This window comes from Pseudomonas sp. BIC9C (assembly GCF_034541995.1).
Lineage (GTDB): Bacteria > Pseudomonadota > Gammaproteobacteria > Pseudomonadales > Pseudomonadaceae > Aquipseudomonas > Aquipseudomonas fluorescens_CC.
The window spans coordinates 56,047-170,783 of the sequence record NZ_JAWDGM010000009.1 but is presented as its reverse complement, the minus strand read 5'-3'; the positions used below and the strand labels follow the sequence as shown (position 1 = coordinate 170,783).

General features: G+C 61.4%; 100 protein-coding genes and 14 pseudogenes (2 of these 114 only partly in view). 59 read left to right on the top strand and 55 right to left on the bottom strand.

Annotated elements, in window-relative coordinates; all coding sequences use genetic code 11:
• Positions 1-1,489: pseudogene (locus RS887_RS29945) on the top strand (DUF3772 domain-containing protein) (it extends 819 nt beyond the left edge of the window).
• Between the two features lie 134 nt (positions 1,490-1,623).
• Here the strand turns inward: RS887_RS29945 and RS887_RS29940 are convergent.
• Entirely contained in the window at positions 1,624-3,114 is a 1,491-nt protein-coding gene (locus RS887_RS29940) for an aldehyde dehydrogenase family protein (RefSeq protein WP_322618236.1), read from the bottom strand.
• Between the two features lie 48 nt (positions 3,115-3,162).
• Positions 3,163-3,552 carry a c-type cytochrome gene (locus RS887_RS29935; protein ID WP_322618235.1) on the bottom strand — a complete coding sequence of 130 codons (390 nt, stop codon included), beginning with the start codon at positions 3,550-3,552 and terminating at the stop codon, positions 3,163-3,165.
• Positions 3,553-3,833: 281 nt separating this feature from the next.
• On the opposite strand from RS887_RS29935, the gene RS887_RS29930 reads away from it, so the two are divergent.
• The 6 genes and pseudogenes from RS887_RS29930 to RS887_RS29910 all read left to right on the top strand — a co-directional run bounded on the left by RS887_RS29930 (position 3,834) and on the right by RS887_RS29910 (position 11,473).
• Complete coding sequence (locus tag RS887_RS29930; RefSeq protein WP_322618234.1) at positions 3,834-5,156, top strand: hypothetical protein; 1,323 nt, start codon at positions 3,834-3,836, stop codon at positions 5,154-5,156.
• A gap of 54 nt (positions 5,157-5,210) precedes the next feature.
• Positions 5,211-5,939, top strand: a pseudogene (locus RS887_RS30695) (cache domain-containing protein); the annotation flags it as partial.
• A gap of 372 nt (positions 5,940-6,311) precedes the next feature.
• Positions 6,312-7,337, top strand: a pseudogene (locus tag RS887_RS30690) (methyl-accepting chemotaxis protein); the annotation flags it as partial.
• Positions 7,338-7,845: 508 nt separating this feature from the next.
• Positions 7,846-9,159: an amino acid permease gene (locus RS887_RS29920; RefSeq protein WP_322618232.1), complete on the top strand. Its 1,314-nt coding sequence runs from the start codon at positions 7,846-7,848 to the stop codon at positions 9,157-9,159.
• Positions 9,152-10,432 (top strand): aspartate aminotransferase family protein, encoded by a 1,281-nt coding sequence (locus tag RS887_RS29915; protein ID WP_322618231.1) that lies wholly within the window; start codon positions 9,152-9,154, stop codon positions 10,430-10,432. The genes RS887_RS29920 and RS887_RS29915 overlap by 8 nt, the downstream gene beginning before the upstream one ends.
• Positions 10,433-10,442: 10 nt before the next feature.
• Positions 10,443-11,473: pseudogene (locus RS887_RS29910) on the top strand (phosphotransferase enzyme family protein).
• Positions 11,474-11,672: 199 nt separating this feature from the next.
• On the opposite strand, the pseudogene RS887_RS29905 reads toward RS887_RS29910, so the two are convergent.
• A pseudogene (locus tag RS887_RS29905) lies at positions 11,673-11,903 on the bottom strand (DUF6124 family protein); the annotation flags it as partial.
• Between the two features lie 220 nt (positions 11,904-12,123).
• Between RS887_RS29905 and RS887_RS29900 the strand changes: the two are divergent.
• The gene (locus tag RS887_RS29900) at positions 12,124-12,339 is read left to right on the top strand and encodes a hypothetical protein (RefSeq protein ID WP_322618230.1); all 216 of its coding nucleotides are present in this window, start codon (positions 12,124-12,126) and stop codon (positions 12,337-12,339) included.
• A gap of 378 nt (positions 12,340-12,717) precedes the next feature.
• Here RS887_RS29900 and hpaC read toward each other — a convergent pair whose 3' ends face one another.
• Positions 12,718-13,230, bottom strand: coding sequence for a 4-hydroxyphenylacetate 3-monooxygenase, reductase component (hpaC, locus tag RS887_RS29895; protein ID WP_322618229.1), 513 nt, complete (start codon positions 13,228-13,230; stop codon positions 12,718-12,720).
• 259 nt (positions 13,231-13,489) lie between these two features.
• Between hpaC and RS887_RS29890 the strand changes: the two genes are divergently transcribed.
• The gene (locus tag RS887_RS29890) at positions 13,490-14,119 is read left to right on the top strand and encodes a response regulator transcription factor (RefSeq protein ID WP_322618228.1); all 630 of its coding nucleotides are present in this window, start codon (positions 13,490-13,492) and stop codon (positions 14,117-14,119) included.
• A 121-nt stretch (positions 14,120-14,240) separates the two neighbouring features.
• Here the strand turns inward: RS887_RS29890 and feaR are convergent, their stop codons facing one another.
• From feaR to RS887_RS29845, 9 genes and pseudogenes are all read right to left on the bottom strand, one after another.
• Positions 14,241-15,161 (bottom strand): transcriptional regulator FeaR, encoded by a 921-nt coding sequence (gene feaR / locus RS887_RS29885; protein ID WP_322618227.1) that lies wholly within the window; start codon positions 15,159-15,161, stop codon positions 14,241-14,243.
• A 152-nt stretch (positions 15,162-15,313) separates the two neighbouring features.
• Positions 15,314-16,264: a PDR/VanB family oxidoreductase gene (locus RS887_RS29880; RefSeq protein ID WP_322618226.1), complete on the bottom strand. Its 951-nt coding sequence runs from the start codon at positions 16,262-16,264 to the stop codon at positions 15,314-15,316.
• Between the two features lie 158 nt (positions 16,265-16,422).
• Positions 16,423-17,163: an SDR family NAD(P)-dependent oxidoreductase gene (locus RS887_RS29875; protein ID WP_322618225.1), complete on the bottom strand. Its 741-nt coding sequence runs from the start codon at positions 17,161-17,163 to the stop codon at positions 16,423-16,425.
• Positions 17,164-17,173: 10 nt separating this feature from the next.
• On the bottom strand, positions 17,174-17,674 hold the full coding sequence (locus RS887_RS29870; protein WP_322618224.1) for an aromatic-ring-hydroxylating dioxygenase subunit beta: 501 nt from the start codon (positions 17,672-17,674) through the stop codon (positions 17,174-17,176).
• Complete coding sequence (locus tag RS887_RS29865) at positions 17,671-18,954, bottom strand: aromatic ring-hydroxylating dioxygenase subunit alpha (protein WP_322618223.1); 1,284 nt, start codon at positions 18,952-18,954, stop codon at positions 17,671-17,673. Before RS887_RS29865 ends, RS887_RS29870 begins: the two co-directional genes overlap by 4 nt.
• A 50-nt stretch (positions 18,955-19,004) precedes the next feature.
• Positions 19,005-20,125: pseudogene (locus RS887_RS29860) on the bottom strand (amidase).
• Positions 20,122-20,592 carry a nuclear transport factor 2 family protein gene (locus tag RS887_RS29855; RefSeq protein WP_322618222.1) on the bottom strand — a complete coding sequence of 157 codons (471 nt, stop codon included), beginning with the start codon at positions 20,590-20,592 and terminating at the stop codon, positions 20,122-20,124. The pseudogene RS887_RS29860 and the gene RS887_RS29855 overlap by 4 nt, the downstream one beginning before the upstream one ends.
• A 3-nt stretch (positions 20,593-20,595) precedes the next feature.
• Positions 20,596-20,967, bottom strand: a complete 372-nt coding sequence (locus RS887_RS29850; protein WP_008050517.1) for a hypothetical protein — start codon at positions 20,965-20,967, stop codon at positions 20,596-20,598.
• 31 nt (positions 20,968-20,998) lie between these two features.
• Positions 20,999-22,162, bottom strand: a complete 1,164-nt coding sequence (locus RS887_RS29845) for an acyl-CoA dehydrogenase family protein (RefSeq protein WP_322618221.1) — start codon at positions 22,160-22,162, stop codon at positions 20,999-21,001.
• Positions 22,163-22,495: 333 nt separating this feature from the next.
• Here RS887_RS29845 and RS887_RS29840 point away from each other — a divergent pair, with 333 nt between their 5' ends.
• The 8 genes and pseudogenes from RS887_RS29840 (at position 22,496) to RS887_RS29805 (ending at position 28,988) form a co-directional block, all read left to right on the top strand.
• The gene (locus RS887_RS29840) at positions 22,496-23,986 is read left to right on the top strand and encodes a sensor histidine kinase (RefSeq protein WP_322618220.1); all 1,491 of its coding nucleotides are present in this window, start codon (positions 22,496-22,498) and stop codon (positions 23,984-23,986) included.
• A gap of 242 nt (positions 23,987-24,228) precedes the next feature.
• Positions 24,229-25,377, top strand: a complete 1,149-nt coding sequence (locus RS887_RS29835) for an amine dehydrogenase large subunit (RefSeq protein ID WP_322618219.1) — start codon at positions 24,229-24,231, stop codon at positions 25,375-25,377.
• An 11-nt stretch (positions 25,378-25,388) separates the two neighbouring features.
• Positions 25,389-25,928, top strand: coding sequence for a MauE/DoxX family redox-associated membrane protein (locus RS887_RS29830; RefSeq protein ID WP_322618218.1), 540 nt, complete (start codon positions 25,389-25,391; stop codon positions 25,926-25,928).
• A gap of 5 nt (positions 25,929-25,933) precedes the next feature.
• Positions 25,934-26,554 (top strand): methylamine dehydrogenase accessory protein MauD, encoded by a 621-nt coding sequence (gene mauD, locus RS887_RS29825; protein WP_322618217.1) that lies wholly within the window; start codon positions 25,934-25,936, stop codon positions 26,552-26,554.
• An 18-nt stretch (positions 26,555-26,572) separates the two neighbouring features.
• Positions 26,573-27,093 (top strand): annotated as a pseudogene (locus RS887_RS29820) (methylamine dehydrogenase light chain).
• Positions 27,094-27,316: 223 nt separating this feature from the next.
• Positions 27,317-27,838, top strand: a complete 522-nt coding sequence (locus RS887_RS29815; RefSeq protein WP_322618216.1) for a cytochrome C — start codon at positions 27,317-27,319, stop codon at positions 27,836-27,838.
• 126 nt (positions 27,839-27,964) lie between these two features.
• Positions 27,965-28,183 carry a DUF4287 domain-containing protein gene (locus RS887_RS29810; protein ID WP_322618215.1) on the top strand — a complete coding sequence of 73 codons (219 nt, stop codon included), beginning with the start codon at positions 27,965-27,967 and terminating at the stop codon, positions 28,181-28,183.
• 133 nt (positions 28,184-28,316) lie between these two features.
• Positions 28,317-28,988 (top strand): class I SAM-dependent methyltransferase, encoded by a 672-nt coding sequence (locus tag RS887_RS29805; protein ID WP_322618214.1) that lies wholly within the window; start codon positions 28,317-28,319, stop codon positions 28,986-28,988.
• 261 nt (positions 28,989-29,249) lie between these two features.
• Here the strand turns inward: RS887_RS29805 and metE are convergent, their stop codons facing one another.
• Together metE and RS887_RS29795 are read right to left on the bottom strand one after the other, a co-directional pair.
• Positions 29,250-31,538 carry a 5-methyltetrahydropteroyltriglutamate--homocysteine S-methyltransferase gene (gene metE, locus RS887_RS29800; protein WP_322618213.1) on the bottom strand — a complete coding sequence of 763 codons (2,289 nt, stop codon included), beginning with the start codon at positions 31,536-31,538 and terminating at the stop codon, positions 29,250-29,252.
• 143 nt (positions 31,539-31,681) lie between these two features.
• Positions 31,682-32,053, bottom strand: a complete 372-nt coding sequence (locus RS887_RS29795; RefSeq protein ID WP_322618212.1) for a nuclear transport factor 2 family protein — start codon at positions 32,051-32,053, stop codon at positions 31,682-31,684.
• 146 nt (positions 32,054-32,199) lie between these two features.
• Between RS887_RS29795 and RS887_RS29790 the strand changes: the two are divergent.
• The 6 genes and pseudogenes from RS887_RS29790 to RS887_RS29765 all read left to right on the top strand — a co-directional run.
• Positions 32,200-32,374 (top strand): annotated as a pseudogene (locus tag RS887_RS29790) (hemin-degrading factor); the annotation flags it as partial.
• Between the two features lie 143 nt (positions 32,375-32,517).
• Positions 32,518-33,501 (top strand): iron ABC transporter permease, encoded by a 984-nt coding sequence (locus RS887_RS29785; protein ID WP_322618262.1) that lies wholly within the window; start codon positions 32,518-32,520, stop codon positions 33,499-33,501.
• Positions 33,501-34,268 (top strand): heme ABC transporter ATP-binding protein, encoded by a 768-nt coding sequence (locus RS887_RS29780; RefSeq protein ID WP_322618210.1) that lies wholly within the window; start codon positions 33,501-33,503, stop codon positions 34,266-34,268. The genes RS887_RS29785 and RS887_RS29780 overlap by 1 nt, the downstream gene beginning before the upstream one ends.
• Positions 34,269-34,320: 52 nt before the next feature.
• Positions 34,321-35,204 (top strand): annotated as a pseudogene (locus RS887_RS29775) (ChaN family lipoprotein).
• A 288-nt stretch (positions 35,205-35,492) separates the two neighbouring features.
• Entirely contained in the window at positions 35,493-36,098 is a 606-nt protein-coding gene (locus RS887_RS29770; protein WP_322618209.1) for an SCO family protein, read from the top strand.
• A gap of 1 nt (position 36,099) precedes the next feature.
• Positions 36,100-36,609: a copper chaperone PCu(A)C gene (locus RS887_RS29765; protein ID WP_322618208.1), complete on the top strand. Its 510-nt coding sequence runs from the start codon at positions 36,100-36,102 to the stop codon at positions 36,607-36,609.
• 1,005 nt (positions 36,610-37,614) lie between these two features.
• On the opposite strand, the gene RS887_RS29760 is transcribed toward RS887_RS29765, so the two are convergent.
• Positions 37,615-38,031, bottom strand: coding sequence for an organic hydroperoxide resistance protein (locus tag RS887_RS29760; RefSeq protein WP_111284697.1), 417 nt, complete (start codon positions 38,029-38,031; stop codon positions 37,615-37,617).
• 124 nt (positions 38,032-38,155) lie between these two features.
• Complete coding sequence (locus tag RS887_RS29755) at positions 38,156-38,485, bottom strand: hypothetical protein (RefSeq protein WP_322618207.1); 330 nt, start codon at positions 38,483-38,485, stop codon at positions 38,156-38,158.
• A gap of 182 nt (positions 38,486-38,667) precedes the next feature.
• Between RS887_RS29755 and potE the strand changes: the two genes are divergently transcribed.
• From potE to RS887_RS29715, 8 genes are all read left to right on the top strand, one after another.
• Positions 38,668-40,077 carry a putrescine-ornithine antiporter gene (gene potE / locus RS887_RS29750; RefSeq protein WP_322618206.1) on the top strand — a complete coding sequence of 470 codons (1,410 nt, stop codon included), beginning with the start codon at positions 38,668-38,670 and terminating at the stop codon, positions 40,075-40,077.
• Complete coding sequence (locus tag RS887_RS29745; protein ID WP_322618205.1) at positions 40,074-42,359, top strand: Orn/Lys/Arg decarboxylase N-terminal domain-containing protein; 2,286 nt, start codon at positions 40,074-40,076, stop codon at positions 42,357-42,359. Before potE ends, RS887_RS29745 begins: the two co-directional genes overlap by 4 nt.
• Before the next feature lie 184 nt (positions 42,360-42,543).
• Complete coding sequence (locus tag RS887_RS29740; protein ID WP_057398490.1) at positions 42,544-42,945, top strand: hypothetical protein; 402 nt, start codon at positions 42,544-42,546, stop codon at positions 42,943-42,945.
• Positions 42,945-43,484: a phosphohydrolase gene (locus tag RS887_RS29735; RefSeq protein ID WP_322618204.1), complete on the top strand. Its 540-nt coding sequence runs from the start codon at positions 42,945-42,947 to the stop codon at positions 43,482-43,484. Before RS887_RS29740 ends, RS887_RS29735 begins: the two co-directional genes overlap by 1 nt.
• 205 nt (positions 43,485-43,689) lie before the next feature.
• On the top strand, positions 43,690-43,968 hold the full coding sequence (locus RS887_RS29730; RefSeq protein ID WP_322618203.1) for a DUF3303 domain-containing protein: 279 nt from the start codon (positions 43,690-43,692) through the stop codon (positions 43,966-43,968).
• Between the two features lie 217 nt (positions 43,969-44,185).
• Positions 44,186-45,799, top strand: a complete 1,614-nt coding sequence (locus tag RS887_RS29725) for an arylsulfatase (RefSeq protein ID WP_322618202.1) — start codon at positions 44,186-44,188, stop codon at positions 45,797-45,799.
• A gap of 68 nt (positions 45,800-45,867) precedes the next feature.
• Positions 45,868-47,136 carry an OmpP1/FadL family transporter gene (locus tag RS887_RS29720; RefSeq protein WP_322618201.1) on the top strand — a complete coding sequence of 423 codons (1,269 nt, stop codon included), beginning with the start codon at positions 45,868-45,870 and terminating at the stop codon, positions 47,134-47,136.
• Positions 47,137-47,186: 50 nt separating this feature from the next.
• Positions 47,187-47,861, top strand: a complete 675-nt coding sequence (locus RS887_RS29715) for a DUF3313 domain-containing protein (protein ID WP_322618200.1) — start codon at positions 47,187-47,189, stop codon at positions 47,859-47,861.
• 145 nt (positions 47,862-48,006) lie between these two features.
• Here the strand turns inward: RS887_RS29715 and RS887_RS29710 are convergent, their stop codons facing one another.
• A complete protein-coding gene (locus RS887_RS29710; protein WP_322618199.1) occupies positions 48,007-48,732 on the bottom strand; it encodes a tellurite resistance TerB family protein in 726 nt (241 codons plus the stop codon).
• A gap of 257 nt (positions 48,733-48,989) precedes the next feature.
• Between RS887_RS29710 and pcsA the strand changes: the two genes are divergently transcribed.
• Positions 48,990-49,712, top strand: a complete 723-nt coding sequence (gene pcsA, locus RS887_RS29705; protein WP_322618261.1) for a phosphatidylcholine synthase — start codon at positions 48,990-48,992, stop codon at positions 49,710-49,712.
• 2 nt (positions 49,713-49,714) lie between these two features.
• The gene (locus RS887_RS29700) at positions 49,715-50,101 is read left to right on the top strand and encodes a DUF488 domain-containing protein (RefSeq protein ID WP_322618198.1); all 387 of its coding nucleotides are present in this window, start codon (positions 49,715-49,717) and stop codon (positions 50,099-50,101) included.
• Positions 50,102-50,240: 139 nt separating this feature from the next.
• On the opposite strand, the gene RS887_RS29695 is transcribed toward RS887_RS29700, so the two are convergent.
• Both RS887_RS29695 and RS887_RS29690 read right to left on the bottom strand, forming a co-directional pair.
• Positions 50,241-51,053, bottom strand: coding sequence for a class I SAM-dependent methyltransferase (locus RS887_RS29695; RefSeq protein WP_322618197.1), 813 nt, complete (start codon positions 51,051-51,053; stop codon positions 50,241-50,243).
• 44 nt (positions 51,054-51,097) lie between these two features.
• Positions 51,098-51,367, bottom strand: coding sequence for a DUF4242 domain-containing protein (locus RS887_RS29690; RefSeq protein WP_322618196.1), 270 nt, complete (start codon positions 51,365-51,367; stop codon positions 51,098-51,100).
• Positions 51,368-51,546: 179 nt separating this feature from the next.
• On the opposite strand from RS887_RS29690, the gene RS887_RS29685 reads away from it, so the two are divergent.
• Positions 51,547-52,524 carry an AraC family transcriptional regulator gene (locus RS887_RS29685; protein WP_322618195.1) on the top strand — a complete coding sequence of 326 codons (978 nt, stop codon included), beginning with the start codon at positions 51,547-51,549 and terminating at the stop codon, positions 52,522-52,524.
• 76 nt (positions 52,525-52,600) lie between these two features.
• Positions 52,601-53,062, top strand: a complete 462-nt coding sequence (locus tag RS887_RS29680) for a GNAT family N-acetyltransferase (RefSeq protein ID WP_322618194.1) — start codon at positions 52,601-52,603, stop codon at positions 53,060-53,062.
• Between the two features lie 17 nt (positions 53,063-53,079).
• Here RS887_RS29680 and RS887_RS29675 read toward each other — a convergent pair whose 3' ends face one another.
• From RS887_RS29675 to RS887_RS29665, 3 genes are all read right to left on the bottom strand, one after another.
• Complete coding sequence (locus RS887_RS29675; RefSeq protein ID WP_322618193.1) at positions 53,080-54,297, bottom strand: cytochrome c biogenesis protein DipZ; 1,218 nt, start codon at positions 54,295-54,297, stop codon at positions 53,080-53,082.
• A gap of 147 nt (positions 54,298-54,444) precedes the next feature.
• On the bottom strand, positions 54,445-54,699 hold the full coding sequence (locus tag RS887_RS29670; RefSeq protein ID WP_322618192.1) for a hypothetical protein: 255 nt from the start codon (positions 54,697-54,699) through the stop codon (positions 54,445-54,447).
• A gap of 48 nt (positions 54,700-54,747) precedes the next feature.
• Entirely contained in the window at positions 54,748-55,011 is a 264-nt protein-coding gene (locus RS887_RS29665) for a DUF2790 domain-containing protein (RefSeq protein ID WP_322618191.1), read from the bottom strand.
• A gap of 306 nt (positions 55,012-55,317) precedes the next feature.
• On the opposite strand from RS887_RS29665, the gene RS887_RS29660 reads away from it, so the two are divergent.
• Both RS887_RS29660 and RS887_RS29655 read left to right on the top strand, forming a co-directional pair.
• Entirely contained in the window at positions 55,318-56,058 is a 741-nt protein-coding gene (locus RS887_RS29660; protein WP_008023822.1) for a response regulator, read from the top strand.
• Positions 56,055-57,365, top strand: a complete 1,311-nt coding sequence (locus RS887_RS29655) for an ATP-binding protein (protein WP_322618190.1) — start codon at positions 56,055-56,057, stop codon at positions 57,363-57,365. The genes RS887_RS29660 and RS887_RS29655 overlap by 4 nt, the downstream gene beginning before the upstream one ends.
• Positions 57,366-57,887: 522 nt before the next feature.
• On the opposite strand, the pseudogene RS887_RS29650 reads toward RS887_RS29655, so the two are convergent.
• The 4 genes and pseudogenes from RS887_RS29650 to RS887_RS29635 all read right to left on the bottom strand — a co-directional run bounded on the left by RS887_RS29650 (position 57,888) and on the right by RS887_RS29635 (position 62,500).
• Positions 57,888-58,912 (bottom strand): annotated as a pseudogene (locus RS887_RS29650) (IS110 family transposase).
• A 492-nt stretch (positions 58,913-59,404) separates the two neighbouring features.
• Positions 59,405-60,160: a DNA-binding domain-containing protein gene (locus tag RS887_RS29645; protein WP_322618189.1), complete on the bottom strand. Its 756-nt coding sequence runs from the start codon at positions 60,158-60,160 to the stop codon at positions 59,405-59,407.
• A complete protein-coding gene (locus tag RS887_RS29640; protein WP_322618188.1) occupies positions 60,153-60,995 on the bottom strand; it encodes a DUF692 domain-containing protein in 843 nt (280 codons plus the stop codon). Before RS887_RS29640 ends, RS887_RS29645 begins: the two co-directional genes overlap by 8 nt.
• A 170-nt stretch (positions 60,996-61,165) precedes the next feature.
• The gene (locus tag RS887_RS29635; RefSeq protein ID WP_322618187.1) at positions 61,166-62,500 is read right to left on the bottom strand and encodes an acetamidase/formamidase family protein; all 1,335 of its coding nucleotides are present in this window, start codon (positions 62,498-62,500) and stop codon (positions 61,166-61,168) included.
• Between the two features lie 502 nt (positions 62,501-63,002).
• Here RS887_RS29635 and RS887_RS29630 point away from each other — a divergent pair.
• Positions 63,003-64,049, top strand: coding sequence for a class I SAM-dependent methyltransferase (locus RS887_RS29630; protein WP_322618260.1), 1,047 nt, complete (start codon positions 63,003-63,005; stop codon positions 64,047-64,049).
• A gap of 133 nt (positions 64,050-64,182) precedes the next feature.
• Positions 64,183-65,025 (top strand): NAD-dependent protein deacetylase, encoded by an 843-nt coding sequence (locus RS887_RS29625; RefSeq protein ID WP_322618186.1) that lies wholly within the window; start codon positions 64,183-64,185, stop codon positions 65,023-65,025.
• Between the two features lie 128 nt (positions 65,026-65,153).
• Here RS887_RS29625 and RS887_RS29620 read toward each other — a convergent pair whose 3' ends face one another.
• Positions 65,154-66,050 carry a LysR family transcriptional regulator gene (locus RS887_RS29620; RefSeq protein WP_322618185.1) on the bottom strand — a complete coding sequence of 299 codons (897 nt, stop codon included), beginning with the start codon at positions 66,048-66,050 and terminating at the stop codon, positions 65,154-65,156.
• Between the two features lie 174 nt (positions 66,051-66,224).
• Here RS887_RS29620 and RS887_RS29615 point away from each other — a divergent pair, with 174 nt between their 5' ends.
• The 3 genes from RS887_RS29615 to RS887_RS29605 are packed head-to-tail and all read left to right on the top strand — an operon-like array spanning position 66,225 to position 68,818.
• Positions 66,225-66,923, top strand: coding sequence for a CoA transferase subunit A (locus tag RS887_RS29615; protein ID WP_085714793.1), 699 nt, complete (start codon positions 66,225-66,227; stop codon positions 66,921-66,923).
• A 36-nt stretch (positions 66,924-66,959) separates the two neighbouring features.
• The gene (locus tag RS887_RS29610) at positions 66,960-67,625 is read left to right on the top strand and encodes a CoA transferase subunit B (protein WP_057399619.1); all 666 of its coding nucleotides are present in this window, start codon (positions 66,960-66,962) and stop codon (positions 67,623-67,625) included.
• An 11-nt stretch (positions 67,626-67,636) separates the two neighbouring features.
• Positions 67,637-68,818, top strand: coding sequence for an acetyl-CoA C-acetyltransferase (locus tag RS887_RS29605; protein WP_322618184.1), 1,182 nt, complete (start codon positions 67,637-67,639; stop codon positions 68,816-68,818).
• A gap of 192 nt (positions 68,819-69,010) precedes the next feature.
• Here RS887_RS29605 and RS887_RS29600 read toward each other — a convergent pair whose 3' ends face one another.
• Together RS887_RS29600 and RS887_RS29595 are read right to left on the bottom strand one after the other, a co-directional pair.
• Complete coding sequence (locus RS887_RS29600) at positions 69,011-70,333, bottom strand: Nramp family divalent metal transporter (protein ID WP_322618183.1); 1,323 nt, start codon at positions 70,331-70,333, stop codon at positions 69,011-69,013.
• Positions 70,334-70,390: 57 nt separating this feature from the next.
• Positions 70,391-70,921, bottom strand: a complete 531-nt coding sequence (locus tag RS887_RS29595; RefSeq protein ID WP_322618182.1) for a chalcone isomerase family protein — start codon at positions 70,919-70,921, stop codon at positions 70,391-70,393.
• Between the two features lie 166 nt (positions 70,922-71,087).
• Here RS887_RS29595 and RS887_RS29590 point away from each other — a divergent pair, with 166 nt between their 5' ends.
• From RS887_RS29590 to RS887_RS29575, 4 genes and pseudogenes are all read left to right on the top strand, one after another.
• Complete coding sequence (locus RS887_RS29590) at positions 71,088-71,894, top strand: hypothetical protein (RefSeq protein WP_322618259.1); 807 nt, start codon at positions 71,088-71,090, stop codon at positions 71,892-71,894.
• Positions 71,895-71,990: 96 nt separating this feature from the next.
• A complete protein-coding gene (locus RS887_RS29585; protein ID WP_322618181.1) occupies positions 71,991-72,662 on the top strand; it encodes a glutathione S-transferase family protein in 672 nt (223 codons plus the stop codon).
• A 31-nt stretch (positions 72,663-72,693) separates the two neighbouring features.
• Positions 72,694-73,020 (top strand): putative quinol monooxygenase, encoded by a 327-nt coding sequence (locus RS887_RS29580; RefSeq protein ID WP_322618180.1) that lies wholly within the window; start codon positions 72,694-72,696, stop codon positions 73,018-73,020.
• A gap of 258 nt (positions 73,021-73,278) precedes the next feature.
• Positions 73,279-73,847: pseudogene (locus RS887_RS29575) on the top strand (hypothetical protein).
• Positions 73,848-73,850: 3 nt separating this feature from the next.
• Here the strand turns inward: RS887_RS29575 and RS887_RS29570 are convergent.
• The 3 genes and pseudogenes from RS887_RS29570 to RS887_RS29560 all read right to left on the bottom strand — a co-directional run bounded on the left by RS887_RS29570 (position 73,851) and on the right by RS887_RS29560 (position 77,268).
• Positions 73,851-74,566 (bottom strand): annotated as a pseudogene (locus tag RS887_RS29570) (alpha/beta hydrolase).
• 419 nt (positions 74,567-74,985) lie between these two features.
• Positions 74,986-76,007 (bottom strand): annotated as a pseudogene (locus RS887_RS29565) (IS110 family transposase).
• 454 nt (positions 76,008-76,461) lie between these two features.
• Positions 76,462-77,268: a class I SAM-dependent methyltransferase gene (locus RS887_RS29560; RefSeq protein WP_322618179.1), complete on the bottom strand. Its 807-nt coding sequence runs from the start codon at positions 77,266-77,268 to the stop codon at positions 76,462-76,464.
• 171 nt (positions 77,269-77,439) lie between these two features.
• Here RS887_RS29560 and RS887_RS29555 point away from each other — a divergent pair, with 171 nt between their 5' ends.
• Positions 77,440-77,820: a hypothetical protein gene (locus RS887_RS29555; protein ID WP_322618178.1), complete on the top strand. Its 381-nt coding sequence runs from the start codon at positions 77,440-77,442 to the stop codon at positions 77,818-77,820.
• A 29-nt stretch (positions 77,821-77,849) separates the two neighbouring features.
• Here RS887_RS29555 and RS887_RS29550 read toward each other — a convergent pair whose 3' ends face one another.
• From RS887_RS29550 to RS887_RS29535, 4 genes and pseudogenes are all read right to left on the bottom strand, one after another.
• Positions 77,850-79,283: a sigma-54 dependent transcriptional regulator gene (locus tag RS887_RS29550; protein WP_322618177.1), complete on the bottom strand. Its 1,434-nt coding sequence runs from the start codon at positions 79,281-79,283 to the stop codon at positions 77,850-77,852.
• A pseudogene (locus RS887_RS29545) lies at positions 79,252-80,744 on the bottom strand (sensor histidine kinase). The gene RS887_RS29550 and the pseudogene RS887_RS29545 overlap by 32 nt, the downstream one beginning before the upstream one ends.
• Positions 80,745-80,846: 102 nt before the next feature.
• Positions 80,847-81,995 (bottom strand): SCO family protein, encoded by a 1,149-nt coding sequence (locus RS887_RS29540; protein WP_322618176.1) that lies wholly within the window; start codon positions 81,993-81,995, stop codon positions 80,847-80,849.
• A gap of 174 nt (positions 81,996-82,169) precedes the next feature.
• Positions 82,170-83,615 carry a HAMP domain-containing sensor histidine kinase gene (locus tag RS887_RS29535; protein ID WP_322618175.1) on the bottom strand — a complete coding sequence of 482 codons (1,446 nt, stop codon included), beginning with the start codon at positions 83,613-83,615 and terminating at the stop codon, positions 82,170-82,172.
• A 284-nt stretch (positions 83,616-83,899) separates the two neighbouring features.
• On the opposite strand from RS887_RS29535, the gene RS887_RS29530 reads away from it, so the two are divergent.
• On the top strand, positions 83,900-85,246 hold the full coding sequence (locus RS887_RS29530; RefSeq protein ID WP_322618174.1) for a hypothetical protein: 1,347 nt from the start codon (positions 83,900-83,902) through the stop codon (positions 85,244-85,246).
• A 35-nt stretch (positions 85,247-85,281) separates the two neighbouring features.
• Complete coding sequence (locus RS887_RS29525; RefSeq protein WP_322618173.1) at positions 85,282-87,531, top strand: Ig-like domain-containing protein; 2,250 nt, start codon at positions 85,282-85,284, stop codon at positions 87,529-87,531.
• 753 nt (positions 87,532-88,284) lie between these two features.
• Here RS887_RS29525 and RS887_RS29520 read toward each other — a convergent pair.
• Complete coding sequence (locus RS887_RS29520) at positions 88,285-89,691, bottom strand: FAD/NAD(P)-binding protein (RefSeq protein WP_322618172.1); 1,407 nt, start codon at positions 89,689-89,691, stop codon at positions 88,285-88,287.
• Positions 89,692-89,705: 14 nt separating this feature from the next.
• Positions 89,706-90,269 (bottom strand): XRE family transcriptional regulator, encoded by a 564-nt coding sequence (locus tag RS887_RS29515; RefSeq protein WP_322618171.1) that lies wholly within the window; start codon positions 90,267-90,269, stop codon positions 89,706-89,708.
• An 84-nt stretch (positions 90,270-90,353) separates the two neighbouring features.
• Here RS887_RS29515 and RS887_RS29510 point away from each other — a divergent pair, with 84 nt between their 5' ends.
• On the top strand, positions 90,354-91,289 hold the full coding sequence (locus RS887_RS29510) for a DMT family transporter (RefSeq protein WP_322618170.1): 936 nt from the start codon (positions 90,354-90,356) through the stop codon (positions 91,287-91,289).
• Between the two features lie 248 nt (positions 91,290-91,537).
• Here RS887_RS29510 and RS887_RS29505 read toward each other — a convergent pair whose 3' ends face one another.
• Both RS887_RS29505 and RS887_RS29500 read right to left on the bottom strand, forming a co-directional pair.
• The gene (locus RS887_RS29505) at positions 91,538-92,638 is read right to left on the bottom strand and encodes a polyamine ABC transporter substrate-binding protein (RefSeq protein ID WP_322618169.1); all 1,101 of its coding nucleotides are present in this window, start codon (positions 92,636-92,638) and stop codon (positions 91,538-91,540) included.
• A 315-nt stretch (positions 92,639-92,953) separates the two neighbouring features.
• Positions 92,954-94,279, bottom strand: coding sequence for an OprD family porin (locus tag RS887_RS29500; protein ID WP_322618168.1), 1,326 nt, complete (start codon positions 94,277-94,279; stop codon positions 92,954-92,956).
• 355 nt (positions 94,280-94,634) lie between these two features.
• Here RS887_RS29500 and RS887_RS29495 point away from each other — a divergent pair, with 355 nt between their 5' ends.
• Complete coding sequence (locus RS887_RS29495; RefSeq protein ID WP_322618167.1) at positions 94,635-95,255, top strand: glutathione S-transferase family protein; 621 nt, start codon at positions 94,635-94,637, stop codon at positions 95,253-95,255.
• A 149-nt stretch (positions 95,256-95,404) separates the two neighbouring features.
• On the opposite strand, the gene RS887_RS29490 is transcribed toward RS887_RS29495, so the two are convergent.
• Positions 95,405-96,814 carry a purine-cytosine permease family protein gene (locus RS887_RS29490; protein ID WP_322618166.1) on the bottom strand — a complete coding sequence of 470 codons (1,410 nt, stop codon included), beginning with the start codon at positions 96,812-96,814 and terminating at the stop codon, positions 95,405-95,407.
• 324 nt (positions 96,815-97,138) lie between these two features.
• Between RS887_RS29490 and RS887_RS29485 the strand changes: the two genes are divergently transcribed.
• The 5 genes from RS887_RS29485 to RS887_RS29465 all read left to right on the top strand — a co-directional run bounded on the left by RS887_RS29485 (position 97,139) and on the right by RS887_RS29465 (position 101,331).
• Complete coding sequence (locus RS887_RS29485) at positions 97,139-97,624, top strand: flavin reductase family protein (protein ID WP_008000480.1); 486 nt, start codon at positions 97,139-97,141, stop codon at positions 97,622-97,624.
• A 224-nt stretch (positions 97,625-97,848) separates the two neighbouring features.
• Entirely contained in the window at positions 97,849-98,892 is a 1,044-nt protein-coding gene (locus RS887_RS29480; protein ID WP_322618165.1) for an LLM class flavin-dependent oxidoreductase, read from the top strand.
• A gap of 147 nt (positions 98,893-99,039) precedes the next feature.
• A complete protein-coding gene (locus RS887_RS29475) occupies positions 99,040-99,192 on the top strand; it encodes a hypothetical protein (protein WP_322618164.1) in 153 nt (50 codons plus the stop codon).
• Between the two features lie 91 nt (positions 99,193-99,283).
• Entirely contained in the window at positions 99,284-99,961 is a 678-nt protein-coding gene (locus RS887_RS29470; RefSeq protein WP_322618163.1) for an isochorismatase family cysteine hydrolase, read from the top strand.
• 5 nt (positions 99,962-99,966) lie between these two features.
• A complete protein-coding gene (locus RS887_RS29465; RefSeq protein ID WP_322618162.1) occupies positions 99,967-101,331 on the top strand; it encodes a cytosine permease in 1,365 nt (454 codons plus the stop codon).
• A 184-nt stretch (positions 101,332-101,515) separates the two neighbouring features.
• On the opposite strand, the gene RS887_RS29460 is transcribed toward RS887_RS29465, so the two are convergent.
• From RS887_RS29460 to RS887_RS29445, 4 genes are all read right to left on the bottom strand, one after another.
• Positions 101,516-102,862 (bottom strand): glutamine synthetase family protein, encoded by a 1,347-nt coding sequence (locus tag RS887_RS29460; protein ID WP_322618161.1) that lies wholly within the window; start codon positions 102,860-102,862, stop codon positions 101,516-101,518.
• Positions 102,863-102,882: 20 nt separating this feature from the next.
• Positions 102,883-103,437 carry an XRE family transcriptional regulator gene (locus RS887_RS29455; RefSeq protein WP_322618160.1) on the bottom strand — a complete coding sequence of 185 codons (555 nt, stop codon included), beginning with the start codon at positions 103,435-103,437 and terminating at the stop codon, positions 102,883-102,885.
• 25 nt (positions 103,438-103,462) lie between these two features.
• Complete coding sequence (locus RS887_RS29450; protein WP_322618159.1) at positions 103,463-104,752, bottom strand: FAD-binding oxidoreductase; 1,290 nt, start codon at positions 104,750-104,752, stop codon at positions 103,463-103,465.
• Between the two features lie 133 nt (positions 104,753-104,885).
• The gene (locus RS887_RS29445) at positions 104,886-106,088 is read right to left on the bottom strand and encodes an NAD(P)/FAD-dependent oxidoreductase (protein WP_322618158.1); all 1,203 of its coding nucleotides are present in this window, start codon (positions 106,086-106,088) and stop codon (positions 104,886-104,888) included.
• 319 nt (positions 106,089-106,407) lie between these two features.
• On the opposite strand from RS887_RS29445, the gene RS887_RS29440 reads away from it, so the two are divergent.
• Complete coding sequence (locus RS887_RS29440; RefSeq protein ID WP_322618157.1) at positions 106,408-106,968, top strand: Rrf2 family transcriptional regulator; 561 nt, start codon at positions 106,408-106,410, stop codon at positions 106,966-106,968.
• A 59-nt stretch (positions 106,969-107,027) separates the two neighbouring features.
• Here RS887_RS29440 and RS887_RS29435 read toward each other — a convergent pair whose 3' ends face one another.
• On the bottom strand, positions 107,028-107,363 hold the full coding sequence (locus tag RS887_RS29435) for a hypothetical protein (RefSeq protein WP_322618156.1): 336 nt from the start codon (positions 107,361-107,363) through the stop codon (positions 107,028-107,030).
• A gap of 268 nt (positions 107,364-107,631) precedes the next feature.
• Here RS887_RS29435 and RS887_RS29430 point away from each other — a divergent pair, with 268 nt between their 5' ends.
• Both RS887_RS29430 and osmE read left to right on the top strand, forming a co-directional pair.
• Positions 107,632-107,871: a hypothetical protein gene (locus tag RS887_RS29430; RefSeq protein ID WP_111285171.1), complete on the top strand. Its 240-nt coding sequence runs from the start codon at positions 107,632-107,634 to the stop codon at positions 107,869-107,871.
• Between the two features lie 13 nt (positions 107,872-107,884).
• Positions 107,885-108,235 (top strand): osmotically-inducible lipoprotein OsmE, encoded by a 351-nt coding sequence (gene osmE, locus RS887_RS29425; RefSeq protein ID WP_322618155.1) that lies wholly within the window; start codon positions 107,885-107,887, stop codon positions 108,233-108,235.
• Positions 108,236-108,286: 51 nt separating this feature from the next.
• Here osmE and RS887_RS29420 read toward each other — a convergent pair whose 3' ends face one another.
• The 8 genes from RS887_RS29420 to catA all read right to left on the bottom strand — a co-directional run.
• Positions 108,287-108,487, bottom strand: a complete 201-nt coding sequence (locus RS887_RS29420; RefSeq protein WP_322618154.1) for a DUF2188 domain-containing protein — start codon at positions 108,485-108,487, stop codon at positions 108,287-108,289.
• 117 nt (positions 108,488-108,604) lie between these two features.
• Positions 108,605-109,303: an alpha/beta hydrolase gene (locus tag RS887_RS29415; protein ID WP_322618153.1), complete on the bottom strand. Its 699-nt coding sequence runs from the start codon at positions 109,301-109,303 to the stop codon at positions 108,605-108,607.
• 42 nt (positions 109,304-109,345) lie between these two features.
• The gene (locus tag RS887_RS29410) at positions 109,346-110,119 is read right to left on the bottom strand and encodes a 1,6-dihydroxycyclohexa-2,4-diene-1-carboxylate dehydrogenase (RefSeq protein ID WP_322618152.1); all 774 of its coding nucleotides are present in this window, start codon (positions 110,117-110,119) and stop codon (positions 109,346-109,348) included.
• A 178-nt stretch (positions 110,120-110,297) separates the two neighbouring features.
• The gene (benC, locus tag RS887_RS29405; RefSeq protein WP_322618151.1) at positions 110,298-111,311 is read right to left on the bottom strand and encodes a benzoate 1,2-dioxygenase electron transfer component BenC; all 1,014 of its coding nucleotides are present in this window, start codon (positions 111,309-111,311) and stop codon (positions 110,298-110,300) included.
• 10 nt (positions 111,312-111,321) lie between these two features.
• A complete protein-coding gene (gene benB, locus RS887_RS29400; RefSeq protein WP_322618150.1) occupies positions 111,322-111,810 on the bottom strand; it encodes a benzoate 1,2-dioxygenase small subunit in 489 nt (162 codons plus the stop codon).
• Positions 111,807-113,171 (bottom strand): benzoate 1,2-dioxygenase large subunit, encoded by a 1,365-nt coding sequence (gene benA, locus RS887_RS29395; RefSeq protein WP_322618149.1) that lies wholly within the window; start codon positions 113,169-113,171, stop codon positions 111,807-111,809. The genes benB and benA overlap by 4 nt, the downstream gene beginning before the upstream one ends.
• A 278-nt stretch (positions 113,172-113,449) precedes the next feature.
• Positions 113,450-114,409 carry an AraC family transcriptional regulator gene (locus RS887_RS29390; RefSeq protein ID WP_322618148.1) on the bottom strand — a complete coding sequence of 320 codons (960 nt, stop codon included), beginning with the start codon at positions 114,407-114,409 and terminating at the stop codon, positions 113,450-113,452.
• Between the two features lie 213 nt (positions 114,410-114,622).
• Positions 114,623-114,737: the 3' portion of a catechol 1,2-dioxygenase gene (gene catA / locus RS887_RS29385; RefSeq protein WP_322618147.1), read on the bottom strand. 815 nt of this gene lie beyond the right edge of the window; only the last 115 of its 930 coding nucleotides appear in the window; its start codon lies beyond the right edge, outside the window; it ends in the stop codon at positions 114,623-114,625.

The following is a 114,737-nucleotide window of genomic DNA, read 5'->3' as shown; positions in this document are numbered from 1 at the left end:
GCTGGCCTATACCTGCGTGCTGATCACCGGGTTGAGCCGAGCATTGCTGTCAATCAAACATCCCTCATGGCGCCTGCCCGATATTGCCGATCCGGTGGCGCTGGCGATGGCGCCCTATCCGAAGTTGCTGGCAAGCCTGCTGCTGGTGCTGGTGACACTGGTGCAGATGAGTAATGTCACCGGCATGAGCGCTGAAGTGGTGTTGTTCGGTCGGGGCATCGTGGCGTTGGTCGCTGCCCTGGTGATCGGTGCGCTCCTGTTGCGCGTCAGCAAGACGCGCAGAGACCTGATCGTTGCCGGAGAAGCCCCCGAAGGCGTCACAACCTCTGCCGGCCTGATTTATGCGTTTACCGGCGCTGCCGTGGTGGGGTCCCTGTTCGCCCTGGTGATCGGCTACGTGACGATGGCCCGGTTCATCACCTATGAACTGGTCTGGATATTCATCATCTTCGCCGGTTTCTACCTGCTCACACAGGTTTACCAGGACAGCTGCGATTACCTTTTTTCAGCCCGGCAACCCGCCGGCAGGACCATCAAACAGCTGCTGGGCATCGGCAATCCGCGCCTGGAACAGATCTGCACCGTGTTGTCCGGGGCAGGCCGCGCCATCCTGATACTGATTGGCCTCATTGCGCTGTTTGTCGGCGGGATCGGCACGACACTCGGGCAACTGGTCACCGGCACTGTGGCCGTACTCGGCGGTGACGGGCTGCGCAAGCTGAACATCGTCCCGGACAATTTGTTGCATGCCCTCCTGACACTGATGATCGGTGTCTATCTGATCCGCACCCTGCGCCGCTGGCTGGACAAGGAGTTCCTGCCGAAAACCGAGATGGACCCGGGCATGTGCGCCTCGCTCAGCACCCTGTTTGCCAATATCGGCTACGCGTCGGTGGTGCTGCTGACGCTGTCGTCGCTGGGGATCAAGTGGACCAACCTGGCCTGGATCGTCAGTGCCCTGTCAGTGGGCATCGGCTTCGGCCTCCAGGAGATCGTGAAGAATTTCATCTCCGGCCTGATCCTGCTGACCGAGCGCCCGGTGAAGGTCGGCGACCTGATCAGCATCAGTGGCGTCGAAGGTGATATACGACGGATCAACGTGCGGGCCACGGAAATACAACTCGCCGACCGCTCGATCATGATCGTACCCAACTCGCATCTGATTTCGCAGAACCTGCGCAACGTCACCCTCGGCGGCAGCGCCCAGGGCGTGGTGAAACTCGAACTGATGTTCCCGTTGGACATCGACCCTGAGCAAGTACAGAACCTGCTGTACGACACCTTCACCGAACATGAATCCATTCTGGATAAACCGGTGCCATTTTTGCGTTTCAGTGAGCTCAAACCTGAAGGCATCACGTTGACCATCACCGGTTATGTCGCCAGCCCACGCACGGTCGGCGCGATCAAAAGCGCACTGCTGTTTGAAATTCTCAAGCGGCTGGGTGCCGCGGGCATTGAACTGGCGAAACCGCCACCGGCAGCGTGATCATGCAGTCAATTGTGGGAGCGAGCCTGCTCGCGATGGTCGCCAACGATAACGCGAACTAACTGACAGAGCGCATTAGCTTGACGTTTTTCGCGAGCAAGTCGGATCGCCGCACCGTCGCTCCCACAGATTGATCAATGGGCGATGCACACCGACTTGAGTTCGGTGTAAGCCTCGATCACCGCACGGCCGAACTCGCGGCCCATGCCCGATTGCTTGACGCCACCGAACGGCATCGCCGGGTCGAGCAGCACGTGGGCATTGACCCACACGGTGCCGGCCTTGATGCGTGGCACCAGGTTCATGGCCTTGCCCAGGTCGTTGGTCCACAGGCTGGCCGCCAGGCCGTAGCGGTTGTCGTTGGCCAGTTCGATCACAGCGTCTTCGTCGTCGAACGGCATCACGCCCAGCACCGGACCGAATACTTCTTCGCGGGCCACGGCCATGCTGTGGTCGATGTCCGCCAGAATGGTCGGCTGCACGAAGAAACCCTCGCCTTGCAGCAACTCACCGCCCGTCACCACCCGCGCACCTTCCTTGCGAGCCAGTTCGATGTGCTTGAGTACGCTTTGTTGTTGCTTGCGCGACACCAGCGGGTTGATCGCCGCCTCGCCGTTCATGCCCGCGCCAATCGGCATCGCCGAGACGGCGGCGGCCAGGGCTTCGACAAACCGGTCATGGATCGAACGGTGCACATAGAAACGCGAGGCCGCTGCGCAGACCTGGCCGTTGTTGAGCAAGCCACCGAGGATCGCGCCCTGCACGGCTTTTTCGATGTCGGCATCGGCGAGCACGATCATCGGGTTCTTGCCACCCAGCTCCAGGGAAAAGCGCGTCATGTTCTCCATGCACGCCACGCCGACGCTCTTGCCGACGGCGGTCGAACCGGTGAACGACACTTTGCTCACCAAAGGATGTTGGGTCAGCACACCACCGACGGAAGCACCACCGCCGGTGACCACGTTGAATACGCCGGCCGGGATGCCCGCTTCCAGCGCCAGTTCGGCCAGACGCATGGCGGTCAGCGGGGTTTCCATGGCCGGTTTGATGATGACGGTGCAACCGGTGGCCAAGGCAGGCATCAGCTTCCAGGCCGCAATCAGCAGCGGGAAGTTCCACGGCACGATGCCAACCACCACACCCACCGGCTCACGCTTGGTGAACGCGGTGAACTTCGCACCGGGTGGCAACGGGATCGACACGTCGAAGGTCTGCCCTTCGATCTTGGTCGCCCAGCCGGACATGTAGCGCATGAATTCCACGGTGGCGTTCAGGTCCAGCGCGCGGGCCATGTTGATCGACTTGCCCTGGCTCAAGGTTTCCAGTTGGGCCAGTTCTTCGGCGTGCTCTTCGACCAGACGGGTGAAGTTCAGCAGGATGCGTTCACGGTCCGCCGGGCGCAGGCTCGACCACACGCCAGACTTGAAGGCCTTGTGCGACGACTGCACGGCGCGTTCGACGATTTCCAGTGGCGCATCCAAGGTTTCGCACAGGGTTTGCCCGGTGGCCGGGTTGACCACGGCGATGCTGTCGCCCTCGGCAAGCACCCACTGGCCATCGATGAAGCAGCCGTGGCGACGTTCGAGGAATGCAGCAACCTGGGGCAGGATTTCAACGTTGCTCATAATTCACCTTTCATTCAGACGATGTGTTCAGGCGCAAAACCGGCCTGATCAGTGTTGTTCTTTGAGGAAGCAGGCGACCGCCTGACGGTCGTCGGCGGAGGCCAGGCCCATGTACGGCATGTAAGTGCCCGGCACGTAGGCCTGGGGCTGGGTGATCAATTGCGTGATGTTCTCGGCTTGCCAGTCGACGTCCTTGTCGCGCATGGCCTGGGAGTAGCTGAAGCCCGGCAGCGAGCCGGACTTGCGTCCATACACACCGAACAGGTTCGGCCCCATCATCCCGGTCGTGCCCTTGGTCACCGCGTGGCAGACGCTGCACTCAGTGGCAAACACTTCGGCACCCCGGCGGGTGTCCGTGGCGCATTCGGCGGCAGACACCGCCTGAACCAGGGTGAAGGACAGCAAACCGATCACGGGCAAACGCAGTGAAGTGAACATAAGAAACCGACCTTGAAAATCCGCGCGCTCGCCGGCAGGCGAACGACAACACTAAAAATGCCGAGGCTGGGGACTTCGGCAGGTTGTCAGGGATTGTCGGTGGTCGCCGGCCCGCAGGTTTTGCCCTGCGTGCCAGTTGTGTTGGCCGGGCTGCCAAACCGGGGAATCTGGCATGCACAACCAACTAATTGGCAAACAGGGAAAAGGGCAAGGAAAAGTCGGGCCTTAGTATCTAAAAAGACCGCAAACCTGCGCTCAAGAACAAGAACGGATGCCACACCATGCTCAAGTCCCCCTTGCTTCGTCTCTCGACGCTGGCGCTGATGATCAGTGCCGGCAATGCCGGTGCCTATGAACTCTACGCCGATGACGACAGCCATCTGAACGCCACCCTGGAAGCGGCGTTCGGCATTTTCCACAGCCAGGAAAACTACGCCCTGTCCGGCCGCCTCGACGAAGGTTCCTCGTCGTGGCGCGAGGGCTATATCAAATACGGTTTGAGTTTCGACAAGGGCCTGGGCGGTGCGGGCACGGCTTACGGCGCGAGCAACCTGCTCAGCTCCGGCACCTGGGGCGACGGCGATGCCGCCGGCTTCAGCGACGGTTCGGAACGCACCACCAAGTTCGAAGACGCCTACCTCGGCTGGCGCTCCGCGGACCTGTTCGGGGCGTTGGGCAAGGACGGCGTCGACCTGTCCTTCGGCCGCCAGAACATCGTGGTCGGTGATGGTTTCCTGATCGATGGCGACGCGCTGAACATCGGCAAGGGCCTGGCCGACGGTGAGTTCAACCGTGGCGGCGCCTACTACCTGGCGGCACGCAAAGCCTTCGACGAAACCGCGGTGTTGCGTCTGGGCGGCAAGGAAGGCTGGCGCAGCGACCTGATGTGGCTCAAGTCTGACAACCGCGCCCAGGCCAAGACCGAAATGTACGTCGGCACCCTGGAACACGTGGCCGAGGCCGGCACGGTCGGCCTGACTTACATCAAGACCACCGACGTCGACGAACAGTTCGCCTCCCCGGCGCAACTCGAACGCGACGGCATGAAAACCTACAGCGTACGCGCGGCAGGCAATGCCGGGGTGAAAGACCTGTTCCTCTCCGGCGAATACGCCAGGCAGGACAAACCCCACACCTCCGACGAAAACGCCTGGTACCTGGAAGCCGGCTGGACCTTCTCCGACGCGCTCTGGACCCCGAACGTCAGCTACCGCTACAGCCGCTTCTCGGAAGGCTACGACACCCTGTTCTACGGCATGAGCCGTGGCTATGGCACCTGGTTCCAGGGCGAAGTGGCGGGCAACTACGCCGGGCCGTTCAACACCAACTCGCGCATCCAGAACGTCGGGCTGAAAGTCTCGCCGCTGGAGAACCTGAACCTCGGCGCGCTGTACTTCAACTACGACACCATCGACCGCAGCCTGGGCAACACCGATGGCCATGAGGTCGATCTGTATGCCGAATGGCACGTCAACGACCACCTGACCGTGATGCCGCTGGTGGGCATCTACCAACCGGACAAGAGCGCTGACAACGGCGGCACGCAACTGGGCAACAACGACCGGAACGTCTACGCCCAACTGCTGTTCGTCACCGGCTTCTAATTTCGGTCACGGGCAACGGCGCTGTCGTTGCCCGTGTGGAAAAAGGTATTTCCAATGCACAAGAAATTCCTGACGATCCAGAGCAAGATCGCCCTCCTCGCCGGCCTCTGCCTGTTGCTGGTCGTCGGCTTGCTGTTGGGCTTGTCGCTTTATCAGACCCACAAGAGCAGCCGGCAAGTGGCGCAAGCCAGCGGTGACATGCTCGCCAACGCGGCCAGGGAACACATGCAGGCCCTCGGCAAAGTGCAGGCCATGCAAGTGCAACGCACCTTCATGCAGACTCACGAATACGGCCAGGGGTTATCGCGGTACCTGTTATACCTGCGACAACTGCAACAAAGGGGCAACCTGACCCGCCAACAATTGCGCCAGGAGTTGAGTACCCAGCTCCACCAGGCCTTGATCGACAAGCCCGACCTGCTCGGGCTTTATGTCATTTTCGAACCCGGTGCACTCAATGGTGCCGACGCCGATTTCGCCAACCAGGCGGAACTTGGCAGCAATGAAACCGGACGCTTTGCGCTCTATTGGGTGCAGAGCAAACCCGGTGAACTGCAAGCGGTGATCGGCGACGAAGGCCTGCTCGCCAATACCGAGCCGGGGCCGAGCGGCGCGCCGTACAACGCGTTCTATACCTGCGCCCGCGACACCCGCCAGGCCTGCGTGCTGGAACCCTATTTCGATGAAGCCTCCGGCAGCCGCAAACTGGTGACCAGCGTTGCCTTCCCGCTGCTGGAAAACGGCAAGGTCATCGCCGTGGTGGGACTGGACATCAACCTCGCCGCCCTGCAGCAGAACAGCGAAACCAGTGCCCGTGCGCTGTTCGATGGCAACGGCCGGATCAGCATCGTCAGCCCGCACGGAGTGATCTCCGCCAACAGCCAGGATGTCAATCGCCTGGGCCAACCGATGGACAACAACGAGGTCATGGACGCCTTGCGCCAGGGCAAACCCGAGGTGTTTGTCAACGCCCGGCAGATCAGGGTCCTTGAGCCGCTGTCGCCGATTGCCGGAGCTGCGCCATGGGGCGTGTTGGTCGGTGTGCCGCAGAACGTGTTGCTGACACCGGTCACCACGCTACAGAACGAACTCGATGCCCAGGGCGTGCAAAGCACCGCGCTTGAACTGCTGCTTGGTGGCGGCTCGGCCCTGCTCGGCCTGCTGCTGATCGGGTACACGGCGCTGCGCATCACCCGGCCGCTGCAAGTGCTGACCCGGGTCATGGAGGATATTTCCCTGGGCGAAGGCGACCTGACCCGGCGCCTGCAAGTGCAATCGCGGGATGAAATCGGGCAACTGGCGACCGCCTTCAACCGCTTTGTCGAGCGCATCCACCATTCGATCCGCGAGGTGTCATCGGCGGCGCTGGGGGTGAACGAAGGCGCGCGGCGGGTACTGGATGCTTCAAACTCGTCGATGAGCAATTTCGACGATCAATCCACCCGCACCAACAGCGTGGCGGCAGCGATCAACCAGTTGGGCGCGGCCGCACAGGAGATCGCCGATAACGCCTGCGATGCCTCGCATCAGGCCTCCAATGCCCGGCAACAGGCCGAGGATGGGCGCCAGGTGGTGCAGCGCACGATCGAGGTGATGAACGAACTGTCCGGCAAGATCAGTGCGTCGTGCGCCAACATCGAAGTGCTCAACGACAAGACCGTGAACATCGGGCAGATCCTCGAGGTGATCAAGGGCATCTCCCAGCAGACCAACCTGCTGGCGCTCAACGCTGCGATCGAAGCGGCGCGGGCCGGTGAAGCGGGTCGTGGTTTTGCCGTCGTCGCTGACGAAGTGCGCAGCCTGGCCGGACGCACCCAGACATCGGCGCTGGAGATCCAGCAGATGATCGAAGAGCTGCAAGTGGGCGCGCGGGAATCGGTCACCACCATGACCGAAAGCCAGCGCCACAGCGAAGAAAGCGTCACCATCGCCAACCTCGCCGGCTCCCGCCTGGACAGCGTGACCCAGCGCATCGGCGAGATCGACAACGTCAACCAGTCCGTCGCCGCCGCTACCGAAGAACAAACCGCCGTGGTCGAAGCCTTGAACGTCGACATCACCCAAATCAACACCCTGAACCAGCAAGGCGTGGAGAACTTGCAATCGACACTGCGGGCCTGTACCGAGCTGGAGCAGCAGGCGGCGCGATTGAATCAGTTGGTGGGAAGCTTTCGTATCTGAGATTTGGGTTGCCTTATGTACCGTCATCGCGAGCAAGCCCGCTCCCACATTTGAATTTCTGCCGCACACAAACTCCGTGCTCACTGCAGATCCCCTGTGGGAGCGAGCTTGCTCGCGATGAGGCCGTCACATCCAACATCACTGCCGCCTGACACACCGCCTTCGCGGGCAAGCCCGCTCCCACATTTTTGATCTGAGTCGCACACAAACTCCGTGCCCACTGCAGATCCTCTGTGGGAGCGGGCTTGCTCGCGATGAGGCCGTCACATCCAACATCACTGCCACCTGACACACCGCCATCGCGGGCAAGCCCGCTCCCACAGTGACCTACGCCAGCCCACATCAATCTGGCACCCACAACCAACGACATGGCATGCGCACAAACATGCCGCGCCGCACCCCGCGCGTAGTATCGAGACCTGCCCCATTCCATGGGCGCAAAGCAACGCTGAACCCCTCCATTTCTCACTAAAACAATAAATCGGCCTTCGGGTCGCGGGAGACTTCTGTGCTCAAGAAAAGTGCGCTGGGCTGGCCAAAGATTGCCGGCCTCGGAATTGCGTTGGTGGTGGCCGGCCAGTTTTCCGGCTGGAACTTCGGGCTGGCGGCCGGTGGTTGGTTGAACATGCTGGTCGCCACGCTGTTGATGGCCCTGCTCTGCGGTGGCCTGGCCTTGTGCGTGGCGGAGCTGTCCACCGCGTTACCGAGTGCCGGTGGCGTGTTCGTGTATGCGCAAAGTGCGTTCGGGCCGTTCGTGGGTTACCTCGTCGGCGTCGCCTGCGCCCTGGCCCTGACCATCGGCACCGGTGCGGCGGCCACCTTTATCTGCGCCTACACCGAATCGATTTTCGGCCTCGGTGGCTGGCCGGTGAAGATCGCCCTGTTCGCCGTGATCATCGGCATCCACATGCGTGGCGTCGGTGAAGCCATGGGCCTGACGTTCATTGCCGGCGTGATCGCCGTCGTCGCACTGCTCACGTTTGGCGTGGCCATGGCGCCCCATGTGGAATTGGCCAATTTGCTGAAGTTGCCCGCCAGCGTCGCAACACCGGTCAGCCTTGGCGGCATCTTCGCCTGTGTACCATTCGCCATCTGGCTGTTCATCACCGTTGAACAAACCGGCTCGGCGGCCGAGGAGGCGCACAACCCCGGTCGCACCATGCCCCGCGGCATCCTGGCGGCCATCGGCACCTTGCTGGTGACCGCGCTGGTGGTACTGGTGTGCGCACCGGGTGCCGGTGGCGTCGAGCTGGTCGGTTCGGCAGGTGATCCGCTGTACGCCGCGATGTCCAGTAACAGCGCCTTCGGTGACGGCTCATGGCTGGCCAGGGTGATTGGCTGCGGCGCGGTGTTCGGCCTGATCGCTACCTTCTTTTCGCTGGTATACGCCGCCTCCCGGCAACTGTTCGCCATGGCCCGCGACGGCCTGTTCCCGCAATGGCTGGGCAAGACCGGCAAACGCGGCACGCCCTGGCCGGCGCTGTTGCTGATCGGCGCCTTCGGCCTGCCGCTGTCCGAAGTGGACCCGGCCACGGTGATGCTTGCAGTCGTGCTGCTGCTCAACGTTTGCTACCTGTTCATTTTCGGCGCGTACCTGCGCATCAAGACCCGCCAGCCGGACCTGCCACGGCCGTTCACCTTGCCCGGCGGCAAACTGGTTGCGTGGCTGGGCCTGGCCCTGACGCTGGTGGTGATCGCCGCCTGCTTCCAGCTCGACATGCTGATGCTGATCGCCCTCGCCGTGACCTTCACCCTGAGCATTTTCAATTACCTGCTGCGCAACCGTCGCACCACCGTCATCGAGGTTCCAGACCATGCCTGAAGACACTCTTCTGCAACGCCGCCATCGCGTGCTCGGCAGCGCCTCGCCGCTGTTCTACGACAAACCCTTGCACCTGGTGCGTGGCGAAGGTGTCTGGCTGTTCGATGTCGACGGTCGACGCTACCTCGACGTCTACAACAACGTGCCCTGCGTCGGTCACTGCAACCCTCGCGTGACCGAGGCCATGCACCGCCAGGCCACCACGCTGAACATCCACACCCGCTACCTGGATGAACACGTGGTGCGCTACGCCGAACGCCTGACCGCGACCTTCGCCGCGCCGCTGGACACCGCCATGTTCACCTGCACCGGCAGCGAAGCCAACGAACTGGCGTTGCGCCTGGCGCGGTTCGCCAGTGGCGGCACCGGCATCATCGTCAGCGACTACAACTACCACGGCAATTCGGCATCGCTGGCAGAAGTCACCACCGCCCTGCCCTCACCGGAGCCCTTTGCCGCCCATGCGCGCGCCGTGCCGATTCCGTGCCTGTACCACGCACCGGCCGGCACCACTGAGGCACAACTGGCCGAGGAATATGCGGCCAACATCGCGGCGGCGATTGCTTCGATGCAGGCCCAGGGCATTCGCCCGGCCGCCCTGCTGATCGATACCCTGTTCGCCAACGAAGGCCTGCCACGGGTGCCGGCCAGCTTCGTCAACAAGGCCGCGGCGCTGATCCGCGCCGCTGGCGGACTGTTCATCGCCGACGAAGTGCAATCCGGTTTTGGCCGCACCGGCGATCACCTGTGGGGCCACCAGGCACACGGCGTGGTGCCGGACATCGTCACCCTCGGCAAACCGATGGGTAACGGCTATCCACTGGCCGGGTTGGTCACCCACAAGGCACTGGTCGAATCCTTCGGCCACCACGCCATGTACTTCAACACCTTCGGCGGTTCACCCGTGGCGGCAGCCGTCGGCATGGCGGTACTGGATGTGATCGAAGAACGGCAACTGCTGAAAAACGCACAAAGCGTCGGTGCCTATGTGCAGCAACGCCTGCAAGTGTTGGCCGGCAAACACTCGATCATCGGCGACGTGCGCGGCAAGGGCCTGTTCTTCGCCATGGAACTGGTGCGCGACCACGTCAGCAAAGAGCCGGCCGGACTGGAGGCGCGCAAGGTGGTGAACGACATGCGCGAGAACGGCGTGCTGATCAGCAAGATCGGCGCCGGCGACAACATTCTCAAGCTTCGCCCACCGCTGGTGTTCAGCCGCGACCACGCGGACCTGTTCGTCGACACCCTGGATAACGCGCTCAGCGCGATTTGAGGCTTTTGCCATGACTGAACTCCACAGACTTGCATTCGACACCCTGAGCCATGACCAGCAAGTGGCCCGTCTGCACGAACTGGCGCGCCATGCCCTGCAACAGTGGGATGGCGAATTCGCCGACATTGAACTGGTGAAGTTTCGCGAGAACGCCGTGTTTTCCGCCCGCCGCCACGATGGCCAGCGGGTGGCCCTGCGCATCCATCGCAATGGCTATCACTGCGAAGCCGCGCTGCGCTCCGAGCTGCAATGGATGGAGGCGCTGGCCGGTGCCGGCATTACCGTGCCGCCAATCATCCGGACGCAAAATCAAAGTCACCTGGTCGAAGTCACCCATCAGGCCATCGGCGAGCCGCGCCACATCGACATGCTCGCCTGGCTGCCCGGCGCGACCGCCGGCACCTCGGAGAACGGGGTGCAGGCCGAAACCGAAATCGACTTCCTGTTCAGTGAAGCCGGCGCCATTGCCGCGCGCATTCACCTGCATTCAGCGGACTGGCAGCAGCCGGACGAGTTTGTCCGGCATGCCTGGGACGAGGAAGGCTTGATTGGCGCCAACCCGTTCTGGGGCGTTACTGGGAGCTGGAACAGCTCAACGATGAGCAGCGGGATCTGCTGCAACTGGCCCGGCGCAAGGCGCGCAAGGATTTGCGCCAGTATGGTCGGCACTTGGGCAATTTCGGCATGATTCACGCCGACCTGGTGCCCGAGAACCTGCTGATCGAAGGGCCGCGTCTACGCTTGATCGACTTCGACGATGCCGGGTTTGGCTGGCACATGTTCGAGTTGGCCACGGCGTTGTACTTCTGCCTGGATGACCCGCGTTTTAAGCAGATCAAGGCGGCGCTGCTCGACGGCTACAATGCGGTCAAACCGCTGACCGAGGCGGATCGCAAGGCGCTGGCGCTATTTCTGATGCTGCGCGGCACCACCTACCTGGGCTGGATTCACACCCGCCAGGGCACGCCGACGGCGATTGAAATGGCACCGATGTTGATTGAACGGGCTTGCTTGTTGGCTCGGGAATATTTGCAGGCCTGATACACCGCTTTCGCGAGCAGGTCGGATCGCCGCACCGTCGCTCCCACACTGAATGTCAGTGAACTCAGAACTTGTGTTCGGCGACGATCCACTGTGGGAGCGAGCCTGCTCGCGATAGCGGCATGTCAGTCGGCATTGATGTTGAATGTAAAACCGCCATCGCGAGCAAGCTCGCTCCCACAGTGTTTAGTGATAAGCCGGGCCGATCAACCTGATCCAAAGCCCGGTTCACCGCCAACTCCCCCAGCATGATCACTTGCGCGATGCCCAACAGGGTGTTGCGGTGCGTGCCTTCCAGAAATCCCGCCAGATCGTTGGCCATGACACTCGCCGAGGCCAGCGATTCGCAGGCATGGGCCAGCAGGGTTTCGCTGTCGATTTGCGGATTGATGGTGAACATCGTGGAGGGTTTGGCAGACCGGGGAGACACGAAGCCGGCGCGCCCGAGGGCGCCCTGCGCACAGCTGCCATCAAGTCCAAGGATGGGGAATACCTGACTGACTGGACTGCCCATGCACCTCATGTCACCACGGGCTGCCAAACCCGATCACTGGACATCAGCGACGTGCGCCAAGTTACCGATGGCCTCCAAGGCGCACAAGCCGGCGGATTCTGGTGTACCTGTAGGTAATGCCGCAGGGCGTTGTAGCTTGCAGGAAGTTAATCTGACAGCCTTTAAACATGCATTCCAAATTGAAACCGCCATCGCGGGCAAGCCCGCTCCCACAGGTACTGAGTACAGCCGCAAGAAATTGGTTGGCTGGCAGGCCGCCATCGCGAGCAAGCTCGCTCCTACAGAAGAGCAGAGCAAAGCAGGTCGGCGAACACCCGCTCTGCTCTTCACCACTCAACAGGCCGAGCGTTAGCTCGCCTGCCGCTCTTGATCCACCCGCCCCCTCGGCAGGCTGAGTGGAGGCGTTCATCCGGGGATTGGCGCGCAGCGCCGTTCGACGCAGTCGAACTCATTGCATGTAGGTCGAGCGCAGCCGACCGGAGGGCAATGCCCCCGGATGAATGCCGGAGCGAAGGGACCCCGAGCCCTGGCGAGGGGCCGGACGTTCGGGGCGAGCGCTTTTTTGCTTACTTTTTTAAGGCGCTTGTTAAAAAAGTAAGTCGCCGTAAGGGCGAAACCCTAAGTCGCCGTTACCGAAGCAACGGATATGTACACCGTCAACAAAAGACAGGCTGACTGAAACACCGCTTTCGCGAGCAGGTCGGATCGCCGCACCGTCGCTCCCACATTCTCAGCAATGCGCGCTGGCATGCTCAAGACGATGAAACAACCGGTTGAAATACACCAGGCTATCGCGCGGTTCCCGCACCCCAACCTTTTCCAGCTCGACAAACATCACCGAGTGCGAGCCCACTTCCTTGCACTCGCTGATCCGCCCTTCGAGCTGCACCAGGGCATCACGCAGCACTGGCACGTCAGCCGCGCCGTCGTCCCACAGGTCCCAGGCAAAACGCTCGGCCATCGGTACCTGGGTCATGCCGGCGAAGTGCCGCGCCAGTTCTTCCTGTTCGCCACACAGCACGTTGACGCACAACCGGCCGTTGGTGCGGAACACGTCGTGGGTGGCGCTGTTGCGGTTGACGCACACCAACACGGTGGGCGGCGAATCGGTCACCGAGCACACGGCGCTGGCGGTGATGCCGCAGCGCCCGCCCGGGCCATTGGTGGTGATGATGTTCACCGCCGCCGGCAGCTGCGCCATGGCGTTGCGAAAGTCGATTTGCTGCTGGCTCAGGTCGGCCATGTCGATGCCCCTTCCTTCAGGAGGACCGCGTCGAAAGCGGTCCGTAGGTGATGGAACAAGACTAAGGCCGCAGACGCGGCACAACCATTCTGACGATCCCCATGGTGAGGTTGGGTTTCCGCTAGTCGACTAGGTGGTTTCTTTATCGCAAGGGCCGGCCACAGTGGGTATTCTGCATACTGGCTCCAGAACGATGAGCCAATGCGTGCCGCGCGTTCGCGTGCGAAAACAATAATTAGAAAATTTCGTGGCAGCCCCGATGGAAACCCGTAAACCGATTGTTTATATCGTTGACGACGACAAGGACCTGCGCACTTCCCTGGCCTGGTTGCTGGAATCGGTCAGCGTGCAGGCACAGTGCTTTGCCGGCGCCGAAGAGTTCCTCAGCCAATACGACCCCAGGCAGCCCGCCTGCCTGGTACTCGACGTGCGCATGCCGGAGACCAGCGGTTTCCAGTTGCAGGAAATCCTCAACCAGCGCGGCAGCACCCTGCCGACCATTTTCGTCTCGGCCCACGGTGATATTCCGATGTCGGTCAAGGCGATGAAGAACGGCGCGCTGGATTTCGTCGAGAAGCCCTACAACCCGCAGCAGATGATCGACCGCATCCAGGCCGCGCTGAAGACCGCCGTACACGCCCAGGCCGATCAGCAGCAGCGTCAGAACCTGCAGGGCAAACTGGCACTGCTGACCAGCCGCGAGCGGGAAGTGTTGATGCTGGTGATCGATGGCAAGGCCAGCAAGGTGATTGCGCGGGAGTTGAACATCAGCGTGAAGACCGTTGACGTGCACCGCACCAAGATCAAGGAAAAGATGGGCGTGACCAGCATCGCCATGCTGGTGCGCGAGGTGCTGCATTTGCCGGTGGATGAGCCGGTGCGGCACTGAATGATCTGCGGCGGTCATGAGGCCGCCTTCGCGAGCAAGCCCGCTCCCACATTGGATCTGCGTCGTACACAGAGTCAATGTGGGAGCGGGCTTGCTCGCGAAGAGGCCAACACATCCAACATCAATTATGGCTATAGCGCTTGCGATAAGCACCCGGTGACACGCCAAAACGCGACTTGAAGGCCGACGAGAAGTAGCTCGAGTCGGAGAAGCCCCAGGCATAACACAGTGCCGAAAGCTTCTGCTCGACATCCGCGCGGCGCAGGTTTTCGGCGCAGAAGTCCAGGCGGCGGTGCTTGATGTATTGCGCCACCACCAGGCCGCGCTTGGAGAACATCCGGTACAGGCCGCGCACGGAAATCCCCACTTCACGGGCAATCAGCTCGGGGCACAGCTCTTCGTCGCTCAGGTGCGCGTCAATGAAGGCGATGATTTTGCGAAACTGCCGTTCATGGGGATCAGCAGCGCTGTCACGGGCACTGATACCCGGCAGCAACAGGCTGGCCAGGGCGTCGAGCACGGCCTCGCTCTCCTGCATGTCCAGCCCTTCCTGCTGGCGGGTGTCTTGCACCAGCTTGTTGGCCATCGCCGCCAGGGGGCTGCTGGCCGCGATGCGCGTGGCGCAGTTGACGGCATTGAAATGCGAACCACGCTCGACCACCTGGCGCGGAAGTATCAACGAAAGCTGTCGGCAATCGTCGTTGTAGATCATGTCGCTCGGACGGCTGGCGTCGATCAGCGCGATGTCACCACAACCCAATTGCGCGCGGTTGTCGCCCTGCTCCAGTTGCGAGCTGCCACGCATCTGGAACACTGCGTAGTAGTGGCCATCGCTGCTGGTGCTGACGTCCTTGCTGGTGCGGTACAAGTGCACGTGCGCCATGTCGACCACACTGAGGTTGATCGCACCGCTGCGAAATTCCGCCAGTTCGCCGTAAAAATCGGAGTCCAGCGCCCGGGCATCGAAACGCCCACAGGCCTGGTTCACCTGGCTCAACCAACTTTCGAACGCCTCGTTGCGCACCGTCGATGCTGTAATCATGTCCGCAATGCCTCACGTTTTTGTTGTTATTTTTCGACCGCTTCATCGAGCGGTTCGTCAAAACCGTTGTTGCTGTAACCATCGCCTCCCTCGACGGCCGCCGGGCGCCCATTCAACAGGCTCCGGCCCAAGCTTTCCAGCCTTGCGCGGTCTTAAATGTCCAATACCAGACGAGCGGAAAGTGCCCGTGATACACAAGCGCAGATCTGCTTGTTGGACGCCTTTTCCTTGTTCGACAGGCAGTTGTCGCGGTGCTCCGGCACACCGTCCAGGACCTCGACGATGCAGGTGCCGCAAATGCCTTCGCGGCACTCGGTGTCGATGTCGCAACCGTGGGCCTGCAGTACGTCGACCAGACTGGCGTTGGCTGGCACTTGCAGCACCACGCCGGAACTGGCCAGCTCCACTTCGAATGTGCCGGCCGGGGCGCTGTTGGCCACCGGGTCCGCCGCGAAGTGCTCCAGGTGAATGGCATCATCCGGGCGACTGCGCAAAGCCACTTCCACCACTTTGTTCATGAACGGTGCCGGGCCGCAGGTGTAGACATGGGCGGCGCTGCCGGCGCGCTCCAGGCATTCGCTCAACGCGCTGTCCAGATCCGCGGGCTCCACGCCGTAGTGAAACTCCACGTGATCGGCAAAGTTCGTCGCCAACAGCTGGGTAAACGCAGCGTACTGCGCCGAACGGGCAAAATAGTGCAGGCGATACGGCTGGCCGCTTTCCGCCAGTCGATAAGCCATGCTCAACAGCGGCGTCACGCCGATACCGGCGGCGAACAGCACGTGTTCGTCGGCACTTTCATCGAGGCGGAACAGGTTGCGCGGCGCGCCCATTTCCAGCTCCATGCCCTCTTCCACTTGCTCATGCAACGCTAGCGATCCACCGCGCGACTGCGCTTCTTTCTTTACCGCCACCAGATACGCACGGCGATCCTGCGGCGGGCTGCACAGCGAATACTGGCGGGTCACCCCGGTCGGCCCGGTAAGGTCGACGTGGGCGCCCGGCTCATAGGTGTCGAGCGGCTGGCCGTCACTGCGCACGAGGCGAAAGGAGCGGATATCCAGCGCTTCGTCGACGATCCTTTCGATCTTCACCTTCATCATTGCATCACCTGAATACTGTTGTTTTGGGTACTGCACCTTGTAGGAGCGAACATGCTCGCGATGAACCTGAGGTCGCCACGGGGTGCCAGGTTTCCAGCGTTATCGTTGACGACCATCGCGAGCAAGCTCGCTCCTACAGGGGGGCATTTTTCTGCTGCTCAGCGCATGAACAAACCGCCATTGATGTCCCAGCACGCACCCGTTACGGAGGTGGCGTGATCGGCGATCAACAGCAACACGCTGTCGGCGATGAACGCAGGGTCGCCGAGGGTGCCGGCCGGGATCATTTTCAGGATCTGTTCCAGACGCTCGGGCGCCACGGTTTCGCGCACCACCGGCAAGTCCAGCGGACCTGGCGAGAGGCTGTTGACCGTCACGCCTTGCGGTGCCAGTTCACGGGCAAAGACCTTGGTCAGCGTCGCGACGCCGCCCTTGGCCGCTGCGTAATGCGCACCGGTAGCGGTGCCGCCGTTCTGCCCCGCCAGGGACGCGATGTTGACGATGCGCCCGAAGCCACGCTCGGCAAAGTGCGCGCCGAATACCTGGCAGGCGACGAAGGTGCCGCGCAGGTTGATCGCCATCGACTCGTCGAACTCTTCGGGCGTGATCTCCATCAGCGCCGCGACTTTCGACACCCCGGCGTTGTTCACCAGAATGTCGGTGCCGCCCCACTGCTCAGTGAGCAGGTCGCGGGCACGCTGGAAGTCGGCTTTGCTGCGCACATCCAGCTCGATGGCGACGGCCGTGGCGCCGCTGCCATCCAGTTCGGCGGCCAGTTGCTGCACGCCATCGAGGCGCACATCCGCCAGGCCGACGCGATAACCGGCCGCGTGCAGACGCCGGGCGATGCACTCGCCCAGTCCACGCGAGGCACCCGTTACGAGGGCTACTCGACTCATGATCCTGCCCTCACAAAAGGAAGCCGAGCGCGCTCAGGCTGTCGGTGGAGTTGATCAGGCGCACCACTTTCCGCTCCAGGGTCGGCACGCCGTCGGTGAAACGGATACGGTGGTTCAGGTCGGCCACGAACGGCGTATGCACGCCGCGCTTGTAGGCGTACAGCAGCTGCGCGGAGTTGACTTCGACGATGTCACCGGCCGCTTCCACCAGGCGAAAACGCGAAACGCTGCGAATGGTCTTCGCCGCATCCACCGCCGACGGCGAGAAGCCGGCGCTCAAGCGCTCGATACGCAAGGCACGCATGCGTGCATCGTCGTAGGCGTAGTTGAGGGTCGCTTCGAAATCCTCGGTGTCCGGGTCGATCGGAACTATGTACTTGCCGCTGTCGCTCCACAGGGTCGCCCATTCGGCGTAGTGCTTGTGGTCGAGCAGTTCGGCTTCGCGCCAGATGAATTCGATGGCCTGGGCCAAGGGACCTGCAAAACCGTTCAGGGTGTCGTGATTGCTCATTGGCTCATCATCCTTTTCCACATGTCGTAGGCACCGCGCATGCCGCCTTCGTCGGTGGCGTGGCTGACCTTGTCGCCGTTTTCAGCGGTGATTTCGCGGTTCAGGCCGCGGTTGACCAGGATTGGCGCATCGACGCCGGCATACGAGCCGCGCTGCACGCGGTCCCAGGCTTCGGCGTCGTCAGGGCTGCCGAAACCGAACGGGCCCTGGAAGTGTTCGTGGATGCGCATGCGTTCGCGGTTGGCGATTTCCGGGCCGCCGTCCATGCCCAGGGCAACGTGGCGGATCTCGGTTTCGCTGACCGACACCGGGCGCAGCACGCGGAAGAACGACATCGACATGGCCACGTTGGGGAACAGGTTCAGGTTGAACCCGGCGCCATGCAATGAACGCACGATGCGGCGGACTTGCTCGGGTGGCATGGTTTTCGACAGTTCTTCGGTGACGTGGGCGAAGCGTTCCTGCAACGGCTCGGTGCCGTCGTCGTGATCGAGGTCGACGTGCTCCGGCACCATCACCATCACGCTGTGGCCATTGCCCAGGGAGTGGGTCACGGCTTGCTCGTCGGTCATGAACGAGAGCATTTCCGAGGTTTCTTCATCCACCGACGACATGAACGACTTGTGCACGATCGGGAAGTGGTAACCGTCGGTGGTGTTTTCCAGCTGGATCTTCCAGTTGCCCTTGAAGCTGAACTTGTGTTCGCCCTGGGTCTTGATCGGATAACCGGCACCCTGCTTCATGAACAGGTCCATCCAGTGTTTCGCGCCGCCGAGGAAGTCTTCCAGCGGTTCGATCTCGTCGTTGTAGCTGGCGAAGACCATGCCGGCGTAGCTTTCAACGCGCAGGCTGGTGAGCGGCAATTCGGACTTTTCCAGGATGCCTTCATAGCCGTCCGGATACGGCAGCGCCCGCAGCTTGCCGTCCAGGCCATAGGACCAGCTGTGATACGGGCAGGTGAAACCGGTGGCGTTGCCCTTGTGCTTCTCGCACACGGTGGCGCCACGGTGCCGGCAACGGTTTTCCAGGACGTTGATGTTGTTCTTCTTGTCGCGCACGACGATCACCGGCCGACGGCCAATGGTGGCGGTCTTGAAGTCGCCGCTGTTGCGCACTTCGCTTTCGTGGGCAACCCACACCCAGGTGCGGTAGAAAATCTTCTCCAGCTCGGCTTCGAACAGCGCCGGATCGTTGTACAGCGAGACGTCGACGCGGTCGTGACTGACCAGTGCGTCCGGGCTTTTCGATGATGCGATCAGCCGGTATTCATGAGTGCTCATGCGGTTCTCCTCATGGCTTCTTTTTATGATTTCGTTTGTAGAGCTGGCAGTTAACCGGCCATGCTCTGTTGCAACTGCGCACCGAAGGCGCAGACCACTTCGTCCTGACCTTTGCGACCGACGATTTGCAGGCCGACTTTCAAGCCGCCGCAATCGATTTCCACCGGCACCGACAGCGCCGGGTGACCGCTCAAGTTGAAGGGCCGTACCAGCGGTGTCATGCCGGCCACAGCCTTGCTGCCGGCGCGGGCCTCGCTGAGGGTCGGCGGCAAGGTTGGCAACGTCGGCAGCAGCAACACGGCAAAGTCTTCCAGGGCCGCATCCACCTGTTGCGTGAAGCGTGTGCGCACGGATTCGGCCTGGGCCAGTTCCTCGCGCGTGGTTCGGCTGGCCGCCAGCAAACGGGTCTCCACGTCGGCACCGATCAGGCCCTTGCCGGCCAGGTGACCGAACGCCGCCCAGTTTTCGAAATTGATCACGGTCAGGCCGGCGGCGAACGCCGCTTCGAATTCGCTCAGGTGCAGGTGGCTACGGCGCCATCCGGCGCGGTCCGCGGCAGCACCCAGGCTGGCTTGCAGGTGCGAATCACAGGCCACGTCGAGAAAGCCGACTTTGGCGCCGTCACCGGGCAAACCTTGCACGTCGAAACCCGGGCAAATCACCTGCATGGCGGCAATCAGGTCGTCCATGGTCCGGGCGAACGCCCGACGCAGTCGAGACTGGAAGCCAACGGATGCGCGCCGACGCGGCTGACTCGGCCGTAGGTCGGCTTGAGCCCGGCAACGCCGCAGCACGCCGCCGGGACCCGCACCGAACCACCGGTGTCGGTGCCGATGGCAATGTCCGCCAGGCCCGCCGCGACGGCCGAGGCCGAACCGCTGGAGGAACCGCCGGGAACACGATCCGGGGCTTGCGGGTTGACCGGCGTGCCGGTCCAGTCGTTGATGCCGGTGACGCCGAAGGCCAGTTCATGCAGGTTGGTCTTGCCGACGATCTGCCAGCCTGCGTTGAGGATCGCATCCACCACCTCGGCGTTCTTCGTCGCCGCCGGGGCGTCGGCGAAGGCGCGGCTGCCCGAGCGTGTCGGGTAACCGGCGATGTCGATGGAGTCCTTGATGGCAACGCGTTTGCCGCTGCCACCAAGCAGGAATTCGCTGATGAAGGTACTCATGCACCCAGCTCCGTATTGAACAAGCGTTGCGTGCGGAAATGCGCGATCAGCCAGACGCAGTCGACACAACGAAATTCGATGTTCAACCGCGTGCCGAACAACTCGTTGCGGCCATCGGCATAGGTCGAGATCTGCTGCATGATCCACTGCCCCTGCGCAGCCTTGCCGTCCACCACGATCGACTCGCTGGTGAGGTAATGCAGGTTCAGCCGGAAGTGGTCGGATGGCGGCAGATAACCTGCGACAAACGCGGCCACCGCCTTATGCCCGTGATGTTGACCGAAGGTCTGCGCGGTCTGGCTGCCAACGCCTTCCCAGATCGCATCCTCGGTGAACAACTGCGCCAATTGGCTCAGATGAATCGCCGCCCGTGGCACATCGCACAGGTCCATGTAGCGCGCCATCAAGCGGCGCACCGCACTCTCCCCTTCGAGCGTCGCCAGACGCTGCAGCAAGGCCTCGTCCATGGCTTACACCCTGGCCGCGTCTGGGATGGTCAGCGGGCGACCGATGCGTGCTTCGACCCTGGCGTAGCGCCACAGGCTGTATTCGCCGACCGGCGTGGTACGGAACAGGTTGCAGGCGTCGATCACCGACTGGTGGCAGTCGACGTCGGCCATGATGTACACGGTCCAGGGCGAGGTGGTGGACGGGCCGACCATCAGGCGGTCGTCATCCATGGCGCCGAGCACGGTGATGCCGGGCATCGCGCCGAGGGAGCCCATCATCTGGCTGAAGCCTTTCCAGACGCTCAGGCCTTCGCCGGTGGGCAGGTCGAAAAAGTTCTGGGTGATGCCGATGCAGAAGACGACACGCAACGGTTCTTGAGTGGTTTGCGACATGGCGTTGGATCCTTGAAAAGTTGAAGGGAATTCAGATGTAGCCCGGGAACGGCGGCACGCCGAGGAACACCGAGCCGGCACCGTCGTACAGCCCTTCGCTGAGGAAGGCGTGCTGGGTCACCACCATCGAGTCGCGCAGGTAGCGTTGCAGCGGATGACGCAGGTAAATGGCGGTGGTCCCGGCCAGGTTGTAGGCGCTCTGCACCACCGCCGCTCCGGCCTGGGACACGTGGATCGCCGACAGGCGCAGCAGGCTGGTCTGCTCCGGCGTCACCGGATTGCCGGCCAGGATCGAGTTCCATACCTGCTCGGTGGCGTTGTAGAAGAACCCGCGTGCGGCGGCGAGCCTGGCTTCGGCCTTGGCGATTTCGATGCGCACGTAGGCGCGGTCGGCCATTTTCGGCGCGCCGGTAATGCCGCCGGCACCGGCCATGCGGCTGATTTCGTCCAGCGCTGCACGGGCCAGGCCGAGGTTGACCACCGCCAGCACTTGCGCGGCGTAGGCAATCGACGGGTAGCGGAACAGCGGCTCATCAATGGTTGCCGCCCCACCCCGGATAAACGTCCAGCGCTCATCGATGCGCTTGTCGGTCACGCGCAAGTCGTGGCTGCCGGTGCCTTTGAGGCCGACCACGTCCCAGTTCTCGACGATCTCGACCTGGTCCGGGCGGAATACGGCGGTGCGAGGCTTACCGCCAGCGGCGCCGATGCCCACACCCAGCAAGTCCGCGCCCTTGCAGCCGCTGGCGAATTTCCAGGTGCCGTTGACCTGCCAACCGCCCTCTACCGCCTCGGCAGGCTGCAACGGGAACAGCCCGCCAGCGAACACCAGGTCAGGGCTCTCGGCGTAGATTTCAGCCAGGGTTTGCGGCGGCAAGGCCGCCAGGTAGACGCCGGCGCTGCCGAAGCTGGCCACCCAGCCCGCCGAGCCGTCGGCTTCGGAGATGCGTTCGATCATTTGCAGGAACAGCGCCGGCGCCAGGGCGTCGCCGCCGAAGCATTTCGGCGTGGCGGCACGATAGATGCCCACCTGCTTGAAGCGCTCGATCATGTCCCGAGGCACGTGGGAGCCGGCGTCGAATTCGTCGCGGCGTTGACGAACCTCATCCAGCACCTGCTGAAATAGCTGACTCTCGACCATTGGCACGACCGGGCCGGACACAGGGTCTTGTTGCGCGACAGCTGAACGCAGCATGGGCTTTCTCCGTTTTGCTTATTGTTAGTGGGGCTACACCGCTCCCTGTAGGAGCGAGCCTGCTCGCGAAAAACGTCTCAACAACGTGGTCATTCAGACAGGACGCGTAATCGTTGACGTCCATCGCGAGCAAGCTCGCTCCTACAGTGAAAGGGGCGCTGCCCTTGCATTGAGGTCCAGTGTAAAAACCGCACCCCGGCGCCACTATTGGGGCGTGCAGCCCCCTCGCTAAAGAAAACCCCTAGGTCCACGCCGGTTACCTCTGAGCGCATCCCGCTGTGCGAGCAGGTATAAAACGCCATACTGCAAATCTCTGCCGCCAGGGGCCGTGCGATGTACCTGCCAAAACCGAACGACTTTCATGCGCTGATCGAAGCCATGCCGCTGTGCATCATTCTTCATGACGCGCACACCAAGGATATTCTCTGGGCCAACGCCGCTGCCCTGGCGGCGCTGGGCTTTACCCTGGAAGAACTGACGCCGCTGAAGGCCCCGGACATGACCCGCGACGCACCGAAGTACCGGCGCTCCGTGGGTTTGCGCTGGCTCGAAGGTGCCGCCCGCACCGGGCAACGGGCCATCGAGTGGTGCTATCGCTCCAAGCAAGGGGTGGAGATTCTTTCCGAGGCGGTGGCGACCCTGGTGCACCTGGACGGTCGCGATGTGTTGATGGTGCAGTTCCGCGACATTTCCAAAGAGGACAAGGTCAAGCGTGACCTCAAGCGTTTCGAGAGTCGGCTCAAGGCCTTCATGCAGGACCTGGCCGAAGGTGTGGCGGTGCTCGGCCCCGAGGGCGATATCGGTTTTATCAGCGACTCCGGCGCGCACCTGCTCGACAGCGAAGTGCACCAATTGATGGGCAAGAACTTCCTGGCCTGGTGCGACGACGCCTCGCGTCAGCGCCTGTTGCAACAGTTCGCCCATGAGACGCCGGAGCACGCGCCATTCAGCGTGCACTACAAGGTGCAACGCCGGGACGGCGAATGGCGCTGGCATGACGCAACCTGCCGCTACATCGAGATTGAAGACGATCTGGTCGGCCATCTGCTGCTGTTCCGCGACGTGACCGAGCAGGTGCAGGCCGAAGAGGCACGGCGGGTCAGCGAGCAAAAACTCGAGTACCTGGCGCGCTACAACGCCATGGGCGAAATGGCCGTCGCCATCGCCCACGAACTGAGCCAACCCCTGGCCGCCACCCGCAACTTCATCGAAGGCACGGTGATTCGCCTGGGCAACGCCGGCGAAACCGATCAAGCCGTCGCCTGGGGTTTGCAGAACGCGGTGCGGCAAATCGAGCACGCGTCGGTGATCATCAAGAGCGTGCGCGACTACGTGGTCAAGCTGGAGCAGACCGAAGAGCTGGTCGACCTTAATGAACTGCTGCGCGAAACCCGCTACTTCATCAGCCTGCGGGCCGATCCGAGCCTGGTGCGCGTGGAAATCGTCACCGCGCCGGAACCGCTGCAGGTCAGTTGCGAGAAAGTCCTGATCGGCCAGGTGATCCTCAACCTGGCATTCAACGCGATTGAAGAAATGGCTGACCTGCCGACTGAACGCCGGTTGCTGCGCATCCATGCCAGCCGCGACAACGATGTGGCGCAAGTGCGCATCGAAGACTGCGGCCGTGGCATCCAGGCCCAGGCGCAAGAGAAGCTGTTCGACGGTTTCTTCTCGTCCAAGGTCAGCGGCAACGGCATCGGCCTGGCGCTGTGCAAGAACATCATCGGCCGCCATCGTGGCGATATCTGGGCGCAAAACCTGGAGCCGTGTGGCGCGGTGTTTACCTTCTCCCTTCCCCTCGCAACTTCCCCAATCTCCTTGTAGGAGCGAGCCTGCTCGCGATGGTCGTTAACGATAACGCGTTAAACCAGATGCCCAACGGTGCCCCTGGTTTTTTCGCGAGCGAGCTCGCTCCTACAAACAGTGTTTCATGACACTGGCACAGACACACAAACACTTGGCAGGCAGGGCAATTCTCCCGTTCGCGGGGCACGGCAGAATCAAAGGGTAAAAATCTGCCAAAGCACCCGCGATCCGCGTTACCAACAATTCAGGAAGTTCCCCTTATGCGAACAAACAGGATCTCCGTACAGTCAGCGCTAGGCCTGAGCCTGCTTGTACTCGGTTTGAACAGTGCCCGCGCGGATTTGCCCGCCGGTACGATTGGCCAGACCGTTCTGGCGTTTCCCCCGGAAGCTCATCGCGCGTTTGTCATCGACGTCGAGTTCGACAGCTTCGTGGCGGGCCGTGTGACAGTGGTTGACCCGGACCAGAAGCGCATCCTCGGCATGGTGCCGACCGGTTTTGCTGCGCCGTCGACCCTCAGTCACGACAAGAAAACCATCTACAGCGCGGACATCTGGTATTCCCGCGGCACCCGTGGCACCCGCACCGACGTGCTCACCGCCTGGGACAGCTCGACCCTGTCGCCGGCCTGGGAAGTGCTGATTCCAAACAAGCGCGCCGAGTCGCTGACCCAGCGTTACTCGCTCAAGCCGAGCGGTGACGACAAGTTCGTCTACGTCTACAACTTCACCCCTTCGACGTCGGTCACCGTGGTCGACACCCAGGCCAAAGCGGTTGCCACGGAAATCGCGATTCCCGGTTGCGTGCTCAACTACCCGGTCGGCAACCGCCGTTTCGCCTCGCTGTGCGGCGACGGCAGCCTGCAGGTGGTAACCCTCAACGATCAGGGCCAGGAAACCGCGCGCAGCCGCACGCCGTTCTTTGATCCGAACGCGGAAAAACTGGTAGAGCGTGCAGTCAACGTCGGCGACACCTACTACTTCACCACCACGACCGGCACCGTACGCCCGGTGGATTTCGCCGGCGACGCACCGAAGGTTCTGCCGTCCTGGTCGCTGGTGTCCGAGGAGGACAAGAAAGCCGGTTGGGCACCGGGTGGCTGGCAGATGATGGCCGTGGCGCCGAAGCTCGACCGCCTTTACGTGCTGATGCACGACGCCCACGAACCGATGAAGTGGGAAGACCCTAGCCCGCTGATCTGGGCGTTTGACCTCAAGACCCACAAGAAGGTAGCGACCCTGGAAGCCCCGGCCCCGATCTGGAGCATGCAGGCCACCGGCGACGACAAACCGCTGCTGCTCGGCGCCGACGTGGAAGGTGGTTTGCAGATCTTCGACCTGAAGACCAACAAGCTCACCGGCAGCATGCCGAAAGTCGCGAAGACCGCGACTCAGGTCCTGAGCTACTAAGAGGTTCGGCCATGCACACAGATCCGATCTTCATCATTGCCAGCGCCATCGCCATCGCGGTGTTGCTGGCCAGCGCCGCGACCCACAAATTGAGCGCGCCGGCCCGCTTCACCCGGCAGCTGGCGGACTATCAACTGCTGCCCCAGGCGCTGGTGCGCCCGACGGCACGCCTGGTGCCCTTGCTGGAACTGGTCATTGCGTTCGCCTTGTTGGTGCCGGTCAGCCGTGGTTACGCTGCGGTGAGCGCCGCCAGCCTGTTGGCGCTGTACGCCGTCGCCATCGGCATCAACCTGTGGCGCGGTCGTGCGGACATCGACTGCGGTTGCGCCGGTCCCGACCAGGCACAACCGCTGCGCCCGGTCCTGCTGCTGCGCAACAGTGCGCTGGTGGCACTGGCGCTGGTAGCCAGCATTGCGCCGGTGGCTCGCGACCTCAACCTGTTCGATGGCTTCGTGACCCTGACCGCCGCCGCCGTCGCGCTGCTCATCTACGCCGCCGCCGATGGCTTGCTGGCGAATTCCCCTCTTCTGCTCAAATTGATTGGTAGGTAATCGAAATGGAAGGCTTGATTGTTTCCAACGTTCTGCTCTGGGTGCTGCTGGTGGCCGTGGCGTTTGTCGTCATGGGCCTGGTGCGGCAGATTGGCGTATTGCACGGTCGCCTGGCCCCGGCTGGCGCGCTGATGGTCGACAAAGGCGTGGCGGTCAACGAGCCCGCGCCGCAAATCACTGCCAGCGACCGTCACGGTCGCCCGGTGAACTTCGGTTATGCCGGCGAAAAATCGCAACTGCTGTTCTTCCTCTCGCCGACCTGCCCGATCTGCAAGTCGTTGCTGCCGGCGATCAAATCCATCGCCAGGGAGCAATCGGACCGCCTGGACGTGGTGTTCGTCAGCGATGGCGACATGGACGCCCAACAAGCGCTGATCCGTGAGCACAAACTGGAAGACGCCACCTATGTGGTCGGCCCGGAAGTGGGCATGACCTACCAGATCGGCAAGCTGCCGTACGCCGCGCTGATCGACAAGGCCGGCACCCTGCGCGCCAAGGGCCTGGTCAACTCCCGCGAACACCTGGACAGCCTGTTCGAAGTCGAGCACCTGAAGCACGCCACGCTGCAGCAGTACCTCAACGCCCAACCCCACACCCACGACCACAGCCACGGCCATAGCCACTGATAAGGCAGGGAGACGTTTATGAAACTGCTGGATCTGTTGTTCGAGCGCTCGACCCGCCGTGTTGCCGATACCACGTCGCGCCGTAAATTGCTGTCGCGCATGGGCTCGCTGATGGTGGCCGGTGCCGCCCTGCCCCTGCTGCTGCCGCTGGATCGCACCAGCAAGGCCCTGGCCGCGGAGCCGGCGCAGGCTGGCGACCCAGGTGATCCGAACAGCTGCGACTACTGGCGCTACTGCTCCATCGACGGTTTTCTGTGCAGCTGCTGCGGTGGGTCGGTGACCTCCGCCCACCGGGCACCGAAGCCTCGCAAGTGACCTGGATCGGCACCTGCCGCAACCCGGCCGATGGCAAGGACTACATCATTTCGTACAACGACTGCTGCGGTAAGCAGAGTTGCGCGCAATGCGCCTGTACCCGTAACGACAGTGAAGAGCCGGCTTACCGCCCGTTCAACAACAACGATGTGAACTGGTGCCTGGCCGCCAAATCGCACATTTACCACTGCACCGTTTCGGTCATCCGCGGCGTCGCCGTTTAAACGCGCACTTTCCGCCGGTTGCTTGTGCAATCGGCGGCTTTTTTTCTATGGCTGCTTTTCCTTTTTTACTGCTTTGAATGTGTACCTGTCGGAGCGAGCTTGCTCGCGATGGACGTCAGCGATAACGCGGGCTATCTGGTTTAACGCATCGCCCTTGCGTTCTTCGCGAGCAAGCTCGCTCCTACAACAGGTGCCAAACCGGTCATCAACAGAGGTTGGTTTTATGCGTAGGTTGATATTACTCGGACTGGTCTGCGCCCTGAGCGCCCCGCTCGCTTTCGCCCGGGCCATTCCCGACCCGAACCAGCAGCACGCGCCGGGCAATGAGTCACTGCAAACCCCGATTGCCCAGGCCGGGTACAGCGTCGGCGTGAACTATCAATTGCAGTGTGCCGGTTGCCACCTGGGCGACGGCACGGGTTCGGCCGCCAACGACACGCCACGGATGAAAGGCTTTGTCGGCAATTTCCTGAAAGTACCCGGTGGCCGCGAATTCCTCGTGCGGGTGCCGGGCATGTCGCAGTCGGCGTTGAACAACGCGCAACTGGCGGACTTGCTCAACTGGCTGATGCGTAAAGACGGCATGGCAGGCGACAGCCTGCCGGTCGACTATCAGCCTTACACCGCCAAGGAAGTCACGGAACTGCGCGCCAGGACCATGCTCAACCTGCCCGGCACCCGTAGCGAGTTGATCAAGGCCATGCGTGCCCAGGGCATCGCGATCGATGACGGGATGAATTATTGACGCGGGGTGTCCCGCTGTATCCAGAGCAGGCCTTCGATCGCCCGGACGATGGACTCACTGACGGCAAATAAGTAACGTAACCGGTGCTGCTTTCAAACTCATAAAATCGAAAAGGGAGTTTGCATCGTGACCGAAGAGACAAAACCGAAAGGACCGGCTTCGTACTTCCCGTCAATCGAAAAGAAGTATGGTCAGCCGATCGCCCATTGGCTGGATCTGCTCAAGACCGTCAGCGACAAGAAACACATGGAAATGGTGGCCTGGCTCAAAACCGAACACGGTATGGGTCATGGTCACGCCAACGCGTTGGTTGCCTATCATTTGGCCGCCACCAAAAGCGGCTAGCCCGTCCAGCGTTCGCTGCGCTGCCGGTGGCGCCGGCTGACACCGGCTCCACCGGCAAATCGTCTGTATTGGAAATGGCTGATTGGCGCCTTTGCCCTATCCTTTCATCCAACCCACCACGCCGGACAACGCCATGCCCGCCCCCGAATCCACCCTCCTCGACAGCTGGCACCACAATGCCCGAGCCTGGATCGACGCCATCCGCACGGGCAGCATCGAAAGCCGTCTCAAGGTCACCGACCAGGCCATCCTGCTGGCGGTGCTGGGTCGGCAGCCCGAGCGAGTGCTGGACCTGGGTTGCGGCGAAGGCTGGTTGTTGCGTGCGCTGACCGAACGCGGCATCGATGCGGTCGGTGTGGATGGCGACGCGACGCTGGTGGAGGCGGCGCGGGCGGCGGGCACTGCGCCGGTGCATCTGGCGAGCCATGAACAGTTGGCAGAAGCGAAAGTCGACATCGGCCGCGACTACAACCTGATCTGCGCCAACTTCGCCCTGCTGCATCAGGACATCATCCCCCTGCTCGCCGCCATGAACAGCCTGCTCGCCCCTGGCGGCGCGCTGGTGATCCAGACGCTGCACCCGTGGACAGCTGCGGCGGGCGACTATCAGGATGGCTGGCGGGAAGAAACCTTCTCCACGTTCAAGGGGCAATGGCAACCCATGCCATGGTATTACCGCACCTTGTCCAGTTGGCTGAATGCACTGGACATGGCGGGTTTTGTGCTGGCCAGCCTGCAGGAGCCACAGCACCCGCAAAGCCCCGTGCCGCAGTCGTTGCTGCTGGTGGCCGAGCCGCGGCTGTAGGAGCGGGCTTGCCCGCGAAGGCGTTCGCACAGCCAACATTATTGGTGACTGACCTACCGCTTTCGCGGGCAAGTCGGATCGCCGCACCGCCGCTCCCACAAGGGTTGTTTGCCGGCCTCGATATTTGTGGTCGACATCGATCCCTGTGGGAGCGGGCTTGCTCGCGAAGGCGGAGTGTCAGGCGACATCGATATCGAATGTGCCGGCCTCTTCGCGAGCAAGCCCGCTCCCACAGGTTTCAGTGGTGCATCCACTAACGCGTCAGGCCCACTCTTTACGCAGTTGACGCGCCGCATTGACCATATGCACCAGCGCCGCTTCGGTTTCCGGCCAGCCACGGGTCTTCAGGCCGCAGTCCGGGTTGACCCACAGGCGGTCGGCGGGAATACGTTTGGCCGCCTTGCGCAGCAGGTTGGCCATTTCCGAGGCATCCGGCACCCGTGGCGAGTGGATGTCGTACACGCCCGGGCCGATTTCGTTGGGGTAAGCGAAGGCTTCGAACGCATCCAGCAGCTCCATGTCCGAGCGCGAGGTTTCGATGGTGATCACATCGGCATCCATGGCGGCGATGGACTCGATCACATCGTTGAATTCGCTGTAGCACATGTGGGTGTGGATCTGGGTTTCGTCACGCACACCCGAGGCGCACAGGCGGAACACTTCGGTAGCCCAGTCCAGGTAGTGCTGCCACTGCGCCTGGCGCAACGGCAGGCCTTCGCGGAACGCGGCTTCGTCGATCTGCACGATCCTGATGCCGGCGGCTTCCAGGTCCAGCACTTCGTCGCGGATGGCCAGGGCCAGTTGGCGGGCCTGCACTTCGCGGGTCACGTCTTCGCGCGGGAACGACCACATCAACATGGTCACGGGACCGGTCAGCATGCCCTTCATCACCTTGTCGGTGAGGCCTTGGGCGTAGCGGATCCACTCCACGGTCATGGCTGTCGGACGGCTCAGGTCGCCGAAGATCACCGCCGGTTTCACGCAACGCGAACCGTAGCTCTGGACCCAGCCGAAGCGAGTGAACACGTAGCCGTCGAGCTGCTCGGCGAAGTATTCGACCATGTCGTTGCGCTCGGCCTCACCGTGCACCAGCACGTCCAGGCCCAGATGTTCCTGCACTTGCACGGCGTGACGGATCTCGCTGTGCATCGCTTCGGTGTACTCGGCCTCGGTCAGCTTGCCTTGCCTGAACGACTGGCGAGCCAGACGGATCGACGTGGTTTGCGGGAACGAACCGATGGTGGTGGTCGGGAACAATGGCAGGTTCAGGCCGGCGCGCTGTTTCTCGATACGCCGGGCAAACGGCGAGTGCCGCTGGCTGTCCCGGACGGTGATGGCGGCAACACGCGCCTGCACGGCGGGCTTGTGAATGCGTGGCGATGTCGCACGGCTGGCCTGCACGGCACGGCTTTGAGCCAGCGCTTCAAGTACCTTCGGCGCTTCCGGCTCGTTGACGGCCCGGGCCAGCAGCGCGACTTCTTCACACTTCTGCACGGCAAACGCCAGCCAGCTTTTCAGTTCGCTATCGAGCTGGTCTTCACGCCCCAGGTCGACCGGGCTGTGCAGCAGCGAGCAGGATGGCGCGACCCACAGGCGATCACCCAGACGCTCGTTGGCGTGCTGCAAAGTGGCCAAAGCGTTTTCCAGGTCGCAGCGCCAGACGTTGCGGCCGTTGACCACGCCCAGCGACAACACTTTGTAGGCGGGCAGGCGATCGAGGATGGTCGGGAACTGCTCGGCGGCGCGCACCAGATCGATGTGCAGACCGTCCACTGGCAGGTTGGCGGCCAGCCCCAGGTTTTCTTCCAGACCACCGAAGTACGTGGCGACCAGTTTCTTCAGCGGGTCGCGCTGAATCAGGTTGTAGGCACGCTCAAAGGCGTTTTTCCATGCTTGCGGCAGGTCGAGAGCGAGGATCGGCTCGTCGATTTGTACCCACTCGACGCCTTGTGCCGCCAGGCGCTGGAAGATCTGGCCGTACAGCGGCAGCAGGCGATCGAGCAGTTCGAGCTTGTCGAACTCGACGCCCTTGGCCTTGCCCAGCCACAGATAAGTCAGCGGGCCGATGATGACGGGTTTGACGTTGTGACCCAGCGCGCGGGCTTCTTCGACTTCCTCGAACAACTGGTCCCAACCGAGCTGGAACTGCTGATCGGCGCTGAATTCAGGCACGAGGTAGTGATAGTTGGTGTCGAACCACTTGGTCATTTCCTGGGCGTGCGCACCGCCGCAGCAGCTGTCGCTGACACCGCGAGCCATGCCGAACAGGGTTTGCAGGCTGGTCTTGCCGTCGTGCGGGCGGAAACGCTCCGGGACCACACCGAACATCAACGAGTGGGTCAGGACCTGGTCGTACCAGGCGAAATCGCCGACTGGCAATAGCTCGATCCCGGCCTTTTTCTGCAAGTCCCAGTGGGTCTTGCGCAGGTCGCGGCCAACGGAACGCAGACCGGCCTCGTCCAATTCGCCTTTCCAGAACGCCTCTTGGGCCTTTTTCAGTTCGCGGTCGCGACCGATGCGCGGAAATCCAAGGGAATGGGCCAATGCCATGACGATACAACTCCATATGGTTAATGGCGTCATTGTCGGCATTTGATCCTTGGTGAGACAAACTCATTTAAATCGTGATGATCACGAGATTATTTCATGGAGACAGGCATAAGCCTTTTCGTCGAATGTGCCGCAACCAAGCACTACTCCTCGTAGTAGTAGAGCTTGTTGATGATCAACCATCGACCGTCCACCTTCAGCAACGACAGGTAATCGGTAAAGCGTATCCCGGCGAAATCATCGATGACCTTGACCGCGGCGGCATCGCCGGTGACATCAAGGTTGATCACCTGCCAAAACGGCTGCGTACCGGCAGGCGCGGGGATTTCGGCCTTGATGGCAACGACAAACTCATCCAGGGAAGCCCATTCAAGCACCTTCTGGAAGTGACCGATGATGCGACAGTCTGGATGAAAGGCCTGTCGCAGCAGCGCTTCATTGGCAAAGACCATGCCTTCCACGTAATGGCGCACCACCTGGTTGATCTGTTCGGTATCTATCGATTGAGTGCTCATGATTGAACCTCTGGTGTTTTGTCCGCGCGTCGCTGGCGCAGGTTGACCGACAGTCTCCCCAAGGCTGATCAAGCTGAAAGTCTAGGCAGCGCCAGTTCAATTGCGCGGTTTTACGACCGGAGGCACTGCAAAACAGCAGTGATGTGACCGAACTGTGGCGTGTGCGCAAGCCGAGCGTCGATGGCATCATCACCCGCTACGAAGGTTTCGATGCCGAAAGCGAGCAAGTCATCCAGTTGTTCGGCGTGCGCAAGCAGGGCATCCCCCGAGGGTGATGACTGGCGTGCCCTCGCTGAAACCGCCACCACTCTGATCGACTAAGGAATAGTCCCTATGCGTATCAAAACACTGCCGGCCTGCGCCACGGCGCTCTACCCGGACGCCAAAGCGCAGACCGTCGAGATCAGCCAATGACGGCCATTTTCCGGCCGCGTCCGACGTTGATCTTTTTGCTGCTGTTGCTGGTGCTGGTGTTCTGGCTTTCCCTGGCCCTCGGGCCGGTCAGCCTGCCGCTGAGCGATACCTTGCTGGCCGGGTTGCGCCTGCTCGGGTTGCCACTTGACGGTGGTGACACGCAGCAGGCGCAACTGATCCTCGGTCAGATTCGCCTGCCGCGCAGTTTGCTCGGCATCGCCGTGGGTTCGGTACTGGCGTTGTCCGGCGTGGCGATGCAGGGGTTGTTCCGCAACCCCCTGGCAGACCCGGGTCTGGTCGGCGTATCAGGCGGAGCGGCGCTCGGTGCCGCCCTGGCCATCGTCGGCGGCAGCCTGCTCGGTGGTGTGCCACCGGCCATCGAGCCTTATCTGCTGTCGGTCAGCGCCTTCGCCGGTGGCCTGATCGTCACGGCGGTGGTGTATCGCTTCGGTCGCCGGGACGGGCAAACCGACGTGGCAACCATGCTGTTGGCGGGTGTGGCGATGACGGCCATGGCCGGTGCCGGCGTGGGGCTGTTCACCTACCTGGCCGATGACGCAACCTTGCGCACCCTGACGTTCTGGAACCTGGGCAGCCTCAACGGTGCCAGCTACCCGCGCTTGTGGCCGTTGCTGATCGTCACCCTGGGCGTGGCGTTGTGGTTGCCACGGCGGGCGGCGGCGCTCAATGCCATGCTGCTGGGTGAGTCGGAGGCCCGTCACCTGGGCTTCGACACCGAGCGGATCAAGCTTGAGCTGGTGCTGTGCACGGCGCTCGGCGTCGGCGCGGCAGTCGCGGCGGCCGGCCTGATCGGTTTCATCGGTCTGGTGGTGCCGCATCTGATGCGCCTGCTGGTCGGCCCGGATCACCGGGTGTTGCTGCCTGCGTCGTTACTGGCCGGTGCGAGCCTGCTGTTGCTGGCCGACCTGGCCGCGCGCCTGCTGTTGGCGCCGGCTGAATTGCCCATCGGCATCGTGACGGCACTGATCGGCGCTCCGTTCTTTCTTTATCTGCTGGTACGAGGGCGTTCCTGATGCTGCGGGCAAACAACTTGCTGGTTCGCCGTGGCAACCGCACGGTACTGGCCAACATCGATATCCAGTTGCGCCCCGGTGAAGTGCTCGGCGTGCTGGGACCCAATGGCGCCGGCAAGAGCACCCTGCTCGCCGCTTTATGCGGCGAACTGGCGAGCAGCGAAGGCACGGTCAGCCTCGACGAGCGTCAACTCGCCGATTGGCCGAGTCAGGAACGGGCCAGACGCTTGGCCGTGCTGCCGCAGAGTTCGAGCCTGAGCTTTGCGTTCTCGGTCAATGAAGTCGTCGGCATGGGTCGCCTGCCCCACGCCAGCGGCCGCGTGCGCGATGCCGAAATCGTCGCCGAGGCGCTCAAGGCTGCCGATGCGCTGCATCTGGCCGGACGCAGCTATCTGGCCCTGTCCGGCGGTGAACGCCAGCGCGTGCATCTGGCGCGGGTGCTCGCGCAACTCTGGCCGGGGGCCGAAGGGCAAACCCTGCTGCTCGATGAACCGACGTCGATGCTCGATCCGCTGCACCAGCACACCATTTTGCAAGCCGTGCGTGACTTCGCCGAGCGCGGGGCAGCGGTGCTGGTGATCCTGCACGACCTCAATCTGGCCGCACGTTACTGCGATCAACTACTGTTGTTGCAACAAGGCCTGCCCCACGCCTACGGCCCACCGGCACAAGTGTTGACTGCCGAGGCACTGGCGGCGGTGTATGGGCTGGAGGTGCTGATTCACCAGCATCCGGAACGCGGCCACCCTTTGATCATCGCGCGCTGATACCGCCCCCCTCCTCTGTCATCGAGGGGCACCTGTCCAATAAGGAAAACCGATGCGCTTTCTGTTGCTCTGTGCATTCAGCCTGTTGGCTGCCTGCCAAACCACCCATCAGGTCACACCGCCTCCGGCGCCTATTGCCCAGGGCCGGGATCACGCTGACCTGGGGGTCATCCGCGAACTCGCCACGGGCCGTACGTTGACGCCGCAAGAACTGGTCGAACGCCTGGCGTTGCGCCGCGTGTTCTGGTCGGTGAACAGCACGACAACCCGGACCACCACGCCCTGCAATTGTGGCTGCTGCGCGAGCTGGCGGCACAACGCCCCCAGGGCAGCCTGCTGATGGAAATGCTCAACCCCGATCAACAGACCAGGGTCGATGCCGCGCAAGCCGCGACCCGCGCCGGCCAGCCACCGGCCGATGCGTTCAAGGCGCTGGCCTGGCAGGCCAATTGGGACTGGAGTGTTTATGGCGCCCTCGTCACCTACGCGCTGCGACAACCGTATCCGCTGCTGGCGGCGAATCTGGACCGCGCGCAGATCATGCAGATCTACCAACAGCGCCCGGTGCTCACCGGTGAAGCCTCCACCACCCGACAGGTGCAGGCGACCTTGCTGGACGACATCCGCCAATCCCATTGCGGTCTGCTGCCCGAAGCACAGATGCCGGCCATGCTCGCCGTGCAGCAACAGCGTGACCGGCGCATGGCCGAGCGCCTGCTGGCAGCACCGACGCCGGCGTTACTGCTGGCCGGTGCCTTCCACGTGCGCAAGGATCTAGGGGTGCCACTGCACCTGAAAGACCTCGGTGCCGGTGAAGGGAATGCGGTGCTGATCCTGGCCGAAGCGGGCAAGACCGTGACCGGCGAGAGCGCGGATTATGTCTGGTACACCGCCGCGCAATCGGAAGAGGATCATTGCGCGAAACTGCGCCGTTAAGCCTGTGGCGAGGGAGCTTGCTCCCGCTGGACTGCGCAGCAGGCCCTGCTTTTCTGGTGAAGAGCTGGGGTCCTACGCAACCCGACGGGAGCAAGCTCCCTCGCCACAAGAGCACTCTCGCCCTCGGACGGCCTTGCTCCGGCGCGACACTATGTCACGCCTCTGCGTCGGTCCAATGGTCGTATCCGCCCCTCCGGCACCGGCACAGTTTGTTAACATCCCCTCGATTTTTTGTCTGTACAGTCATCACGCTGTCATTTCAGCCTGTTCAACAGGATGCTTTCCTTCATGAGTACTTTGTATACCCGCCGAACCGTCCTGCAAGGCATGGGCCTGTTGAGCCTGGGCCTGCTCGCCGGTTGCGACGACAGCAGCAAGCTGTCGTTCAAGTACGGCAAAGACCTCAGCGACAAGATCATGGGGCGTAATTTCAAGCTCAAGAACGCTCAGGGCGAAACCAGGATGCTGGGCAGCTATCGTGGTTTGATGCCGATGGTGTTCTTCGGTTTCACCCAATGCCCGGCCGTGTGCCCCACCACCCTGGCCCGTGCGGCGCAGGCCAAGAAATTGATGGGGCGCGATGGCGAAAGGCTGCAGGTGATCTTCATCACCCTGGACCCTGAGCGCGACACGCCAGAGATGCTCGACAAGTACGTCAAGGCGTTCGACCCGAGTTTCGAAGCGCTGTACGGCACCCTGGAAGAAACCGCCGCCACCGCCAAGGAATTCGGCGTGTTCTTTGAAAAAGTCCCGAGCGGCGATACCTATACCCTCTCCCATTCCGCGACCAGTTATGTCTTCGACTCCCGGGGCACTCTGCGCCTGGGACTGTCCACGTCCCTGACGGCCAAAGAGTGCGCAGAGGACCTGCTCACCGTGATGGAGGTTTGCTGAAATGAATGCCCCGCAGGCTAAAAACCGTTTCGCGCAACGTTGCAAGCAACTGGCGCTGGGCTTGTCCCTGGTCGGCCTGGCCTTGCAGGTGTCGGCACAAACCCGGGTCGAAGACGCCTGGGTCCGCGCCACCGTAGCCGGCCAGCCGTCGAGTGGCGCCTTCATGACCGTCACCGCGAGCGGCGACAGCAAGTTGCTGAGTGTGCAAACGCCGGTCGCCAAACTTGTGCAGATTCATGAAATGAGCATGAAAGACGACGTGATGAAAATGCAGCAAGTTCAGTCTGTCGCGCTGCCGGCCGGTGAAGCGGTGAGCTTCGACCCGCACGGCTACCACATCATGCTGATGAACCTGACGGCCCAGATCAAGGAAGGCGACAAGGTGCCGCTGACCCTGACCGTGGAAGACGCCAGGGGTGAGAAAGAGACGATTGAGGTTGAAGCCGTTGCCAAGGCGATCGGCACCATGGATCACGGCACGATGATGCATGATCACAGCAAGATGAATTGATTGCTCCGCCAGCTAAAACACTGAGCCTGTAGGAGCGAGCCTGCTCGCGAAGGCTTTGTGTCTGGCGAGGTTTTTTTTGTGTACATATCCATTGCTGCGGTAACGGCGGCTTATGGTTCCGCCCTTACGGCGGGTTACTTGGAAAAGCCCCAAGTAACCAAGGGCTCTTGCCCCTGACGTTCGGTGCCTCGCCAAGGCTCGGCATTCCCTCGCTCCGGTCCTGCTCCGTGGGCCCGCCGCGATCGGCCATCCATGGCCGTACGCGGCTATCCCGGCATCCATGCCGGGTTAGCCCACTGCACAGAACCTGCGCTCGGCCTCTCGAGGGGGCAAGAAGATCAAAAGCCAAAGCAAAAGCGAGGCGGCCTGCTGGCCGGCCTGATCGCAACTGAACGCGTTTCCCTGTAGGAGCGAGCCTGCTCGCGAAAAACGCCGGGACAACGCGGGCATTCAGGCAGCCCGCGTCATCGTTGACGTCCATCGCGAGCAGGCTCGCTCCTACAGAAGAGCAGAGCAGAGCAAAGGCGGATCGGCGTACACACACGCTTCTCACCACTCAACAGGCCGAGCGTTAGCTCGCCTGCCGCTCTTGATCTTGATCCACCCGCCCCTCGGCAGGCTGAGTGGAGGTGTTCATCCGGGGATGGGCGCGCAGCGCCGTTCGACGCAGTCGAACTCATTGCATGTAGGTCGTCGCGAAGCAGACCGGAGGGCAATGCCCCCGGATGAATACCGGAGCGAAGGAACCCCGAGCCTAAGCGAGGGGCCGTACGTAAGGGGCGAGACTTTTTGGTTCCTTTTGTGTCGTTTGACAAAAGGGACTCGCCGTAAGGGCGAAACCGCCAGCCGCCGTTACCAAAATAATGGATATGTACTCAGTCAGGTCGCCTTCGCGAGCAGGCTCGCTCCCACAAGGAATATCCGAAACATAGCCCAATGTAGGCAGCGAGCATTTCAGGCCTTGGCGACAACCCATTTCGATCGCCAAGACCTTTTCATGTCACCTCAAACCAGCTTGAGCACGACGTTGATGTTGTTGCGCGTGGCTTTCGAGTAAGGGCAGTACTGGTGCCCGGTGTCGACGATTTTCTGTGCGGTTTCGCGATCCAGCCCTGGCAGGCTGACATTGAGCCGCGCCTGCAACAGATAGCCGCCTTCGTTGGTACCCAGGTCGACTTCCGCATCGACGGCCACGTCCTTGGGCAACGTCACTTTCATTTCCCTTGCCGCCACTTGCATCGCACCGATAAAGCAGGCCGACCAGCCGGCAGAGAACAGTTGCTCCGGATTGGTTCCGCCGCCACCCGCGCCCGGGGACGAGAGCTTCACATCGAGGATACCGTCGGAGCTGCGGGAGGCGCCGTCACGCCCACCGGTGGTGTGGGTTTTGGCGGTGTACAACACTTTATCGATCTGGTTCATGGTGACCTCCTGATTGAGTTGTAAGAAACCGGTTTTAACACCCCATCCTGTCGCTGGGATGGTCAATCAATATAGACGTCACAGGCCCACGCCGTGGTCAATCCGACCGATGCCCGCCCGTTGTTTATTTACGCGCCAACTTGTACCTCACGCAGTCCTCATAAAAGCTCTGCCGTACAGCCGTCGGTTTCAATCGCGACGGACTGTCATAAGTTTGCTCTGTAATGCCAAGTGCCATCATGCGCATCCAGGATTTGGCGAACTTGTACACCTGGATTTTCTGCCGCGCGGCATACAGAGAAACGCCCGAGAGCTTGAGTTCCTGTGCCCTTGCGGCGGTGCCCGCGCCCCAACTGCAAATGTACTGATCATTAGTGGCCAGTTCTTTGGAGTGAGCCGAATTGGCCATACCCGCAACAACTAGCGTGATTAATGCGATCCATGTCTTGCGCATCTTGACCTATTTAACTGGCTGAAAATGAACTAATTTTGCTGAGGATTTTTAAACTTGGGGGCCAGCATCCTGCCTTTTTTGCGATTTAGTGCAAAAACGAAATGGGTGACGCCATTTCTTGCGAGTTTTCAATCCTTTGCTATAGCTAAGACTCTCAATCGCCAACTAAGTGAGGCAACGGAATGTCAGTCGCAAAGAAAATGAGTGTGGGGCAACTGACAATGTTGACCGCCGTCAACATGTTGGGCTCCGGCATTGTGCTGCTACCGACGAAACTCGCGGAAGTCGGTGCAATTTCGATTCTTTCCTGGCTGGTGACGGCCACCGGCTCCCTCGCTCTGGCCTACGCCTTTGCGCGATGCGGGATGCTCAGCCGCAAGACCGGCGGCATGGGTGGCTATGCCGAATACACGTTCGGTAAGGCCGGCAACTACATCACCAACTACACCTACGGCCTCTCACTGTTGATTGCCAACGTGGCGATCAGTATTACTGCGGTGGGTTATATCCAGGTGTTGTTCGGGATAAAACTTGATTCCCTGCAAGTAGGCCTGGCGACCATCGCCTTGTTATGGATCACCACCTTCGCCAACTTTGGCGGCGCCCGAATTACCGGCCGGATCGGCGCAGTCACGGTCTGGGGTGTGATTGCACCGGTGGTGCTGGTATCCACGGTTGGCTGGTTCTGGTTTGACAGTAGCGTCTACGCCGCCGGCTGGAACCCCCACGACAAGAGCTGGTTCGAAGCGGCAGGCGCCTCGGTGGCGATCACCCTGTGGGCCTTCCTCGGCCTGGAATCGGCTTGCGCCAACACCGACGCGGTGGAAAACCCCGAGCGCAACGTGCCGATTGCCGTGCTGGGCGGCACCCTGGGTGCGGCGGTGATCTACATCGTCTCCACCAACGTTATCTTCGGAATCGTCGGCAACGAAGAACTGGTCGCGTCCACCGCACCTTTCGGCCTGGTGTTCGCCAAAATGTTCACCCCGATGGTCGGGGATATCGTGATGGCGGCAATGGTGCTCGCCTGCATCGGTTCGCTGCTGGGTTGGCAGTTCACCATCGCCCAGGTGTACAAAAGCTCGGCAGACACCGGTTACTTCCTGTCGATCTTCGCCAAGGCCAACAAGGCGGGAACGCCAATCGTCGGCATGCTGGTACTGCTGACCGCACAGACCGCGCTGGCCCTGCTCACCATCAGTCCCGACCTGAGCAAGCAGTTCGACACCCTCGTCAACCTCGCAGTGGTCACCAACCTGGTGCCTTACATCCTGTCCATGGCCGCGCTGATGACCATGCAGAAAGTCTCCAACGTGCCGGAAGGCAAGGCGTTGGCGACCAACGTCATTGCCCTGGTCGCAGCAGCCTACAGCTATCTGGCGCTGTACAGCTCCGGTGAGCAGGCCCTGATGCTGGGCGGCGTGGCCACCATCTTTGGCTACACCCTGTTCGGCTTCGTCAACAACCGCCTGATCCGCCTCGAAGCTCTCAACAACAGCGTACCGACGCAAACCGTCAGCGCGCAGCACCTCACTGCCGAGCCAGTGCCGGTGAACAATCTGACTAAAGCCACTCTGGAGGTTCAATCATGACGGAATATAAACACTCGCTCGGAATGCTGGCGCTACTGGTCAGCAGTCCGCCGGACAAGCGAACGGTGTTCGGCCGCGCCCTGGATCAACTGGTCCACGACGTAGAGGGACGTGGCGTCAGTGTCCTGGCCTCGGAAAGCCTCAGTGATGCCGCCTCGATCCTGCGTTCGGACCCTGCCGTTCAATGTGTGCTCATCCGCTGGGAAATGGACGCGAGCGAAGGTCACGCCGACTGCATCAAACTGCTGGTCAAACTGCGCGAGCGCAACACACGCGTGCCGGTGTTCCTGATCAGTGACCGTACCACCGCCTCGAGCATTCCATTGCTGGTCATGCAACACGCCGACGACTTCATCTGGCTGCCCGAGGACACTTCGCGCTTCCTCAGCGGGCGCATCCTGGCCGCTATCGAACGTTACCGACAGGCCGCCCTGCCGCCGATGTTCGGCGCGCTGGTGAAGTTCGCCCGCACCTATGAATACTCCTGGCACACCCCCGGCCATGCCGGCGGTACGGCGTTTCTCAAGAGCACAGCCGGGCGCGCCTTCTACGAGTTCTTCGGCGAAAACCTGCTGCGTTCCGACCTGTCGATCTCGGTCGGCGAACTGGGCTCCCTGCTCGATCACAGCGGCCCTATCGGCCAGGGCGAACGCTATGCCGCCAAGGTCTTCGGCGCACACCGCACGTACTACGTGACCAACGGTTCGTCGATGTCCAACCGCGTCATCCTCATGGCCAGCGTCACGCGCAACCAGATCGCCCTGTGCGACCGCAATTGCCACAAGTCCGCCGAGCATGCGATGACCCTGTCCGGGGCGATTCCGACCTACCTGGTGCCGACCCGCAACCGCTACGGCATCATCGGCCCGATCCTGCCGCAGACCCTGAGCGCCGAAGGCGTGAAAGCCGCCATCGCCAGCAACCCGCTGGTCAAGCAAGGCATCGACCCGACGCCGGTGCACGCCATTGTCACCAACTCCACCTATGACGGCCTGACCTACAACGTCACCCGCGTCGAAGAGCTGCTGGGCGAAAGCGTTGACCGTCTGCACTTCGACGAAGCCTGGTACGGTTATGCGCGCTTCAACCCGCTGTACAGCGGTCGCCATGCCATGCACGGCGACCCGGGCGATCACGACAAGTCCAAGCCGACCGTGTTCGCCACCCAGTCGACCCACAAGTTGCTGGCCGCCCTGTCCCAGGCCTCGATGATCCACGTGCGCGATGGCCGCAACCCGATCGAACATGCGCGATTCAACGAGTCGTACATGATGCACGCCTCGACCTCGCCTAACTACGCGATCATGGCGTCCTGCGACGTCAGCTCGGCGATGATGGAAGCACCGAGCGGGCAGATCCTCACCAGCGAATCGATCGAAGAAGCCATCAGCTTCCGCCAGGTGCTCTCGCGCATGCACAACGAGATGCTGAGCAAGGACAACTGGTTCTTCACCTGCTGGCAGCCACCCACCGTACAGGTGGGCGCGGCGACCGTGCCGTTCCATGAAGTCGACCCGGTGCAACTGAAAACCGACCCGAACTGCTGGGTCCTGCACCCGAACGCGGTATGGCACGGTTTCGGTGACATCGAAGACGGTTACTGCATGCTCGACCCGATCAAGGTCTCGGTGCTCAGCCCGGGCATGGGCGACGACGGCAACCTGCTCGCCTCCGGCATCCCCGCTTGCGTGGTCACGGCGTATCTGGGCCGTCAGGGGATCGTGGTCGAGAAAACCACCGACTTCACCATCCTGTTCCTGTTCTCGATCGGTATCACCAAAGGCAAGTGGGGCACACTGCTCAACGCCCTGCTCGACTTCAAGCGAGACTACGACGACAACGCCGAGCTCGAGCTGTGCCTGCCCGACCTGTACAACGCCCACCAGCAACGCTATGCCGGCATGGGCCTGAAGGACCTGGCCGACGAAATTTTCGCCGCCATGAAGAAACACAAGACCACCGCCAACATGTCCCAGGCCTTCGGCACCCTGCCAAAAGCCGAATTCAGCCCGGTGGAGGCCTACGAAAAACTGGTGCGCAACGACATCGAACTGGTGACCCTCAACGAGGCCGCCGGGCGCCTTGCCGCCACCGGTATCGTGCCCTATCCGCCAGGCATCCCGTTGCTCATGCCGGGTGAAAACGCAGGGCCTGCGGACGGTCCGTTGCTGGCGTACCTGAAGGCACTGGAAGCCTTCGACAAATCCTTCCCCGGCTTCACCCATGACACTCACGGGATCGAAGTCGAAGACGGCGTTTACCGGATGCTGGTGTTGAAGTAAGTCCGGCAGGTTCACCGCAACCCCTGTGGGAGCGGGCTTGCTCGCGAAGGCGTGGTGTCAGTCGACGCAAATGTCGATTGACAGGACGCCTTCGCGAGCAAGCCCGCTCCCACATTTTTTTTGAGCGCCTTCATGCCAAAAACCCATGGGCAAATTCGATCACGGCGCTCTATGATTGAATCACATGAACGCCTCCACTCCGATTCGCCAACCCTGCCCGCCCGGTGCCTGCGATTGCGGGCGTGACCCGTTGCTGGAAACACCGGGCGCGGACCTGCGCATTCTGTTTCTGACCCGCAACGAAGAAAAACGCCTGATCGAACGCCTGGAGAACCTGCAGAGCCTGAGCGATCTCGAGCACGTGCAACGGCGCATGTTCGAACAACTGGGTATCCGCGTGGACATCGCCCCCGGCTTCAATGAAGTGCGCACCATGCGCGGCATCGGTATCCAGATTGGCGAACTGCCGGGGCTGTGCCGCAAGACCCGCGCCAACATCCCCGCGGCCATTCGCCGTGCCATGGAAAAGCGCCCGGAGATTGCCTACGAGCTGCTCAATGCCAACGACCTGTTGCGTGATGCCTGATGAAGCCCATTCTCGAATTCCCCTGCACCGACGAGATTCTCACCTCGTTCGCCCTGGCCATCGGTGCCGACCTGCAGGGCTACCGCAACCACATTTACCGGGTGCTGAATTTCCACTGTGCCCTCAGCGGTGCCGAAAGCCTGCCCCCGCAAGCTGTACAAATCGCGGCGGCGTTTCATGACCTGGGTATCTGGACCGATGACACCCTGGACTACCTGCCGCCATCCATTGCCCTGGCCACTGAGTACCTCGACAGCCAACAACGACCGGAACTGAAGGATGAAGTCAGTGCGTTGATACTTGAGCATCACAAGGTGCGCCGGTATCGCGGCGCTTGTGCCGACAGCGTCGAATGCTTCCGCCAGGCCGATCTGGTGGATGTGTCCCTGGGCCTGGTCCGTTTCGGCTTACCCCGAAGCGTCATCAAGACCGTGCAGTCGACCTTTCCCGACCATGGTTTTCACTCGATGCTGATGAAGCGTTCAGCCCGGCAATTTCTTCGCTCGCCGCTGCGGCCGCTGCCCATGTTTCGCTGGTGAAACACGCATCCGTTACTCCCCTCCAACAGCCTCCTGAACAGGATCAGCGGTCGTACATGAATGGCAAAGCGCTGCTATGCCTTCCATGGGAGATTCTGCCGCAAGCCAGCCAGGACGGAACTGCAAACACAAGCGCGGCCACGGCCACGGCGCCAGCCAGGCGCGCGCACAAAAACCGGTGCCAATCCGTAACAGGAGGTGGCCGATGTTATTCATCGTCAGTTGGACAATCAGCCCGGGCAACCGTGATGCCGCAATCGCACGTTTTCTCAAGACCGGTGGCGCGCCGCCCGCAGGCGTCACCATGCACGGACGCTGGCACGCCGTAGGGAGCTCGGCCGGCTTCGGCGTTGCCGAGGCGAGTGATCTGGTGCCGATACAAAAATGGGTGCTGGAGTGGAACGACCTGATGAGCATGGACGTACACGCCGCATTGACCGATGAGCAAATGGCACCATTGCTGGCCGCCACTGCGACCCGGTGATGACGATTGAGGCGGCGGGCACCGCTCGCCGCCCCTATTTGGCCGGTGTCGTTGACGGAGCACTCTTTCGGCTTAATGCGCCTGAATCAATGCTTTCTGACTACTCATTACTGGATATTTCGCAATTCAAACCTACGCTCTTCGCGGGGGTTACGAATTTCAGCGGCGATTTGGGGGCTCGTCTCGATGTACTCACGCGAGTGCGCAGGAGCTCGACATGAATCGGACAACCTTATCCACGATGTTTGCGGTCCCCCTTTTGCTGTCTGTAATGGCGCTTCCCGGTCTGACCCTGGCCGCCGACAAAGCCCCCAACATCCTGGTGATCATGGGCGACGATGTGGGCTGGTCGAATATCGGCGTCTACAACCAAGGCATGATGGCCGGCAGAACACCCAACCTCGACCAACTCGCGAATGAAGGCATGCGTTTCACCGATTATTACGCCGAAGCCAGTTGCACCGCCGGGCGCGCCAACTTCATCACCGGCGAACTGCCGATTCGTACGGGCATGACCACCGTCGGCCAGGCCGGCTCGCCCGTGGGAATTCCCGCCGAAGCCGTCACCATCGCGACCACCCTCAAGGCCATGGGTTATGCCACCGGCCAGTTCGGCAAGAACCACTTGGGCGACCTGAACCAGTTCCTGCCCACCGTCCATGGTTTCGATGAATTCTTCGGTTACCTCTATCACCTCGACGCCATGGAAGACCCGGCACACCCCAATTATCCAAAGGAGCTGCTCGACAGCGTCGGCCCACGCAACATGGTCCACAGTTGGGCCACCACCACCGACGACCCGACCGTGATGCCGCGCTGGGGCAAGGTGGGCAAGCAGAAGATCGAAGACGCCGGCACGCTTTATCCGGACCGGATGAAAACCGTCGACGAGGAGATTCGCGACAAGGCCTTCTCGTTCATCGACAAGGCCAAACAGGACAACAAACCGTTCTTCGTCTGGCTCAACCCGACCCGCATGCACATCGTCACGCACCTGTCCGACAAGTACCAGGCCATGCGCAACTCGCAGAATGGCTGGTCGGAACAGGAAGCCGGCATGGCTCAGCTCGATGACATCGTTGGCGATGTCCTGGCCAAGCTGAAAAAAGACGGCATGGACGACAACACCATCGTGATTTTCACCACCGACAATGGTGCGGAAAACTTCACCTGGCCCGATGGTGGCACGACTCCGTTCGCCATGGGCAAAGGCACGGTCATGGAGGGTGGCTTCCGGGTACCGGCAATCATTCGCTGGCCAGGCAAGGTGCCGGCCAACCAGATCGCCAACGGCCTCATGTCCGGCATGGACTGGTTCCCGACCCTGGTCGCGGCGGCAGGTAACCCGAACATCACGGCGGAACTGCTCAAAGGCAAACAATTGGGCGACACCACCTACAAAGTTCACCTGGACGGCTATGATCAAACTCCAATGATCACCGGAAAAGGTCCGTCGAACCGGCATGAAGTCTTCTACTTCGGAGAAAGCTCCTTGGGTGCGGTGCGCATAGACGACTACAAATATCGCTTCATTGACCAACCGGGTGGCTGGATGGGCGCCAAACTGGCGGTCGATGTACCGATCCTGACCAATCTGCGCCTCGACCCGTTCGAGCGCATGGGCTGGCCGGAAAATCAGGCCGCGCAGGGTTCGCAACAATACTTCGACTGGTTCAAATTCCAATTCTGGCGCTTCGTGTTCGTGCAGCAGCAGGTGGCCAAACTGGCGGAAACAGCGATCGAGTTCCCGCCGATGCAAAAAGGCGCGAGTTTCAACCTCGACTCGGTTAAAGCCAAGATCGCCGCGGCGCGGGCAGAGATGGCCAAGTAACAGCCGAATCCACGGGTGGCTGGTGCAGTCCACCCGTATTCGAAATGGATAATTGCTGAGGGATTTCCATGCCGACAAAAACAGCTACCCTGCCCGCCTCTGCGCTACTTGCCCTGTGCTGCCAGCAAGCCTGGGCCGGCGGCATTATGCTCTATGAAATCGGCACCGATAACGCAGGCCTGGCCAACGCCGGCGCCGCTGCCCGTGCCCAAGGCCCTTCAACCATCGCCAGTAACCCGGCGGGCATGAGCTTTCTGCCGGGCACGCAAATCACCGCCGGCTTGCAGGTCCTGTACGGCGATCTGAGCTTCGACCGCGACTCCGGCACCAACGTCCCGGGCAGCGGCAGTGGCAATGCCCTCGATCCGATTCCCGGTGGCAGCTTCTTCATCAGCCATGAACTGGACGAGCACTGGAGCGTGGGTTTCGGCCAGTACGGCGACTTCGGGCTGGCGGTCAATTACGACAACGATTGGTCGGGCCGCTATTTCACGCAGAACTCCAGCCTGCTCGGCCTGTCGCTGGTGCCAAGCGTGGCTTATCGCTTCAACGAGCAGTGGTCGGTCGGCCTGGGCATCAAGGCCATGTACGGCATGTTGAAGGCAGACACGGCCATCGACCGCTCCCCTTTCGGCTTCACCGACCGCTCTGACGGCCAATTCAAATACCGGGACAACACCTGGGGCTATGGCGCCAACGTCGGGGTGATCTACGCCCCGCAACCCGGTACGCGCATCGGCCTGACCTATACCAGCCAGGTCGACCTGGACTTCAAGGACCGGCTGGATGTCAAGGGCGACGGCCGCCTGCTCGAGCGCGTCAACAACACCGATACCGAACTCGACATGAAGGTGCCGCAGACCGTCACCCTGAGCCTGTTCCAGCAACTGGACCGGCAATGGGCCTTGCTGGCCTCGGCCAACTGGCAGGACTGGTCCGAGTTCGGCGACATCGCCGTAGAGGTCGACACCACGGCGTTTGGAGGGCAATCGAAAACGGTCGACGCCGGCTTCAAGGACACCTGGCACCTTTCCCTTGGCGCGCAATACCAGGCCACCGAGCAGTGGTTGTGGAACATCGGCGTGGCCTACGACAGCAGTGCCGTCTCGGACAGCAATCGCAGCGTGGTCGTGCCGATGAACGAATCCTGGCGCATTGCGACAGGAGCCACCTATGCTCTGAACAAGGACACCGATGTCAACGTCAGTTGGGCCATGGTCTGGCTCGGCGACATGCCGGTGGACCAGGCCAAATCCGTATCGGGCAATCGAGTTTCCGGTCAATTCGACAATGCCTGGATTCAAGCCTTGGCCGGGAACATGACCTGGCGATTCTGATGCACAGCAAACGAAAGAACGACGATTTCATCCAAGGAGTAAACACCACTATGAATCTGTCCCGAAAACTGCTGGTCGGCGCTGCGCTGGCAAGTCTGTTGCTAGGCGGTTGCACCTCGAAAGTGACTGAGAAGGCGCAATACTCAGGTTTCCTGTCCAACTACAACAACCTGCAGGAAGTCCAGACGCCGAGCGGTGGAACCGCGATGCGCTGGGTCAGCCCTTCGTGGAACCCGAATGCTTATGACACCGTGGTGTTCAACAAGCTGGAGCTGTACCCGGCGCCCAAACCCAATGAGCGGGTGAACCAGCAGACACTGGCCGACATTCAGAACTACATGACCAGCAAGGCCAAGGCCACGCTGGGTCAGAAGTACCGCGTAGTGTCTGACGCCTCCGCCGCACCGGCGGGTTCCCGGCCCCTGATCATGCGTGCGGCGATCACCGGGGTAACCGCCGAGAACGAAGGCATGAAGTGGTATGAAGTGGTGCCGGTCGCGGCCGTTGTCGGCGCGACTCAGGCAGCCACCGGTCACCGTGACCAGGAAACCATCCTGTTCATCGAAGCCGAGTTCATCGACGCGAAGAGCAACCAGACCGTGGCCAAAGTGGTACGCAAGGTATTTGGCACCGCCCTGGAGAACGAGAGCCAGAAGGTTACCGCCAAGGACTTCAAAGCGGCGATCGACAAAATGGGTACCGATTTCCAGGCATTCCTCAAGTAACACGCTCTTGTGGCGAGGGAGCAAATTCCCTCGCCACATGGAGTTCGCTACGAACTATTTTTTCATCCCCCCACCAATGCATCTCGGCAGTGATTGCCTCTTCGCGAACAGGCTCGCGAAGCTTTGTTTATGACGGATGCACCCGTCAGGCAGTACCCCTGGCCTGCTGCTCCAGATGCACTTGCAGCTCCGGCTCGATCTGCAACGCCGCGGCCAGTTCATCCAGATAGTTGCGCTCGGCGTCCTGCTGATCGTCCACCAGCATCACGCTGGCCAGGTACATCTCCGAGGCCATGCCAGGGTCGGTGGCCGACTGTGCCACTTCACTGGCGTCCAGTGGCTTGGCGACCTCATCGTCCAGCCATTGCTGCAATTGCGGATCGTCGGTATGACGCCCGATTTCAGTGCTGATCATCTGCTTCTCGGCGTCATCGATCCGGCCATCGGCCTTGGCCGCGGCAATCAATGCCCGCAGGATCGCATGGCTGTGTTCCTCGACTTGCGGGCCGGCCAGCAAGTCCACGGTCCGTGGCGCTTCTTGCGGGGCCGATGCCTGACTGCGCTGCCAGGCCTGGTACGCCTGGAACGCCATCATGCCGAGGGACGCCAGTGCCGCGTAATTGGCGCCGCCAGTGGAGCGGCCTTGCGGAGCACCGCCCATCGGCGAACCGCCGCCAAGCAAACCACCGAGCAAACCGCCCAACCCTGCGCCAGCGCCGCCAGCACCCGCTTCTGCGCCACCACCCAACAACCCGCCGAGCAATCCACCGAGGTCGCCGAGCCCGCCCTGGGCCGAGGCGCCGCCGCTCTGTTGCGCCATCGAACCCTGGCCGGCGCGCAATAATTGTTCGAGCAGATCGCTGGTGTTCATGACGTGTGTCCTCTTTGGATGGGGTTTTCCAGTCAGGCAACGATAGACCTCGCAGGCGAATGTGCCAGCACCGTTGGGCCGACATGCCCGCGCTACCGCGGATTGTCCGGGGTGTTTTTTTGCGGCGCAGCTAAGATTCATAGGTGGTGAACCTTATTCCCGAATACCCGGTCGATACCTGCAACCCGACCCGCTTTGCCACCGCCCCCGTTCGCGGGGTGACAACCGGCTTGCTTCATTCACTGGAGAACGCCCCCGTGATCTCAACCCTGCACATCGCCAGACTCAAAGCATGGGGCGCCCATGGTTTCACTGCCACTGGCGTGGTCACCGCTTTCCTCGCCACCCTGTCGCTGCTGGATAACCAGCCGACCCATTGCCTGCTGTGGCTGGGTGTCGCCCTGATCGTCGACGGACTGGACGGCGCGCTGGCGCGCAAGGTCAATGTGCAGTCGGTGTTGCCGAGCTTCGATGGCTCGATCCTCGACCTGGTGATCGATTACCTGACGTATGTGTTTATTCCGGCGCTGTTCATCTATCGCTACATCCCGTTGCCGGGCTACACCTTGCTGCTGAGCGTGTCGCTGATTCTGGTGTCGTCGCTGTTCTGCTTCTGCAACGTCAACATGAAGAGCAAGGACAACTACTTCCAGGGGTTCCCCGCTGCCTGGAACGTGGTTGCCCTGTGCCTGTACATCATCGCCCCGTCGCCGTGGATCACCCTCATTACGATCATTGGCCTGGCCCTGCTGACCGTGACCCGGATGAAGTTCCTGCACCCGTTTCGGGTGCGCCGGTTCATGCCGATCAACATTGCGGTGACGGCGATCTGGCTGCTGTGCAGCTTGTCGCTGGTGCTCAACCATCCTCTGATCAACCCGTTGGTGATGGGGCTGTGGCTGCTGATGTCGGCGTACTTCCTGGGCATCTGCTTCTGGCGCACGGCGCTGGAGTGGTTCGACGAAACGCGGCACAAGTAGCCATGCCGGTCCATATCGTTCAACTCGGCTCACCCCGTCGCCCCGACGAAGGATTGCGCCTGGGCACGGTACGCCGCCCTCCCCGTGGCGTACCGAAAGCCGAATTCGCCCGTCGGGATTTTTATGATGTCTGGCAACCGCTGCTGTCGCCCAGTGCGGAGTTGGTGGCCGAGGCCAAGGCTGCGCAGGATGCCAAGGCCTGGGAGGTGTTCAGACGCAAGTTCAAGACTGAGATGAACCAGCCTGCGGCCAGTCAGATGCTCGACCTGCTGGCCGCGCTGTCCCACCAGACTTCACTGGCCGTGGGCTGTTATTGCGAGGATGAAGCGCATTGTCACCGGTCGGTGTTGCGCGAGTTGCTGGAGGCACGGGGTGCGAAGGTCATTTAGCTGGCATTGACTCTGGCCCTTTGTAGGAGCGAGCTCGCTCCGGACGGCGATCCGACGATTGAGGTGTATCAGCCACAGAAACTGCGACTGGAAGACCATCGCGAGCAAGCTCGCTCCTACAGAGGTTATGCATAGCCACTCAACGCCGCGTAATCACCACCTCCAGGTATTCACTCGGCACCACCAGCGACCTGTCACCCGCTCGGTTCATCCGGTTGATCAGCTCGGTCAGGTCCGTTTCCAGTGCCTTGGCGCCGTCAGCGGGCAGCGCGGCGAAGGCCTTGTGCATCGGCCCGTACCAGTCGCGGAAGGTGTCGATGAAATGCGCCGCCGAGCGATAGCGGAAATTGAACGTGCGGCGCGTCACCTGGAGCAGAAACTCCCGCTCGTCAAAATGCTCGTGCAACCAGGCTTCGGTGCCCCAGCGCGAGGGCGGATTCGCTCCCGGCGGCGGTGGCAGGTGCTGGCCCAGGGTCTTGAACATCTGGCCGACGAAGCCTTCCGGCGTCCAGTTGGCCAGGCCGATCCGCCCACCCGGGCGACAGACTCGAGCCAGTTCTGCGGCGGCTTTGGGCTGGTCCGGCGTGAACATCACGCCGAAGGTCGACAGCACGGCGTCGTAACTCGCATCGGCGAACGGCAAGGCTTCGGCATCGGCGACCTGGAAGGCGACATTCAGGCGTTCTGCCCGGGCCCGCTCTTCGCCGCGTTCGAGCAAGGCCGCGACATAGTCGGTGGACGTCACCTGGCAGCCACGGCGCGCCGCAGCGAGGGTCGCATTGCCGTTGCCGGCGGCAACGTCGAGCACGCGCTCATCGCACAACAGGTCGCAGGCTTCGGCCAGTTGCTCGCCGACAATTTGCAGGGTAGTGCCGATCACGGCGTAGTCGCCGCTGGCCCAGGAGGCCATCTGGCGGTTTTTCAAGGCAGTCAGATCAATGGGTGTACTCATGGAGACGGTCTCTGGGTTGAAACACGAATCGGGTCCGGCCGTGGTTACTCCGCCGTCGTCGGATCGATGATGTTCATGACCCGGGAAATGCGGTTGGCGGGAAAACCACTGATTCTGGCGTGCTCCTGGATCTGCGCCTCGCTCGGCGCTATATACACGCAGTAGAGCTTGTCACCGGTGACATAACTCTGCAGCCACTGCACCTCTGGCAACTCACGCAACGCCCGGCAGGACTTTTGCGAAGCGGCTTTCAAATCCCTATCCGACAATGCTCCGGCGCCCTGGATCTCGCGTTCAATCACGAACTTCGGCATGGCAACCTCTCTTTTCTTGTTCTGGGTGGCAGGGCCGGTATCGACCCCGTAGAAAAACTATCGTCGTGACGGGCGTTGGCGTCCTGCCCGATCGTCGGCCAGGCCTGCCCGATCGTCCGGAGATTCCACGTTGCACGCCGAGGCGTTCACAATCAGAAATCCTTCCACGGGAAACCCCAATGGACGCCCTGTCACAGACCCTGCGCGTCGTGCACCTGGTCGGCGCGATCTTCATCAACGCCCGGTTCACCGCGCCCTGGTGCTACCAGTCGCCCAGTGCCAACACGGCGGCGCCGTTTCTGGAGCCCGATGCAGAACGGGTGGTGATCTTTCACCTGATCACCGAGGGCGAGTGCTACGTCGAACTGGGCGATGACCCGCCGCTGCTGCTGAGCGCGGGCGACGTGGTGATCTTCCCTCAGGGCGATGCTCATCGCATGTGCTCCCGACCGGGATTGCCCCCGGCCACGGGTGCACGACTGGATGCGGTGCTGGCGCGCCGGCCCCGGCAGTTGAGTTATGGCGGCGGTGGCGCGGTCACCCGCCTGGTGTGCGGCTACCTGGCGTGCGACACGCGGCTGGCGGGCATGTTGCTCAAGGGATTGCCGGCCGTGGTGCGGGTCAATGTGCGCGGTTCGAGTGCCGGTGTCTGGCTGGAATCCTCCGTGCGCTATGCCCTTGCCGAAGCCCGTTCGCCCCGCCCCGGCGGCGAAGGGGTATTGGCCAAACTCGCCGAAGTGCTGTTCATCGAAGTGCTGCGCCTGTACATGAACGAACAGGGCGAAGGCCGTACCGGCTGGCTGGCCGGCGTGCGTGACCGCATCGTCGGTGCCGCCCTCAACGCCTTGCACAAAAAACCCTGCCACGCCTGGACGCTGGACGAACTGGCGCGCACCGCCAGCACCTCCAGATCGGTGTTGGCCGAACGCTTCCAGCAACTGGTGGGGATGTCACCGATGCAGTACCTGACGCAATGGCGCATGTTGCTCGCCGCCAACCTGTTACGCAGCAGCAACAGCTCATTGACGCGGATCGCCGAAGAAGTCGGCTACCAGACCGACACCGCCTTCAGCCGGGCTTTCCGGCGTGAGTTTGGAGCACCGCCGGCGGCGTGGCGGCGCGGTCAGGCAGCCTCGAATCACTTGAACGGTCGCTGAACCAGCGGGGGCGACAGCACCGCCCGGGCCGGCTACTCTCGCTACCCAGCGACTGACCTCTGAAAGGACTCACAACATGGCACTCCGCCTGGACTGGCTTGCTCGACATATGCAGCACAGCAACACATTCGCTTCGTGGATCCACCAGCAGTTCCAATACGAATACGCCGAACAGCCCCTGCCCGAATGGCAACGGGAATTTGCCGACGGCCAAGACAACGGGGACTGGAAGTGCCTGATCGCCCTCGACCACGACGAGCTATTGGGCGGCGCAGCGCTGGCCAGGGCCGACCTGGCCCACCGCCCGGATCTGGGGCCGTGGCTCGCTTGTGTGTTCATCACCCCCGAGGCACGCGGCAAGGGCCTGGCAGAGCGCTTGATCGAAGGCATTTGCGCGCAAGCCAAAGCCAGCGGCGAGAAGAGGATCTACCTGCACACCCAAGACCAAAGCGCTTATTACGCCAAGCGCGGCTGGGTGCTGCTGGAGCGTTTCCAGGCATGGGAAAAAGATCAATGGCTCATGGCGCGAGACCTGTGAGCCATTGATCGAACGGATTACGCCGCTGGTGCGCTGGCCCTGGCCTCCTCCAGCAACTGCTGAATCATTTTTTCCTGAGTCTCGTAGCTGCCTTCACCGAAGTGGGTGTAACGCACCTGCCCCTTGGCATCGATCAGGTAGTGCGCCGGCCAGTACTGGTTGTCGAAGTTGCGCCAGATCGCGTAGTTGTTGTCGATCGCCACCGGGTAGGTGATGCCGTATTCCTTCACCTTGGCCTTGACGTTGTCGATGATGCGTTCAAAGCCGTATTCGGGCGTGTGCACGCCGATCACCACCAGTCCGTCCTTTTCATATTTCTTCGCCCAGTCCTTCACGTAGGGCAAGGTGTGCTTGCAGTTGATGCAGTCGAAGGTCCAGAAATCCACCAGCACCACTTTGCCTTTCAGGGCTTCGTTGGTCAGTGCGGGCGAGTTGAGCCAGTCCACTGCGCCGGACAGCGACGGCATCGCGCCTTGAGCATTGTCCATGGCGCTGTCGGCCTTGACCTTGCTGACCAGGTAATCGACGACTTTTGGCACGGTTTCCAGCACGCCTTTTTCGACACGGCTGACACCTTCGGATGAGGTGTTGGTCAGCAGCAGGTCATTGGCCCCTGTTGCAATCACCGCCGCACCGGCCAGCACTGCAACCCCGGCACCGCGACGCAACCAGCCGGTGACCGGAATCGACGGTTTCAAGCGATTGACCAGGCCGCGACCGGCAAAGATCAAGGTCCCCAGGGACAGCGCACTGCCCGCGCCATAGGCCACCAACAACAGACTGGTGCCGGCGTTCGCGCCCTGCAGCATGGCGCTGGTCAGAATCACCCCGAGGATCGGCCCGGCGCAGGGTGCCCAGAGCAGCCCGGTGGCGACACCGATCATGATCGAAGCCAGCGGCCCGGACATCTTGCGCGAGTCCGGGTCGATGCGATTGCCCAGCAACACGAAGGGACGGGCCAGCCAGTCACCGACCCGGGCGGAGATCAGCGACAGGGCGAACAGCACCATCACCGCCAGCGCTACGTGGCGGCCGGTGTTGCTGGCCCGAATCACCCACTCGCTGCTGACTACCGCCAGGCTGGAGACCAGGGCAAAGGTCAGGACCATGCCGCCGAGTGTAAGCAGGATCGAGGAGCGTGTGCGGTCGGCTCCGGCGAACAGGAAAGGCACGACCGGCAGGATGCACGGGCTGAGGACGGTCAATATGCCGCCCAGGAAAGCGATGAGTAACATGGGATCACCTGATACAGGTTAAAGGGCGACACATCATTACTGTAGGAGCTGGCTTGCCAGCGAAGGCGGCCTTGCGGGTGACATCTCTATCGAATGTGCCGACGTCTTCGCGGGCAAGCCCGCTCCTACAGTGGATTGGGGGTGTTCTCAAGCTGTTTGCTCATCCAATCGTTGCCCCTGAGGCGTACGGCTGGTGCCGTTCTCGGCGAGCATCTGCCCTTGCGGCGTACGGCTGGAACCGTCTTGCGCCAGGAAGCCCTGGGTGCCCTTCTCTGCTACCGGCGTGAGCTGGAAGCAGGTGTTGCTGGCGCAGGCGCTTTGCTCGACAGCGGCGTTGGCATGGGCTGCCGCACCGGCGACGGTAAAGGCGATGGCGGTCAGGTAGCGGGAAAAGTTGTTCATGATGTCCTTCCTGTTTCAAATGGATTAAGCGGTGGTTGATCGCAACACTCAGTTTTCCGAGTTGCAGTTGTCAGCGAATTTGCGGTAATCCAGCACCTGGGTTTTCGATTGGGAATCGAGGTACGTCAGCCGCGCATTCACCACGCCACAGGAAGGTGCAGTGTCCTCGGTCAACGCCACCACCTTCCTGATGTCAAGTTGGGTGCCGTAGGTGTAGGTTTTAGGGGCGACATCGGCTTCGGCACGGGCCGACAAGGTGCAGATGTTCAGTGCGGCAAACAGGCATGCGGCGTAGATGGCTTTGGTGTTCATGGCGGACTCCTCAAGGTTTCAACAGGTCAACTGTTCGTTGGGCCGAGGCGCTCTGGTTTGCCTCGATGGAACCTATTAAAAGCCTGCGAGGTATCTCGTCTGTGTCGGAAATCGGCGAGAATCAATCGGTACGTATCAGAACGGTGCCTGGATACAAAGCAATACAAAACCGCTGAAAACCGGCTTTTTTGCCTTCGTGTGTATCCGCAGGCAGGCCGGATACACTGCAATACAAAGGGCGGCAGGCGACCCCGCCCTGGCTCGATAGACTGTGTGGCAATCCCCATTCATCAGAGGTTTGGCCCAATGGATCACGTTGATCACATCCTCATCGTTGACGATGACCGCGAAATCCGCGAGCTGGTAGGCAACTACCTGAAGAAGAACGGCCTGCGCACCACCGTCGTGGCGGATGGACGGCAGATGCGCGCTTTTCTGGAAACCACCCCGGTAGACCTGATCGTGCTGGACATCATGATGCCGGGGGACGATGGCCTGCTGCTGTGCCGCGAATTGCGCGCCGGCAAACACAAGGCCACGCCGGTGCTGATGCTCACCGCCCGCAACGATGAAACCGACCGCATCCTCGGCCTGGAAATGGGCGCCGACGACTACCTGGTCAAGCCGTTCGCGGCCCGTGAACTGCTGGCGCGGATCAACGCGGTGCTGCGGCGCACCCGCATGCTGCCGCCGAACCTGGTGGTGACCGAAGCCAGCCGCCTGCTGGCCTTCGGCCGCTGGCGCCTGGATACCTCGGCGCGTCACCTGCTCGATGCAGACGGCACCATGGTCGCCTTGAGCGGTGCCGAGTATCGATTGCTGCGGGTATTTCTCGATCACCCGCAACGGGTGCTCAACCGTGATCAATTGCTCAACCTGACCCAGGGCCGCGACGCCGACCTGTTCGACCGCTCCATCGATCTGCTGGTCAGTCGCCTGCGCCAGCGCCTGCTGGACGATGCCCGCGAACCGGCCTACATCAAGACCGTGCGCAGCGAAGGCTATGTATTTTCCCTGCCGGTGGAAATCCTGGGCGATCAATCATGACGCAGGCGCTTCATTGGCCGCGCACCCTGGCCTCGCGGCTGTCGCTGATATTCCTGATCGGCCTGATCCTCGCCCAGGCGCTGTCCTTCGGCGCGCAATATTACGAGCGCTACGAATCCTCGAAAAACACCATGCTCGGCAATCTGGAAACCGACGTTTCCACGTCCATTGCCATCCTCGACCGCTTGCCCGCCAATGAGCGGACCGGCTGGCTGCAACAACTGGATCGACGCAATTACCGTTACCTGCTCAATGAGGGCTCCCCGGGCACACCCATACGCACCGACATGCCCGATGCGCCCATCGCCATCGCCTCGATCAAGGACGCCATCGGTCACGATTACCCGATGACCTTTACCGACATCCCCGGACCAAACAAACATTTCCAAGTGCACTTGAACCTGGCCGATGGCAGCCCACTGACCATCGACGTCCGCCCGGCGATGGTCCCGTTGTCGCCCTGGCTGCCCATTGTGTTGCTCGGGCAACTGGCGCTGATGCTGGCCTGCTCCTGGCTGGCGGTCAGAATCGCCATCCGCCCCCTCACCCGCCTCGCCGACGCTGTCGAGAACCTGGACCCCAATGCCCACCCAGTGCTCCTGAACGAAAAAGGCCCGACCGAAGTCGCCCATGCCGCCAGAGCCTTCAACTCGATGCAGGCACGCATCGCGGCGTACCTGAAGGAACGCATGCAATTGCTCGCGGCGATTTCCCACGACCTGCAAACCCCGATCACCCGCATGAAACTGCGCGCCGAGTTCATGGACGACTCCAGCGAAAAAGACAAACTGTGGAACGACCTGGGCGAGATGGAACACCTGGTACGCGAAGGCGTGGCCTACGCCCGCAGCATCCACGGCGCCACCGAAGAAAGCCGCCGCACCGACCTCGACTCGTTCCTCGACAGCCTGGTGTTCGACTACCAGGACATGGGCAAGGACGTTCAGCTCACAGGCAAGAGTGCAGCCGTCATCGACACCCGCCCCCACGCCTTGCGCCGGGTGCTGGTCAATCTGACGGACAATGCGCTGAAGTTTGCCGGTGCTGCCGAGTTGCGGGTGGAAAAACAGGCCGATGGCAACCTGTCGATCAAAATCCTCGACCGAGGCCCGGGAATCGCCGAGGAAGAACTGAAACAAGTGATGGAACCCTTCTACCGCGTGGAAAACTCCCGCAACCGCAGCACCGGCGGCACCGGGCTGGGGTTGGCGATTGCCCAGCAACTGGCGATCGCGATTGGCGGGGCGTTGACCTTGAGCAACCGTGAAGGCGGCGGGTTGTGCGCGGAGCTGAGATTGCCGGGCTAGCCGTAAGGAAATGGTTGGCTGGCAGGGCGTCTTCGCGAGCAGGCTCGCTCCCACAGTTTGAGTTGTGGACATCCTTGAGAGACTGGTCGGCTGACAGGCCGCCATCGTCGGATCGCCGCCCGGACCAAGCCCGCTCCCACAGGGACTGGGTACATCCGCGAAATGCCGGTCGGCTGGTAGGGCGCCTTCGCGAGCAGGCTCGCTCCCACAGTTGGGCCGAGTACAACTGCAAGAAATTGGTCGGCTGGCAGGCCGCCATCGCGAGCAAGCTCGCTCCCACATCTATGGATCCCCCCATTTCTGCAATACTGTTTTTGATGCGTGTTTGGCTTGCTTTCATCTATCCGGCGTCTGGGTGGCGACCCTGCGCCTCGATGAGAATCGCGCCTGACGGCCCTTCATAGAAAGAAGGCTTTTTCAGCCTTGTGGGAGCCAGGGTAGTCGTCAGGCCGGTTGGCCGTTCACGTCATCTGTTATCCAGCATCGCAAAACCAGGTGGGTGGTGCTCGGGTGGCAGCGAGGTCAAGCGTTCATCGCGCTTGACCCCGCCTTGAATTCATCGTGGTGAGCGGCGATCGACCAGGCGATTCTTGCCAGTTTGTTGGCCAAGGCGCAGACCACACGGTTGGAATGATGGCGAGCCAGCAGTTGGCGGACCCAATCGGCCAGCGCTCCTGTCTGTCGTTCCAGCCCCATCAGATACACACGGGCGCACTGGATAAGCAGCCGTCTCTGATTCCGGTCACCGCGTTTGCTGATCCCCAAAAGTACCGTCTTGTCGCCGGTGGAGTGTTGCTTGGGCACCAACCCAATCGAGGCTGAATAGTCTCGACCGCGCTGAACTGCTGACCGTTGCCCAACTCCGCAGCCAGGACGCTGGAGGTGATCGGACCGACGCAAGGAATTGTCATCAGGCGAGAAGCCAGATCATCTTCAGCGGCCTGGCGTTCAACCTGCTTGTCCAGTGCCTTGACCTGCCCGTCCAGATAATTGAAGTGCTCACGCAGCCCCAGCAGGATTTGTTTGATCTGCGCAGAAAATGAACACGCCTCCAGCAGCGCTGGCAGTTCCTTGATGGCGTGAAAGCCTGGGGACAGGCTGATACCGACCTCTAACAGGCCGGCGTGAATCCGATTGACGCTGGCCGTACGCTCCTTGATGTAGGCGTCGCGTTGCGAATTGAGCATGGCCAGCGCTTGTTGCGCTTCGGTTTTAGGGGGCACAAAACGCATGGTCGGGCGGCTCGCCGCCTCGCAAATCGCCATGGCATCGGCGAAGTCGTTCTTGTTGCTTTTCACGTAGGGACGCACGAGGTGGGGGGCAATGAGTTTGGGCACATGGCCCCATTTTGCCGCTTCCCGCGCCATGTAGTGGGCGCCACCACAGGCCTCCATCGCCACCGTGCACGGTTCAAGGTTGGCCAGGTGCCTGGCCAGACCTGCGCGATTGAATTTCTTGTGGTAGAGCTCATGACCGCGATCATCTTGCGCGTGCAGATGGAAGGTATGTTTCCCTAGATCGATAGCGACAATGGCAACGTTGTTCATGGCAATAGCCTCCGTAAGACACCCTGTGAAAGCTTAGAGAGCGATCACAGGGTGTGGGGGGGAGCCATTTCATTAGAAGAGCAGAGCAAAGGCAAGGCGGCGTACACCCATGCTCTTCACCACTCAACAGGCCGAGCGTTAGCTCGCCTGCAGCTTTTGATCTTGATCCACCCGCCCCCTCGGGAGGCTGAGTGGAGGTGTTCATCCGGGGAATGGCGCGCAGCGCCGTTCGACGTAGTCGAACTCATTGCATGTAGGTCGTCGCGAAGCAGACCGGAGGGCAATGCCCCCGGATGAATGCCGGAGCGAAGGAACCCCGAGCCTTGGCGAGGGGCCGGACGTTCGGGGCGAGCGCTTTTTTTGCTTACTTTTTTTAAGGCGCTTGTTAAAAAAAGTGAGTCGCCGTAAGGGCGAAACCCTAAGTCGCCGTTACCAAAAAAACGGATATGTACGCATCAACCAAGAACCTGGTCGGCCCAAAGGCCGCCAAGGTCAAACAACCCCAACAACCCCCTCCTCATGCAACTGCCGCAACAACCCCAAACCACCCTCGAAAAACACCGAAGAACCCACCTGCCCCGCCTCCACCGCCAACCCCTGCAACTGCGCAACCCCGGTCAGCTTGGGAAACTCCACAATCCGCTGCAACAACCGCCACGCCAACGGACTCAACCCGGAAAACCTCACACTCCAGTCCTCAGCCCGACGCACCAGCAAAAACGTCGGCTGATCAGGCAAAGCATCCGGCTGATAATCCGGCCCCAACAATTGCACCGGCCAGGCATACGCCAACGGCCAGGCCAGCGGCGACACCTGCAAGGGCCGATCCAGCAACAACGCCGCATCACCGACAACCAGGGGCTGCGCATCGGACTGTTGCAACGCCATTTCCACCCACTCGTAATGCGCCAGCTCCACCATGAACGGCGGCCACCCCCCATCACCCAATGCCTCAAGCCCGGTCGCCAGAAACTCGACAAACTCCTCAGCGATTTCACCAAATTTCGGTGTACGGGCCCGGTAGTCCCGCAAAAAAATCCGCACCAGCGAACCCCAGCGTTCATTGCCGATCATCTTCACCAACACTGGAAAGGTGCCACTGAGCAGCGAAGACAGGTTGGCGAACACCAGATCGCGGTAAACCTGTGCCCGGGCAGGGTCCATTCCGGCGGGTGGCGCGTTGTGTTCAGGGTCGCGCAGGTACAGGCCCATGGTGGTTTGTTGATGCAAGAGACCCGACTTATCCACGGTTCACGCCCTCCTGTTGCAAGCGGCGAATGGTCTGCAGTTCCGCCACCAGTTCGGCGAATGCCGGAAAATTGAAATCGCGCTCCAGCAAGGTCGGTTGCGCACCGAACCGGGCATACGCCTGGGTCAGCAACGACCACACCGCCGGTTTGACCGAAGCACCATGGGTGTCGATCTTCAAGGTATCGGATTCATCGAAATGCCCGGCAATGTGCATGGCCACCACCCGACCGGAATCGATGCCGGCGAGAAACGCCTGAGGCTCGAAACCGTGGTTGATCGAATTGACGTAGACATTGTTAACGTCCAGCAGCAGGTCGCAATCGGCCTCGCGCAGCACGGCATTGGTGAATGTCACCTCGTCCATGTCCTGTCGGGGAGCGGCGTAATAGGAAACGTTTTCCACCGCCAGACGCCGACCGAGGATGTCCTGGGCCTGACGAATCCGCGCGGCGACGTGATGCACCGCTTCTTCGGTGAAGGGCAACGGCAACAGGTCGTACAGGTGACCGTCATCGCTGCAATAGCTCAAGTGCTCGCTGTACAGCGGCACGTGATAGTGATCGAGAAAGCCCCGGACTTCCTGCAAGAACCCGACGTCCAGCGGCGACGGCCCGCCCAGGGACAGGGACAGGCCGTGACAGGACAACGGATAGCGTTCAGCCAGGGCCCGCAATGCCGCGCCGTGAGCGCCGCCGATGCCGATCCAGTTTTCCGGGGCGACTTCCAGAAAGTCGAAATCGCCTGTCGGTGCGGCCTGGAGGTCTTTGAGTAAACCGCGACGCAGGCCAAGCCCTGCGCTGGCCTTGGCTACAGGGGGAATGGATGTCTGCATGATGTCGATCTCAAACGGTGTCTGGGGTGCGAGCACCCAATGGATGCTCGCCGTCAGACACAGTTAATCGAAGGGGTGTATCGGGCCTGTGTTCACTTGTGCCGGAAAATGCCAGCGTCTGTATCGCCGGCAAGTCCATACACACTGTGGTACAAACCCGCCATCGGCTGTCAGGCCAGATCGTATTTCTCACGCACCAGATGGCCGATGCCCATGCGATCGAGCACAGCCATCGGGCACAGGAACGTCACACGCACGGTGCCCGGCAGGCGACTGATGTCGATCGAGCCGGTGATGGTGGCGCGGTTGAGGACTTCGTCATAAGGCAGGCCGGTGACGGAAGCGGCGCGTTGCAGGCCGTTTTCCACCGCCAGATTGAGGTTCTCGCCGCTGCCGATGAAGGTGATCGGCCCGCTCTGTTCGATCTCGTGCTGGCCCCAACGCTCGCCCAGCTCACGGACTTTTGCCCTTTGTCCGGCGTTCATTGGCCGCGCCATCGGCGGCAAGTCATCCAGGTTTTGCAACAGGATCGGCCCTTCCAGGGTCAGGTTCTTCACCACTTCCACCACCACTTCGGTTTCCCCGGAGCAATCGGTAGCGTGCCCGGCGATCTCGCCGTTGCCCTGCTGGGCATGCATGTCACCCATGTACACCCCGGCACCGGGAACTTTCACCGGGCAAATCAGCACGCAGCCTTCACGGATCGAGTTGGTGTCCATGTGGCCGTCGGTTTTCGCCGCGTGCAGTTCTTCGCGGGTCATGCCGAAACGGTGCGGCGCATTGATCAGGTACTGGCCGAAGTCAGCGCAGTTGTGGGAGTCGGGCAAGTCCCGGGATGGCAGAGTACCGATGTTACCGAGAAACGGCCGCATGTGAGCCGCAACGCCGGGGATGTCGGCACGGGCCAGGGACAGGATCGAATGCTGGGCAGCGAATTGCGGCAGTGCCGACATTTCTGAAGCGTTACCCGCCAGACGATTGGCGATGTCCTGATTGACCGTCAGACTGACCTGGTTCTGCGCATCGAACACAATCACATAACCGTGGCTGAAACGAAACGCGCTGACCTCGGCACCACAGTGGTTGCAGCGAATGGCCTCGGCGCCGATGCCTTCGACATGGCTGGCGGGATGGTCGGTGCCACAGGCGGAGCAGAATTTCGAGACGAACGGATCACCGTTGTATCGCCCCTCGACAAAGCTCATGACCCCGGACGAAGTCGCCAGCGACGTCACACGCATGCTTTTGATCTTGATGGCCACCGCATCACCGATTTGCGCCCCGGCGATCGCCACCGGTTGCGTCACTTCATGCCCGCCCTCGAAGGCTGGCGTGATCATTGGCCCCCAACAGCCCGGCGGTGTACCGGTGATCAGCGTGCCGCCGTCGGCCAATGGCCCGAGCATCGGCTGGCTTGGGCCGATGATGCCATGGGTGTAGTGATCGACCCGCAGGCGATCCACGGGTGTGACCTCGGGATCGGTTTGAGACACAAGCGTTGTCATGGAAATCCCCTTGACCGCATCAGGCGCGGAACAGAGTCAGGAGCGTACGACCGTCGGTGGCGACGGCCAGGGAAAGCGTCTTGGCCGCCACGCAATAACGGCGCCAAAACGGCCTTCACAGTTCATCGCAGGTTTGTATCGGGTTTGTGTTCGACAACGCCTGACTGTTGGGAAAACTGTATCCGCAGGGGGGTTGGATACAGTGCGATACACAGCACAAATCCCCTGTGGGAGCGGGCTTGCTCGCGAAAGCGGTGGGTCAGTCAACATCTGCTATGTATGTGCCGGCCTCTTCGCGAGCAAGCCCGCTCCCACAGGGTCTGGTGTCTACCGAAAAGTCGTCGCTTTCGTCGCGCCAGACCGCGCAGTACAAGGCCCGAACTAAACTCAATGCACACAGGACCCGCTCGGTGCCCTGCACATTCCCACGACCACCGCCCAGCGGCGAAAGCCCCACCAGACAATGCCCCTGGACCGTGATCCTGCTGAAGGAGCACACATGATGGACGAGGCCAGACTCAACGATTTCATGGGCAAACTGGTGAACGACATGGGCGGCGCGGCGATGCTCGCCAACGTCATCCTCGGCGAAGAACTCGGCCTGTACCGGGCGATGGCCGACAGCCAGCCCATCACCCCCGAAACCCTGGCCGGGAAAACCGGCTGCAACACCCGCCTGCTGCGCGAATGGCTCAGCGCCCACGCCGCCTCCGGCTACATGGAACACCACGACGGCCAGTTCCGCCTGCCCGAAGAGCAAGCCCTGGCCTTGGCCATCGAAGACTCACCGGTCTATATCGCCGGGGGCATCGGTGTCGTCGCGTCGTTTTTCCACGACAAGGACAAGCTGGTCAACGCCATGCGCGGCAACGGCGCCCTGCCGTGGGGAGAACACCATCCGTGCATGTTCAGCGGCACCGAACGCTTCTTCCGCCCCGGCTACAAAGCCCATTTGGTCGCCGAATGGTTGCCGGCCCTCGACGGCGTGGTGGCCAAACTGGAAGCCGGGGCCAAAGTGGCGGACATCGGCTGCGGCCATGGCGCCTCGACGGTGATCATGGCCCAGGCGTTTCCGGATTCGCGCTTCGTCGGTTTCGACTACCACGCGCCGTCCGTTACCGTTGCCACCCAACGGGCCGAAGAAGGCGGTGTGTCCGGTAGGGCCCGGTTCTTCCAGGGCACGGCCAAAAGCTACCCCGGCAGCGACTACGACCTGATCTGCTACTTCGACTGTCTGCACGACATGGGCGACCCGGTGGGCGCGGCCAGACATGCCTATGAGTCGCTGAAAGACGACGGTACGGTGCTGCTGGTCGAGCCCTACGCCAACGACTTGCTCGACGACAACGTCAACCCGGTCGGACGCCTGTTCTACGCCGCCTCGACGTTTATTTGCACGCCGAACTCGCTGTCCCAGGAAGTCGGCCTCGGCCTCGGCGCCCAGGCCGGCGAAGCGCGGTTGCGCAAGGTGTTTACAGAGGCTGGATTCACGCGCTTTCGCCGGGCCACCGAAACGCCGTTCAACCTGATTCTGGAGGCACGCAAATAAACACCGCCGCCAGCTCTGTGGGTGTAGGAGCGAGCCTGCTCGCGATAAACGCGATCACGCCGCGGGGTGTCAGGCTTACAGTGTTATCGTTGACGACCATCGCGAGCATGCTCGCTCCTACAGGTTTCCCAGCATGTTCGACAACCTGATCCACGAACAGCTCGATCGCCTCCATCAACTCATGGCCGACGCGCCGTTCGCGGTCCTGACCGGGGCTGGCATCAGCACGCCCTCGTGCATTCCGGATTATCGCGACAACCAGGGCGTGCGCCGTGGCCGGCAGCCGATGATGTACCAGGAGTTTCTCTCTGCCCCGCAATCCCGGCGACGCTATTGGGCACGGGCGATGCTCGGCTGGCCACGGGTGCGTCAGGCGCAGCCGAACGTGGCCCACGACACCCTGGCCAGTCTGCAGGGCACGCGACAGATCAGCGGGTTGATCACCCAGAACGTCGACACCCTGCACGACCAGGCCGGCAGTCATGACGTGATCGAACTCCACGGCAGTTTGCACCGGGTGTTGTGCCTGGATTGCGGCCGGCGCAGCGAGCGCGATTCGATCCAGCAATTGATGGAAGCGCAAAACCCGTATCTGGCAGGCGTCGACGCCGTGCAGGCGCCGGACGGCGACACCTTGCTCGACCCGGCCTTCGAGGCACGCTTCCAGGTCCCGCACTGCCCGCATTGCGCCGGGGAACGGATGAAGCCGGATGTGGTGTTTTTTGGCGAAAACGTCGCGCAGGCCACGGCGGCCAGGGCGATGGCCGCCGTCGAGCAGGCTAACGGGCTGTTGGTGATCGGCTCGTCGTTGATGGCCTATTCGGCGTTTCGCCTGTGCCGGGCGGTGGTGGATCAGGGCAAGCCGTTGATTGCGATCAACTTGGGAAAGACCCGAGCGGACGAGATTCTGGATATGAAGATCGAGGGGTCTTGTGAGCGGCTGTTGCCGTTGTTGGCGCAGCGCTTGTCACTCTGATCAAACCGGCCCCTTGTAGGAGCGAGCTTGCTCGCGAAGGTCGTGAACGATAATGCGTAAAACCAGATGCCAACGGTGGCCTTGGCTTTTTCGCGAGCAGGCTCGCTCCTACAGGAGTTTTGATCTGTTCATGAAAGTTGGTGACTAAAATCTTCCGATTTCAGCACATCAAACATCGCCTGCGCCGCCGCCGACAGCTCTCCCCCCGGTAACGTCAGCACCCCGAGTGCCCGCTCCACTACCGGGTCGCGCAACGTGATGCAACGCGCGCCCAGCTCACGCATCTGCCCGGCACACAAGGCCGGCACCGCGCTCACGCCCAGACCGCTGGCGACCATGCGCCCGACCGTCGCCAGTTGATGGCTTTCAAACTCCACCGGCAGCTTCATGCCGCGGGCCTGCAGGTGCTCTTCCAGCATTACCCGCACGGTGGAAGGTCGCTGCAAGGTGATGAACGGCTCCTTGAGCAGGGTCTGCCAATCGATGTCATCCAGCCCGGCCAGCGCCGAATCCAGGGGCACCACCGCGACGAAACGGTCGATGTACAAGGGCGTGAATTGCAGCGACGAACTCTGGGTCGGCTCGAAGGCCACCCCCAATTCAACCTGGCGGTCACGGACCATTTCCAGCACCTGCTCGTTGATCACATCGTTGACCGTCACGTTGACGTTCGGATAGCGGGCGCGGAAGGTCTTGAGGATCGGCGGCAGCAGGTTGCCGGCGAACGATGGCATGGCCGCCAGGGTCACGCGGCCGCGTTGCAGGGTGAAACGCTGGCGCATCTCGTCCTCGGCATTGTCCCAGTCGGCGATCAGGCGGCGTGCCAATGGCACCAGGGATTCGCCCTCGGCGGTCATCGCGACGTTACGTGTATTGCGGGTGAACAGGCGCCCGCCCAGGCCCTCCTCCAGCGCCTTGATGGTCAGGCTCAGGGCCGACTGCGACAGGTGCAGGCGCTCGCAGGCCACGGCGAAACTCAGGCTCTGGGCCACGGCCAGGAAGGCGCGGATCTGCTTGATGGTCATCTCGCTACGCTCAAGTTGTAAGCTGCTGGCTTCAAGCTGCAAGTTTAGAGCAGCGGTTTATTGAGTTTTATCTATCAATCAACCTTAAAAATCAACTTAACAAATGAATTAACCAGCGCGACACTCAACTCCATTCGGCTAGCCAGCCGCCCACAAAGAATAAAAGAGGTGCATATGGCAGGTTTCGACAAGCGCGTGAGTTCCTATGAGGAAGCTCTGGCAGGTCTTGAAGACGGCATGACCGTGATCGCTGGCGGCTTCGGCCTGTGCGGCATCCCGGAAAACCTCATCGCCGAGATCAAGCGCAAGGGCACCCGTGACCTCACCGTGGTTTCCAACAACTGCGGCGTCGACGGTTTCGGTCTCGGCGTACTGCTGGTAGACCGGCAGATCAGCAAGGTGGTGGCCTCCTACGTTGGTGAAAACAAGCTGTTCGAAGAGCAACTGCTCAAGGGCGAAATCGAAGTCACCCTGACCCCCCAAGGCACCCTCGCGGAAAAAATGCGTGCTGGCGGCGCCGGCATCCCGGCCTTCTTCACCGCCACCGGCGTCGGCACTCCGGTCGCCGAAGGCAAGGAAGTGCGCGAATTCCATGGCCGCAAGTACCTGATGGAAGAGTCCATCACCGGCGACTTCGCCATCGTCAAAGGCTGGAAAGCCGACCATTTCGGTAACGTGATCTATCGCCACACCGCACAGAACTTCAACCCGCTGGCGGCTACCGCCGGCAAGATCACCGTGGTCGAAGTCGAAGAAATCGTCGAACCCGGCGAGCTGGACCCGGCGCAGATCCACACCCCTGGCATCTACGTCGACCGGATCATCTGCGGCACGTTCGAGAAGCGCATCGAACAGCGCACCGTGCGTAAGTGATCCCCTGCCCCCGGACCGAATGAAGGAATAACGACAATGGCACTTTCCCGCGAACAAATGGCTCAACGCGTCGCCCGCGAAATGCAGGACGGCTTCTATGTGAACCTGGGTATCGGCATTCCGACCCTGGTCGCCAACTACATTCCCGAAGGCATGGAGGTCATGCTGCAGTCGGAAAACGGCCTGCTGGGCATGGGTCCCTTTCCTACTGAAGAAACCATCGATGCCGACATGATCAACGCCGGCAAGCAAACCGTGACCGCACGCATCGGTGCTTCGATTTTTTCCTCGGCCGAGTCCTTCGCGATGATCCGCGGTGGTCATGTCGACCTGACCGTACTGGGCGCCTTTGAAGTGGACGTGCAAGGCAACATCGCCTCGTGGATGATCCCCGGCAAACTGGTCAAGGGCATGGGCGGCGCGATGGACCTGGTGGCCGGCGCAGACAACATCATCGTCATCATGACCCACGCGTCCAAGGACGGTGAGTCCAAGCTGCTCTCCCAATGCAGCCTGCCGCTGACCGGCGCCGGATGCATCAAGCGCGTACTGACTGACCTGGCTTACCTGGAAATCGAAAACGGCGCGTTCATCCTGAAAGAACGTGCGCCGGGTGTCAGCGTCGAAGAGATCGTCGCCAAGACTGCCGGTAAACTGATCGTGCCGGACCACGTACCGGAAATGCAGTTCGCTGCCCAGTGAGGAGTCATTCCATGCAAGAAGTCGTCATTGTTGCCGCCACGCGCACCGCGATCGGCAGCTTCCAGGGTTCCCTGGCCAAGGTCTCCGCCGTTGACCTGGGCGCCGCAGTCATCCGCCAACTGCTGGCCCAAACCGGCCTGGACCCGGCGCAAGTCGATGAAGTGATCATGGGCCAGGTGCTGACCGCCGGCGCCGGGCAGAACCCTGCGCGCCAGGCCGCGATCAAGGCCGGCCTGCCGTTCGCCGTACCGGCCATGACCCTGAACAAGGTCTGTGGCTCCGGTCTCAAGGCCCTGCACCTGGGCACCCAAGCGATTCGCTGCGGCGACGCCGAGGTGATCATCGCCGGTGGTCAGGAAAACATGAGCCTGGCCAACTACGTCATGCCAGGTGCCCGCACTGGCCTGCGCATGGGTCACGCGCAAATCGTCGACACCATGATCAGCGATGGCCTGTGGGATGCGTTCAACGATTACCACATGGGCATCACCGCCGAGAACCTGGCCGAAAAATACAGCCTGAGCCGCGAGCAGCAGGACGCGTTCGCCGCCGCCTCGCAGCAGAAAGCCGTGGCCGCCATCGAAGCCGGGCGCTTCGTTGACGAAATCACACCGATCCTGATCCCGCAGCGCAAGGGCGATCCACTGTCCTTCGCCACCGACGAGCAGCCACGGGCCGGCACTACCGCCGATTCTCTGGGCAAGCTCAAGCCGGCTTTCAAGAAAGATGGTTCGGTGACCGCCGGCAACGCTTCGTCGCTGAACGACGGTGCCGCCGCCGTGATCCTGATGAGCGCCGACAAAGCCAAGGCCCTTGGCCTGCCGGTACTGGCGAAAATCGCTGCCTACGCCAACGCGGGCGTCGATCCGGCGATCATGGGCATCGGCCCGGTGTCGGCCACTCGCCGCTGCCTGGACAAGGCCGGCTGGAACATCGACCAGCTGGACCTGATCGAAGCCAACGAAGCCTTCGCCGCACAATCCCTGGCCGTGGCCAAGGACCTGGAGTGGGACTTGAACAAGGTCAACGTCAACGGCGGCGCCATCGCCCTGGGTCACCCGATCGGTGCCTCGGGTTGCCGCGTGCTGGTGACGCTGCTGCATGAAATGCTCAAGCGTGACGCCAAGAAAGGCCTCGCCACCCTGTGCATCGGTGGTGGTCAGGGCGTGGCACTGGCGCTCGAACGGGCTTAAAGCGTTCAACAGACGGCACGGGGACCCACGAAGAACCGTTGTCGCCTGGAAAAACACCCGGTGTGATGCAAGTCGCACCGGGTTCTTTTTTTTCAGGTAGGCCGGGTTATCGTTCTTCGCGAGCAAGCCCGCTCCCACAGGGGAATGTGCTCAACTGTGGGAGCGGGCTTGCTCGCGAAGGGGCCAGACCTGTCACCCCAGAAACTGCAGGATCAACCAGCTGTTCGCCCCACTGATCACCCCAAACAACCCCCACGCCAATACCCGCGTCGGCAGCCGGTTCACCAGCGGCCCCATGAGTGCGTGATCGTTGGTCATGCGGATCAACGGGTACAACGCGAACGGCAATTGCAGGCTCAGCACCACCTGACTCAACACCAGCAACTTGCCGATGGCATCATCGCCCATCAGCCACACGCCAATGAACGCCGGGATAAGCGCCAGCCCACGGGTGATCAGGCGTCGTTGCCAGCAGGGAATCCTCAGGTTCAGGAACCCTTCCATGATCACCTGGCCGGCGATGGTGCCGGTGAACGTCGAACTCTGCCCCGAGGCCAGCAACGCCACGCCAAACAGCACGCTGGCCAACGCCCCGCCCACCAGAGGGTCGAGCAAGTGGTAGGCATCCTGAATGTCCACGACATCGGTATGCCCGGTCCCGTGGAATGCTGCCGCCGCCAGAATCAGAATCGCCGCGTTGACCAGCAGCGCCAGCGCCAGGGAGCCAATGGTGTCGATGCGCGCCAGCTTGACCGCGTCCTGCTTGCTGGCCAGGTCCTTGCCGATCGCCCGGGTTTGCACGATGGACGTGTGCAGATACAGGTTATGCGGCATGACGGTGGCCCCGAGGATGCCGATGACCAGGTACAGCGGCGCAGCATCGGCAATGGCCGACAGCGACGGCGTGAAGCCGCGGGCGACTTCGGGCCAGTAGGGTTTGATCAGCAGCAACTCGATAAAGAAGCACACGCCAATGGTCCCGACCAGCACCAGCATGATTGCTTCGAGCCGGCGGAATCCACGGTTCTGCAAAGCCAGCACCAGCAAGGTATCGAACGCCGTCAGGGCGATGCCCAGGCTCAGCGAGCAACCGAGCAACAAATGGAACGCCAGCGCGCAGCCGAGCACCTCGGCCAGATCGGTGGCGATGATGGAAATCTCCGCCAGAAACCATTGGGTGCGAGCGGTGCGCGTGCTGTAGCGTTCCCGGGACAACTGCGCCAGGTCCCGCCCAGTGGCAATGCCCAGGCGCGAACACAGGCATTGCACCACCATCCCCGCCAGACTCGCCAGCAACACCACGAACAACAGGCTGTAGCCAAACCGCGAGCCGGCCTCGATGGCGGTGGCCCAGTTGCCCGGGTCCATGTAACCGATGGACACCAACAACCCCGGCCCGGCAAAACGCAGGGCTCGCTGCAAGAACGACGCGCGAGGGTCGACGGCAACGCTGCCGGCCACTTCCGGCGGGCAAAACGGCGCAGTCGCGGTCTTGGGCAAGAAACTGAAGTTCACACGATGATCCATCAACAGGTGGGAAGGCTCACAAACAGATTGCGATCATCGCAAAGTTCAGGGGGCCGCGCCCAGCAACTGTTGGCGTAACTCGGGGTTGCTGGTACGCGGATCGAGCCAGATGGCAAAAAATGCCTGGGCAAATTGCAGGTCCTTCACTTCACGCAACAAATGCTGGCCGAGGAAAAACCGCGCGCCCTGCCCTGGCAGATAGACGCCGGTCAGCCGGGTGCCGGCCTGCACATCGACGAACGACTGCTGCATCTGCGCCTGCCAGGACGCCAGTTGCTCGTCACTGATCGCGGTACCGGAGAGCCGCTTGATCTCCCTGACACTGGCATTCACCAGGTCGTCCCGGGAAATGCTGCGCTGGTAGATCAGCTCGAGGGCGAACGGCTGATCGTTCGCCAAGGGCCGCGACGTACTCCAGAGCCGTGCGCTGTAGACATCGAAGCCGTACTTGCGAAACTCGCCAGTGCCGAGGATTTGCGCACCGGGCAGCGAATCCTGCCAATTGGCCAGGGCCTGGCAGCTCAGCAATACAAGCAGCCACAGACCATGGCGCAGCAGCGATCGTTGACGGTTCATGACGGGGTGGCCTCATGTGGAATGCCCGGACAAAACGTATGCGCAAAAGACCCTTCGTACAACTTTCAAGGGGCCTGTTTTTTGTATACAAAAATCGCACACAGATACAGCAATCTATCCGACGCAATGTTACCGTTGCCACCTCACACAGGTCGGAGACGTGCGCGTGTTGATCCTCAAACTACTGGTGATTCCAGGCTTCCTGCTGCTGATTTCCCTGGCTGGCAAACGCTGGGGGCCGAGCGTGGCCGGATGGTTATCGGGATTACCGGTGGTGGTCGGGCCGATTCTGTTGTTCCTCGCCCTTGAACAAGGCCAGGCGTTCGCTGCGCAATCGGCCACCGCCGCGCTGTCGGCCATGTTCGCGATGATCGCGTTTTGCGTGACCTACGCTCAGGTCGCACAACGGGCCGGATGGCCGCTGGCGTTGCTGGTCTCGCTGTCGGTCTGGGGGGTGGTGGCAATTGTGCTGTCGCTGATCCCGGCATCCCTGGTGTTTTCGGTGTGCGCCGCCGCCACCGCGCTGCTCGCCGCACCGTACTTGTTCCCCACCGTGCAACCGGTGCTCAGTGGCCCGGCGCCGAAATCCGACAAGCTCCTGCTGCGCATGGTCGCCGGTGCATTGCTCACGCTGCTCGTGACGCTGCTGGCCAGCACCGTCGGCGACCGCTGGAGCGGCCTGCTGGCAGTGTTCCCGGTATTGGGCAGCGTGATGGCGGTGTTCTCCCAGCAAACCCGTGGCCCGGCCTTTACCGCCGCATTGCTGCGCGCCACCGCCACCGGCATGTACTCGTTCGCCGCCTTCTGCCTGGTGTTGGCGCTGGCGTTGCCGACGATGGGAATGAACGCTTTTGTCCTGGGCATCGCCGTGTCGGTGGCCATGCTGGGCGTGACCAAACGCTTGTTGGCGCGGCCGGTTGACCCGACGACGGACGCTGAAGCAACCGTCAGAGCACCGAAACACGTTCGATAGTTTCGCACGACTAGATCAACAACCTTGCACGTCAATCGAACGTGCTTGCTTCAACATCAGCCTCAGTTCCACCCCTACCCGACTGAGGCCTACACCATGAAATTCTTTTTCCACCCTTCGCCGAACCCGATGAAAGTTGCCCTGCTGCTCGAGGAGTTGCAAACACCTTACGAATTGATCGGCGTCGATACCTTCAAGGGCGAGCAACACCAGCCAGCCTTTCTGGCGATCAACCCGAATGCCAAGGTACCCGCGCTGGTTGATGGCGATGCCAGCGTGTTCGACTCCCAGGCGATCCTGCTGCATCTGGCGCAGAAACATCAGCGCTACCTGCCAGCATCCGCTGCCGGCCAGGCCGAAATGCTCTCGTGGCTGATGTTCATCGGCACCGGCCTGTCGCCATTCTCCGGCCAGGCGGTGCACTTCCTGCACCATGCACCGGAAGATCTGCCTTACGCGAAAAACCGCTATTTCAAGGAAGTCGAACGCCACTATCGCATCCTCGACGAGCGCCTGGCCAAGCATCAGTACCTGGCTGGCGACACCTACAGCATCGCCGACATGGCCCTGTGGGGCTGGGCCAACTACGCGCCCTACATCCTCGGCGAGAGCGGTCTGGCGGCGTACCCGAACGTCAAGCGCCTGTACGATGAAATCAGCGCCCGCCCGGCCGCCCAACGCGCCCACGGCCTGAAAGAGAAACTGGTGCTCAAGGCCGAATTCGACGAAGAAACCCGTCGCAACCTGTTCCCGCAAAACCAGGCGTAATCCGCCGGTTCCAGCCTTCGAGGGTGATGAAATGAGTGATCAAGTCGCGTTTATCGTTTACCTGCCGGCCAAACCGGAACGTTTTGCCGAAACCAGAGAGCGCCTGTTGGAGGTGGTGCATCAGATGTCGGCTGAGCCGGACTTCGTCAACACCTGGGTGCACCAGTTGCAGGACGAGCCCAATACCCTGGTGCTGTATGAAACCTGGAACTGCAGCAAGCAAGACTTCATCACCCGTCACCTGAGCAAGACGTACCGCCAGGACTACGAGCAGTTGCTGCCGGAACTGTTGGCCAGCGAGCGGCGAATCGAGTTTCTCGACGTGATCCAGAGCTATCCGGCACTACGCGAGGCCTGATCTGGGCACATCTCTGTGGCGAGGGAGCTTGCTCCCGCTGGGTCGCGAAGCGGCCCCCTGCATTCTTTCAGGAGTACCGCATAGAAAGGACGAGCGACTGCTTCGCAGTCGAGCGGGACGGTGCGGCGATCCGACAAGCTCCCTCGCCACAGGTGATTAGTCGAAAAGAGAGTGACCGCTCGGTAGTGCACACTGGAATGCAGCACAACCTCCGTGGGATGATCGCGCCCCACCGCGCGCCCATCCCTGGAGATTCCGATGTCATTGTTGAGTAAAAAAGCCCTCGTCCTGCTGCTGGCAGCTGCTACCGGCCTGGGGGCTTTGAATGCGCAGGCGGCCAAGGCCACTTCCAGCGACAACGCGCCGGCCCAACAAGTCTCGATGCTCGGCGGCAAGTTCACGTTCAACCTGCCCAAGGGTTTCACCGCCAACCCGCTGCCCGCCAGCCCGGACGGTGCGACGGGCACCCTGTACAGCAACGCGGCGACCAAGACCGTGGTCATCGCTGCGGAAAACACCCTGCCCAAAGGTATCAGCGTCAAGGACAACGACGGCCAGTTCCTCGACAGTACCGTGGCCGACTTCGATTCGGCGCAACGCACATCCCTGCCCGACTACAACAAGCTGAGCGAAAAATCCCTGACCCGGAAAACCGGATTGGGCCTGCGCCAGGTCGACGGCACCGCCACACAGGGCGGCGGCATGACCTCACCACCACGCTGATGGCGGCATCCGGCACCCGCATGACGGTGATCCAGGTGATCTCCCGTCCCGGCGACATGGCGGCCCACGAAACCCTGATCAAACAGATCGTCAGTGGAAAATAAGGCTCAGGGGTTCAGGCGCTGCAACCAGGCGCTCAAATCCTTTATCTCGTCGGCGCTGATGTTATGGCCGACACCGGGGTAGCCGTGAAACTCGGGTTCGAGTGACACGCTCTGCAACAGGCTGTTGGCTTCAGTGCCGTCACTGTAGGGAAGGCGTTTGTCCTGCTCGCCATGACCGATGAAAATCGCCAGCGACTGGCGTTTTCATCCGGCATGAGCTCGGCCTTGAGCACCGGCAGAACCCGCCCGCTCAATGCAGCGATCCCGCCAAGCGCCTCGGGATGCCGCAGGCCCACTTCGTAGGACATGATCGCGCCCTGGCTGAAGCCGACCAGGAATACCTTCTCAGGTTCGGTGTGATACTTCTTCGTGGCCTGGGCGACGAAATCCAGCAGCACCTGGCCACTGGACTTCAGATCATCGGTCTCACCGTTGTAAGCCCCTTCGCCCTTCTTGCGGAACCACTGATAGCTGCCCGCCTCCATCACCAAAGGTGCCCGCACCGACAGGTAGGTATAAGACGCGGGCAAGTCATCCTTGATGCCGAACAGGTCCTGCTCGTTACTGCCGTAACCGTGGAGGAAAATCACCAGGGGCTGATGGGTCGAATCGGCGCTGGCCTGCTCCAGGTACTTGAGCGGCAAGTCGGTTTGCAGCGGGGTTTGGGCGTGGACGGCAGTGGATGCCAACAGCGTGAGCAGCGCGAGAATCTTCAACATGGGTCTTCCTTCACGGAATGCAGGATTCGGGACAGATCCTAGCACCGAGAGGCATGGTGGGGATTTTTGCTGTTCTTGATAATGCCTTCGCGAGCAGGCTCGCTCCCACAGAGGACTGAGTACACCCGCGCCATTCAGGTCGACTGTCAGGCCGCCATCGCTGGCAAGCCAGCTCCCACATCTATGGATCCCCATTTCTGCAATACTGTTTTTGATGCGTGTTTGGCTTGCTTTCATCTATCCGGCGTCTGGGTGGCGACCCTGCGCCTCGATGAGAATCGCGCCTGACGGCCCTTCATAGAAAGAAGGCTTTTTCAGCCTTGTGGGAACCCAGGGTAGTCGTCAGGCCGGTTGGCCGTTCACGTCATCTGTTATCCAGCATCGCAAAACCAGGTGGGTGGTGCTCGGTGGCAGCGAGGTCAAGCGTTCATCGCGCTTGACCCCGCCTTGAATTCATCGTGGTGAGCGGCGATCGACCAGGCGATTCTTGCCAGTTTGTTGGCCAAGGCGCAGACCACACGGTTGGAATGATGGCGAGCCAGCAGTTGGCGGACCCAATCGGCCAGCGCTCCTGTCTGTCGTTCCAGCCCCATCAGATACACACGGGCGCACTGGATAAGCAGCCGTCTCTGATTCCGGTCACCGCGTTTGCTGATCCCCAAAAGTACCGTCTTGTCGCCGGTGGATGTTGCTTGGGCACCAACCCAATCGAGGCTGAATAGTCTCGACCGCACTTGAACTGCTGACCGTTGCCCAACTCCGCAGCCAGGACGCTGGAGGTGATCGGACCGACGCAAGGAATTGTCATCAGGCGAGAAGCCAGATCATCTTCAGCGGCCTGGCGTTCAACCTGCTTGTCCAGTGCCTTGACCTGCCCGTCCAGATAATTGAAGTGCTCACGCAGCCCCAGCAGGATTTGTTTGATCTGCGCAGAAAATGAACACGCCTCCAGCAGCGCTGGCAGTTCCTTGATGGCGTGAAAGCCTGGGGACAGGCTGATACCGACCTCTAACAGGCCGGCGTGAATCCGATTGACGCTGGCCGTACGCTCCTTGATGTAGGCGTCGCGTTGCGAATTGAGCATGGCCAGCGCGTGTTGCGCTTCGGTTTTAGGGGCACAAAACGCATGGTCGGGCGGCTCGCCGCCTCGCAAATCGCCATGGCATCGGCGAAGTCGTTCTTGTTGCTTTTCACGTAGGGACGCACGAGGTGGGGGCAATGAGTTTGGGCACATGGCCCCATTTTGCCGCTTCCGCGCCGTGTAGTGGGCGCCACCACAGGCCTCCATCGCCACCGTGCACGGTTCAAGGTTGGCCAGGTGCCTGGCCAGACCTGCGCGATTGAATTTCTTGTGGTAGAGCTCATGACCGCGATCATCTTGCGCGTGCAGATGGAAGGTATGTTTCCCTAGATCGATAGCGACAATGGCAACGTTGTTCATGGCAATAGCCTCCGTAAGACACCCTGTGAAAGCTTAGAGAGCGATCACAGGGTGTGGGGGGGAGCCATTTCATTAGAAGAGCAGAGCGGATCGGCGTATACAGACACTCTTCACCACTCTACAGGCCGAGCGTTAGCTCGCCTGCCGCTCTTGATCTTGATCCACCCGCCCCCTCGGAAGGCTGAGTGGAGGTGTTCATCCGGGGATGGGCGCGCAGCGCCGTTCGACGCAGTCGAACACATTGCATGTAGGTGCAGCGAAGCAAACCGGAGGGCAATGCCCCCGGATGAATGCCGGAGCGAAGGAACCCCGAGCCTTGGCGAGGGGCCGTACGTTCGGGGCGAGACCTTTTGGTTCCTTTTGGGGCGTTTGCCAAAAGGGACTCGCCGTAAGGGCGAAACCCTAAGTGGCCGTTACCGCAGCAACGGATATGTACACAGTCAGCAGCCACTACTCAGCTCTTCACCACCACCCACGTAAAACACAACGGCAACTGCGCGACCTGCTGCTGATAACGGTCATAGAGTTCTTCGCGGTTGGAGTGCGGGTATTCCTTGAAGTGACGAATCTGCAGCCCTGCCGCAATGGCAGCGCTGAAGAGGTCGCTCAAGGTGTGGACGAACCAGTAGGACGCCGCCGATGGCTGTTCGATCCTGCCTTCGTAGACGATCGGTTCATGCTGCACGAACGGTTCGCGACGGAAGTATGAACTGTCCGGGCGAAAAGGATCGGCTGCCTCGGGGTCGAACATTTCCAGGAACGGGTGGGTTTCGTATACCACCAGCGCCCCACCCGGCTTCAGCGTGCTCGCCACATGGCGGAAGAATTCACCGATGTCCGGCATCCAGTTCAAGACCCCGATGGTGATCAGTGCCAGGTCAAAGCGCTCCTGCAGTTGCGCAGGCAAGTGGTGAATGTCCGCTTCGATGAATTGCGGCGCATGGGGCGAGCGGGACGCCAGTTCCCGTGCCTGCTCGAGAAATGCGTCGGACTGGTCGACACCCACCACGCTGCGCGCGCCCAGGGCGAACAGTGACAGGCTTTCGCGGCCGTTGTTGCAGCCCAGCTGCACCACCGCCTTGCCATGGACGCCGGTCTGGGTCAGCAAAGCGGTCAGGGTCTCGTCCAGGCAGGAAAAATCCGCGTGCGCCACATCCTTCAACAAGGCTTGCCATTCGCTGGAATCCTTGTGATGACGGGCGGAGTCATTCCAGGCCTCGCGGTTACTGGCGATGGCTTGTTCTTTTGTCGGCAGTTCCATTGCACGCTCCAGGGTTCGGGTCGTCGAATTGACCGGCCGAAGTCTAGATCAACCCCATCCTGACAGATGTTGCAAACTTGTAATCCGCGCAGCGCCGACGGCCGTCCACGGCGACAGCTATAGTTAATGACCTTGGGGACATGTGGTTAAACCGATTTCACAGGTGTTGCCATGAAAAAATCCGACCTGACACTTTTGCTCGCCCTCTGCCTGAGCGCGACCGCTGTCGCCCACGCCGACGACTTGCCTGCCACCACTGACTACAGCAGTGAATTCAACTATTACGGCGCCGACCAACCCTTCGCACACCCCGTACCACCGTCCATGAGCACCGTGCCGCCGGGCACGTACATCCCGACCGCACCCGGGGATTTCATCCCGGTTTCAAGCGATCACGTGTTCTACGATTCGCGCCTGCCGACCGTGGCCGACGCCACGGTCAGGGTATTTGTCCGCTCCTACGATCCGGAGCGTGGCGTCTACGTGAACCAGGAAGTCGAGAATCCCGGTTGCATGCTGTCCTGCCTGAGGCAGGGCCCGGTGTTGCAGTGAGCACCAGGGGGCGCTCTCAATCAGTTTCCCTACCACTGGCGTTTGTCCGGGCGGGCGAGGCCGAGTTTTTCGATCCGGTAGCGCAACATGTCGCGACTCAGACCCAGCAAGCGAGCCGATTTGGTGACGTTCCAGTCGGTCTTGTCGAGCATCTTGCGCACCATGTCGCGTTCCACTTCCGGCAGGTTCATGGATTCGCTGCCGTTATAGGACGCACGCTGTTCGCTAAACTGTTGCGGCTCGTGATGAAACATCGGTGGCTCATCCACCAGGCTCAAGCAAACGTTCAACTGATGGGCGGCAATGGTGTCGCTTTGCGCCAGCAACACGGTTTGCTCCAGCATGTTGCGCAATTCGCGCACGTTGCCCGGCCAGCTGTAGCTGAGCAGCAACTCTTCGGCCTGGTCGCTGAAATGCAGGTTCGGCTTGCCGTAGCGTTTGCCATGCAGTGCCAGGAAGTGCCGGGCCAGCAGCAGGATATCGGCGCCACGGGCATACAGGCGCGGCACCTTGATCGAAATGATGCGCAGGCGGAAAAACAGGTCGCGGCGGAATTTGCCTTGCTGGACCATTTGTTCGAGATTGCAGTTGGTGGCGCTGATCACCCGCAGATCGACCTTGCGCTCCTTCACCGAACCGACCCGGCGAATGGTCCGGTCTTCCAGCAGTTTCAGCAGCTTGGCTTGCAACAGCAGGTCCATTTCACCGATTTCATCGAGGAACAGCGTGCCGCCATCGGCCGCTTCCACCAGACCCATGCGACGATCCTTGGCGTCGGTGAAGGCGCCCTTCTCGTGGCCGAACAGCTCCGACTCCACCAGATTGGACGGGATCGAAGCACAGTTGAATTCAATGAACGGGCCTTTGCTGCGCGGGCCGTCGAAGTGCAAGGCCCGGGCCACCAGTTCCTTGCCGGTGCCGGTCTCGCCTTCCACCAGCACCGGAGGCAGATCGCTGTTGGCCATCCGCCGCTCGGCGTCGAGCAACTGGCTGATAGTGCCCTTGAGGTACGCCATCGGTGCCGACTCGCCAATCAGTGCCTGCACCCCCGATTTCTGGGCCTCGCGCTCCTGGTAAAACGACAGCGTGCGCTCCATGCGGTCGGTGGCCAGGGCCTTGTCCAGCAGCAGCTTGAGCTCCGGCAGGGCCACCGGCTTGGTGACGTAATGAAAGGCGCCCTCTTTCATCGCCACCACGGCGTCTTCGACGTTGCCGTAGCCGGTCATCATGATCACTTTCAGATCCGGCGCGCTGATGCGCAGCTTCTGGATCAGTTCGTGACCACTCATGCCCGGCAACGAGTTGTCGGTCAGGACCACGTCAGGAGCGAAAGAACCCAATTGCTCCAGTGCATCTTCAGCCGAGTGGCAGACGGTCACCTCGAAGTCCTTGCGCTCCAGGTAAGTCTGAATATTCTCGGCGAGGATTTCGTCATCCTCGACCAGCAGAATGCTGTGCTCCATATTCCCCTCCCGTTGCCACTTTGAAATTGAGACAAACGCGGGTTCCTTCCTGCTCTCGACTGGTCAGTTCGACTGAGCCGTCAAACCGCTCCATTATTCTTTTGACAAGAGCCAGGCCAACGCCCAATCCGCCTTGTTTGGTGGTGAAAAACGGCTTGAAGACCATTTGTTGTTGTTGTTTGGACATCCCCTTGCCGGTGTCGGTCAGGATCATGCTCACGTCGCCAGGTACCGAGGAATCGACCTCGATCGTCAGCACGCCCCCTTTGGGCATGGCTTCCAGAGCATTGGCAAACAGGCTATTGAGTATTTGCGTGAGCAGCACCTGTTGGCTGACGACTGGTGGCACGCTGGCAGGAGTAAAATGCACTTCGACGTTCGAGCGTTTGATCAAGGACTCAAAGGCACTCAAGGTGTCGTCGAGGGCCAGTATGAGGTCGACCGTTTCAAAGTCGTCATTCATCGGCCGCAACGACACCAGCAATTCACGGACCCAGCGTGACATGCGGTCGACCTGACTGATGATGTCGCCAATGTTTTTCTGTGCGGTCTGGCTGGCGATGTCCTGGGCCAGTTCGGCGCTGGAACGGATGTTCGCCAGCGGATTGCGCAGGCTGTGGGCCACCGCCGAGGACATTTCCCCCAGGGCGACAAAGGTTTCATTGGCGATCAGTTGTTTTTGCTGGCTCTGCAGCAGTATCGCCGCGCGCCGGACGATCCAGAACAGCCCCAGGTAAATGGCCGCCCCGCCGATCAGGGTGGCCAGCCAGATCGCCTTGAAGCCACGCTGGATGCGTTCCACCAGGTCCACCGGTTCCTTGTAGATCTCCACCATGGCAATCACTTTGCTTCTGTCGGCGTTGAACATCGGAATGTAGTTCTCGACGAACAGGTATTCCGGTTCGCGCAGCAGACGCTGTTCGGGACGCTCCTCATCGATCTGGTGGTAGCGGGTGGACACCGGCGATTTCATTTCGAAGGATTCGTCCAGTTCGTTGTCGTCTTCGATGCGCACGCCGATCAACTCGGAGTTGGTCGACCAGACCACCGTGCGGTCCAGGGCATACACCGTCGCCAGCAGGATGTCCGGCAGATGCTCCACATGGTCGAGAAACTCGACGCGCGCGGCGGCCCGGGCTTCGGGGTTGACGTCGGAATCGGCATGGTCAGGCGCGGATCGAGCATTTCGCCCATGGTTCTGCCCGGTGAAATCCCGGCATGACGGACTTCGGCCTCGCCAATGGCTTGAATGAACTGCGCGGTCAGCATTGAATCGCGCTCGATGCTTTCATCGACTACGAAGCGCGTGGAGATGTAACCCAGCCCCAACGCCACCGCGGCAATGATGAGAAAGCTTGCCAGGGAGAACCAGCGCAGCAGGTTGAACTGCGGCCGCCACCCCCTGCGCGGTACTGCCGGAGCCTGCGGCGCAGCTACTTTTTGTTGTTCCAGTATCTGCATGGCGGTGTCCTGGATGCTTGAAATCGAACCTGTTCAGCCACTATCTGGATCAGTGTAGGTGGCATTGATAGCAACTGACCGGCCAACGTAATTTTTTTGACACTATTGCGCCTGGGTCATCTCGGGTTGCGCGACCGAATGATGATGCTCAGGCTCCCCGTTACCACTGGCCGCCGGCGGATGCTGACGGTCAGTCTCTTCATGCAGGAAATCGATGATGGACTGGGCTGAATGCTCATCCAGCCGCAGATTGGGCATCGGGATCCTGTTGTAGCGATCGAACAGTTCCATCGCAATCGGATCCTTTTCCACGAGCATGCGATCCGGTTCGCGGATCCAGCGTATGAGCCAGGCCGGATCACGCTTGTGGGTCACGCCGATCAGGTCCGGGCCGATGCTGCGCAAGCCGATGCCCTGCCCGTCCGACGGACCGAGACTGTGACAGGATGCGCAGCGGGTGCGGAACAGCTCTTCGCCATTGCTCGGCGGGCGGATTTGCGGAGCATCGGCGTAGCTTTCTTCGACGCTGGGCTGCTTCCAGTTTTGCAAGGTATTGGCCAGTTGGTCGGCCAGGATCCACGGGTTTTCGAACGGCGAGGCTTTCATCCAGCGGCCCGTTTCCTGGTTGCCGACGATCAGGCTCAGGTTGTGGTCCTTGTTGCGCCCGTTATCGATGCCTTCGATGAACAACCCCAGTTTCTTGCGCAACTCGGTGACGTCGGCGAATTCCCCGGTGAGGAATTTCCAGCCCGGCCCGACCTGGAAGCGTTGCGCATAAGCCTTGAGCACTTCGGGGGTATCACTCAGGGGGTCGATGCTGATGGAGTAGAAGAAAATGTCCTTGCCGACCCGATCCCCCAGCAGTTTCTGCACCTGGCGCAGGCGCGCGGTTTCCAGGGGGCAGGAGTCGCTGCACGAGGTGAAGATGAAGTTGATCACCACCACCTTGCCTTTGATCATGTCATCGAAAAAACGCAGCTGCTGGCCGTCCTGGTCGGTCAGCAGGGTGTTGGGGAAATAGTTGCCACCCCACGGGGTGTCGGCTTCAACGACAGCCGGTACGGGAGTGGATGCCGGAGCAGGTTCGGGCGTCGATAATGGCTGGCTGGCAACCAGTAGCTGGCTGGCCAGCAAACCGGTCACCAGCATCAACACCAGGTGCATGCCCAAGGCCCGTGAGCGTGGTGAATGCAGCTTCAAAGGCGTAAACGCGCCTGAACGCTTGAAGTCGTAGCGCGCTTTTTTTGCCATCACCAGCCGCCTCGTAATCGTGAAGGTGGTAATAGTGACGATGCAAGGACCTCGCCAACTTTGTGTCTGCTTGATATAAAAGCATTAACACTCGATAAAACAATGGCTTATCAACATCAACCTGCCATTGACCATGGAAATGACCGGGGACTGACACCCACTAACGGGGGATGTTCATGGGGCCAACTTAAACGACAGACGAACAGTGGTGCCCTCGCCTTCGCGACTGTCGAGGGTCACTACACCGCCAAAACGCTCCATGATCCGCTTGACCAGCACCAGCCCGACGCCCAGCCCGCCTTGCTTGGTGGTGAAGAACGGCCGGAAGGCCATGGTGCGCTGTTCTTCGTTCATGCCTTTGCCGGTATCGCTCACCCTCACGCTGACGCGCTGGACATCGCGCGGCTCGATCTGGATGGTCAGCGTACCGCCGTTGTCCATGGCCTCCACCGCGTTGGACAGCAGGCTGTTGAGGATCTGGGTCAGTTGCACCTGCTGGCTCAGGACCATGGGCGTCTGGTCCGGCTCGAACACTACGTTGACCCTGGCCTTGCTGATCTGTTGCTCGTAAGCCATCAGGCTGTCATGCAGTGCCGCCACCAGGTTCACTGGCTCAGCCTCGTCATTGAGCGGTCGCAAGGACTGGAGCAAATCCCGTACCCATGTCGACATGCGATCGACCTGAGAAATGATGTCGTTGATGTTCCCGTGTGCCGGCCCGCTGTCGAACTCTATCGCCAGCTCGGCGCTTGAACGGATGGTCGCCAACGGATTGCGCAGGCTGTGGGCGACCGCCGAGGACATCTCCCCCAGGGCCACGTAGGTTTCGTTGGTGATCAATTGCTTCTGCTGTGTCGCCAGCAGGATCGCCGCCCGCCTCACGATCCCGTACAGGCCCAGGTAAATCAGACCGCCGCCCAGGGCAGTCGCCAGCCAGATCAGCACCAGACCGCGCTCCATGCGGTTGATCAGGTCCTGCGGTTCCTTGTAAATCTCGACCATCGCCGTGACGGTGCGACCATCGGCATCGAACAGGGGAATGTAGTTTTCGATGAAGAGGTATTTGGGTGGCACCACGAACTTCTGCTCCATGCGGGATTTGTCCACATCGTGGTAGCTGGTCGACACAGACAGCTTCGAGTTGAACGCCCGGTCGAGGTCTTCATCGCCATGGATCGTGGTGCCCATCAAGGCCGGGTTGGTCGACCAGATCACCATGCGGTCGGGGGCATAGATGTTGATCAGGATCACGTCCGGCAAATTTTCGATATGGTCGAGGAAATCGTCACGGGCACTGGCGCGGGCCAGCGGGTCGACGTCTGGAAAGTCCTTGTCTTTTCGTGGGTCGAGCAACTCGCCCATGGTCCGGACGTTGGGTATCGATAGATGGCGCACCTCGGCCAAGGCAATCGCCTGAATGAATTGCGAGGTCAATAGCGCATCGCGCTGCACGCTTTCGGTAATCACGAACCGCGTGGATACCGCCCCCAGCGCCACCGCCACCGTCCCGATCACCGCCATGCTGACCAGCGAAAACCAGCGCAGCAGATCGAACGGCTGCTTGCGCGTGTTCAAGCGGACTTCGCTTTCGGTCGCAAGCACTTTGGCGATAGTGGTCATGGACACGATTCCCGGTTTACCCCCCCTATAGGTTTATAGCCCACCCACGGCGGTTTGCCCGAACCTGGGTACTGCGATTCCCCACCTGCCCCACCGCCCGACCCACCCCCAAAGTTGGGGGCAACCGCCCGATCTCCAACTTGCCGGCCTGTCACCGGCGGCTGCATCTACACCCGTAGTTCGGGCCTCTCACGGACGTTTTCGCTGATTGGTACGGAAGTTGCCAAACTCCCAGCCAACTGACCCATCCCCAAAGGGCAGGTACTTCGATAGAGGGAATACTCATGCACCCTTTACTGTGCAAAGCCACGACCGCCCTGGTCGTGACCGCTCTAGCCCAAGGCATCGCCCAGGCAGCGCTGTTTGCCGTAGACCCCGGACCCTACCTGCCAGCCAATGGCAATTTCGCCGCCTGGTATCAGGATAGCCACGGCCGAACCCTTGACCTGTGCTTATCAAAGGCTGTCAGTTCCAGGGTTGCCAGCGCGCCGGGCGCCCCGACTTACATGTGCTCGTTGATCCCTAATCCCGGCATTTTCGATGACACCCAACCGTTGGTCTTCCCGACCAATTTCCCCGACGAAGCGTTCTGGGCCACAGGCGAAACGACCATCGTCGATGTCGCCCGAGGCATCGACCTGACCTATGTCTCGGCGCTCGAAGCAGCCTTCAGTGGTGGGGATCCACTGGAGGGCGACCAGATCAGCTTCGCCCGTATCCGTATTCGCATCGATGTGCCCACCGCCGGCACTTATGTCATCACCCACCCCTACGGCGTCGAAGTGTTCAACGTCGACACCCCCGGCCGACGGGCAATCAACATGACCCGTGACATCGGCATCGGCGCGCCGAAAACCTACGACGGCGCGCTCAAGGGCGACGTCGGGCCGTTCCTGCGCAGTGTCAATGGCCCCTACACCGAGACCAACCCGACCACGGGCCAGGCCGAACAATTCGTCGGCGATCCGAACCTCAACGAAGCCGTCACCGGCAGCCCGTTCAACACCAACTACGTGCGCATCGAAGGCCCCAATGGCCTGGACTTGCGCACCAACCTCTTTGCTGTTTCCGGCAAATTGTCGTCGGTGGTCCGGCCGACTCCGGTGATCGCCGAGCGCAGCACCTACTCGCGGCATGCCGGCACCAGCGCACCCGTGGCCCAGCAGGACGTGTTCGTGTTGGCCCCGCCACCACCGGCCACTGTGACCCTGGCCAGCAACAACCCGGTCCTGAGCTTCACCGAAGCGAACACCACCGGCCACTGGTATGCGCAGTCGCCGAACAATCCGACGCTGCCGAGCACCTTGCAAGTGACCGCCGACAACCACCTGGCCATCGCCAGCAGCACGCCAACCACCTTGCCCATGCCGCTGACCGACCTGGTGACGATCTCACGTGCCGAATACAGCCTGAGCACCGGGCAAATCACCATCACGGCCTCGACCAGCGATGAAACGTCGCCACCGGTGCTCACAGCTACCACGGGCACCGGTCTGGCCATCGGTGCCCTGAGTGGCGACGGCGCAGTGAAAAGCCTGGCCACCGGCATCACACCGATTCCGCCAGCCCAGGTTCGTGTGACGTCATCCAATGGCGGCAGCGATACCGAAGAAGTGGTCATCGTGCAATGAACGCTCACATGCCCGGATCCTCATCAGGAGGCATCATGAACAAATGGCCACGCCTGGCGCTCAACACCCTGGGACTGACTCTATCGCTGTCCGGCAGTGCGTTCGCGCAACTCGCCGCCGTCGATCCCGGTCCTTACACCTTTGCCACCGGGAAATTCCCGATCTGGTATCAGGACAAGAATCTACTGTCGATGGAGCTGTGCCAGTCCCGCGCCGCCAGCTCGCGGGTGCCAGCCAGTGTGCCACCGGCCTACATGTGCACCCTGCTGCCGACACCGGGCGTTTTCGACGACACCCTGCCGATGGTGTTCCCGGATAACTGGCCGGACGAAGCCTTCTGGTTCCTCGCCGAGACCAGCATCCCCAACAACGCCGCCGGCTATGGCATGGACGCTTATGTCGCCGGGATAGAAGCTGCGTTTGCCGGCGGTAATCCGGTCGACGGCGACCAGATCAGCTTCGCGCGGATTCGTATGCGGGTGAACATTCCCACTGCCGGGACCTACACCATCACCCACCCCTATGGTGTGGAAACGGTTAACGTCACCACCCCCGGCCGTCGTGCGATCAACATTACCAGGGACATCGGCATCGGTGCACCGGGGGTTTTCAGCGGTGCAGTCAACGGCGCGATCGGGCCGTTCCTGCGCAGCGTCAACGGCCCCTACACCGAGGTGAACCCGGACACCGGCGCCATCGAAACCTTCGTCGGCGACCCGAACCTCACCGAGGCCGTGACCGGCAGCCCCAACAACACCAACTTCGTGCGCATCCAGGGTCCGGCCGGGACCCTCCAGACCAACCTTTTCACCCTGTCCGGCAAGGTCCTCGACAGCCGCGCGCAAACCGCGGTGGACATGACCCGAGCCACCTACCGCCGCACAGCCGGCACGGGCGGCGACAACACCCGGGTCGAAGTGTTTGCCAAAGCCGCCACCGGTTCGACCCTGTGTTTCCGTGAAAGCATCGCGCTGGTTCCCGGCCCGCCTGTGTCGCCTTGCCAGACCAACATGCTGAGCGATAACAACGGCGTATTCTTCGCCCAGCATCTGCTGACCAACGCAACCGTGCCTCCAGTCGTGGTGGTCACTGCCACCAACCCGGCAGGGACCACCCGCCCGACCTCGGTGTCGAGCAAGCTCTCGGACGTGGTGAAAATCCAGACCGCTCTTTACAACTGGAGCAACCACAGCCTGCTGATCGAGGCCACCTCCACAGACGAAGTGGTGGTACCGGACATGGTCGCCCAGGGCTACGGAAGGCTATCGAAAACCGGCACCCTGCAACGCCTGACGGTGGCGGACCTGAGCCAACCCCCTGCAACCGTTACGGTGAAATCCGCCGCCGGCGGCAGCGACACAGAGCCAGTGGTCGTCGTCGGTACGGCGCCGGACTCCGGCGCGAACCAGGCACCGATCTCCGTCGCCGATACCGGCAGCACCAGCTTCGGCGTGCCGATCACCCTCAACCTGCTGGCCAACGACAGGGACCCGGACGGCAATACGCCGCTGAGCATTACCGCGCTGACCCAGCCGGCCGCCGGCCAGGGCACCGTGGCATTGAGCGGCACTACGGCGGTGGTCTACACCCCTCCCGCTGTGGTCAATGCGCCGCTGACCACGACCTTCACCTACAAGGCCCAGGACATCAAAGGCCTGGCCTCGACGACAGCGGCAACCGTGACCATCACCGTGGCGCCTAACCGGCCTCCGGTGGCAGTCGCCGATGCCGTCACGACACTGGGTGTGGCAATTCCAATCAACGTGCTGGCCAACGACACCGATCCGGAAGGCAACCTGCCACTGGCGGTCGCCAGCTTCACTCAACCACCGACAGGTCGCGGCATCGTCAGCAGTAACGGCACGGTGCTCACCTACACCCCACCGGCCACCTTCACCACGGCCTTCACCACGACCTTCACCTACATCGCCCGGGACAGCTTCGGCGCCCGGTCGACGTCGCCGGCCACGGTCACGGTGCAGGTCTCGCCACGGCCTGTTGCGGAAACCTTCGCAGTGACCACCGCAACGGTGAGCGCCCGCTCCAATAACCGCTTCACCTGGAGCTTTGCCGGTACCTCATCGGTGACCACCGGCAACACCATCACCATCAAGGTAACCACTCCGACCGGACTGGTCACCCTGGGCACCACCGCCGTACCGGCGAACGGTCGCTGGAAGTTGACGGTGAACAACACCACCACGGTGGTTCCGTCGGCGAACCCGACCGCCACGATCACCTCGTCCCAAGGCTCCGTGCGCACGGTGCCGGTGATCGCCAACTGAGCCTGCGCCCCATCAGCCATGTTGGTTGATGGGGTTGGCTGCACCCCAAGGACAAGACCATGACTACAACATCGCCAGCGCCGACCAGAGTGGCATGACCTCGAGGGGCAAGAAGTTCAAAAGCCAAAGCAAAAGCGAGGCGGCCTATTGGCCGGCCTGATCTAACGTGACCGCCCCCCCCTGTAGGAGCGAGCCTGCTCGCGAAAAACGCCGGGACACCGCGGGGATTCAGACAGCCCACGTCATCGTTGACGACCATCGCGAGCAGGCTCGCTCCTACAGGGCCGAGCGTTAGCTCGCCTGCCGCTCTTGATCTTGATCCACCCGCCCCCTCGGCAGGCTGAGCGGAGGTGTTCATCCGGGGACTGGCGCGCAGCGCCGTTCGACGCAGTCGAACTCATTGCATGCAGGTCGCGCGAAGCCGACCGGAGGGCAATGCCCCCGGATGAATGCCGGAGCGAAGGAACCCCGAGCCTTGGCGAGGGGCCGGACGTTCGGGGCGAGCGTTTTTTTGCTTACTTTTTTTAGGCGCATGTAAAAAAGTGAGTCGCCGTAAGGGCGAAACCGCCAGCCGCCGTTACCGCAGCAACGGATATGCACTCAGACCCACAACCTGATCGACGAGTCCCGTCAATGGCACACTGGCAAGAGGCGCTGGACCAGATGCGACAGGACGGCAACCTGGAGCGACTCAAACAGCGCTGGCTGAGCACCAACACTCCGCGCTGAAGGCGAGGCGTGTTGAACGGGCGACTAGCGCACCAGCCGCTCGGCCAACGCCTTGGCCTGGCTCGCCACATCGGTGACGGCGGTACTTTCCCACCACATGCCACGCAATGGCGGGCCCATGGCGAACAGACGGCGGGCGGGCTGACCCTCGGCGTTCAGGACCGCGCCATCCACCTCTGCCGCGATGCCCAGGGCCAACGGCCCCGGCCGCACCAGGCCTCGGGCGAGCAGTTGCCGGGGCAGCGGTCGCGCGACCCGACGCCAGTCATATTCGATACCGCTGGAGTTGATCAGGGCGGCACCGCTGACCACACAGGTCTGCGCCTCGCCGCGCCGCCGAAGGCGGATACTCACGCCGCCATTCATCGCAGGCTCAAGGCCCTTGTATGAGGCTGCGTGAACACGTAACCGCCCTTCTTTATATAAGCGCTCCACCAATTTGGCGCTCAGGGGTGGCGAGCGATGGTGATGACTTTCCCACCACGGCCGCACATGCCGCACGAACTGCCGACGCTGCTCATCCGTCGCCTGATGCCACAAGCGACCAATGTGTGCCCGTACCGTGTCCAGTGGCGCCTGCCAATCGATGCCTTGGGCGATGGCGTCCCGGCAGTGTCGACGCAACTCGCGCATCAACTGGCGAGGTGTGCGGATACTCGGGTCCGCAGCGAGAAAATCCACCCAGGCTGGTGGCTGGCGACGTATATGGGGCAACAGTCCATGGCGGGAAAACACTTCGATCGGCCCACGATGCCCGGCCTGTTCCAGGGACACCACGGCGTCGACCATGGTCAGGCCCGAGCCGATGATCATGACCGTCGATTGCGGATCGAGTTGCTGCATGGCCGCCACACCCCACGGATCGAGGGCCGCTGCGTTCAAGCCGCTGGACCGGGTTTGTGGCGTGCGCGCGGCGGGAAACATCCCGGTGGCCAGTACCGCAAAAGCACCCTGCACGCATCGGCCATCGCTCAAGGTCAACTGTACGGCGTCGGCATCGGTTTGCAGATCGATCACCTCGGCCTGCACATGCCCGACCGTCGAACCGTTCAAGGCGCCCACCGCCTGCGCTTCTGCCAGGCGTTGCCGGGCATACAGGCCGAAAACGCCCCGCGGTGGAAACAACTCGCTGATCGGCACGTGCTGCTGATCCGATTCCGGCCAGCCGCCCGCCTCGATGTACTCGGTCAACCATTGGGTCAGGTCGTCGGCGTTGTCCGGGTCGACACTCATCCGCGCCGCATTGCCGTTGAGCGTATGGCCCGGTTCCACCGCGCTGTAGGCTTCGCCCCGCCCCAACTCGGCCCGGGGCTCGATCACCAGCACCCGGCGCTGGCCCGGCAAACGCATCAACTGCGCCGCCAGCATCGCGCCACTGAGGCCGCCGCCGACAATCAGGATGTCGGCGTCATTGGTCAAGGTCTGGTCCATCGTGCTCTCCCTGTTCAGATCACCACATTACGCACAAATCGCGCCGCCACTGTCCCGTCGTTGCGATAACAGTGCGGCTGGTTGCTGGCGAACATGAAGAATTCACCCGCCGCGATATGCTGTGGCTGGTCGCCGAGCATAACGGTCAGGCAACCTGCAAAGACATAAATCTGCTCGCTCCAGCCATCGGCGTCCGGCTCCGACGGATACACCTCGCCCGGTTGCAGGCACCACTCCCACTGCTCGACTTCGCGGCTGGCCTGGGCCTTGGAGAGCAACACCGCTTTACTGCCAGGAATCGTGCCGGTCCAGGCCAGCTCATTGATACGGCTCGGATCACGGGCGTCGGGAGCCTGGATCAAGTCACTGAAGGCAACGTCGAGGGCTTCGGCCACCCGGTCGAGGGTGGTCAGGCTGACGTTCTTTTCCCCCGCCTCGATCGCCACCAGCATTCGACGGCTGACACCGGACTTTTCGGCCAGCGCGGTCTGGCTCAGGTCGGCGGCATGACGCAAGCGACGGACGTTTTGACTGACGTGCTGGAGGACCGATGCCCGTTGGGTAGAATCTTTGTGCACTATATTGCTCACTGAGTGGGGTTGGGCAGTATACTGCGCAACATTCGGCGCATTGTGCGTCCCCCTCCAGTAGCGTGCAAGGTCATGACGTCGGTGAACTCCCCAAAGGCTTCCTCCCGTTTTACAAGGTTCAGCAAGGCCGAATGCGTGCTGGTGCTGATCACGATGGTCTGGGGCGGTACTTTCCTGCTGGTGCAGCATGCGATGACCGTCAGCGGCCCGATGTTTTTCGTCGGCCTGCGCTTTGCCGCCGCCGCAAGCATCGTCGCCCTGTTTTCCTGGCACCACCTGCGCAACCTGACCCTGTTCGAACTCAAGGCGGGGTCGTTCATCGGCGTGGCGATCATGCTCGGCTACGGCTTGCAGACGGTCGGGTTGCAGAGCATTCCCAGCAGCCAATCGGCGTTCATTACCGCGCTGTATGTCCCGTTTGTGCCGTTGCTGCAATGGCTGGTGCTGGGACGGCGTCCGGGGTTGATGCCCAGCATCGGCATCATGCTGGCCTTTACCGGGCTGATGCTGTTGTCCGGGCCGTCCGGTGCGTCGTTCAACTTCAGCCCCGGTGAAATCGCCACCTTGATCAGCGCCGTGGCCATTGCGGCCGAGATCATCCTGATCAGCACCTATGCCGGCCAGGTCGATGTGCGTCGGGTGACGGCGGTGCAACTGGCGGTCACTTCGGTGCTGTCGTTCCTGATGGTGATGCCGACCAACGAGGCGATTCCGGATTTCTCCTGGTTGCTGCTGTGCAGCGCACTGGGCCTTGGGGCGGCGAGTGCGGCGATTCAGGTGGCGATGAACTGGGCACAGAAAAGCGTGTCACCGACCCGCGCCACCCTGATCTATGCCGGCGAGCCGGTATGGGCCGGGATTGTCGGGCGCATCGCCGGGGAACGCTTGCCGGCGATTGCCCTGGTCGGCGCCGGTTTGATTGTGGCGGCGGTGATTGTCAGCGAGTTGAAGACCAAGGGTAAGGCAGCAGCGGTCGAGGAAGAACTGGAACAGGAAACACAGGGTTAAGCCGCAGCCTCTGCCTTGTTTGTTGAATAGCTTTCGCGAGCAGGCGGGATCGCCCCACCGTCGCTCTCACAGTGGGAATGCATTTCCCCTGCTCGCGATAAGGCCCTCACATTCAACATCGCTGTTACCTGCCAGTCCGCCATCGCGAGCAAGCTCGCTCCTGCAGTGTGTGTTTTTGTCATGCGCGGGAATTGTGGTCGGCATTGTTCAAATGTGGGAGCAACCTCGCTCCCACAAGTTTGCCGGTGTTATTGATCGGACTTGATGCTGGTCCAGACCCGGGTACGCACCCGCTCAAGCTTTTGCGGCAATGGCTGCACGACGTACAGCGTCTTCAATGCGTCGCTGGTCGGCGTCAGGTTCGGGTTGCCGGTGATGTCCTTGTCGATCAGCGCCAGCGAGTCCTTGTTGGCATTCGGGTAACCGAGGAAGTCGCTGATCGGCGCGATGACTTTCGGGTCCAGCAGGTTGTTGAGGAACTCGTGGGCTTCGGCCACGTTCTTCGCGCTTTTCGGAATGGCGAAGGTGTCGAACCAGATCGGCGCGCCTTCTTTGGGCAGGCGCCAGTCGACGACCACGCCGTTGCCCGCCTCTTTGGCGCGATTGCCGAATTGATAGAAGCTGCCGGAGTAACCGATGGCCACGCAGATATCGCCGTTGGCGATGTCGGTCATGTATTTGGCGGAGTTGAAGTAGGTGACATAAGGGCGAACCTTGAGCATCAGTGCCTTGGCTTTTTCGTAGTCATCCGGGTTCTGGCTGTTCGGGTCCAGCCCCAGGTAATGCAGGGCCAGCGGCAGGATCTCCGACGGCGAATCGAGCATCGCCACGCCACAGGCCTTGAGCTTCTCCATGTTCTCGGGCTTGAACACCAGGTCCCAGCTGTCCACCGGCGCATTCTCGCCCAGCGCCGCCTTGACCTTGGCCGGGTTGAAGCCGATCAGCACGGTGCCGTACATGTAGGGCACGCCGTACTGGTTGCCCGGGTCGTTCTTGTCCAGCAGCTTGAGCAACGCAGGGTCCTGGTGCGACCAGTTCGGCAGTTTGGACTTGTCGAGTTTCTGGAATACGCCCGCCTTGATCTGGGTTTCGATGAACTGGTTCGATGGCACCACCAGGTCGTAACCCGAGTTGCCGGTGAGCAACTTGGCTTCCAGGGACTCGTTGGTGTCGAAGGTGTCCCAGGTCACCTTGATCCCGGTGTCCTTGGCAAAATCCTTGGGCACGGACGGCAGGATGTAGTCCGCCCAGTTGTACACCCGCAATTCGTGCTGTTCGGCGTGCACCGCGCTGGCCAGCAGCGACAGTCCGCAAACGGTGGCGCCCATTATGCGTTTCATTGAGTCCATGGATCATTTCCCCAAGTGTGGCGTGAGTTCGATGGTTTTTATGTTCTGTACACGGCAGCAGCCTTGAAAATTGCCAAGGGCAAGGAAGTGAAGCGTCTGGTTGTGATTTGACCTGGGGTCGCCGAACCGGCAACCCGCGTCTGATTCTTGCCGACGGCGTGGCCGGTTCACAGCGTGAGGCAGGCCAAAAGGAGATCGAAACGGCCAAAATACGTGTCCGTATTGATCAGCGTTGCGGTGGTCCCCAAACTCTCGGTGGGCCGCCTGGCACACCGCCTTCTCAAGCAGGCTGCCCCCACTGGGGTTGTGATGTGATTACAACAGCGACAAGGTGTAGTTGATGATGAACCGGTTCTGATCGACGTTGCGGCCCGCGTCAGTGTTCGACCTGGCGTTACGCAGCGTGAACCCCACCCCTTTGAACGTGCCCGACTGCAACACGTAGTCCAGGGTCATGTCGCGCTCCCACTCGGACTGATCGCTGGCGTTTTGCGCCTTGATGTCCGTGCCCTTCAGATACACGATCGAAGCTTTCAGGCCCGGTACGCCCAAGGGCGCGAAGTCGTAGGTGTATTGCCCGAAGTTGGTCTGTTCGCCGGCCCGGGCAAAGTTCTGGATCATCTTGTCGGTGGGCAGGTAGACACTGCCACCGCCCGCCCCTTTGTCCACCAGGCTGCCCTGGTTGGGCTGGACGAAGTTGCTGCCATCGCCCACACGCTGATGGCCCACCGACACCGCGTGGCCGCCATGGGTGTAGGTGACCATCGCGGCCCAGGTGCTGTTGTCGATTTCACCGTCGTTGTCGTCGGTGTAGCCCGATACCCGATAGCCTTGCGCGCGGCCGGAGGCCGAACTGTTGGCACCGCTCGAGGTGGTGCGGAAGTAGCGCAGGTCGGTGGTCAGTGAGCTGGCGCTGTCAATTGGCAGGATGTGCGTGAGGCCGAGGAAGTGCTGGTTGTAGAAATCTTCCAGCTGCGCGAAGTAATACTGGGTTTTCAGATTCCTGGTGAGGTTGTAGTCACCGCCGGCGTAGTAGAACTTGTTGCTTTCGCGCGTGCTGCCGGCGACCGACAAGCCTGTGCGGTCCGTCGAGGCGCGCCCTACCGCGTGCTCGAGCACACCGCTGGTCAACGTCAGGCCATCGATGTCGTTCGAGGTGACCTGGGCGCCGGTAAACGATTGCGGCAACACGCGTGCATCGTTCGCCAGAAGGATCGGCAACTTTGGCAGCAAGGTGCCGTAGCGAAACTCTGTCCTGCCAAGGCGCATCTTCGCCGTAGGGCCAAAGCTGCTCCAGGCGTCGGCCGCGCCGTCGCCGTCAGAGGGAATCATGCCGCTACCGACGTGGCGCCCCGCTCCGCTGTCCAGTGTGATGCCGAGCAATGCCTGGGCATCGAGCCCGAACCCCACCACGCCCTGGGTAAACCCCGACTCATAGCGCAACACAAACCCCTGGGCCGCCTCTTCGGTTTTCGAAGGATCGGCTGCGCCGTCACGATTGTCGCTGTTGAAATACAAGGTGCGCATCGAGAGGCTGGCCTTGCTGTCTTCCACAAAACCATGGCCAGCGGTATCGGCAGCCTGTGCGCACAGCGAACTGGTGGCCAGCAGGACTGCAGTGGGAATGGCTCGTTTGAACATAGGGTGCTCCTGGGTGTTTCTTATCGTTATTTGAAGGTTTCACCGCCAGGCAGGACCAATTACCGCCCACACAACAGCACTCAACCCGGGCGCGAAAACAGGCGCGCTCGATGAGTGACATGAGTCATCGGTCGTTCGAGGTGAGGGTTGACTGACTGGCTTGTGAAACTCTTAAAACATTTCGAGAAGCGATTATCAAACGCGGTGAAAGTAGTTTTCGTGGAGGGATACGGCTTGTCGCGCCGGGGTATGGACGGTCACCGTTTTTGCATATCGGTGCAGCGAATTTTCACCATACTGATTTCATCGGCAGTGTTCGGCGGCTGCCTGCATGTCCCGACAAGAGCAATGACTCATGAACGATCAAATCGAGCTGTTCGGTGCCAACACGGGCAACAGTCTGCGGGCAGCGATTGCCCTGGAAGAATCGGGCATCGCCTACACGGCACGCAAGCTGAACCTGTATGCACAGGAGCAGCGTGGGCCGGCCTTCCTGGCGCTTAACCCGGCCGGAAAAGTCCCGACCCTGATCGATCACGGGACTACGCCGATGCTGGTCATCAACCAGTCCAACGCCATCATCCAGTATGCCGATGCCAAGGCGCCTGGACGGCTGGCACCGGCGCAGCCAGGGCCTGAGCGCATCCGGGTGATCGACCGATATTTCTTTTTCGTGACCGATGTCATCGCCCCCAGCCATGCCGCGTTTTTCCTGCACCAGGCGGGGCAGGACAAGGCGGCGGCGATCATCGATCTGCGGGTGATCGAACAACTGACCTTCTCGGAACGTTTTTTGACGGACGAATTCATGGCCGGAGAGCAGTTCTCCATGGCCGACATTATGGCATTCACCATCGCCACCGCGTTCCGTGATCGACTGGACTGGAAGCAACTGCCTCAGCTGTCGCGCTGGTTTGACACGGTCGAAGCCAGGCCCGCGGTGCAACGCGGCCTGAAGGTGTTCAATCATTCCTGAGCGTTCGCCGAACACAAGACAGCCGCCATGTCGCCATCCCTGTAGGAGCGAGCCTGCTCGCGATGGTCGTTAACGATTACGCGTGTTTACTGACTAAACGCAGTGCTCTTGAGTCCATCGTCGGAACGCCGCCCGGAGCAAGCTCGCTCCTACAAGTCGGCGTAGCCAAGTTTCACCGAACGGCTTTCCTGCGGCTGGCTTCGCGTAGCGAGGCAGTAATACAACGGGCACGTCACCGCCAGCCCCACCGGCCACGACAGATCGGCGCCGTCTACCAGATTGGCGTACGGTCCGACGTACAGTGAAGTATTGGCGAATGGCAGCTGCACGATGATGCCGATGAAGTAGGCAATGATTGCGTGCAGGTTGAAGCGACCGTAGATGCCACCGTCAGCCCGGAAGATCGAGGCGATGTCATAGCGACGACCCTTGATCAGGTAAAAGTCGATCAGGTTGATCGAGGCCCACGGCACCAACACCAGCAACAGCGCCAGAATCAGGCCGATGAACTGCGAAATGAAATTCGCCGAGGCACCCAGCGCCACCACACAGCAACCCGCCAGCACGATGCTCGACAACACCACCCGCACCTTGATGCTGGGCGTCCACTGGCTGGCGAAGGTCTGGATCGACGTGATGATCGACAGCACCGCGCCATACAGATTCAAGGCGTTGTGGCTGATGATGTTGAGCAGGAACAGCACCATCAGGATCGGCCCCAGCCAACCGGTGGACTGCTTCACCGCTGCCATCGCCTCGGTGCCTTCCGGGGTAGCCAGTACCGCCACGGCACCGAAAGTGAACGACAGGATCGTGCCCAGGGTCGCCCCCAGATAGGTGGCGAAGAACGGCCGGGTGATGCCGATATCCGCCGGCAGGTAGCGCGAGTAGTCCGACACGTACGGCGAGAAACTGATTTGCCAGATGATGCCCAGCGAGACCGTGGCCAGCCAGCCGGACAGGTTGAACGTGCCCCGAGTGAAGAAGTCCGCCGGCAGGTCATGGGCGAAGATATAGAGGAAACCGGCCAGCAAGGCACTGCCCATTACCCAGGTGCCGATGCGGTTGAGGGTGTGGATGAAGCGATAACCGATCACCCCGATGGCCGTGGCGCTGAGGGCACCGATGAGGATGCTGGCCGGCACCGGAACCGACGGCGCAATGCCGACAATCGACTTGCCGGCCAACACGATGTTGGAAATGAAGAAACCGATATAGATCAACGCCGCGAAGAACACGATCAGCAGCGCGCCATAGCGGCCGAACTGACCACGGCTTTGCACCATCTGCGGAATGCCCATGCACGGCCCCTGGGCCGACGCGAGCGCAATCACCAGACCACCGACCATGTGCCCGAGCGCAATTGCCAGCAGGCCCCAGAACAGATTGAGGTGGAACACCTGGACCACCATGGCGCCGGTGACGATGGGCAGTGGCGCGATGTTGGTGCTGAACCACAGGGTGAAAAGATCGCGGGCCTTCCCGTGGCGCTCTGCGAGTGGAACGTAGTCGACCGTGTGATTCTCGATCAACGGATCTTGCCGGGACATCTGGGACATGTGCATGAACTCGAGTTGGTCTGTTCTTATCTTTGTATGAAGCCAAACCGGGGGGACTCTCTGGCCGCCCCTCAGATGCCGACCATATTATGGTATTCCAAACTATAAACAAGACTGATCCGGTCTTTGAGCACGCCTCTGAACCGGTATCCTGCCCGATTCACCCCAGCGCTTGATAGCTGGAAGCCCCGTAATCATTGACTTTCCGACGAAGGACGTACGTTTATCGGTTCACCTAAAAAGACCTTGCAATAGATGTATTACGGTATACCATCAGACCTACAAACACATAAAAACAGCGTCACACCACCCGAGGACCGTCCAATGATCGATGCCGCCATCTACAAACAAGTCATGGGTTCGTTCCCGTCCGGAGTGACCGTGATCACCACCCTGGATGACGATGGGCAAATCGTCGGCCTCACCGCCAGCGCCTTCAGCTCGCTGTCGATGGACCCGGCCCTGGTGCTGTTCTGCCCGAACTACAGTTCCGACTCCTACCCGGTCCTGATCAAGAACAAACGCTTTGCCATCCACGTGCTTTCCGGTGGCCAGCAAAACGAAGCCTATGCCTTCGCGCGCAAAGGCAAGGACAAGGCCCAGGGGATCGAGTGGACGCTCAGCGAATTGGGCAACCCGATTCTGGCCAACGCCACGGCGGTCATCGAATGTGAGCTGTGGCGCGAATATGAAGGGGGCGACCACGCCATCATGGTCGGCGCCGTGAAAAACCTGATCGTTCCCCGCCAGAGCAGCGGGCCGCTGGTGTATTGCCACGGCAAGATGGGCGCTTTACCGGTCTTGGCCTGATCCCCTTGTGGGAGCGGGCTTGCTCCGGGCGGCGTTCCGACGAAGAGGCCGGCACACTCAACATCGATGTCGCCTGACACTCCGCCTTCGCGAGCAAGCCCGCTCCCACAGAACCCGAGTTTGTCGGCAGAGAAATGTTTTGCAGACATTTCGTATTATGGTATACCAATAAACAACGAGCCCGCAGTCGACAGGCCGATAACAAAAGATCCGAGGTAAACGTCATGAAGTTTTCCCTGTTCGTACACATGGAACGTTGGGACGAAAGCGTCAGCCACCGCCAGCTGTTCGAAGACCTGACCGAACTGACCCTGATGGCCGAGGCCGGTGGTTTCAGCACCGTGTGGATTGGCGAACACCACTCCATGGAATACACCATCTCGCCAAGCCCGATGCCGCTGCTGGCTTATCTGGCGGGCAAGACCACCACCATTCACCTGGGCGCCGGCACCATCATCGCGCCGTTCTGGCATCCGCTGCGGGTGGCCGGCGAATGCGCGTTGCTCGACGTGATCAGCAACGGCCGCATGGAGGTCGGTCTGGCCCGTGGTGCCTACCAGATCGAATTCGACCGCATGGCCGGCGGCATGCCAGCCTCCTCCGGCGGCCAGGCGTTGCGCGAAATGGTGCCGGTGGTGCGGGCACTGTGGAACGGCGATTACGCCCATGACGGCGACATCTGGAAATTCCCGACGTCCACCAGCGTGCCCAAGCCGATCCAGCAGCCGAACCCGCCGATGTGGATCGCCGCCCGCGACCCGGACTCGCACAACTTCGCCGTGGCCAACGGCTGCAACGTAATGGTCACGCCGCTGATGAAAGGCGACGAAGAAGTCCTCGACCTGAAGAACAAATTCCAGGCCGCCCTGGACAACAACCCGGACGTGCCGCGCCCGCAACTGATGGTGCTGCGTCACACCCACGTGCACACCGCCGACGATCCGCAAGGCTGGCAAGTCGGGGCCAGGGCGATCTCGAAGTTCTACCGCACGTTCGATGCCTGGTTCGGCAACAAGACCACCCCGGTCAACGGCTTCCTCGCGCCCAGCCCGGAAGAGAAATTCGCCGGTCGCCCCGAGTTCGAACTGGAGAGCCTGCACAAGACCGCCATGATCGGCACCCCGGAAGAAATCATTCCGCGCATCAAGTACTACCAGGAACTGGGGGTCGACGAATTCAGCTTCTGGTGCGATAACAGCCTGCCCCACGCGGAGAAGAAAAAATCCCTGGAGCTGTTCATCAAGCACGTGGTGCCAGCGTTCCACTGATTGCGCCGCCCTGCTCCCCGGACGCGAAGCCGGGGTGTAGGAGCGAGCTCGCTCGCGATGGACGCCAACGATAACGCGCGCCATCTGAATCACCGCGCTGTCCAGAGTTTTTCGCGAGCGAGCTCGCTCCTACAAGGGTCGATTTCCATGGTCACTGGTCGTCTCCCATCACTCGCCCTTCCCTCCGGCGCCGCACAGGCTTACCTGCGCGGCGAATGGACCGCTTCGCACCTGCATTTCAAACGCCTGCGCGCCAGCGTTTCGGCCAAGCAGAACGGCTTCTGGCAAATAGTTCACTGAGCCCACCCGAACAGCCAATCACGCACCCCGCGGCCCGCCATTGCATGGCACGTGCGGTGCCTTGTGTTTCGCCTTTGATCAGGTTTGCCCAATGAACAATAACAACGCGCTGTTGATCATCGACATGCAGCAGGAGGACGGTTTCGTCCTGGAAAACGTCGACAGGGTGGTCGCCCATACCGCCGCCCTGCTCGATTCCGCCCGCCATCAGCGGATGCCTGTCATCTATACCCGTCACATCAATCAGGCCGATGGCAGTGACCTGCCCCACGGTGAACCCCTGGCCGCCGACGGTGGCCCCGGCAGTTACCGCGCCGGCACCCGGCAAGTGGAAATCATCGAGTCGCTGTCGCCACAGCCCGGTGAATTCATCATCGACAAGGGCCGTTACAGTGCCTTTCACCGCACCGACCTCGATGCCCGACTCAAGGCAATGGAGGTCGACACGCTGATCGTCTGCGGTGTACTGACCGACGTCTGCGTGCTGACCAGTGTGTTCGATGCCTTCGCCCTGGGCTATCGCGTGCGCCTGGTCAGCGATGCCTGCACCACGACCACCGAGGCCGGGCATTATTCGGCCCTGCTGATCATGGCCAACTGGGTCTACGCGCTGGAAATCCTCACAACGACCGAGTGCCAGCGCGCCCTGGAACAGCGCGACTACCTGAGCCTGGTCCCCCAGCGTCCGGACCTGTTTGCCCACCAGCCCCATGAGCTGCCCGGCACCATCGCCCGTCTGCATTCCCACCTCGTCCGGACTCAGGAGTGATCGCCATGCAAGTCGAAAAAAGAAGCATCGATTTCATCCCCGAGACCGAACGCCACGGCAAGCCGGGCTCGCTGTTCTACATCTGGTTCGGCGCCAACATGAACATCACCACCATCGCCTCCGGCGTGTTGCCGGTGGTGATGGGGCTCAACCTGTTCTGGAGTGCGCTGGCGATCATCGTCGGCTCGTTGCTGGGGGCGATTTTCATGGCCTCCCATTCTGCGCAAGGGCCGAAGCTGGGCATTCCGCAAATGATCCAGAGCCGGGCGCAATTCGGCGTGTTGGGGGCCGTGTTGCCGCTGCTGTTCGTGATGCTGATCTACCTGGGTTTCTTCGTCAGCAACACCTTGCTCGCGGCCCAGGCGCTGGAGTCTGTAAGCCCACTGCCGATGTCCGGCAACATCTACCTGATCGGCGCGTTGTGCTTCGTCGTCGCGCTCTATGGCTATCGGTTGATTCACCGCTTGCAGAAGCTGCTGTCGATTCTGTCGCTGGTGGTGTTCGTGGCGGCCACGGTGCTCGCCTTGCAGTTGCCGATCCCGGCCGAACAATGGCTGCCAACCGGCTTCTCGTTGTCGAAGTTCCTGGTGGCGGTGAGCATTGCCGTGACCTGGCAGCTGTCCTATGCACCTTACGTCGCCGACTACTCGCGCTACCTGCCGAGCAGCACGCCGACCGCCCGGGTGTTCTGGTACAGCTACGCCGGCACTGTCAGCGGCGGCGCGTGGATGATGATTCTCGGGGCGATCCTGAGCGTCGGCATCGGTGACTTTTCCAGCAACGTCGGCGGGCATGTCGCCGGTCTGTTCGGCACTGGCGCGGTGCTGCTGTTCGCCTTCATCGTCTACGGCCAGGTGTCGATCAACGTGTTCAACCTGTACGGCGCGTTCATGTCGACCATCACCGTGATCGAACCGTTCGCCCGGCTCAAGGTGACCCCGCGGGTACGCGCTGTGTTCATGCTGCTGATCAGCCTGGTGGCCACGGCCCTGTGCACCATCAGTCAGGACGACTTCATCAACTTCTTCCTGAATTTCATCTTCTTCATGAGCTATTTCCTGATCCCGTGGACGGCGATCAACCTGGTGGACTACTACTGCCTGCGCAAAGGCCAGTACCGGATTGACGACATCTTCGACCTGAACGGAATCTACGGACGCATCAACCGGATTGCCTGCGGTAGTTTCCTGCTGGCGATTGCCCTGGAAATTCCGTTCATGAACACCACGCTGTACGTCGGCCCGGTGGCCACGGCGCTGGACGGGGTGGATCTGGCGTGGATCGTCGGGTTGCTGGTGCCGGCGTTGAGTTATTACTGGCTGATGAAGCTCGGCAAGCGAGCGCCGATCCTGGAGTCAGCAGCCGACTAAATCTCAGGCAAAAAAAAATCCCAGGCAGCTGATGGACGCCTGGGATTTAAAAATGCATAAACCGTGGTGGTGAACGCGGCGCGGATATTACGGAATATTTCACGCTGTAACAAGATATTTTTATTCACTGTTCAGTTAATAAACGCTCCAAGCCCTTAAATATCCACATATTTTCCAAGGACTCCTAGAGAAACCAGCGATATTCCCGCGCGCTGATGTCATGCAGAAATGCCAGATGATCCTGACGTTTGTTCTCGCAATAGACGTCCACAAACTCCGCCCCCAAGCCTTCGCGCAGCGATGCATGATTTTGCATGGACTGCACCGCTTCGAGCATTTCCAACGGAAAGTCGATGCCACTGCTGCGGTCTTCATTGAGCGGTGCAATCGGCTCGCGCTCCGCTTCCAGACCTTGCTCCAACCCCACCAGAATCGCCGCCAACGCCAGATACGGGTTGGCATCGGCACCCGCCAGGCGATGTTCAATGCGCAGGTTTTTCACATCCGACTCCGGAATACGCAAGCACGCATCGCGATCCTCGAAGCCCCAACTGGCGCGGGACGCAACGTTCACCGTGCCGCTCAGGCGGCGCATGGCATTGTGGTTCGGGGCAAAAATCGGCATGCAGTGCGGCAACACAGCCAGGCAACCGGCCACCGCATGACGCAGCGCCCGCTGCCCGTTCGCCGCCAATAGATTGTTGCCGGCCTGGTCATACAGGCTGACATGCACGTGCATGCCGCTGCCGGGGTGCTGCAAGTAAGGCTTGGCCATGAAGCTGGCGCGCAAGTTGTGCTTGAGCGCCACGCCCCGGGTGCTGCGACAGAACAGGGCGGCCCAGTCGGCGGCGCGCAGGCCGTCATCGCAATGGCCAAAGTTGATTTCGAACTGCCCCGGACCGAGCTCGGCAGTGATCACCGTGGCATCGACGCCTTGCTCACGCGCGGTCTCGACCATTTCATCGAGCACCGGAGCAAATCGCGACAGGCGCTCGATGTGCATGTTCGGCTGATCATCGGCATCGCCGGTCAACTCGTCACGGGGAAATTGCGGCAAGCCGTCCTTCAAGCGGCTGTCGAACAGATAGAACTCCAGTTCGAACGCCACCACCGGATGAATGCCCTTGCGCTTGAGCCGCTCCAGCACCTGCGCCAGTACCTCGCGGGGCTCGAAGACAATCGGTTTTTGCGTACCGTCGGAGGTGATCAGCATCTGGCCCAAGGGCTGCTTTTCCCAGCTCACCAGCTTCAAGGTGCCAGGCACCAAACGGCGGAACGCATCCGGGTCGCCATCGTTGAAACAGTAATCACCGATCTTGAACAACCCGCCTTGGGTGCCCAGCAGAACGCAATTCTGTGGCAGCTTCAGTGCACTGCCGGCAGCGACTTTTTCGAGCATCTCGATCGGGTAGCGCTTGCCGTAGAAATGCCCCGGAATGTCCAGGGAGATCAGGTCGACGTAGCGCACTTCGGGGTTGCAGTGGCGGAAGTTGCGAACCTCGGCCAGCAGATCAGAGCACACAGCATCCATCGATTTGTTCCTTGTTGTTATCAGGTGTAAACCCAAAGCACGCGGGTCGGTTGGTCGGACAGGTTGCCGTAGCGGCAGTGCGCATGGCTGGCCAGTTGAAAGCTGTCGCCGGGACGCAGGGTCACCGGTTGGTTGTCGTCGAGCCACAGGGTCAACTCCCCTTCCAGGACATAACCGCCCTGCTCGGAGCTGTCCTTCATGTGCCGGTCGCCGCTGCTGGCACCGGGCTCCAGCCGGCTTTCGAGCATCGAAAACGAGGCGCGCATTTTTGGCGAAACGAGGATGTCGGTAATGCCATCGGCGTAGTACAGCGTGCGGCGCTCGTCCGGGCGGGTGACCCAGGACAGGGCCATGGGTTTGGGCAGGCTGTAGAAATAGGTGGTCGGCACGCCCAGGGTTTCGCTTATGGCGGTCAGGTCCGCCACCGTCGGGCGCGACAGACCGCGCTCGACCTGGGACAGAAAACCGACGGAGCGACCGATTTTGTCCGCCAGTTCCTTGAGGGTGTACTTTTTGTGTTTGCGCAGGTCCTGGATCAGGATCGCCAGCGCCGAGATTTCTTCTTGCATGTCCATCTTGAGGCTTCCAGAAAGTGTCGCTTCAAATACTGTCGCGCAGTCGATACCAGGCCTTGCCGATGGCTTCCAGCGGCGCGGCCAGGTATTTGCCGCCGGGGAAACTGCCGTTGTTCAGGCCCTGGTACAGGGACAGCTCGTCGGGCTGACCGAGTACCGCGTCGGACACCGCCCGCGCCGCGGCCAGGGTCGGCAGCACGCCATGCCCGGAATACCCCTGCATCCAGTACAGGTCACCGCGCCGTCCGATATCCGGCGTGCGCTTGAGGGTCAGGTCGATGTGGCCGCCCCAGGCAAACTCCAGTTCGACGCCCGTAAGCTGCGGGAACACGCGCTCCAGGAACGGCCGGGTCGCCGCGGCGATGTCCTTGGGCATCCCGCCCAGGTAAGTGCAACCGCCGCCGAACAGCAGGCGGTTATCCGGGGTGCGCCGGAAATAATCGAGCACGAACTGATTGTCGGTCACGCACACGTTACTCGGCAGCAGCGCGGTGGCTTGCTCCGTCGTCAGCGGCGCGGTCGCGACCTGATACGTCCCGACCGGCAACACGCAACTGGCCAGTTGCGGGTCGAGTCGATCGAGGTAAGCGTTGCAGGCCAGCACCAGCACATCGGCGCGAATACGACCGCGCTCGGTGGTCACCACAAAGCCATCGCCCTCCTCGCCATAACTCAGCGCCTTGCTTTGCTCGTGGATGCGGCCACCGGCCCGCTCAATCGCATCCGCGAGGCCCAGGGCCAGTTTCAGCGGGTTCAAATGCCCACCCTCAGGATCGAACAGGCCGGCCTGATAACGCTCGCTGGCGACCCACCGCGGCAAATCGCTACGCTCGATAAATTGCAGTTTGTCGTGTCCCCACTTGTGGCTCGCCTCGTGTTGCCACTCGGTCAGCAGCCCCACTCGCCGCGGCATCACCGAGGTCCAGAGATGGCCGGCGCGGTAGTCGCAGTCGAACTCATGGCGACCGGGCAAATCACGCAGTTCGCGCGCGGCCCAGCGCATACCGTCCCACAATCGTCGCGCCCGCTCGTATCCCAGCGCCGCTTTCAGCGGTGGCATGTCGCACGACCAGCCGAGAATTGCCTGCCCGCCATTACGCCCGGACGCGGCCCACGCCACCCGGCTGGCTTCGAGCAAGGTCACGCGCTTGCCGGCCAGCGCCAGGCGTAACGCCGTGTGCAAGCCACTGAAACCGGCCCCGATGATCAGCACTTCGGTGTCTTGTTCACCTTCCAGTGCAGCTCGATCGACCAGACGATCGGCGCAAGTATGGGCGTAGTAACTGGCGACATGCCGGGTGGATTGCTGAAACATACGGCCTCGTGAAATTTTGTATTTGTAATTTCATGAAAAAATACACGGTAAATTTCACACAGGCAATCAAGGCGTAAAAAATCCCGCTCAGGCGAACCCGAGCGGGATTTTTTATTCAGGTGCGATGTTCGAATCAGGCCACGGGAATCATCGGATCCGCCGAAGCCAATGCAGTGGCACGGTCAGCCGCTGGCGGGTAGATCCACTGGGTGTTGATCTGCGTCTTCAGTGCCTTGGCTTCATGCTTGACCAACTTGACCTGACGATCCCAGCCCTCGGTGTAGACCGCGCCCCAGGCGCCCAGATCGAGGCAGGTCACGTACTTCGGCTGGCTGTACGGCGTCGGGTCGACACCGAGAATCTGCGCGGCGACGTTGTTGCCGGCATGGCGGCCCAGGGAAATCGCGTGCTGGCAGGTCATCAAGGCGTAGTTGCCGATCTCGTCACTGGCCGCACAGGCAACGTCGCCAGTGGCGAAGATGTCGTCCTGGCCCATGACTTTCAGGTGGGCGTCGACATGCAGACGGCCCAGGTGATCGCGTTCGGCCGGAATCTGCTCGGTCAGGGAGCTGGCGCGAACGCCGGTGGTCCAGACCACGGTTTTGGCATCGATACGAGCACCGTCGGACAGGGTCACGCCGTTGGCATCGACCGACACGACCGAGGCTTTCAAGTGCCATTTCACGCCGGTCGCCACGCTGGCCTCGACGATCGACTCTGCGATTTGCTCACCCATCGAGCCGCCAACCTTATCGCCGCGGTCAACGATGATCACATTGATGTCGGCACGGTCGCCGAAGATGGTCCGCAGGCGGGTCGGCATTTCAGTCGCCGTTTCGATCCCGGTGAAACCGCCACCGGCCACCACCACCGTGTTGCGTGCCTTGCTTTCGGGCTGGTTGGCCAGCGCCTTGAGGTGGTTTTCCAGACGCACGGCCTGTTCGATCTGATCGACATCGAACGCATGTTCGGCCACACCCGGAGTGTTCGGCGAAGCCAGGCGGCTGCCGGTAGCCAGAACGAGTTTGTCGTAGCTGCAGACGTGTCGGGTCCCTGCGGCATCGACATAACCGACCTGCTTTTGTTCGACGTCGATGGTCTGCGCCGCGCCCTTGATGAACCTGACCCCCACAGCATCAAACAGATCGCCGATCGGCGCGGCCAATTGGTGGGCGTTCGGCTCGTAGAAGCGCGGGCGTACACGCAGCTCGGCCTGAGGCGCCAGCACGGTCACTTCAACGTCGTCGTGGCCGTGAATATCGAACAGACGCGTGGCGCTCAATGCGGTCCACATGCCACCGAAACCTGCGCCGATCACCAGAATGTGCTGTTTCATCTTTAACTCCAGGGGATAACCAAGTGTTTTCAATCGTTATGGGGCACGCTCATCGGGAGCGAGCATGAGGTCGGTGTGCTTCGAGAATCGCTCACCTGTGCCGCTCGAATAACTACGACTGTATTGATCCATGTTTAATCCTGCAACCCGTTTTTTTTGATGACCGGCATCGAGGGCGCCGATGCCTCGACAGAAAAGGCTCAAGAAAGCGCATAACGCCGACCTTTCAAGCTGGAAAAGAAAATTCAGGACGCGACGATTCATTGCCTGGCTTACTTCAGGCTGCTAGAATTGGCGACTAATCAAGTCGGAGATATGCATGTCTCTTTACAGCGCGGGTGTCGAGTACGGCATCCACTGCCTGCTTTTTCTCGTCGGCAATGGCGGCGACTCGCGCGAGGCGAGCGTGCGTGACCTTGCCGAACTGCAAGGCGTTCCCCTGGACTATCTGGCGAAAATCTTCACCAAACTGGCCAAAGGCAAACTGGTGGTCGCCACCGAAGGCATGCGCGGCGGCTTCAAGCTGGCCCGGCCCGCTGACGAAATCACCCTGCTGGATATCGTCAACGCCATCGACGGTCGCAAGGCGATTTTCGATTGTCGGGAGATCCGTGGCCGTTGCGCGGTGTTTGACGGTGCCCCACCCGAATGGGCACTGGACGGTCCGTGTGCGGTCCATGGCGCGATGATGGTTGCGCAGAAACGAATGGAAGAGGCCCTCGCCCAACAGACCATTCTGGACATCGCCAGGAAACTCGGGCGCAAAGCCCCACCGGAATTCGGTGTAAAGGTGGAAAACTGGATGAACGAGCGTCGGGAACGGAAAAGTGCCGCTCAGGCCAGTGAGCAACTCATTCCGGCGACCAATCTTTCAGACTGATCCACACACAAAAAAACCGGATGCACGCCAGGCATCCGGTTTTTTTCACTCTCCCGCGCTTACAAACAGTCGCGCACGATTTTGCGCAGGTCGCCGGATTTGGCCCAGGGTGGCCCCTGGTACAGCGAAATCTGGCTGCCATCCTTGTACTTCACGATATCCAGCACTTCATCGGCCGTAATCACGCTGGGTGCGGTGATCCGATATCCGTTGGATATCGAAACCTGGGTCGTATTCGGTACTTCCTGTTGCCAGGCAGGCAACACACACGCTGCATACTCTTTTGGCGCTTTCGCGCTGTGCTTGCTGACATTCGGCTCGCCCGGAACCAGCGACGCCGGCAATGAACACCCGGCCAGCAATGCCAGCACGACTCCCCCCATCAACATCCGCATGCTGCTTCCTTAGATTCGAAAAAAGAAAATGTAGCTCGCTGTCGCCCGTACATCCATCCCAACGATTCGGCGACTGTCATTGATATCGGCTCCACCCGTTAGTTCCTTGAATTCAGATAAGCCATCCATCTTCCTTGAGTAGAACAGCGTACTTTCACGTTCGCGTTTATTTTCCCGACCGAAGGAAACCTCGCTGATTCAGACGAACACAACGTCCGGTCGGTTAAACAGGTCTAAAATTCCGTAGTGCAGAATTCAGGAGGTCATCATGTGGCTTAACGAATCGGAACAGGAACTTCGGCGTGATCTGCAAGGGCTTGCATCAGATTTGCGCTGGTCGGCAGTGGAGCTTCTGCGCATAGAGCAGCAATTGCGCCTGCTCGGGAACGAGATCGACGCACAAGCCGTTCAAAGACTGTGTTCTTTATTTCAGGGTGATGAAGAAAAACTGTCCGGCTACGCCGAGGAAGTGAAAGCCAAGGTCATTAGCCGCAACAAGGCTCAATAGCGGGAGCGCTGCCATGAACAGGCCTCTATTCACGCTGGTCGTTGCACTGACCGCGTTGGCAGGCTGCAGCACCAACTCGATCTACCAGGACCAGCCGCTGGTTGCGAAAGTCGACACCGGCATGAGCCAGGAGCAAGTCCGGCAAATCGGCGGCCAGCCCCTGGCGGTCAGCGATCGCACCGTCGAACCCGGTACGTGCTTTGACTACAGACTGACTCAGGCCGGTCATCAGCAGTCCTACAACGTCAGCTTCGACGGCCGCGGCATGGTCGACCACAAGAGCTTCATGACCTGCGCGGAGTGGAGCCACATGCAGCAAAAAGCCCGGGAACCTGCCCGAAGCAGCGGAGGCGGAGGCTACTGACCCTGCCCCATACAGCAAAAGCCCCGGCGGACCGGGGCTTCAAGCCTGCTTTCATTTAGCCTGGTGGCTGCGCGCAGGCCGGGTGGTTCGCGCCTTGTAGCCGGGCAGTGACGCGGCAAACGCCAGTGCCTCTTCTCGACTGTCGAACGAGCCAAGCCGGTCACCCTGGGTGCATACCCGCCAGGGGCCGTTGTTCACGCTGAGTACGTCGTAACCGTTCATGTGCATTTTGTTCAACATCGGAACGCTCATAGTCACCTCCTCCTGGGCAGTGTTCTCAGGTTGGCTTGCTTACCTTACACCCACCCTTCTGTGAAATACCGACCAGACGTCGCCAGGAAAATTCCCCATTCCGGTTGCATTTGGACACTAGCCCTCGGCCAACGCCGTCGCTGCCCTGTCGATCAAAGCCGCCACTTCGGCGGGCATCGACGCCAATGACGCATGGCTGGCATTCAAGGTCAGAATCTCCCGGGGGTTCAGCCGGTCGGCCATCCATTGCTGGTTTTGCGGCGCGATCATCCGGTCTACGGTGGAAATCTGATACCACGATGGTTTGTTCTTCCAGGCCACGGTGCTGATGGTGTCACCGAAGGTACTCGCCAGCGGCGCTTTCTGGGTGAGCCCCATGACCAACCCTTCGGTCGCCGGCAGGTCCTGGCAGAAACTTTCGTGATAGAGCTCAGGCTTGACCCACAGGTATCCGTCGCTGTCGGGAGCCAGGTTGGCCGCCGCCGCAGGCAGATGCCGTTGCGTGATGCCACCGGGGCTTTCACCGGCATCCGGCGCGAAGGCGGCGATGTACACCAGGCCCACCACATTCGGCTGGTCGCCGGCTTCGGTAATCACCGCACCACCATAGGAATGCCCCACCAGCAGTACCGGCCCCGGCACCTGGGCGACCATCTTGCGCGTACGCTCGGCATCCTCGGCCAGGGACGTCAGCGGCAATTCGACGGCACGAATGTGCGTGTCACCCCGGCTGAGCAATTTGACGATGACCTTGTTCCAGTGGGCAGCACCGCCCCAAAAACCATGGACCAGCACGATCGTGGGTTTGACACTCATCATCATGTCTCCGATTGCGGATGGGGTTGTTTGTCGCTCGCGTCAGCCCTGATCGCCGCCGCCCACGGGCATGACCATGCCGGTGATATAGGACGCTTCGTCGCTGGCCAGAAACAGAATAGCCCCCGCCTGCTCATCCAGCGTGCCGTAGCGTTTCATCAAACTGCTGTCGAGGGTCTGGTCGACGATCTGCTGGTACCAGTGTTTTTCCTGCTCACTCTGCTCGGCACCGTTGCGCGGTATGCGTCGCGGCGGCGCTTCGGTGCCGCCAGGTGCAGTGGCGTTGACCCGCACGCCACGACCGGCGGTTTCAAACGCCAGACAAGCGGTCAAGGCATTCACCCCACCCTTTGCCGCACCGTAGGGCACACGGTTGAGACTGCGGGTGGCGATGGAGGAGACGTTGACGATCGCCCCGCTGCCCTGCTCCAGCATGAACGGCAGCGCCGCATGGCAACACCACAAGGTTGGAAACAGTGAACGGCGAACCTCGGCCTCGATCTGCGACGCTGCATAGTGCTCGAACGGCTTGGCCCAGATCGTGCCGCCGACGTTATTGATCAACACGTCAAGACGACCGAATCGCTCGACGGCGGTTTGCATCACCTGGCAGCATTCCTCGTATTGCTCAAGGTCGGCGGTCAGGGCCAGAACCTGGCTGGCCGGCGCCAGGTGTTGCTGCACTTCGAACACCAGTTCGGAACGATCCACCAGGATCAGCTTCGCCCCTTCCGCGGCCATACGCTCGGCCACCCGCCGCCCGATGCCTTGGGCAGCGCCGGTGATCAGTGCGACTTTTTCGTGAAATCTGTTCATGGCAACCTCAAAAAAATCCGACCAATTAAAGTAATGCAGGTCAAACGCGGTCCTGTGGGAGCGGGCTTGCTCGCGAAGAGGCCGTAACATTCAACAACAGTGTCCCCTGTCAGATCGCTTTCGCGAGCAAGCCCGCTCCCACATTGGGCAGTTGCCTGGCAGGGAATTTGTGCACGACTCAAGTCGCGCTGGCGGCGAATTTCTCAAAGTAAAAATTCGCCGGCTTGATGCCTTGCTCGCCAATGTACCGGCTGACAGCCTCGACCATCGGCGGCGGGCCGCACAGGTAAACGTCGACGTCGCCATCGTTCAAATGCTTGGGTTCGATGTGCTGGGTCACGTAGCCCTTGAGCGGATGCTGGCTCTCGGGGCTGGCGACGCAGGCACTGAAGGTGAAGTTGGGGATGCGCGCCGCGAAGGCTTCCAGGCGATCGAGCTCCACCAGATCGAAATCGTGGGTCACGCCATAGATCAGATGCAGCGGGTGATCGCTGCCCTGCTCGGCGATCTTCTCCAGCATCGCGGTGAACGGCGCCAGCCCGGTGCCACCGGCCAACAGCAGCAACGGACGGCGAATATCACGCAGGTAAAAACTGCCCAACGGTCCGGCCAGGCGCATGCTGTCGCCGGCCTTGGCCATGCCGGTGAGGAAACGGCTCATCAAGCCACCCGGCACGTTGCGGATCAGGAAGCTGACCTCGCCATCGCGCTGCAACGAACTGAACGAATACGCACGGGTCTGCTCGCTGCCGGGAATCCCCAGGTTCATGTATTGCCCCGGCAGGAACGCCAGTTTGCTCAAGGACTCACCCTTGATCGACAGCGCGATGGTGCTGTCGGACAACTGGCGCACGGCGCTGATGGTCGCGTCGTAGCTGGCCTGGCGGGTACGGCAGACTTCCGAGGATGTCGGCACCCGCACCACGCAGTCACTCCGGGCGCGCATCTGGCAGGTCAGGACAAAACCCTGCTCGGCCTCTTCAGGGCTGAGGGCGTCTTCGATGTACTCCTCACCCAAGTCGTATTGGCCAGCCTCGGCAAAACACTTGCAGGTACCACAGGCGCCGTCGCGGCAGTCCAGCGGGATGTTGATGCCCTGGCGGTACGCGGCGTCGGCCACGGTTTCGCCGGCATTGGCGTCGATGAAACGGGTGACGCCGTCTTCAAAGTTGAACGCGATGGAATGGGTCATGACGGCCGCCTCACAAGTGGTAAACATCGATGACCTGACGAACGTAGTCGTTCTTCAGGATCACTTTCTTGGCCAAGATCTGCGGGTTTTCACCGCGCAGGTCGAGGGTGTAGAAACTGCTGCCGAAATAGCTGTCGACGGTCTTGTAGCGAAAACTCAGGGTGTGCCAGTTGAAACGCACCTTGCACAAGCCGTCGGCCTGTTCGAGCAGCTCGATGTTGCTGATGTTGTGAGACGTGCGGGTGTCCGGCACGCTGGCGCTGGAGCGCTCGGTCTTGATGCGGAAGATGCGGTCTTCCAGGCCGGTGCGGTTGCCGTACCAGATCAGCGAGATTTCCCGCTGCGGGTCCTCGGTCAACTCGTCGTTATCGTCCCAGGACGGCATCCAGAACGTTGCGTCCGGGGCGTAAAGCTCCAGCCACTCATCCCACTGCCGATCATCGAGGTAACGCGCTTCGCGGTAGAGAAAGTCGCGCACGGTGTCAAAGGAAATGCTCATTGCACGTCCTCCACGGCGATCAACTTCGACTGCTCGGCCGCCAGGGCCTTGAGCATGGTCTGCTGCCAGTACTTGTGTTGCAGCACGAACAGGCCCTCGTCTTCGGTGCGTACGCCGCTGAGCAGCGGGTGCAGGTCGATTTCTTTCGCCGCCTCGTCGGCGCCTTCAATCCAGTGTTCGGCGCCACGGGACATGTCGTTCCAGGTGGTGACACTGCCCTGGTAGCTGGTCTGGCAGGAACGGAATTCCTCCAGATCGTCCGGCGTGGCCATGCCGCTGACGTTGAAGAAGTCTTCGTACTGACGGATCCGGCTGGAACGGGCGTGATCGCTTTCACCCTTGGGGGCGATGCAGTAGATGGTGATTTCCGTGCGGTTGACCGAGATCGGCCGGGCGATGCGGATCTGCGAGCTGAACTGGTCCATCAGGTACACGTTGGGGTACAGGCACAGGTTGCGCGAGTTCTCGATCATCCAGTCGGCGCGGGCCTTGCCGAAATCCTGGGCGAGTTCGTCACGACGCTCGTACAGCGGGCGATCCTCAGGGTTGGCCCAGCGGGTCCAGAGCAGCATGTGGCCCTTGTCGAAGGAGTAGAAACCGCCGCCCTGCTTGGCCCAGCTGCCGGCACTCATGGTCGGGTTGCTGTCGCCGGCTTCGCGCTGCTTGCGCTGGTTCTGGGTGGCGGCGTAGTTCCAGTGTACGGAGCTGACGTGGTAGCCGTCGGCGCCGTTCTCGGCGGTGAGCTTCCAGTTGCCTTCGTAGATGTAGCTCGAAGATCCGCGCAGCACCTCCAGGCCGTCGGGAGATTGGTCGACGATCATGTCAATGATCTTCGCCGACTCGCCCAGGTGTTCCACCAGCGGCAGCACATCGGCGTTGAGGCTGCCGAACAGGAAGCCGCGATAAGACTCGAAACGCGCCACGCGGGTCAGGTCGTGGGAGCCTTCGCAGTTGAAGCTCGCCGGGTAGCCCGCCTGGGCCGGATCCTTGACCTTGAGCAGCTTGCCGGAGTTGTTGAAGGTCCAGCCGTGGAACGGACAGGTGTAGGAGCTCTTGTTGCCGGACTTGTGCCGACACAGGGTCGCGCCGCGATGGCTACAGGCATTGATGAACGCGTTCAGTACACCGTCCTTGTTGCGCGCGATGAAGATCGACTGGCGTCCCATGGTGGTGGTGTAGAAATCGTTGATGTTGGGGATCTGGCTTTCGTGGGCCAGATAGAGCCAGTTGCCTTCGAAGATGTGCTGCATCTCCAGATCGAACAACCGGGGGTCGGTGAACATCTCGCGCTTGCAGCGATAGAGGCCCTGCTCGGGATCGTCTTCAAGCAGGGAATGCAAATATTCGGGTCGCAGGGTCATGGCCGCCGCCTCCATTGTTATTGTTCAGGCAGGGCCATGCTAGGACGGGGGATCAGGCTGGAATATCCGCGGGGTGCAGACCTTTATCCGTTTTGTGCAGGGGTCAGCGTTGTGTCAGGCGACATCAATGCTGAATGTAAAGGCCACTTCGCGGGCAAGCCCGCTCCCACAGTGATTTCGGTTGAACGCAAAACTTGTGTCCAACCACTAAACCTGTGGGAGCGGGCTTGCCCGCGAAGGCGTCGGGTCAGGCGACATGAATGTTGGAAGTGTCGGCCTCAATGCCGGCGCTTGAGGGTATCCGACGGCAACTCGCCGAACTGCTTGCGGTAGCTGTCGGAGAATCGTCCCAGGTGCAGGAAGCCGTAGTCCATGGCCACCTCCGTGACGTTGCGCACGTTGCAGGTCGGGTCGCTCAGGCAGGCATTGATGCGCTCCAGACGCTTCTGGCGCAGGTAGTTTTTCGGCGTCAGGCCGGCATTGCGTTCGAACAGGCCATACAACGAGCGCAAACTCATGTGCGCCTGTCGCGCCAGTTCCTCGCTGTCGATGTCCCGCTTGAGATTGCTCGCGATATAGTCGGCAATGGCTTCGAAGGTGGCGGTCTGGGAACCGGGCTCGAGGCGGCTGACGTTGGTTTTCATCAGGCTCAGCATCTTGCTGGTGATGATCTGTGCGTAATGCTCCTGCACCCTGGCAATCTGTTCGGTGGCCTCCGCTTCCTGGCAAATCATCGCCAGCAGGTTGATGAAACCTTCCAGCTCGCCCAATTGATAGCGGTTCTCCAGGAACCGTACGCCCTGCCCCGGATACTGCCAGCGCTGCTCATCGCAAACCGACTCGAACAACCGGGTGGGGATCTTCAGGATGAATTTTTCGCAATCGTCGGAGTACGTCAGGTCCACCGGATCGTCGGGGTTGATCAGCAGCAGTTCGCCGGGAGCGAAGTAATGTTCCTGGCCATGCCCGCGCCACAGGCAATTGCCGCGCAACAACACTTGCAGGTGATAGATGTTCTCCAGTGCGCCCGAGGTCACCCGTACACTCGCGCCGTAGCTGATCCGGCACAGGTCGAGGCTGGCGAACTTTCGATGGTCGAGACTGGCCAGTGGCTGTCCCGTACGGGGCATGAGGATGCAATGGTTGCCGACGTGCTGATTGACGTAGCCCGACACCGCGTACGGGTCGGCCTGGTCGAACACCCGGCTGCGCTGGCTCAACAATTGCGCTTGCATCATCGGCTCACTCTGATTTTTGTTATGAGTTGCGTCGGGGCATTCTAGAACAGTGTATCCGTGGCTTGAGATATTTCCGGACCGTTGACCGAAAGCCCTTGTGGGAGCGGGCTTGCTCGCGAAAGCGGTGCCAGGTTCAACCTCAACGTTGACTGACACTCCGCCTTCGCGAGCAAGCCCGCTCCCACAGAGTGGTGATCCCACAGGGATTTGCTATCAGTTCTCGAGTGCACGAACCCGCTCGTGGCGCTGTTGCTCTTCAGGCTGGGCAGACGACTGCAAGGTGAAGTCGAATTCGATTTCGGCAAAGCGACCGCTCACACCATGGGCT

Excerpts from the sequence above, each read along its gene's own strand:
- RS887_RS29845 (WP_322618221.1), bottom strand. The coding sequence starts at position 22,162 with ATGCTGCGTTCAGCTGTCGCGCAACAAGACCCTGTGTCCGGCCCGGTC.
- RS887_RS29875 (WP_322618225.1), bottom strand. The coding sequence starts at position 17,163 with ATGAGTCGAGTAGCCCTCGTAACGGGTGCCTCGCGTGGACTGGGCGAG.
- RS887_RS29760 (WP_111284697.1), bottom strand. The coding sequence starts at position 38,031 with ATGAACCAGATCGATAAAGTGTTGTACACCGCCAAAACCCACACCACC.
- RS887_RS29560 (WP_322618179.1), bottom strand. The coding sequence starts at position 77,268 with ATGGAACTGCCGACAAAAGAACAAGCCATCGCCAGTAACCGCGAGGCC.
- RS887_RS29420 (WP_322618154.1), bottom strand. The coding sequence starts at position 108,487 with ATGAGCGTTCCGATGTTGAACAAAATGCACATGAACGGTTACGACGTA.
- RS887_RS29510 (WP_322618170.1), top strand. The coding sequence starts at position 90,354 with ATGACGTCGGTGAACTCCCCAAAGGCTTCCTCCCGTTTTACAAGGTTC.
- benA (WP_322618149.1), bottom strand. The coding sequence starts at position 113,171 with ATGACCCTGCGACCCGAATATTTGCATTCCCTGCTTGAAGACGATCCC.
- hpaC (WP_322618229.1), bottom strand. The coding sequence starts at position 13,230 with ATGGCCGACCTGAGCCAGCAGCAAATCGACTTTCGCAACGCCATGGCG.
- RS887_RS29445 (WP_322618158.1), bottom strand. The coding sequence starts at position 106,088 with ATGAAACAGCACATTCTGGTGATCGGCGCAGGTTTCGGTGGCATGTGG.
- RS887_RS29700 (WP_322618198.1), top strand. The coding sequence starts at position 49,715 with ATGCCGGTCCATATCGTTCAACTCGGCTCACCCCGTCGCCCCGACGAA.
- RS887_RS29390 (WP_322618148.1), bottom strand. The coding sequence starts at position 114,409 with ATGATGCAAGCGCAATTGTTGAGCCAGCGCAGCCGGGTGTTCGACCAG.
- RS887_RS29460 (WP_322618161.1), bottom strand. The coding sequence starts at position 102,862 with ATGGATGCTGTGTGCTCTGATCTGCTGGCCGAGGTTCGCAACTTCCGC.
- RS887_RS29495 (WP_322618167.1), top strand. The coding sequence starts at position 94,635 with ATGAACGATCAAATCGAGCTGTTCGGTGCCAACACGGGCAACAGTCTG.
- RS887_RS29940 (WP_322618236.1), bottom strand. The coding sequence starts at position 3,114 with ATGAGCAACGTTGAAATCCTGCCCCAGGTTGCTGCATTCCTCGAACGT.
- RS887_RS29765 (WP_322618208.1), top strand. The coding sequence starts at position 36,100 with ATGAATGCCCCGCAGGCTAAAAACCGTTTCGCGCAACGTTGCAAGCAA.
- RS887_RS29640 (WP_322618188.1), bottom strand. The coding sequence starts at position 60,995 with ATGCAGACATCCATTCCCCCTGTAGCCAAGGCCAGCGCAGGGCTTGGC.
- RS887_RS29680 (WP_322618194.1), top strand. The coding sequence starts at position 52,601 with ATGGCACTCCGCCTGGACTGGCTTGCTCGACATATGCAGCACAGCAAC.
- benC (WP_322618151.1), bottom strand. The coding sequence starts at position 111,311 with ATGACCCATTCCATCGCGTTCAACTTTGAAGACGGCGTCACCCGTTTC.
- RS887_RS29770 (WP_322618209.1), top strand. The coding sequence starts at position 35,493 with ATGAGTACTTTGTATACCCGCCGAACCGTCCTGCAAGGCATGGGCCTG.
- RS887_RS29850 (WP_008050517.1), bottom strand. The coding sequence starts at position 20,967 with ATGTCGCAAACCACTCAAGAACCGTTGCGTGTCGTCTTCTGCATCGGC.
- mauD (WP_322618217.1), top strand. The coding sequence starts at position 25,934 with ATGGAAGGCTTGATTGTTTCCAACGTTCTGCTCTGGGTGCTGCTGGTG.
- RS887_RS29490 (WP_322618166.1), bottom strand. The coding sequence starts at position 96,814 with ATGTCCCAGATGTCCCGGCAAGATCCGTTGATCGAGAATCACACGGTC.
- RS887_RS29535 (WP_322618175.1), bottom strand. The coding sequence starts at position 83,615 with ATGACCACTATCGCCAAAGTGCTTGCGACCGAAAGCGAAGTCCGCTTG.
- RS887_RS29625 (WP_322618186.1), top strand. The coding sequence starts at position 64,183 with ATGTTCGACAACCTGATCCACGAACAGCTCGATCGCCTCCATCAACTC.
- RS887_RS29410 (WP_322618152.1), bottom strand. The coding sequence starts at position 110,119 with ATGAACAGATTTCACGAAAAAGTCGCACTGATCACCGGCGCTGCCCAA.
- RS887_RS29685 (WP_322618195.1), top strand. The coding sequence starts at position 51,547 with ATGGACGCCCTGTCACAGACCCTGCGCGTCGTGCACCTGGTCGGCGCG.
- RS887_RS29665 (WP_322618191.1), bottom strand. The coding sequence starts at position 55,011 with ATGAACACCAAAGCCATCTACGCCGCATGCCTGTTTGCCGCACTGAAC.
- RS887_RS29530 (WP_322618174.1), top strand. The coding sequence starts at position 83,900 with ATGCACCCTTTACTGTGCAAAGCCACGACCGCCCTGGTCGTGACCGCT.
- metE (WP_322618213.1), bottom strand. The coding sequence starts at position 31,538 with ATGGCATTGGCCCATTCCCTTGGATTTCCGCGCATCGGTCGCGACCGC.
- RS887_RS29815 (WP_322618216.1), top strand. The coding sequence starts at position 27,317 with ATGCGTAGGTTGATATTACTCGGACTGGTCTGCGCCCTGAGCGCCCCG.
- RS887_RS29745 (WP_322618205.1), top strand. The coding sequence starts at position 40,074 with ATGACGGAATATAAACACTCGCTCGGAATGCTGGCGCTACTGGTCAGC.
- RS887_RS29635 (WP_322618187.1), bottom strand. The coding sequence starts at position 62,500 with ATGACAACGCTTGTGTCTCAAACCGATCCCGAGGTCACACCCGTGGAT.
- RS887_RS29855 (WP_322618222.1), bottom strand. The coding sequence starts at position 20,592 with ATGGACGAGGCCTTGCTGCAGCGTCTGGCGACGCTCGAAGGGGAGAGT.
- RS887_RS29435 (WP_322618156.1), bottom strand. The coding sequence starts at position 107,363 with ATGCGGATGTTGATGGGGGGAGTCGTGCTGGCATTGCTGGCCGGGTGT.
- RS887_RS29755 (WP_322618207.1), bottom strand. The coding sequence starts at position 38,485 with ATGCGCAAGACATGGATCGCATTAATCACGCTAGTTGTTGCGGGTATG.
- RS887_RS29805 (WP_322618214.1), top strand. The coding sequence starts at position 28,317 with ATGCCCGCCCCCGAATCCACCCTCCTCGACAGCTGGCACCACAATGCC.
- RS887_RS29505 (WP_322618169.1), bottom strand. The coding sequence starts at position 92,638 with ATGGACTCAATGAAACGCATAATGGGCGCCACCGTTTGCGGACTGTCG.
- RS887_RS29835 (WP_322618219.1), top strand. The coding sequence starts at position 24,229 with ATGCGAACAAACAGGATCTCCGTACAGTCAGCGCTAGGCCTGAGCCTG.
- RS887_RS29465 (WP_322618162.1), top strand. The coding sequence starts at position 99,967 with ATGCAAGTCGAAAAAAGAAGCATCGATTTCATCCCCGAGACCGAACGC.
- RS887_RS29450 (WP_322618159.1), bottom strand. The coding sequence starts at position 104,752 with ATGTTTCAGCAATCCACCCGGCATGTCGCCAGTTACTACGCCCATACT.
- osmE (WP_322618155.1), top strand. The coding sequence starts at position 107,885 with ATGAACAGGCCTCTATTCACGCTGGTCGTTGCACTGACCGCGTTGGCA.
- RS887_RS29605 (WP_322618184.1), top strand. The coding sequence starts at position 67,637 with ATGCAAGAAGTCGTCATTGTTGCCGCCACGCGCACCGCGATCGGCAGC.
- RS887_RS29610 (WP_057399619.1), top strand. The coding sequence starts at position 66,960 with ATGGCACTTTCCCGCGAACAAATGGCTCAACGCGTCGCCCGCGAAATG.
- RS887_RS29595 (WP_322618182.1), bottom strand. The coding sequence starts at position 70,921 with ATGAACCGTCAACGATCGCTGCTGCGCCATGGTCTGTGGCTGCTTGTA.
- RS887_RS29740 (WP_057398490.1), top strand. The coding sequence starts at position 42,544 with ATGAACGCCTCCACTCCGATTCGCCAACCCTGCCCGCCCGGTGCCTGC.
- RS887_RS29720 (WP_322618201.1), top strand. The coding sequence starts at position 45,868 with ATGCCGACAAAAACAGCTACCCTGCCCGCCTCTGCGCTACTTGCCCTG.
- RS887_RS29870 (WP_322618224.1), bottom strand. The coding sequence starts at position 17,674 with ATGAGCAATCACGACACCCTGAACGGTTTTGCAGGTCCCTTGGCCCAG.
- RS887_RS29475 (WP_322618164.1), top strand. The coding sequence starts at position 99,040 with ATGGTCACTGGTCGTCTCCCATCACTCGCCCTTCCCTCCGGCGCCGCA.
- RS887_RS29710 (WP_322618199.1), bottom strand. The coding sequence starts at position 48,732 with ATGAACACCAGCGATCTGCTCGAACAATTATTGCGCGCCGGCCAGGGT.
- feaR (WP_322618227.1), bottom strand. The coding sequence starts at position 15,161 with ATGATTACAGCATCGACGGTGCGCAACGAGGCGTTCGAAAGTTGGTTG.
- RS887_RS29935 (WP_322618235.1), bottom strand. The coding sequence starts at position 3,552 with ATGTTCACTTCACTGCGTTTGCCCGTGATCGGTTTGCTGTCCTTCACC.
- RS887_RS29620 (WP_322618185.1), bottom strand. The coding sequence starts at position 66,050 with ATGACCATCAAGCAGATCCGCGCCTTCCTGGCCGTGGCCCAGAGCCTG.
- RS887_RS29880 (WP_322618226.1), bottom strand. The coding sequence starts at position 16,264 with ATGATGAAGGTGAAGATCGAAAGGATCGTCGACGAAGCGCTGGATATC.
- RS887_RS29540 (WP_322618176.1), bottom strand. The coding sequence starts at position 81,995 with ATGGCAAAAAAAGCGCGCTACGACTTCAAGCGTTCAGGCGCGTTTACG.
- RS887_RS29735 (WP_322618204.1), top strand. The coding sequence starts at position 42,945 with ATGAAGCCCATTCTCGAATTCCCCTGCACCGACGAGATTCTCACCTCG.
- RS887_RS29670 (WP_322618192.1), bottom strand. The coding sequence starts at position 54,699 with ATGAACAACTTTTCCCGCTACCTGACCGCCATCGCCTTTACCGTCGCC.
- potE (WP_322618206.1), top strand. The coding sequence starts at position 38,668 with ATGTCAGTCGCAAAGAAAATGAGTGTGGGGCAACTGACAATGTTGACC.
- RS887_RS29480 (WP_322618165.1), top strand. The coding sequence starts at position 97,849 with ATGAAGTTTTCCCTGTTCGTACACATGGAACGTTGGGACGAAAGCGTC.
- RS887_RS29730 (WP_322618203.1), top strand. The coding sequence starts at position 43,690 with ATGTTATTCATCGTCAGTTGGACAATCAGCCCGGGCAACCGTGATGCC.
- RS887_RS29695 (WP_322618197.1), bottom strand. The coding sequence starts at position 51,053 with ATGAGTACACCCATTGATCTGACTGCCTTGAAAAACCGCCAGATGGCC.
- RS887_RS29890 (WP_322618228.1), top strand. The coding sequence starts at position 13,490 with ATGGAAACCCGTAAACCGATTGTTTATATCGTTGACGACGACAAGGAC.
- RS887_RS29715 (WP_322618200.1), top strand. The coding sequence starts at position 47,187 with ATGAATCTGTCCCGAAAACTGCTGGTCGGCGCTGCGCTGGCAAGTCTG.
- RS887_RS29555 (WP_322618178.1), top strand. The coding sequence starts at position 77,440 with ATGAAAAAATCCGACCTGACACTTTTGCTCGCCCTCTGCCTGAGCGCG.
- RS887_RS29660 (WP_008023822.1), top strand. The coding sequence starts at position 55,318 with ATGGATCACGTTGATCACATCCTCATCGTTGACGATGACCGCGAAATC.
- RS887_RS29585 (WP_322618181.1), top strand. The coding sequence starts at position 71,991 with ATGAAATTCTTTTTCCACCCTTCGCCGAACCCGATGAAAGTTGCCCTG.
- benB (WP_322618150.1), bottom strand. The coding sequence starts at position 111,810 with ATGAGCATTTCCTTTGACACCGTGCGCGACTTTCTCTACCGCGAAGCG.
- RS887_RS29690 (WP_322618196.1), bottom strand. The coding sequence starts at position 51,367 with ATGCCGAAGTTCGTGATTGAACGCGAGATCCAGGGCGCCGGAGCATTG.
- RS887_RS29580 (WP_322618180.1), top strand. The coding sequence starts at position 72,694 with ATGAGTGATCAAGTCGCGTTTATCGTTTACCTGCCGGCCAAACCGGAA.
- RS887_RS29485 (WP_008000480.1), top strand. The coding sequence starts at position 97,139 with ATGATCGATGCCGCCATCTACAAACAAGTCATGGGTTCGTTCCCGTCC.
- RS887_RS29430 (WP_111285171.1), top strand. The coding sequence starts at position 107,632 with ATGTGGCTTAACGAATCGGAACAGGAACTTCGGCGTGATCTGCAAGGG.
- RS887_RS29520 (WP_322618172.1), bottom strand. The coding sequence starts at position 89,691 with ATGGACCAGACCTTGACCAATGACGCCGACATCCTGATTGTCGGCGGC.
- RS887_RS29655 (WP_322618190.1), top strand. The coding sequence starts at position 56,055 with ATGACGCAGGCGCTTCATTGGCCGCGCACCCTGGCCTCGCGGCTGTCG.
- RS887_RS29470 (WP_322618163.1), top strand. The coding sequence starts at position 99,284 with ATGAACAATAACAACGCGCTGTTGATCATCGACATGCAGCAGGAGGAC.
- RS887_RS29675 (WP_322618193.1), bottom strand. The coding sequence starts at position 54,297 with ATGTTACTCATCGCTTTCCTGGGCGGCATATTGACCGTCCTCAGCCCG.
- RS887_RS29415 (WP_322618153.1), bottom strand. The coding sequence starts at position 109,303 with ATGAGTGTCAAACCCACGATCGTGCTGGTCCATGGTTTTTGGGGCGGT.
- RS887_RS29630 (WP_322618260.1), top strand. The coding sequence starts at position 63,003 with ATGGACGAGGCCAGACTCAACGATTTCATGGGCAAACTGGTGAACGAC.
- RS887_RS29930 (WP_322618234.1), top strand. The coding sequence starts at position 3,834 with ATGCTCAAGTCCCCCTTGCTTCGTCTCTCGACGCTGGCGCTGATGATC.
- RS887_RS29550 (WP_322618177.1), bottom strand. The coding sequence starts at position 79,283 with ATGGAGCACAGCATTCTGCTGGTCGAGGATGACGAAATCCTCGCCGAG.
- RS887_RS29865 (WP_322618223.1), bottom strand. The coding sequence starts at position 18,954 with ATGAGCACTCATGAATACCGGCTGATCGCATCATCGAAAAGCCCGGAC.
- RS887_RS29915 (WP_322618231.1), top strand. The coding sequence starts at position 9,152 with ATGCCTGAAGACACTCTTCTGCAACGCCGCCATCGCGTGCTCGGCAGC.
- RS887_RS29500 (WP_322618168.1), bottom strand. The coding sequence starts at position 94,279 with ATGTTCAAACGAGCCATTCCCACTGCAGTCCTGCTGGCCACCAGTTCG.
- RS887_RS29440 (WP_322618157.1), top strand. The coding sequence starts at position 106,408 with ATGTCTCTTTACAGCGCGGGTGTCGAGTACGGCATCCACTGCCTGCTT.
- RS887_RS29615 (WP_085714793.1), top strand. The coding sequence starts at position 66,225 with ATGGCAGGTTTCGACAAGCGCGTGAGTTCCTATGAGGAAGCTCTGGCA.
- RS887_RS29780 (WP_322618210.1), top strand. The coding sequence starts at position 33,501 with ATGCTGCGGGCAAACAACTTGCTGGTTCGCCGTGGCAACCGCACGGTA.
- RS887_RS29525 (WP_322618173.1), top strand. The coding sequence starts at position 85,282 with ATGAACAAATGGCCACGCCTGGCGCTCAACACCCTGGGACTGACTCTA.
- RS887_RS29795 (WP_322618212.1), bottom strand. The coding sequence starts at position 32,053 with ATGAGCACTCAATCGATAGATACCGAACAGATCAACCAGGTGGTGCGC.
- RS887_RS29840 (WP_322618220.1), top strand. The coding sequence starts at position 22,496 with ATGTACCTGCCAAAACCGAACGACTTTCATGCGCTGATCGAAGCCATG.
- RS887_RS29725 (WP_322618202.1), top strand. The coding sequence starts at position 44,186 with ATGAATCGGACAACCTTATCCACGATGTTTGCGGTCCCCCTTTTGCTG.
- RS887_RS29455 (WP_322618160.1), bottom strand. The coding sequence starts at position 103,437 with ATGGACATGCAAGAAGAAATCTCGGCGCTGGCGATCCTGATCCAGGAC.
- RS887_RS29830 (WP_322618218.1), top strand. The coding sequence starts at position 25,389 with ATGCACACAGATCCGATCTTCATCATTGCCAGCGCCATCGCCATCGCG.